We start from the raw sequence: 87,220 nt of genomic DNA on the forward strand, positions 1-87,220 counted from the left end.
GGTGCGAATTGGACCCTAGAGAAGTCAAATTCTTCCAGTACGTAAGGGCATTCTCGCGTTCCGACCCGCTCCCTCAAACGCCCTCATCGGTGGATCGAGGCTTAGCTGAGCCGAGACGACAAAAGATCGGGCCCGCGCGCTCTGAGGGGATAGGAGCGCGGCGGGCCCGATCGGGCGGTTCGCTGAAGGAGGCGTCAGCGGACCGGGCCGGTGGCCAGTTCGATGGTCGCGGTGTGCTTGGCGCCGGTCTGGTCGATCCAGGTGACGGCTACCTTGTCGCCCGGGTGGTGCTGGTCGAGCAGGTTCGACAAAGCGTCGGCCGAGTCGACGGTCTTGCCGCCGAGCGAGGTGATCACGTCGCCCGCGGTGATGCCGGCCTCGTCGGCCTTGCCGTTGGCGAGAACGTCGTTGACGACGGCGCCCGAGGTACCGGTGGCGTTGGCGAGGACCGAGATGCCGAGCATCGGGGAGCCGCCGATGTGGACGGTCGAGGAGGAGTCGCCCTTCTCGATCTGCTGGGCGATGTCCAGTGCCTGGTTGATCGGCACTGCGAAGCCCTGCGTCGTCGTCTGGCCCTGGCCGTTGCCCTGACCCTGCCCCTGACCTTGGCCGTCGCCGAAGGGCGAGCCGTTGCCGTCGCCGAAGGGCGAGCCGTTGCCGGTGCCGTCACCCGAGGCGGTCAGCGTCGCGGTGGCAGTGGCTGAGGTCGAGCTGGGGCTGTAGGCCGTCTCGCCGGAGCCGCCCGGGGTCGGGTTGCCCGAGCCACCGGCGGTGTCGACGCCGATCACCTCACCAGCGGCGTTGGCGAGCGGTCCGCCCGAGTCGCCCGCCTGGATGTTGGCGTCGGTCTGGATCAGGCCGGTGAGGTTCTCCGGGTCGGAGCCGGACTCGTCGGTCGCGGTGATCGCCTGGTTCAGGCCGGTCACCTTGCCGGCGGCGTAGCTCGGCGTACCGCCCACTCCCCCGGCGTTGCCGATGCCGACCACCTGGTCGCCGATCGCGACCTTGGAGGAGTCACCGGTCTTGGCGGTCTGCAGCCCGGACGCGTCCTTCAGCTTCAGGACCGCGATGTCATGGGTCGCGTCGTAGCCCTCGACGCTGGCCGAGTAGGTCTTGCCGTTGCCGATGTCCACGACGGAGATCTGCGTCGCGCCCTCCACCACGTGGTGGTTGGTCAGCACCTCGCCGTCGGACGTCAGCACGATCCCGGTACCGGCGGCGCGAGCGCCCTCGAAGCCGAGCACCGTGTTCACATCGACCAGACCGGGCGAGACCTGCGCGGCCACCGCGGCCGGGTCGAGCGGCTGGGAGAGCTTGGAGCTGTTGTTCGCGTTCGACTGCTGATCGATGCCCCAGGCAACTGATCCGAGGACCAGGGCGGCGGCCACACCGAACGCCCCGATCAGCGCCGGCAACCGCCTCCGCCGCTTCGGCGGCTGGTGGTGGAACGGCATCGGCCCCCACTGTCCGCCATGAGGCTGCCCATACGGATACCCGTACGGCGCCTGCCCGTACTGCCCCTGCGCCCCGTAGTGCGGCTGACCCGGGTGCCCGTACGGCGGCTGACCCTGCTGCCCGTACTGCGGCTGACCCTGCTGCCCGTACGGCGGCTGCGCCGGCTGACCCTGCTGGCCGTACTGCGGTTGACCTTGCTGCCCGTACGGCGCCTGCCCGGGTTGACCTTGCTGCCCGTACTGCGGGTGTTCCTGCGGCTTGTAGTGCGACGGCCCGTACTGCGGCGTCCATCCCTGCTGCCGGCCCTGCTGGTTCTGCTGGTTCCCCGGCTGCTGGGGCTGCGGCGACGGCGGCGGGGTGTTCGGACCCTGTCCCTGTTGCTGCCCCGAACCCTGCCGACCGGTCTGGTCCGGCGTCGGTCCCTGCTCTCCGTCGATCTCGCTCATTCCCATTGCCTCCTCAGCGCATTTCCCTGCTGATTCGAGTAGAGCGCGGGATCCTGAGAGCACCATCGACCCGATGGAGGAATCACCTGAGAATCCACCGTGACCCGCACCACACTTGAGCCGGCCACTCTCACGGAGGTACTGCGGCGGGGTGGTCCAGCCGATCACGCTCCAGCGGCTCGGCTGCCGAGCAACAACTCGACCGCGTCCACCACGGTCCGTCGGCGGTGGGCTCGGTCGGCGGGCACCGCGCTGCCGTACTCCGGGTTCATCGTCGACCAACTCGTGGCGATCGACTGGATCAGCGACAGCAGTTCCACCGGACTGAAGTCCGCCGGGATCACTCCATCAGCCTGAGCCCGCTCCAACTCGGCGAGCCGGTCCGCGTTCACAGCCAGCACCGCCTCCAGCCGAGCCCCCTGTGGTCGCTCCAACCGGTACCAGGTGGCGAGCCGCAGATGACCCGGGTGCTCCTCGAAGTAGTCGAAGACGCGACCGGCGTACGACGGCAGGTCGTCGGCGTCGAAGCCCACCTCCTCGAGGTACGCATCGACATAGGCGGTGAACACCGCGTCGAACAACTGGTCCTTGTTGCCGTAGTACGCGTACAGCATCGCCTTGTTGCACCCGGCCACCTCGGCGATCCGGTTCACCCGGGCGCCGGCGATGCCGAGCGCGGCGAACTCCTCGGTCGCGGCCTCGAGGATCCGTTGCCTGGTCCGTCCGGCATCCCTCTGCATGGCCCGAGTCTACCAACCAACTGGTCAGTTGATTTCTCGTGTCGAGCGAGGTTCCCTAGAACTATCCAACCAGTCGGTTAGTTAGTGGAGAGAGATCATGAGCAAGACCTGGCTCATCACCGGCAGTTCCCGCGGCCTCGGGCGTGAGCTCACCAGGGCGGTCCTGGACAGCGGCGACCGCGTCGTCGCGACCGCGCGCAAGCCCGAGCAGCTCGACGACCTGGTGAAGGAGTACGGCGACGCCATCCGCGCGGTCGCCCTCGACGTCACCGACGCCGAGGCGGCCCGGGGCGCGGTACAGACCGCGATCGACGAGTTCGGCGGCCTGGACGTGGTCGCGAACAACGCCGGCTACGCGAACAGCGCGCCGATCGAGGAGACCACCGACGAGGACTTCCGCGCGCAGGTCGAGACCAACTTGTACGGCGTCGTCAACGTCACCAAGGCCGCCCTGCCGGTGTTCCGCAAGCAGCGCTCAGGCCACTTCCTGCAGTTCTCGTCGGTCGGCGGACGCGTCGGCGGCACCCCGGGAATGGGCGCGTACCAGACCGCGAAGTTCGCCGTCGAAGGCTTCTCGGAGGTGCTCAACAACGAGGTCAAGCCGTTCGGCGTCAAGGTGACGATCATCGAGCCGGGCGCCTTCCGCACCGACTGGGGCGGCTCGTCCATGACCATTTCGCCGGTCGGCGAGGACTACGAGTCGACCGTCGGCGAGCTCAACCGGTACCGCGTGAGCGTCGACGGCAAGCAGCCGGGCGATCCCGCCCAGGCAGCCAGAGCCGTCGTCGACATCGCCGCGCTGGACGAGCCGCCGCTACGACTGCTGCTCGGCAAGGACGCCCTGGAGCACGCCGATCGCGCCTCCCGGTCCCGCGCCGACGAGGCCGCCCGGTGGGCCCCCGTCAGCACCTCGACGGACTACGAGCGATCGGCTAGAAACCCGTCAATGAAGGCGTTCACCTCGTCCGGGCATTCCAGCGCGGCGAGGTGAGCGGCCTTCTCCAGTACGACGAATCGCGCGCCGGGGATCGCCTCGGCCATCGTCCGGGACTCTTCGACCGGGAAGGTGGCAACCTCCGACGCAGGACACTAACGACGCAGGGAGGCGATGGTGTCCGCGAGCAGGTCGATGCCTTCGACAACGGCCGGCTCGGTCAGCCCGCCGTACCCGAAGACGAGACCCTCAGGACCGGCATTCTGCACCCAATAGGGCTTCAGGCCGTAGACGCCGAGCCCACGTTCCCGTGCGGCCTGGGTCACCGCGCTCTCGGACACGTCCGCCGGCAGCCAGGCCATCACGTGCAGCCCGGCCGAGACCCCGATCGGTTCGAGGTCGGGCAGCCGCTCGGCCAGCCGGCCGACCAGGGCGTCGCGCAACCGCCGGTACCGCGGTCGCATCCGGCGCAGGTGCCGGTCGAACTCGCCGCGCGCGACGAAGTCGGCGAAGGTCAACTGGTCGAGCACCGGCGAGCCGCGGTCGTCCACGATCTTGGCGGCCGCCATCGGCTCGACCAGCCGGGCCGGCAGGATCAGCCAGCCGAGCCGGAGCCCCGGCGCCAGCGTCTTGCTCGCGGTCCCCGCGTAGACCACCCGATCCGGCGCGAGCCCTTGCATCGCGCCGATCGGCTCGCGGTCGTACCGGTACTCCGCGTCGTAGTCGTCCTCGATGATCAACGCATCGCGCCGCGCGGCCCACTCGACCAGCGCCGCCCTTGTCTCGGCCGAGGTGACCGCGCCGGTCGGAAACTGATGCGCGGCAGTCACCAGTACTGCGTCCGCTCCGGACCGCTCAAGTGCCCCCACATCCAGGCCGGACTCCAGCACCGGTACTCCGACGGCCTCGAGCCCGGCGGCGGTCGCAACCTCTCGCAGTTCGTTGTCCGACGGGTCCTCGACTGCGAGCCGCTTGTACCCGGAGGCGGCGAGCACCTGGAGGAGCAACCGCGATCCCTGCGCGAATCCGTTGCAGACCAACATGTTCTCGGGTCGAGCCGAGGTGCCGCGGACCCGGTTGAGGTAGTCGGAAAGCGCCGTTCGCAACTCGTCGGCACCCCGGCCGTCCAGGTACGCGAAACTCAGGTGCGGAGTCTCGTTCAGCACCCGCCGGATCGAGCGCAGCCAGGCGGCTCGCGGGAACTGCGAGACATCGGGACGGCTGTACTTGAAGTCGATCCTCGGCGGACCGGTCGGCGCCGGTTTCTCCTTGTCCTGCGGAGATGTCCGGGCCGCCGCGGGCGCCACCTGCGTGTAGCCGCCCGTACGGCTGACGAGATACCCCTCGGCAACCAGTTGCTGGTAGGCCTCGACGACAACGCCGCGGGACAGGCCGAGGTCCGTCGCGAGCGCCCGGGTCGACGGCATCACCGTGTCCGCCCGCAGCAGGCCCTGCCGGATCCGCTCCCGGATCCCACTCTCCAACTGCTGGTGCAGCGGCACGGCCGTCTCCCGGCGGAGCTCGACCAACAGCTCCCCGGAACCGGAATTGGTCCTGGATCGGCTCATGGAACTGGACCTTATCCGGGTACCGCTTCGCTGTCATGGTCGTGAGTGCCAAGACTTTTCCAGCAGAGGGGCAAGCTCATGACCGCCATCCAGCTCCAGACCGAGACCCTGATCCTGATCCGCGACGGCGAGCCCGGCTACGACGAGGCCCGGAGCGTCTGGAACGCGATGGTCGACCGCCGCCCGGCCGCGATCGCCAGGTGCCACACCACCGCCGACGTCGCCGCCGCGGTCCGGTACGGACGCCGGCACGACCTGGAGATCGGCGTGCGGTGCGGTGGGCACAGCATCGCCGGCCACGCCGTACCGGACGGCGGTCTGATGATCGACCTCACCCCGATGAGCGAGGTCTGGGTCGACCCCGACCGGCGGCTCGCCTGGGTCCAGGGCGGCGCCCTGCTGGGCGAGTTGGATCGCGCCGCGCAGCAGCACGGTCTGGCGACCACCGCGGGCAACGTCTCCCACACCGGGGTCGGTGGCCTCACCCTGGGTGGCGGCATGGGCTGGCTGGCCCGGCAGTTCGGCCTCGCCTGCGACAACGTCGTCCGCTACGAGATGGTGACCGCGACCGGCGACATCGTCTACGCCAGCGCGACGGAGAACCCGGACCTCTTCTGGGGTCTGCGCGGTGGTGGCGGCAACTTCGGCATCGTCACCTCGTTCGAGTTCCGGCTGCACGCCATCGGCACCCGCGCACTCATCGCCGAATTCACCTACCCCGCCGCCGAGAGCTTCGCCGTACTGCGGGCCTGGCGCGAGCTGAACGCGACCGCTCCGCGGCAGGCGACCTTCACCGCGAGCATCCGCGGCGACGGGATCACCGTGGGCTTCGTCTGGGTCGGCGACCTGGCCGGGCGCGAGCAGTTGCTGCAGGCCTTCGACGGCCTCGGCCAGGTCGTTGCCAAGAGCATCGAGGAGATTCCCTACCTGACCTTGCAGAGCCGCGACGACAGCATCCAGGGGCACCGGTACCGCCGCTACTGGAAGGGCCACTACTTCAAGGCCCTCACGGACGACGCGATCCGGGCACTGCTGCGGAACCCCGGTGTCGGTGCGAGCCTGCAGGCCTACGGCGGCGCCATCTCCGACGTATCGGACGAGGCGGCAGCGTTCAGCCAGCGGGACACGCTGTTCGAGTTCGTCACCGCGACCCGGTGGGAGGACCCGGCCGACGACGAGGAGCGGATCGCCACGATCCGCGTGTACGCCGCCACGCTCGACCAATACGCCGGGGGCGCGTACCTCAACACCCTGAACGGCGAGAGCGTGCGCCGGGCCTTCCCGCCCGCGAAACTGGCCCGCCTGACCGCGCTGAAGACCACCTGGGACCCCCACAACACCTTCCACCTGAACCAGAACATCAAGCCGGCGTAGCCGCTCCGAGGCGAGTGGTGAGGGTGCGGACGTGGTCGATCAGTTCGGGTGGCGACTCCACCTGGAAGTCGAAGCCGAGCAGGCCGACGTAGAGGGTGAGTTCGTCGAGGGAGTTCGAGCCGGTGGAGAGGATGCAGGTCGTGGCGTCGACCGGCTCGACCGTGCCGATCGTGTTGGCGATCCGGTCGGCGATCTGCTCGGCGGGCGCACGCATCAGGAAGCGAGCCTGATAGCGATACGCGCCCGAGGCGACTCCCCGAGTGGTCTCATCGAGCTCCGGCGCCTGCCGAGGTATGAAGCGTGGACCGGTGGGGATTCGGGGATCGAGCCGGTCCAGGCGGAACGTTCGCCAGTCCTCGCGGTCCAGGTCCCAGGCCACCAAGTACCACCGTCGCCCGGTGTGGACCAGGCGATGCGGCTCCGTAGTACGGACTGTGGAGGTGCCGTCGTGACTGCGGTAGTCGAAGCGGAGGCGCTGGTGATCGCGGCAAGCGGCCGCGACGGCCATCACCACGTCGGGCGCCACCGAGGCCCCGGCAGTCGGAGTCACCGCGACCGACTGGAGCAGGCGGACCCGGTGGCGCAGTCGCGAGGGCAGGACCTGCTCGAGCTTCGTCAGGGCGCGCACCGACGACTCCTCGATGCCCGAGACGCTCCCGGTCGCGGCGGCCCGTAGTCCGATCGCGACGGCGACCGCCTCCTCGTCGTCGAGCAGGAGCGGCGGCAGGGCCACACCGGCACCCAGGCGATAGCCGGCCACCCCGGGTACGGCGTCGACGGGGTAGCCGAGGTTGCGGAGTTTGTCGACGTCGCGGCGGACGGTCCGTACGCCGACGCCGAGTTCCTCCGCGAGCGCGGTACCACTCCAGTCGCGCGGAGACTGCAGCAGGGAGAGCAGTTTGAGCAGTCGCGCCGAGGTCTCCAACATGTTCCACAGTCTGCCATCCAGCTAGGACTGAAGCTGTCCTAACCGGGTGACAGAGTGGGAGACATGATCAAGCCATTCGTCATCGACATCCCGCAGAGCACTCTCGACGATCTCCAGGACCGGCTCGCCGCCGCGCGACTCCCGGCCGCACTGCCCGGCGACGACTGGGACACCGGCGCCCCGGTCGCTTGGCTGTCCGAAATGGTCGAGTACTGGCGGACCGGCTACGACTGGCGAGCCGCCGAGAAGCAGTTGAACGACTTCCCGCAGTACACGACCGAGATCGATGGTCAGCGGATCCACTTCCTGCACGTGAAATCGGCTGAGCCGGACGCGCTGCCGTTGATGCTGACCCACGGCTGGCCGGGGTCGATCGTGGAGTTCCTCGACCTGATCGGCCCGCTGACCGACCCCGCGTCGTACGGCGGGGAGGCGGCGGATGCCTTCCATGTGGTGATCCCGTCATTGCCGGGATTCGGATTCTCCGGGCCCACGAGTGACGGTGGCTGGACCACTGACCGGACCGGCCGGGCCTGGGCGGAGCTGATGAACCGCCTCGGCTACGACCGCTACGCCGTACAGGGTGGTGACATCGGCGCGACCGTCTCGGCCGAGGTGGGACGGGTGGATCGCGAGCACGTGATCGGCGTTCACACGAACGGCGGGCCTGGTCCGATCGCGCCGTACCCGATGCCGGCCGAGGAGCTGGCGAGCCTGTCGCCGATCGAGCAGGACCGGGTCGCGCGGATCAACGCGTTCATGCAGGAGGAGTTCGGTTACGTCGCGATCCAGTCGACGCGTCCGCAGACGCTCGCCTACGGGTTGGTCGACTCGCCCGTCGGGCAGCTCGCCTGGATCATGGACAAGTTCCGCGAGTGGACCCACCCGCGCGCAACGTTGCCGGACGCAATCATCGACCGGGACCGGCTGCTCACCAACGTGATGCTCTACTGGCTCACCGGCACGGCCGGCACCGCCGCGTACGTCGGCTACGCACAGGCAGCACCGTGGGGCGTGACGAAGGAGAACTCCGGCGTCCCCACCGCCGCCCTCATCCTTGCCCACGACGTAGCCATCCGCCGCTACGTCGAACAGGAGAACACCATCACCCGCTGGACCGATGTACCCCGAGGCGGCCACTTCGCCGCCCTCGAGGAGCCGGCCCTCCTGACCAGCGACATCCGCGAGTTCTTCCGCGACCTTCGCTAGTCCGTGATCGGAATACCGAGAGCGCGCAGGATGTAGAACGGCAATACCTCACCTGGATCACGACGAGATGACCGGGCAACGACAATTCGTCGCCCGGTCATCCGTCAGGAGCCGCGTGGGGAGGACTACCGGCGTTCGAGGATGACGATGGGGATCTGGCGGTCGGTCTTGGTGGTGTAGGTGTCGTAGTCCGGCCAGATCTCGGTCATCAGCGGCCAGATCCGGGCGCGCTCCTCGTCGGTGGCGACGCGAGCGTGGGCGGCGAAGCGGTCGGCCTTGATCTGGACCTTGACGTCCGGGTCGGCCTCGAGGTTGAAGTGCCACGCGGGATGGGCGTCGGCGCCGCCGGCGGAGGAGACGATCGCGTAACCACCGTCGACCTCGCGGTAGATCAGCGGGTTCTTCCGCTCCACGCCGGACTTGCGGCCGATCGTGGTGAGGATGAGGATGTGCGCGCCGTGGTCGCCCCAGTCGTAGCCGACCTCGCCGTCGGTCTCCTCGTAGCGGTTGACGTGCTCCTGTCCGTACAGCATCGAATCTCCTTGCTCACGCGGGTAGTTAATGCCTTCAACAGTCGCACCGTACCCAGATGTTCCCGGCCGTGAACACTCAGCGACGGGTCGGTACGGAGACCCGGGTGAGGTCCTCGGCGACCACGATCTCGCCGTCGAACTCGGCCGCGGCCTCCTCGTGGAAGCGCTCCGGCTCGGTGTAGCGCTGGGAGAAGTGGGTCAGGACGAGCTTGCGGACCCCGCACTCCTGCGCCACCCGGGCGGCCTGCCGCGCGGTCAGGTGACCGAAGCGCTTGGCCAGTTCCCGCTCCGAGGACAGGTACGTCGACTCGATCACCAGCAGGTCCGCGCCGTCGGCCAGCCGGAACACCCCGTCGCAGAGCCGGGTGTCCATCACGAACGCGAACCGCTGACCGGGCCGCGGTTCGCTCACCTGCTCGATGGTCACCGTGCGCCCGTCCACCTCCAGCGATCCCGCCTGCTGCAGGCGACCCACCGCCGGCCCGGCCACGCCGTACTGCGCCAGCCGGTCCGGGAGCATCCGCCGGCCGTCGGGCTCGACCAGCTGGTACCCGAACGACTCGACCGGGTGCTCCAGCCGCCTGGCCCACAACTGGCCGAACGGCCCGACCGAGAGCAGGCCCTCCTCTTCGACCGGCTCCTCCCGGACCTCGGCCCGCTCGAAGAACGACGCGGCGTACCGGAGCCGGGTGAAGTATTCCTGACCGGACGCCGGGTAGTGCGCGTGCACAGGATGCTGCACATCGTCGAGCGACAACCGCTGGATCACCCCCGGTACTCCGAGGCAGTGGTCGCCGTGGAAGTGCGTGACGCACAACCGGGTGATCGCCCCGGCCGAGACCCCGGCGTACAGCATCTGCCGTTGGGTCCCCTCGCCCGGATCGAACAGGAAGCCGTCGCTGTCCCAACGCAGGAAGTACCCGTTCTGGCTGCGCTCCCGCGACGCCACCTGACTCCCGGTGCCAAGGACGACCAGTTCGCGCACGGACCTCAGGTTAGTGCAGCAGCTTGGAAAGCCTTGAGGAAGTATGCGACGTGGCCCTGGTCCCAGATCAGCGGCGGGCGGATCTTGAGGACGGTCCCGCCTGGTCCGGTGGTGCCGACGAAGACGCCCTGTTCGCGCAGTCGTTCGGCCAGGTCGGCTGCGGTCAGCGGGGCCTCCGGCGGGACCTCGACCCCGACCATCAGGCCCTGGCCGCGAACGCGGGCCGCCGGGTGCAGCCTGGGCGCGAGGTCGGCGAGGCCGGCCGACAACTCCGCGCCGATCCGGCCGGACTGTTCGACCAGGCCGTTCTGCTCGATCACGTCCAGCACGGTCAGCGCGGCGACGCAGGACACCGGATTGCCGGCGAAGGTGCTGAAGAACTCGTCGATCGCGATGAACTGCTCGACGATCTCCCGCCGGGTGATCAGGGCGGCGATCGGGTGCCCGTTGCCCATCGGCTTGCCCAGCGTGACGAAGTCGGGTGTCAGGCCGAAGTCGGTGAACCGCCAGAGATTGCGACCGCCACGGCCGAATCCCGCCTGCACCTCGTCGGCGAGGAACAGCCCGCCGAGCGCATGGGTCTCGTCCTGCAGACCGCGCATGAACCGTCCGGTCGGCGTGAGGATCCCCGCGCTGCTGAACACGGAGTCGACGGCGAGCAACGCCACGTCCTGACCGGCCCGGCGCAACTCGTCATGTGCCAGCCGGACCCGCCGGCCGGCCTCGACCCCACTGGGTTGCTGCCCGTCCGCATCCAGCCGCGGCGCGTCGAAGACCGCAACGTGCGCTGGACGTGCCGACGGCGGGTACGTGTTGGTCGACCAAGCGGCCGTCGCCTCGCTGACCCCGTGGTACGCGAGATCGGCGACCATCACTCCGGACCGGCCGGTGACGACTCGGGCCATCCGCCACGCGAGGTCGTTGGCCTCGCTGCCCGAGTTGACGAAGACACAGGTGTCCAAGCCCAGCGGCATCGATGCAGTGAGCCGCTCCGCGAGCTCGACGGCGTTGGGGTGCAGGTAGCGGGAGTTGATGTTCAGTACCGCGGCCTGGCGCGAGATCGCCTGGACCACCGCCGGGTGAGCATGGCCGACGACGGGAACGTTGTTGTAGGCATCGAGATAGCGACGCCCGTCCGCGGTGTGCACCCAGGCCCCGGCAGCCCGGACCACCTGGAGCGGTTCGCGGTAGAACAGGGGCGACAGCTGCCCGCCCAGGGCGGCACCCCGGCGCTTCGACAGCGACGGATCCAGACGCTGGGCGGACTCCACCCGGGAGGTCCCGCAGAGCCGGTGGAAGCGATCCGCGAGCTCGGTGGCATCCATCCCCGCCAGCAGATCGAGTCCGTGCCAGCTGCCGGCCACCAGGCTCGTCAGGTATTCGTAGTTGTCGGGATAGAGCGGAGCCCGCCACGCCGACATGAGCACGCTCGCGGCCATCCGGGCGAGCACCAGCTCACCGATCAGCTCGACTTCCTCCGGCTCGAGCGGCAACACCCGCTGATAGGCATCGAGGAACGCGGCGGCCGCGGGCCACGGATCGGCGGACTCCCGCAGCAGCGAGGTCAGGCTGATCGCGAGATCGGCCACCCGGGCGGTGTGGTGCATGTCGCCGAAGTCGATCACTCCGGAGATCCCGTCCGCGTCGAGCAGCACGTTGCTCAAGGTCACGTCACCGTGCAGCACGAACGCCGGCAGCCGCTTGGTCGCCTCCTCCAAGCCCTCGAAGCGATCCAGCAGCTTCTCCATCGGGGCCCGGCGGTTCGCGTCGGGTAGCTGCTGCGCGAACGGCCGCAGTGCGGTCACCAGCCGGGGATCCCAGTCCAGCCGTCGATCGGCCGACGGGTGACCGAAGCCCTGGAGCGCACGAGCAAGCCGCGCGCAGACCTCACCGAAGTCGGTGGCGAACCGGTCCGGCAGAACCGCGAGATCGCCGACCGCACCCGGCATCACCGTCATCACCCGGACCTGGTGCACCCGGCCGTCGTCGGCCTTCAGCGTCACCACCTGCTCGCCGTCCACGGTGTCGACGATCCGCGGGATCGGGAGACCGGGATCGACCAGCGCGACATGGCGCATCGCCGCGCTCTCCATCGCGATCTGGCCGGGATCGTCGCCGGAGTTGGACACCTTCAGCACCAGTTGCCGGCCGTCGTCGGCGACGGCCAGGAAGTTCAGGTCGCGCTCGCTCCGCAGCGCCTGCAACTCGGCGTCGATCCCGTACTGCGCGCGCAGGAACCCCGCGGCGGTGGCCAGGTCGACCTCGGGTGGTTCCTCGACCAGGCTGGACGTCTGTCCCACGGTCTGGTTCACGGTGTCTCCTCGAAAGACTGGGGTGGTGGGGTGGGCGAGGAATTGAATGACTGGGGTGGTGGGGTGGGCGAGGAATCAAATACAGCGCGGCTTCCTCCCCGGAAGACCAGCGGTTCGGGGCTCACGACGTACTCCAGGTTCCCACTGGCGCTGATCCGGAAGGGAGCGTCGTGTCCGGGGCAGACGACATCGGCGAGTCCGGCGACCCGCTCGACCGACGCATCCGCCTTGGCCGCGTCGTACGGGCGACCCGACGCGCGGCCGGCCCGCAGTACTGCGGCAGTGGGCACGGCGTCACCGGTGAGCACGGTGGTTCCGGCGTCGGTGGTCACAGCGAGGCCGATCGAGCCAGGGGTGTGCCCGGGCAGCTCGAGCACCTCGACGCCGGGGATCAGCTCGTCGCCCTCCCCCGTCGACTGGACGTCCAGCCCGTCGAGCACTGCCTTCGCCCAGCGGGGCGTGCCGAGGTCCTTGGCGGGTGGCGCGTCCAGGTTGCGCAGCTCGTCCGCGTGCAGCAGCACCCGGGCCTGCCGGAAGAAGTCGGCATTCTGCAGGTGGTCCCAGTGGCCGTGGGACAGGACGACGGTGTCGATATCGGCCGGCTCGAGTCCACGAGCAGACATTGCCTCCAGCAACATCCGGCGCCGGCCGGCATGGCCGCAGTCGAACAGCACTCGCCCGGCCTCGCTCTCGACCAGGTGGACGGAGCAGAAGGCCGGATTGCCCTGGTCGGTGTTCAGCGAGTAGCCGTTGAGCAAGGTGGTGAGCGTCGGTGTCATCCGCTCCCTCGTCGCAGTGATTCCTGATCAGGAGAGTGACCCTGGTCAGGAGGTGGAGCAGCAGCGCCCCGCGCCTTCTATGAGCACGCACGGCCCGGGGCGCTGCTGGTTCAGGGGAGGACGAGCGGACCGGCGTCGATCAGCAGCGATGGAACCACGATGCTCTCCATGAAGGTCTGGTCGCAGCGCTCGCGTACGGCGCCGACCCCGAGGATCGCGTTCATCACGTCGTCCATCTTGAAGGTGAAGCGCAGCTGCGGGTGCCAGCCGACGAGCTTGCCGTCCTCGGCCCAGTACGTCGCGTCGCGGGTCGTCCCGGTGACCAGGGTCTCCTTCGGGTGCAGCACCCGCAGGTAGTCGAGCCGGTTCACCACGAGCCCACTGCCGACCTCGGCGAGCAACTCGTCCTCGGTGGACTCGCCGGGCGCCAGCAACAGGTGCGACGGGACCGGGTCGCCGCCGAACCGCCAGCCGTCCGGTACCGCGTGGCCGGTCGGCACGCCGCCGGTCAGTCCGGCCCGGCGCTGGTCGGAGACGACGCCGGTGAGCACGCCCTTGTCGATCAGCGTGGTCCTGCGCCGAACGTTGCCCTCGGCATCGAACCCGCTGGGCAGTCCGTCGGCATCGCAACCGTCGTCGACCAGGGTGATCAGCTCGCTGGTGATCTTCTCGCCGAGACGGCCCGCGACCAGCGACCGTCCGGTGGCGTAGGCGTTCGCGCCCAGGACCGCGTACCCGTAGGTGGCGATCAGGCTGTTGACGGCCTGCGGCTTCAGCAGCACCCGGCAGGTGCCGTGGTGGGCGTCCACCGAGGGCAGCGGAGTCAGCGCCTCCCGCAACCGGCCGGGAATCTCCTCGATCGGGATCTGGTCGGCGTCGCGGTGCAGCAGCTTGACGCTCGCGGATCGCCCGTCCTGCTTGGCGATCGCCTGGATCGAGGCCTTGGTCAACGTCTCGGCGCGGAACAGCCCGGTCGAGTCGGCCACTACCCGGTCCATCACGTCGTACCGGATGGCGCCGCCGAGTTTCATGTCGGAGTCGAGGCCGGCCCGGACCGTGTTGAACCACTGGTGGCGGACAGCCGGATCAGACTCCAGCACCGACTGAGCGGGGACAATCTCAGGCGTGGCAGGCGCTGTGCTGCCGGAGTTCGTCCCTGACGGTGACTCCGGGGCGTTGCTCGAGGTGGCCGGGAGGTCGGCCAGGGCCGCGGAGAGGCGGTCGGCGAGGGTGCGGACCGCGTCGGGATCGAGGGTCTCCAGCGAACCGGCGGCCGCCCGGCCGTCGCGGTTGATCCGGACCCGGACCCGGAGCCTGCGCTCGCTGTGCTGGGCGGTGATCTCCGACTCGGCGTAGCGGAGCAGGTCCGCGTTCTCTCCGAGGATGTCGAGCCGGGTGCCGTCGCCGAGGATCTCCAGCGCCCGGGCGACCTCTGCCTGATCGATGCTCATCGTCCCACCTGCACATTCTGGAAGCGTCCGGGTACGGTGCCGTGGCCGACGTGGGCCACCTGCAGGGGCTCGCCCTTGTTGCAGGACGGGACGCCGTGCACCTTCCACTCGTCCGGCCCGCCGAGGGCGTCGAGCTCGGCCCAGAACTGCGGCGTGACGCCCTGGTACGTGCAGTTCTTCAGCATCCGGCCGATCTTGCCGTCGCGGATCTCCCAGCCCATCTCGGTCTGGAACCGGAACGACATCCGCTGGTCGTCGATCGAGAAGCCCCGGTTGGTGTCCACCAGGATGCCGCGCTTGGTGCCGGCGATCATCTCGGCCAGCGAGGACTCGCCCGGCTCGAGGCAGATGTTGGTCATCCGGACCAGCGGCAGCCGCTGCCAGCCGTCGGCGCGGGACGCCCCGGTCGGTTCGTCGCCGAGCGCCGCCGCGGACTCGCGCCCGGACATGTAGCCCTGGAAGATGCCGTCCTTCACCAGTTGGGTGCGCTGGGCCGGCACGCCCTCGTCGTCGTACGCGTAGGAGCCGAGCGCGCCCGGGATGGTCGCGTCGGCGTACGCCGAGACGATCTCCGATCCCCAGCGGAAGTTGCCACGGCGCTCGGGGGTCGCATAGGTGCCACCGGCCAGGCTGGCCTCGGTGCCGAGGGCGCGGTCGGCCTCCATCGGGTGGCCGGCGCACTCGTGCAGCACCATCGCCAGCTGGTTGCTACCGGCAACAAGTGTGGTGACCTCGTCGGGGCACTGCGGCGCGGTCAGCAGCGCGACCGCCTCCGAGGCGACCCGGGCCGCGTTCTCCGGCAGGCCGATCGCCAGCACGTGCTCCCAGCCGGCCGTGGCGAAGTCGCCGCGGTGACCGCGGATCTGGCGCGGCACCCCCTGCGGGAAGGAGCGGCGCTGGACGTCGTTGCCGTCGCCGGCGTTGACCATCAGGCCGCCGCCGCTCTCGGTCAGGGTCTGCTCGATCAGCGCGCCCTCGGTGTTCGCGAACACCTTCTCGTCGCGGTAGAAGTCGACCGACGCCTCGACCTGCTGGACCAGCGGACCCGCGGTCGACGCCTCTTTCACGGTGGCGGACAGCAGGTCGAGCTTGGTGGACAGCGGGACGAGGAACGGGTCGGCCTCCATCGGCGACGACCAGGTGGCGCGCGTCGTCACGGGCTGCCCCAGCGCGACGTGACCGCCGCCACCGGCGGCGCGGGCCTGGCCGACGGCCTGGGCGATGACGGCGTCGATCCCTTGCGGGTCGAGCCGGTGCGTCGCCGCGAAGCCCCAGTGGCCGCCGATCACGACGCGCAGGCCGAGGCCGAGAGAGTCGTCGTAGCCGACCTCACCCGGGCCGTCGAGCTCGACCAGCACCAGTTCGTGGGTCCGCCGGACCACCCGGACATCGCCGTACCGGACGTCGGAGGGGAGCAGTGCGAGCACGGTCTCCGCGGTGTCGCGCATCATTGGGGCCTCCTCAGTGGGCGGGAGTCAGCAATCACGTCTGGATCCTCCGAATCGTCTGGCCGGGCAGCTCGGAACCGACTGTAGCAGATACTACGAGATTACTGAATAGCGTTGTGTTCACTACAAGACACCTTCCGGACATGCGCCGGCCCCGCACGGACTGGGATCCACGTGCGGGGCCGGACGTCAACAGGGCAAGGGATTCAGTCCCTCACCGCCGCTTCGGACGGACGTCGATGGCGAGGCTGATCGCGAACGCGACCACGATCCCGGCACCACCCAGCACGGTCAGCGCGGCGTCACCGAGCACGTCGGCCTTCATCACCGCGAACAGCGCCACCAGGGCGAGCACCACAGCGACGGCGATCTTCCAGTCGTCACCGATGATGAAGTCGTACCAGAACTGGCCGAAGGACTTCAGGAACTTCATTTCTTCACCTCCACAGTGACATTGGCGGGGGCGACCGGGGCCGCGGGGGTCTTCAGCACGGCGACGAAGATCCGGCTGAGCACCAGCCACGCGAGCAGCAGGCCGATGATCGCGAGGTCGTGACCGGGCCAGTCGAGGCTCTCGCGGCCGGGCTGGAAGATGCCGATCCCCTCGACCGCCCAGTAGGTTCCGAACGACGCCAGCAGCAGGCCGACGCCGTACTTGAGCAGGTTCTCGTTGATCATCGACAGCGGCCGGCGCAGCGCGATCGCGATGATCAGCACGATCACCACGGCGGCGAGCGCCCCGGCGCTGGCGCCCGGGATGTTGTCCGCGTTCAGGCCGAAGGTGATCACGATGAAGACCACCTCCATGCCCTCCAGGAAGACACCCTTGAAGGACACCATGAAGGAGAACATGTCGATGCTGCCGGTGCTCTGCCCGGCGGCCTCGGCCGCCGCCACCTCTTCCTTGTAGATCGCCGCCTCGTCATGCACGGCTTTTCGGCCCGATGACCGCAGGATCGCCTTTCTCAGCCACTGCAACCCGAAGATCAGCAGCAGTCCGCCGATCGCCAGCTGCAGCGCCGACTCCGGCAGCCAGGTGGCCAGCGCGTAGCCGGCGAACACCGTCACCACCGCGAGCGCGCCGAGCGCCGCCAGCGTGCCGATCAGCGCCGACTTCCAGCTGCGGGTGTAGCCCATCGCCATCACGATCGTGGTGGCTTCCACCATCTCCACGAAACACGCGACGAACGTCGCGATGATGAGGCCCCACGTTGCCGCGTCCATCTCTCACTTCCTTCGCTAGATGCAACATATGCTGCATTTAACGATAGTTACGTTGTTCTTTCCGTGTCAACGTGACGGAGAGTTTATTTGCCCAGGGCAACTTTTTGGCATGACGAGGCGCCCGAAGGGACCCGGGGCCGGGGTCTCTTCGGGCGCCACCGCGCGGGGCCCGGGGAGGGGTCAGGCCAGCGCGGCCACCAGCGTGCTGGCCGAGATGTTGCCGCCGCAGGACACGATCGCGACCCGCCGGCCTTCCAGCTCGGTACGCCGGGCCCGGGCGGCGGCGAACGCCATCGCCGCGGAGCCCTCGATCAGCTGGTGCTCGGTGTCGATCACCATCCGCAGCGCGGCGCTGATCGCGTCCTCGCTGACCAGGATCCAGTCGTCCACGAGGGTCCGGCACAGCTCGAAGGTGATGCTGCCGGGCTCGACACTGCCTGCCGTGCCGTCCGACAAGGTCGCCTGGGCGTCGACCTGGACCACCTTGCCGGCCTCGATCGACGCCACCATCGGGGCGTCGCGGACCGGGGAAGCGCCGTACACCTTGATCTCCGGCCGGTACCGCTTCAGCACCGAGGCGATCCCGCTGACCAGGCCGCCGCCGCCGACGGCCACGAAGACCGCGTCCAGCTGCTGCCCGGCCAGTTGCTCGAGGATCTCCACGCCCACCGTGCCCTGCCCGGCGACGATGTCCGGGTCGTTGTACGGCGGGACGTAGGTGAGGTCGTTCTCGGCGGCGTGCTGCCGGGCGACCAGTTCCAGCGCGCCGGAATCGGTGCCTTGACTCCGCACCTCCACGCCGAAGCGCTTGATCGCCGCGACCTTGCTGACCGAGGCGTTCTCCGGCACGTAGACGATGCCCCGGCCACCCAGGGTGGCCAGCGCGTTGCTGACCCCGAGCCCGTGGTTGCCGGTGGACGCGGTCACCACACCGCGCTCACGCTGCTCGTCCGTCAGCGTGAGGATCTTCGCCATCGAGCCGCGCGCCTTGAAGGAGCCGGTGCGCTGCAGGTGCTCGCACTTCACCAGCACCTCCGCGCCCAGTTCCTCGCTGAACGCCCCGAACGGCACGAACGGCGTGACCTCCAGGTGTTCACGCAGGCGCGGTGCGACCCGCTGCGACCGGCTGGCGATCTCGGCCGGGGTGACCGCTTCGGTGAGGGCCTGCTCTGTCATGCGTTGCTCCCCTTCGTCGGGTTCATCCGGTGGCCACCGCCAGGTTTGCACGCTCCAGCAGGCCGGCCCGCAACGGGATGCACATCGGCTTGCCGCTGACCGGGTGTGGCACCACCTTGGACTCGACTCCGAAGACGTCGCGGATGATGTCGCAGGTGAACACGTCCTCCGGTGGCCCCTGGGTGACCAGGCTGCCGGACTTCATCACGAACACGTGGTCGGCGTACTCCGCCGCCATGTTGAAGTCGTGCAGCACCATCGCGACGGTCTTGCCCTGCTCCTGGTTGAGCTGGTGCAGCAGGTCGAGCACCTCGAGCTGGTAGGCCACGTCGAGGTACGTCGTGGGCTCGTCCAGCAGGATCAGGTCGGTGCCCTGTGCCAGGCAGAGCGCGATCCACACCCGCTGCCGCTGACCACCCGACAGCTGGTCGACGTGCTGGTGCCGCAGCTCCGCCGTACTGGTGACCTTCAGGGCCCACTCGACGGCTTCCTTGTCGGCCTCGCTGGGCACCTTCAAGGACGTGCGGTGCGGATGCCGCCCGAACCAGACCAGATCCTCCACCGAGATGGATTCCGGGGTGACCAGCACCTGCGGCAGGATCGCCAGCAGCCGGGCCACCTCCTTGGTCGGGGTGTCCTGGATGGACTTGCCGTCCAGGACGACGCTGCCCTTGGTGGGCGGCAGCAGCCGGGCCAGAGCGCGCAGCGCGGTGCTCTTGCCCGAGCCGTTCGGCCCGATCAGCACGCTGACCTTGCCGTCGGGGATGTTGAGGGTCAGGTCCTTGGCGATGACGGTGCGGTCGTATGCCAGCTCGACACCTTGTGCCTGCAGACGCATGGCGGATCTCCTACTTTCCGGTCTTCACGAGCAGGTACAGGAAGTACGGGCCCCCGACGACGGCTGTCACCAGGCCGGCGGGGATCTCGAGCGGCGGTGCGAGGCCACGCCCGAGCATGTCGGCGATCAACATCAGCAGGACGCCGAACAGCGCGGCGGCCGGGATCGAGGCGATGTGCTTGCCGCCGAAGACCCGCCGTGCCATGTGCGGCGCGATCAGGCCGACGAAGCCGATCGTGCCGGACACCGCCACCGCGGCCGCAGCCAGCGCGACGGCGAAGAACAGCAGCACCCGGCGGGTCCTCTCCACCGGCTCCCCCAGGCCCGAGGCCAGGTCGTCACCGAGACCGAGGACGTCGAGCTTGCGGGCCCACACGATGATCAGCGGGACCAGCACCAGCACCCACGGCAGGATCTGCAGCACCGAGGTCATCGACCGGCCGAACAGGCTGCCGGTCAGCCAGATCAGCGCCGCGGACACGTCGAGGGGGTTGCGCACCAGCAGGAACCGGATGCCGGCCTCGAACGCGGCACTGACCGCGATCCCGACCAGCGCGATCCGTACCGGCGTGGCTCCCCGGCGGTAGGCGAACACATACACCATCCCGGCCGCGAGGAGGCCTCCGACGAACGCGGCCGGGACGACCGCCACCACCGGCAGGGTGGGGATCGCGAGCAGCAACAGCATGCCGGCGAACCCCGCGCCCTTGGTGACACCGATGATGTCCGGGGCCGCCAGCGGGTTCCGGATCACGCCCTGCATCACCGCGCCCGACACCGCCAGCGCGATGCCGACCAGCCAGCACAGCAGCACCCGCGGCAACTGGAAGTCGATCACGATCCGCGACGCCTGGGTCGAGGTGTCACCGACCAGTGCCCGCAGCACGTCGGCCACCGGGACCTCGGTGGCGCCGACGCTGAGCCCGTAGAAACTCAACAGCACCGCGAGCACCCCGAGCGATCCCATCAAGATGGCCGGATGGCGCCGGGCCATCGAGGTACGCCGGATGTGCTGCGCGACGATCGTCGTAGTCGTCATGAGGTCACCTTCTGTCGACGCGCGAGGTACACGAAGATCGGTGCGCCGATCAGCGCCGTGACGACACCGGCCGGTACCTCGAAGGGCGGCTTGACGTAGCGGGACACGATGTCGGCGTACAGCACCAGCACACCTCCGCCCACCGCGCACAGCGGGAGCAGGACGGTGTAGCTGGAGCCGACCAGCCGGCGGAAGATGTGCGGCACGATGAGGCCGATGAACGCGACCGGACCGGCCACGGACACAGCGGCACCACACAACACCACCACCAGCGCCGACCCGTACAACCGGGTCCGTTCGACGTTCTGACCCAGACCGCGGGCCATGTCGTCGCCCAGCGCCAGCAGGTTCAGCGGCCGGGCCATCGCGAACGCGCCGACCAGGCCGATCACCAGCCACGGAAACAGGTTGCGGATGTCGTGCCAGCCCGCGTAGTTGACGCCGCCGACCAGCCAGAACAACACGCTGTCGGTGGAGTTCTCGTCGAAGATGATCAGCACCTGGGTCAGCGAGATCAGGAGACTGCTCGCGGTCACACCGGCCAAAGCGAGCCGGACCGGGCTGACCCGGCCACGCCCCGAACCGGCCAGCAGCATCACCGACACACCTGCCGCGGCGGCACCGCCGAAGGCCAGCAGGATCGTCGGCGCACCCGACAGCGACGGCACCACGGTGACGGCCAGAACGACCATCAGCACCGCACCGGCGTTGACGCCCATGATCTCGGGCGCCGCCAACGGGTTCGCGGCGACGGCCTGCATCAACGCACCGGCCACCGCCAGGGCGGCGCCGACGCAGAGCGCCAGCACCACCCGTGGCAGCCGGATCGACTGGATGATCAGCTCGTCGGGCTCGTCGGCCTTGAAGATCGCCCCGGGCAACCGGGACAACGAGATGTGCTGACTCCCGATCGAGAGTGCCCAGACGAGACCCACGACCAGGACCACCAGCAGCGCCAGCGTCACCCAGGTGACCCGCTGCTTGTTGGTGGTGACCCGAGGACGCCGGTGAGCGGCGTCCTCGGCGGTGGGCGCAGTTTCCAGGGACAGAGACATGTCACTTCCCGTAGAGCAGCTTGATGGCTTCGGTGGCGACCACTTCGGCGGAGATCAGGCCGCGCGACCTGGACCAGCTGTCCGGGTCGACCTCGAACGTCCGGTTGTCCTTCACCGCGGGGACCTGCTTCCACAGCGGGCTCTTCTCCCACTGGTCGGTCAACGTCGGGCCGGGGTTCGGGGCGATGAACATCACCTCGGGCTTGGTCGTGGTCAGCGTCTCCAGCGTGAGCGAGACCGACGCGTCACCGTTCTCGTCCGGCAACGCCGTGCCGATGCCGACGGCGGCCAGCACCCCGGGGGTGTAGGCCTTCGGCGGGAAGCCGGTGAAGCCCTTCTCCGAGGCCCGGACGAACAGCGCCTTGCGCTCCTCGCCGGCCGGCACCTTGGCCTTCAGCTCGGACAGGAGCTTGGCGTGCTCGGCCAGCCGGGTCTTCATCTCGTCGCACTTGTTCAGCGCGATCGCCGTGGACATCTCGCTGTCGAGCACCTGCTGGTAGTTACCGTTCAGACTCGGGTAGGCGATCGTCGGCGCGATCTTGGACAGCTGGTCGTAGATCGCCTTGTGCCGGCCGCTGTCGGCGATGATCAGATCCGGCTTCAGCGACGTGATCACCTGGATGTTCGGCGTGGCGCGCAGCCCGACCGAGGTGTACTTGCCGGTCTTCTCCCGGATCGGCGCGATGATCCGTTCCGGATGGTCGTCGTCGGCGACGCCGACCGGAGACATCCCGACCGCGGCCATCGCGTCCACGAACGAGTACTCCAGCGCCACCACCTTGGTCGGGTTGCCGGTGATGGTGGTGGTGCCCAGGTCGTGCTTGATCGTGCGGGTGGACTTGCCGCACTGCTCGTCGTTGACGTCCGAGCTGACACCGGCAGCGGCGGCGGCACGGTTGGCGTTCGGGGCCGCACCGGTGGCCGGTGAGGAAGCAGAGCCGCCGCAGCCGGACAGGGCGACCGCGGCGGCGGTCAGGGTGAGTACGGCGACGGCGCGCCGGAACCTCGTGATGGAAAGGGACATGGCATTCGCTCCTCGAGTCGAAGATGCCTTGCAGGGGTGGGATTCACCCGGCGACGGCAAGAGCCTGCGCCGGACCGGGGACGTGCGGACGGTCCTCGGGACCAGGACCGTCGTAGAGGTTCCACGGAGCCTGCTGGTAGCTGTTGCTGCAGGGCAGACCGGGAGTCAGCCGATACGTGCCGCTGGTCAGATCGACCAGGCTGGACACGATCGTGGAATAGCGGTCGAGCTCGTGCCGGCGCGGGTCGACGTGCTGGCAGACGGCGTTGGGGTGGCTGAAGTGGTCGCTCATCGTGGTCTGCACGATGTGCTGGACCGCTTCCTCGGTGGTGCCGTCGACGCGGGCCCGGGACAGGCCCTCCTCGACGCGCGGCGTCCGGTAGAGCGAATCCACCGAGAAGGGCTTGTAGGACTGTTCGATCTGCGGCGGGATGAAGGACTGGAAGTGGTTGCCGTGGACCAGCAGCCCTTCCGTCGGGTACATCCAGCCGTGCCGTCCGGGTGTGGTCTCGACGTCGATGGCGAAACCGTCCCGGTGGGTCAGGAGGAGGTTGCTGGACAGGCTCTGCCGGACGCCGAAGATCGCGGCCAGCGCGTCGTGCATGTCCCAGCTCTCGAGGACTTTCCTGCGGACGAAGGTGCCCGGCACTCCGAGGCCGGTGCCGAAGCCCGCGCCGAGCCCGTTGGCGTTCAGGGCCAGGCCGGCGGAGTTGGCGCCGTGCCGGCCGACCTGGCCGGCCTCGACGTGGCAGACGATGGTCGGCTTGCCCGGCTGGGCGATCCGCAGTACGACGATGGTGTCGGCGATGCCGTCCCACAGGTCCCAGTTCTGCCCGGCCCACACCCGGCCAAGTGCGTTGGCCTGCTGCAGCATCGCGAACGACGTACAGCCGTCGTCGTTCGTACTGCGGTCCGTGGTGGCGTCGGTCCCGGCGAACGGGTTGCCCTTGGTGAGCTCACCGCGGCTGTTCAGGGCCAGGATCTCCTCGAAGCTGCGGCCGGCGCCCTCGGCGATGCCGCGCAGCTCGTCCAGGATGTCCGGCAGGTAGCCGTCGATCACCGGCACCCACGCAGGCGCCCGGTCGAGGATCTCCTGCCAGGGAAGGCCTGTCGCGCGAGCCACCGACTCGGCGTAGAAGGCCACCGAGCGGGCGATCTGTTCGCGGGCGGCCTCGCCGTACTGGCGGCCTCGCTCACGGGCATCCGCGGCGGTGAGGTCGATCGTGATGAGCTGTGACACGGAGTCGCTCCAGTGGACGGAAGAAGTCTGGAAAGTGACCATTCGTTGTGTTCACTACGAATATCCATATGACGGTAGTGATTGCTACAGTGGCTGTCAACGGGTCCGGCGATCGTTTACCTGCCGGTGATCTGGGCCCGCCGGGTGACATGATCGGTGCGTACCGGCAGAACCACTGCGAGCGAAGGAGCAGTCGTGACTGTTGCGGAGCCCAAACCGCCCACGTTGCAGGAGCGGGTCGCGGCCCGGTTCGGGACGCTCACCGCGACCGAACGAAGGGTCGCCGAATACCTGTCCGCCCATCCCCAGGAGGCGGCGTTCTCTTCTGCCGAAGAGCTCGGCCGCGCCACCGGCACCAGTGATGCCAGCGTGGTCCGGACCGCGAAAGCCCTTGGCTTCGATGGTTTGCCAGGCCTGAAGCGGTCACTGCAGGGCCATCTGCAGAGCCTCCTCACGCCGGCGAACCGGCTGAGCAACAGCATCGAGTCCGTCGGCAACGGACCCGAGGCGGTGCTCAGCGCGACGCTGCGCGACCACATCGAACGGCTGACCCAGGCCGAGCGAACCCTCGACACGGACGAGTTCCGCCGCGCCGTGGAACTGGTCGGCGCCGCCCGCGAGACGATCATCTGCGGCTTCGCCGGCCTCGAAGGCGTCTCCGAGTACATCGCCACCCACCTGGTCCGGATCGGGCACCGGGCCCGGTCCGCGTCCGACACCGGTTACCGCCTGGCCGACCGGCTGCTGCTGATCGGCCCGGAGGACGTGGTGGTCGTGCTGGCGCACAACCGCCTCGTCCGGGAGAGCCGGGTGATCCTGGACCACTGCACCGAAGCCGGCATCCCGGTGATCCTGCTGACCGACACCCTCGGCGAAGCGTTGCGTGACGAGGTCGCGGTGGTGCTGTCCGCGCCGATGAGCCGGCCCGGCACGTTCACCAGCCAGGCCACCGTGCTGATCCTGCTGGAGGCGCTGACGATCGCGGTCGCCGCGGCGGACCGCGAACGCTCGCTCGACACCACCGACCGGATGAACCAGCTCCGCGAGGAACTGATCGGCTACTCCCGCGCGGACGAGGGCTACGTGACCCTGCCCAAGGCGAAGCGCAAACCCCAGCGCCGCAAGTAGCGACGCCGGCCGGCGCCCTGCCTCAGACGCCGCTCACGCCCTGCCTCGGATCCGGCCTCAGATCTTGCCTTCGGTCCGCTCGTAGACGTCCGCCTCGAACTCCTCCAGCAGGCGTTCGCAGTCGGCCACCTTGGCCCGCGCAAGATCCTTGCCCTCGGCACCCATCCAGTCCCGGCCCTCCACCTTGGCCAGCCAGCGCCGCAGCTTCTCCAGGTCCTGGCGGATCTCCTCGGCCTCCTCGAAGGTGTAGTTCTCCCGGAACCGCTCGAACTCGATCTCCTTGGCGAACTTCGTCTCGCACTCCTCGACGATCTCGGCGTACTCCTTCGCGGACTGGCTCTGGAAGCCCTCCACGAACTGGTCGCGCGCGTCGTCGTCGACATCGGTCAGGGTGAGGAAGACGCTCGAGCCACCCAGCTCGGCCACCTTCTCCCGCACCTTCTCCATGCCGGCCCGCAGCTCCTCGCGATCCGGTAGTACGCACACCGCCTGCTGGACGTAGAACCCGCCCAGCCGCTTCAGCTCCCGCCACACCGCCACCCGGGCCCGCGACGAGTCGCTGGGCACCTTGTAGATCAGCAGCAGCCAGGAGGCCGACGCAGCGTCGGACAGCTCCGCAGTGCTCTTGGCCTTGGTACGTCGGGTCGCCATGCCGGACAGGTTATCCGGCGGCGCCTCACTCGGCCGTCGCACCGCGTACTCGCAGTCCGTCGAGAAGGCTGAGTCCATTGATCAAGTGGGGCATCACCTCCTGCCAGTCCGCGACCAGCCCGACGTCGCAGTGCGCGAAGATCTCCGCCGCGGGGTCGGTGTTGATGGCCAGTACCGTCCCGGCCCGGCTCGCGCCGGCCAGGTGGTTCAGGTTGCCGGACAGGCCGATCGCGAAGTACATCCGCGGCGCGACGCTCCGTCCGGTGATGCCGAGCTGGCGGCCGTGCGCCATCCAGCCCTGGTCGGTGACCTTGCGGGTGGCGGCCAGCTCGGCTCCGAGCAGCACCCGCATCGGCTCGAGCTCGGCGTACCGCGCGGGGTCGACGCCGCGGCCGACACCGATCACGACCTCCGCACGGTCGAGCGCGTCCCCCTCGCCGCCGCTGCTCCGGTCGGTCCGCTCGATCGCGGGATCCGGCGGCACGGACAGCACTGTGTGCGGGGCTCGCTCGGAGTGGCGCGGCTTGCGCAGCGGCAGCATGCCGGTCCGCAAGGTGGCGATCTGCGGTAACCCGTGGCTGACGATCTCGGCCAGCGTGCCGCCACCGGACGGCTTCAGGCCGGTGAGGCGCGTGCCGTCCACCCGGAGGCTGACCAGGTCCGACATCAGGCCTGCGCCGAAGGCGACAGCCAGCCGGGCCAGTACCTCGCGGTCCCACGGGAGCGCGGCGCCGAGCACGGCCCAAGGCGACCTGGCTGCCATCCACTCGGCCAGCGCACTCGCCGCCGGCCGCGGTTCGTCGCTTGTCAGTGTTACTACTGCATCGGCACCCCAGCGGGACAGATCCGGCGCATCCGCGCCGCCGTCAGTCCGAACGGCGGTCACGGATCCACCGGCGCCCGCCGCCAGTACCGCGGCAGCGCCTACCAGCGCCCGGATGCCTGCTTCCGGCCCGGGGCCGACCAGGACGACGACCTCCGGCTGCTCCTGACCCGGCGGCGGAACGACCTCGTCCGACTCGGTCAGCAGCTCGAGCTCGTCGAGGCAGCCGCGGGCCCGGAGCTCCGCGATCGCGCGGCTCACCTGGACCTGCGGAGTGCCGCGGAAGATCACCGGTTCACGGGTCAGCTCGACCGGGCGAACACCGGCAACCTTGGTCGGACTGCCGGCCAAACCCCAACTGCCGGGATTGAGATCCGCCGTCGAGATCCGGCGGACGACGTCCTCGGGCGGCCAGGTCTCGGCGGGCGCCTTGCACGGGTTGCACGACCGTTCCGCGACGGCGACGACGGCGGGCAGATCCACTACGACGGACTCGGTCCAGTCGTCGTGCTGCACGGTCGCCCGCAGCCGGACCGCCTGCTCCCCGGCCGGAGTGCCTGCCGGCGAGTCGCCCGGCTCGGGTTCGACGGCGAGGACGGGGCCGACGTACGGCAGGCCGAGGAGCTCGGCGATCATCGTGCCGACCGCTCCCGTGCTGCCGTCGACCGAGCTGGCGCCGACGAGGATGAGGTCCGTCGCACCGAGAGTGCCGATCGTGGCAGCCAGCGCCCGGGCGGTGACGAGGCAGTCGGAGCCGGCCAGCGCCCGGTCGCTCAGATGCACCGCGTCGTCCATACCCCAGGCCACCGCTTCCCTCAGTACGTCGGCCGCGGCGGGCGGTCCCATCGTGACGGCGGTACTGCGACCGCCGGACTCCCCCGCCAGGCGGACTGCCTGGGCGACGGCCCGACGGCACCACGGGTTCATCTCGGTGACGGCGCCCGCACGCTCGAGCCGTCCGTCGGCGTCGAGGCGACCGCTGTGGTCGCCCTTCGGCACCTGCTTCACCAAAGCGGTGATCCGCAACGGCCGGTGGCTCACGCCAGCTACCTCGTTCATGACAGGCCGGTACCGACCAGGAGGCCGATCGCGTACGTCACCGCGGCGGACAGACCGCCGAGCAGCAACTGCCGGCCGCCGCCGTACCAGAACGGGCGGGCGGTGATCCGCGCGACGATGCCGCCGGTGACGACCAGGCCGATCACGCTCAGCAGCAGAGCCGGGAGCACGCTGGCCGCGCCGAAGAGGAACGGCAGCAGCGGGATCACGGCGCCGATCGCGAACGCGGCGAACGAGGAACCGGCCGCCAGCCAGGGCGAGGGCAGGTCGTTGGGGTCGACGCCGAGCTCCTCGCGAACGTGCACGTCGAGGGCGACCGCCGGGTCGGCGGTCAGCTCGCGGGCGACCTCCGCCGCCAGCTCGGGGCGCAGGCCCTTCGCCTCGTACATCATCGCGAGCTCCTTGAGCTCCTCCTCGGGGTGGACCTTCAGCTCACGCCGCTCGGTCTCGATCTCGGCCTGCATCAGCTCGGTCTGCGAGGAGACCGAGGTGAATTCACCCGAGGCCATCGAGCAGGCGCCGGCGACCAGCCCGGCCAGGCCGGTCATGATCACCACCTTGCCGCTCGCGCCACCGCCGACCACGCCGGCCACCAGGGCGAAGTTCGACACCAGGCCGTCCATCACCCCGAAGGTCGCCGGGCGCAGCCAGCCTCCGGTCACATCCCGGTGCGAGTGGTGCTGCTCGGCCGGTCGTTCCGCCACTTCCGTGCTCATCTGCTGGTGTTCCTTCCGAGTATGAAGGTGAGCGTAACCTTAGTTAAATTGCATCACCTGTTACATAAGCGTACTAGTTACTTTCCTGTTGCGGCAACGACTGGCCGCGTTCGGGACTGGAGCCGATCCAGCACGTAGGGCAGCACGCCGCCCTGCCGGTAGTAGTCGTGCTCGCGCGGGGTGTCGAGCCGGATCCGCAGCCGGTAGGTCCGGCCCGCCGACGAGACGGTCGCGAAGCCGTCGTCGCCGAGGGCGATGTCGATCGGCTCCTCGCCGGTCAGGTCGTCGCCCTCGCCCGGGCGGAACTCGAGCGGGAGGACGCCCATCCCGACCAGGTTGGATCGGTGGATCCGCTCGAACGACTGGGCGAGCACCGCCCGCACGCCGAGCAGGGCCGGTCCCTTGGCCGCCCAGTCCCGCGACGAGCCGGTGCCGTAATCCTTGCCCGCGACAACGACGACCGGCACCTCCTCCTGCTGGTAGGCCATCGCGGCCTCGAACACCGACGTCAGCACACCGTCCTTGCGGGTGACACCGCCTTCGGTGCCCTCGGCAAGGGAGTTCCGGAGCCGGAGGCTGCAGAACGCGCCGCGCATCATCACCAGGTGGTTGCCCCGGCGGGAGGCATAGGTGTTCAGCTCGCCCGCCGGTACGCCGAGACTCCGCAGGTGGCGGCCCGCAACGCTGTCGGGCGGGATCGCGCCGGCCGGGGACAGGTGGTCCGTGGTGACGGCGTCACCGAGCCTGACCAGGGCTCGCGCCCCGACCAGGTCACCCGGCCTGGCCGGCGACTCGAAGTACGGCGGTCGGCGCAGGTAGGTGGAGGCCTCGTCCCAGGCGAAGGTCTCGCCGGCCCCGCTGCCGAGGTTCTGCCAGCGATGGTCGCCGGAGAACACGTCCGCGTAGGCCTTGGTGAACATCTCGGGCTGCAGCGCCTCGCGGATCACCTCGTCGATCTCGGTCGGCCGCGGCCAGATGTCCTTCAGGTACACCGGTTCCCCGTCGCTGCCCACACCGAGCGGCTCGGTGAGCAGGTCGACGTCCATCCGGCCGGCCAGCGCGTACGCGACCACCAGTGGCGGCGAGGCCAGGTAGTTGGAGCGCACGTCCGGCTGGATCCGGCCCTCGAAGTTCCGGTTGCCCGACAGCACCGCCGCGACCGACAGCCCCTCAGTCCGGACCCGCTGGGCAACCTCCTCGATCAGCGCGCCGGACGCCCCGATGCAGGTCATGCACCCGAACCCGGCCAGGTGGAAGCCCAGCTTCTCCAGGTACGGCGTGAGGCCCGCCTCGGCGAGGTAGTCCATCACCACCCGGGACCCGGGCGACAGGGTCGTCTTCACCCACGGCTTGCTCGCCAGCCCCTTGTCTACGGCGTTCCTGGCGAGCAAACCCGCGGTCACCATCACCGCCGGGTTGGAGGTGTTCGTGCACGAGGTGATCGCCGCGACCACCACCGCACCGTGCCCCGGCTCGGACCCGGAGGTCCGGGGACCGGCCGGAAGGGCGGCTTCGATGGTCTGCTTGGACTCGGCCAGGCGGATGCGTTGCTGCGGGCGGCTGGGGCCCGCGATCGACGGGACCACCTCACCCAGGTCGACCTCGACCCGCTCGTCGAACACCAGGGCCGCGTCCGGATCGTGCCAGAGGCCTTGTTCCTTGGCGTAGGCCTCGACGAGCGCGAGCTTCTCGGCCGGTCGGCCGGTGAACGCCAGGTAGCGAAGCGTCTGGTCGTCGATCGGGAACCACGCGGCGGTCGAGCCGAACTCGGGGCTCATGTTGGCGATCGTCGCCCGGTCCGCCACCGGCAGGCCGGCCAGGCCGGGGCCGTGGAACTCGACCAGTTTGCCGACCACGCCGTGTGCGCGCAGCCGTTCGGTGATCGTGAGGACGAGGTCCGTCGCGGTCGCACCGGCCGGCAACGAGCCGGTCAGCCGGACGCCGACGACGGGTGGCAGGACCATCGACACGGACTGGCCGAGCATCGCCGCCTCGGCCTCGATCCCACCGATCCCCCAGCCCAGCACGCCGAGGCCATTGATCATCGTGGTGTGCGAGTCCGTGCCCAGGCAGAGATCCGGGAACACCAGGCCGTCGCGCTCGTCGACGACCCGGGCCAGGTACTCCAGGTTGACCTGGTGCATGATCCCCGAACCGGGCGGGACGACCTCGAGCTGCTCCAGCGCCTGCTGACCCCAGCGCAGGAAGCGGTACCGCTCGCCGTTGCGCTGGTACTCCAGCTCCACGTTCAGCTGCAGCGCGTCCGGACGGCCGAACACATCGGCGATCACCGAGTGGTCGATCACCAGCTCGGCCGGGACCAGCGGATCAACGGTTGCGGGGTCTCCCCCGCGACTGGCGACCGCGTCCCGCATCGCTGCCAGATCCGCAAGCACCGGTACGCCGTTGGTGTCGTGCAGGAACACCCGGGAGGCGTAGACCTCGACCTCGCCGGTCGCCCCTGGTGTCCAGTTGCGCAGGGACTCGCTGGGCGATCCGTGCCGAAGTGCGTTCTCCAGCAGGATCCGCAGCGTCCGCGGCAGCTGGTCGGGCGCGACACCCCGCAGCGGCTGGAAGGCGACCGTGCGCTCTCCTACTGCCAGCTCGGCCGGCCGCGAATCCGCGATGGTCATACCGCGCCGATCGTGGCGGCCACCGCCGCGGCGAAGTCCGACGTACCGGCCGTGCCGCCGAGGTCCGCAGTACTGACGCCGGACCGGACTGTTGCTTCCAGCCCCTTTTCGATCAGGACCGCGGCCGCCTGCGCCCGGGGGTCGTCGTACCGGGTGCCGAGCCAGTCCAGCAGCATGGCGCCGGAGTTGATCATCGCGATCGGGTTCGCCAGGTTCTGCCCGGCGATGTCCGGGGCGGAGCCGTGCGCGGCCTGAGCCATCGCCCGCTCGTGCGAGGCGTTGATCGACGGCGCGATGCCGAGCGACCCGGCCAGCTCGCCGGTCAGGTCGGACAGGATGTCGCCGAACATGTTCTCGGTGACCAGCACGTCGAACGCCTCGGCCCGGCGGACCAGGTGCACGGTCATCGCGTCCATGTGGAAGTCGTCCAGCTCGACCTCGGGGTACTGCGCGCCGATCTCGCGGCAGATGTCGAGGAAGAAACCGGTGCTGGTGCGCAGCACGTTCGCCTTGTGCACCACGGTGACGTGCTTGCGCCGCCGCATCGCGAGCTCGAAGGCGGTGCGGGCGATCCGCTCGATCGCGGGCCGGGTGAAGATGCCCATCGCGATCGCCACGTCCGGGGTCGGCATGAACTCGCCGGTGCCGCGGTAGGTGCTGCGGTCGGCGTAGAAGCCCTCGGTGTTCTCCCGGACGACGACCAGGTCGATGCCGGGCAGCAGCGCCGGGGTGCCCTCGAATGCCTTCGCCGGCCGGATGTTGGCGAACAGGTCGAAGTGCTTGCGGATGGCGCCGCTCGGGTTCAGCTGGGAGCGGTGCGGCTCCGGGTAGGCGGCGCTGTCGTGCGGGCCGAGCAGCCAGCCGTCGAGCTCGCCGAGCGTCTCCAGGGTCTCCGCGGGCAGCGCGCTGCCGTGGGTCTCGATCACAGCTCCGCCGAGCGGCAGCGGCACCCAGTCGGCGGGCTTCGCGCCGGCCGCGGCGAGAGCCGCATCCATCACCTGGACGGTGGCCGGCACGATCTCCGGGCCGATGCCGTCGCCAAGCAGGATGCCGAGCCGGTAGGGCTCCGGGTGGGCGGTGGTGGCCACGCTGGGTCCTCTCCTCGAGTAATGCAGCTACTGTGCTTCGTTATAACCTGTTCCGTCAAGGGACCGAAGCGAAGCGTCTCAGGCCTTGAAATGCGCGGATCGTGCCTACTTGAGGGTTATAACGCACTGTGGAGTGACTGTCGAGATGATGTCGGCAGGCATCGCAGCGGCGGCTCGGCTGCGGTAGGTTATAACCTCCCCACCGCCTGAACGGAGGACCGATGGACGAGCAGAACGGGAGCCGCCCGACCAAGGCCGAGCTCGCGTACGGGCTGGTCCGGGACCAGATCCTGCGCGGTGAGCTCGAGCCCGGGGCAGTCATCCTGCAAGGCCAGCTGGCCCGTGAGCTGGGGATCAGCACGACGCCTCTGCGGGAGGCGTTGCGGCGGCTGATGAGCGACGGCCTGGTCGAGCTGGACGCCCACCGTGACGCCCGGGTGAGCAGCCTGAACGCCGAGGAGGCGCGGGATCTCGTCGAGCTCCGCCGGTCGCTGGACCCGCTCGCCGCCGGGCTCGCGGCGGAGCGGCGGACCCGGGCGGACCTCGAGCTGATCCGCGCCACCGCTGCCGACCTGGCCCCGCTGCGGACCGACCCCAAGGTCGAGGAGCTCAGCACGCACCGGCTCTTCCACCACGCGATCTACTCCGCCTCGCACAACGACCTGCTGGTCCAGACCCTCGACGGACTCTGGGACAAGGCGGACCGCTACCGGCGGCTGGCGCTGAAGGTCGAACGCAGCCAGGAGGATCTGGACCGCACCCACGCCGAGCACCTCGCCCTCGTCGAGGCGGTCGCCGCGGGAGACGCCGAGACCGCCGCTGTGGTGATGCGCGACCACGTGGATGCCAGCCTCGGGGCCAAGGCCGCCACTCGCCTGTACACCTCGGCCGCCGCCACGCCGTCCACCCCAGCGGCACGTGCGACCCCCCGCGCGACCGCAGTACCGTCGTCCGCGCGGCGCGGAGCCGGTGCGGCGGAGAAGGCGGTGCGCAGTGGGACCTGAACCGCTCTGGACCGGCTATCGGCATCGGGAGATCGATGCCGCCGGGTGGATGACGTTCTGGCGGCTGGACCCGCGCGAGCAGTCGTTCGCCCTGACCGACTGGGTCGGGGTGCCGGATCGGCCGGGCCACCGGTTGTGGTCGCGGGCGGCGACGCCGGCCGGCGTACGGGCCGCCTGGCAGACCTCTGCGGCCACGGTCAGCCTGGAGATCCGGGCCGAGCTGGACATCTACTCGCTGATCGCGCCGGTCGACTTCCTGGTCGACGGCGTCCTGCATGCACGCCGCCCGGTCGAGGCAGGCGAGCAGCGGATCACCGTGGAGCTACCGCCCGGGCCTGTGCGGTTGGAGATCTGGCTGCCGCAGGCGGGCGCGATCGGCGTACGGGCGGTGTTGTTCGACGGTGAGGCGGAGCCGCAGCCACCGGTCGGGCCGCGGTGGATCGCCTATGGCAGCTCGATCACCCAATGCACGGGAGCGTTCGGTCCGTCCGAGACGTGGCCGGCGCTGGTGGCCCGCGAGCACGGCTGGGACCTGATCGCGCTCGGCTTCGCGGGCGAGTGCCATCTCGACCCGATCGCGGCGCGGACGATCCGGGACACGCCGGCGCGACTGATCTCGCTGTGCCTGGGCATCAACATCTACGGCGGCGAGACGTTCAGCGGCCGGACCCTGCCCGGGCAGGTCGAGTCGTTCCTGGCGACCGTGCGCGACGGGCATCCGCACACGCCGATCGTGGTGATCACCCCCCTGCAGGCTCCCAACGTCGAGGGCAAGCCGAACGCTCTCGGCCTCACCCTCGACGACGTCCGGGCCTGTGTGGAGCTCGGGGCGCGAGCGCTTGGCGATCCCGAGCTGCAGCTGATCGACGGCCGCACTGTGCTCAGCATCGAGGAAGCCCAGGCCCTGTACGTCGACGACCTGCACCCGGGTCCCGAGGGCTACCGGCTGATCGGCGAGCGCCTCGCTCCCCTGCTCACCCTGCCGCTCTGAGGAGCTTGTCCAGCCTGGCGGCGAACTCCTGGTGCTCGGTGCCGAAACCACCGTGGTCTCCGGGGAACGCGGCCACTTCGGTTCCCAATCGCTCGGCCAGGACCCCGGCCGCCCGCACCCAGGGCTCGCCGTTCGAGCCCTCACCGACAGCCGGTACTACGCGCGTCGGCGCAGCGGCGAGCGCCGCGAGGTCCGGCTGGTACGCCGCGAACGGCGGCACCTCGTAACCCACGAAGAACGCAAAGTTCTGCTGCATCCGCGCCACAGTCTCCGCATCCGCCTCCGCATCCGGCCCGGGCGGCTGCTGAGCTTCCGAATCCGGCCCGTCGCCATCCGCACGGTCGGCGGCGAAGCCTGCGTTCAGCTTCTCGAGAGCGGCCCACGGACCGGCGGACTGGAAGGCCTCTTCGACTGAGTGGATCATCGTGCGCCAGTGGTCGCGGTCGTCCAGCAGCTCGAACAGCGGCGGTTCGTGGGCAACGAGTGTGCGGACCAGTTCGGGATGGCGAGCTACGAGGTCGAGCGCGATGATCGCACCCGAGCTGTTGCCGAAGACGTCAGCCGGCGCGTCCGCGGTGACACCCAGCGCCGCCAGCACTCGCGCGGCGTCGTCGCTGTGGACCTCGATGCTCTGCGGTTCGACCGGACCGTCGAGCGGACTGCGGGAGTTGCCCCGCCGGTCGTAGGTCACCACCGTGTACCGGTCGGCGAAGTGCTGGGCCAGATCGGCGTACCCGGCGGCGTCGTAGACCCCGCCGCACACCAGCAGCAGGACAGGCCCGGCCCCGCGGACCTCGTAGTACAGGCTCGCTCCGGGGACGGACAGGATGTCGGTTCTCATGGCACCTCCGCTGGACGGTGACCGGCCAAGCGGCCGGTCACCTCTTGGTCGGGACCACGATCAGCTTCTTGACATCCCGCCCGACGTCAGGACGCCAGGCTGGTGCCGAGTGCCTGCCAGTCGAGCACCGGGGCGGCGAGGTCGCGGATGGTGGCGAGCAGGCCGAGTCGCGCGGCGCGGACCTCCGGGTCCTCGGCCATCACCAGGATCTCCTCGAAGAACGTGGTGATCGGCTCGACCAGCACCTCGGCCGCCGTCACGAACTCGCCCAGCGCGGTCGGCGCCGTACCGACCTTCTGGACCGCCTCGTGCAGGACCAGCTCGGCCGGCTCGGTCAGCTTGGACGGGTCGTACTGCGCGGTCACGTCGGCCGGGACGATCCGGCGGACCCGCTGCAGTACTGCGACCAGCTCGGCGAACGACTCGTTCTCCACCTGGCGCTGGAGCTCCGCGAGGGTCTCGTCGGCGGCCGCGGGAGCCTCGGCGAGCGACAGCACGGCGGCGACCTGGAGGTGGTCGTCACCGCGGTCGATCAGCTGCTGCTCGTACCGCCGGACGGTGAAGTCCGCGACGTCGGCCAGCGCGGACTCGGACACCTCGATGCCCTGGGCGCCGATCTGCTCGGCGGCCGCGGCCAGACCGGTGGACAGCGTGATCGCCCGGAGCTCCGGGTGCTCGCGCAGGATCGCGACCACACCCGCGGCCGCCCGCCGCAACGCGAACGGGTCCGAGCTCCCGGTCGGCTTCGCGCCGACCGCGAACAGCCCGGCCAGCAGGTCGAACCGGTCCGCCAGCGCCAGGATCGCGCCCGGCGTGGTCGACGGCACCGGATCACCGGCGGCGCGCGGCAGCTCCATGTCGAACAGCGCCTGCGCGACGGCCTCGGACTCACCGGCACGGCGCGCGTACTCGCGGGCCATCGTGCCGGCCAGGCTGGTCAGCTCGACCACCATCTGCGAGCCGAGGTCGAACTTGGCGAGCTCAGCGGCCCGCCGCAGCGCGGTCAGGTCGTCACCCTCCAGCCCGGCCTTCTCCGCCAGCGCCTCGGCGACCTTGGCGATCCGGCCGGCCCGCTGCGCCATCGAGCCGAGCCGCTCCTCGAAGGCGAGCTTCTCCAGGCCCTGCTTCATCGCCTCGGGCGTGCTCTGCAGGTCGGCCCGCCAGAAGAAGGCGGCGTCCTCGTACCGGGCGCGCAGTACGCCCTCGTTGCCGTTGCGCACCGTTGCCTCGTCGACCGAACCGTTGGCGACGGCAACGAAGTGCGGCAGCAGCCTGCCGTCGGCGTCGCGGACCGGCAGGTAGCGCTGGTGCTTGCGCATCACCGTGGTGAGGATCTCCGACGGGAGGTCCAGGTAGTCCGGCGAGAAGTTGCCGAGGATCGCGGTCGGCTCCTCGATCAGGTTGACGATCTGGTCGAGCAGCGCGGACTCGCCCTCGATGTCGACGGTGCCGCCGACCTCGGCCGTGAGCCGCTGCGCCGCCTCGATGACCTGCGCCCGCCGCTTGGCCGGATCGGCCTCGATGCCGTGGATCCGCAGCAGGTCGAGGTACCCCTCGGCCGCGGCGATCTCGACCGCCGGCTGCGCGGCTGTGCGGTGCACCCGGGTGGTCCGGCCGGCGGCGAGTGTCGACACGGAGACCGGAACGACCTGGTCGCCCAGGAGCGCGACCAGCCAGCGGACCGGCCGGGTGAAGGAGAGCTTGGAGTCGTTCCAGCGCATGTTCTTGTCCGAGCGCAGACCGCTGACGATCTCGGCCAGCACGCCGCTGAGCACCTCGGCGGCGCCACGACCCGGATCCGGCTTGGTCACCGCGACGTACTCGACGCCGTCCACCTCGAGGTCGTGCAGCTCGGAGGTCTCGACGCCCTGGCCGCGGGCGAATCCGGCGGCCGCCTTCGTAACGTTGCCCTCGGCATCGAATGCGGCGGACTTCCGCGGACCGCGAACGACCCGCTCGGCGTCCGGCTCCCCCGCCTGTACTCCGGCGACGAACGCGACCACGCGGCGCGGCGTGGCATAGGTGGTGATGTCACCGTGCGAGAGCCGGGTCGCAGCCAGCTTCTCGGTCAGCGCCACGCGGACCGATTCGGCGGTCTTGGTCACCTCCGACGGCGGCATCTCCTCGGTGCCGATCTCGAACAGCAACTGCCGGGTGCCGCTCATGGTCGGGAACTCGGTCGGCTCCGGCGCGGCGGCCGGCAGCTCGGCGATGCCCAGCGGGTGCTCGAGCTCGGTCCGCCGCTCGGCCCAGAGCTGGGCGACCTCGCGGGCCAGGGTGCGCATCCGGCCGAACGCCTTCGCGCGTTCCGTCGTACTGACCGCGCCGCGGGCGTCGAGCACGTTGAACGCGTGGGAGCAGCGCAGCACCATCAGATGAGCGGGGACCGGCAGGCGCGCGTCGAGCATCCGCCGGGCCTCGTGCGCGTACTCCTCGAACAGCCGCCGCTCACTGTCGACATCGGCGTCGTCGAGGTAGTACCGGCTCATCTCGTACTCCGCCTGGCCGAACGCCTCGCCGTACGAGATGCCCGGGGCGTAGGCGATGTCCTTGAAGTGCGAGACGCCCTGCAGCGCCATCATGATCCGCTCGATGCCGTAGGTGATCTCCACCGACACCGGGTCCAGCGTCATCCCGCCGGCCTGCTGGAAATAGGTGAACTGGGTGATCTCCAGGCCGTCCAGCCAGACCTCCCAGCCAAGCCCCCAGGAGCCGGTGGCCGGGTTGGCCCAGTTGTCCTCGACGAACCGGACGTCGTGCGCGTCGGTGTCGATGCCGAGCGCCTCCAGGCTGGCCAGGAACAGCTCCTGCGGGTTGCCCGGGTCCGGCTTGAGCACCACCTGGAACTGGGTGTGCGTCTGCAGCCGGTTCGGGTTCTCGCCGTAGCGGGCGTCGTCGGGACGCACGGAGGGCTCGACGTACGCGACGCGCCACGGCTCGGGACCCAGCACCCGCAGGATGGTCGCCGGGTTCAGCGTGCCGGCTCCCACCTCGGTGTTGAACGGCTGCACCACCATGCAACCCCGGTCGGTCCAGTACTTCGTGAGCGCGAGCAGCGCGTCCTGCATGGTGAGCACGACAACCTCAGGTTCGGTCGGGGGGATCTCGGCGGCCGGGCCTGCCACCGCATTCGACCCCCGAGTCTATTCGCCCCCTGAAGTGCTTTCGTCACGCAGGACCGCCGGTCGCCCGCTCCCACCGCTGATCCACCCGGACCCGCGGGCCTCCACAGCCGCCGCGGTCTGCCGATCGCCGGGCCGGTCGCGTTGCCACAGCGTGGTGGCCAGCTCGCGTGCGGTCGCGGCGGCGAACGGCCAGAGCTCGGCCGATTCGTTGCGGCCAAGAGCCGTCTGTAAATGGTCAACAGCCAGGTCGAGCTCGCCGACCGTCCGGGCGAGAAGGCCGACATGGTGCCCGGCGAAACCGGCGATGGTGATCCCGGTGCCACCGATGACGACCCGATCCTCGTACGGCGCCAGCTGCGCATACAGCTCCCGGGCAGCCTCCGCGGAGCCCAGGGCGGACCAGAGCTCGGCGCGGATCGCGAGATGCGTCAGCCAGAGATAGTCCGGCGGCACGTCAGGCTGCTGATGCCACGGTCCCAGCGCCGCGGCGGCCTCTTCGATCCGCCCGGCACTCACCAAGGCCAGGGCGTGCCACTCCCGCAGCACCGCCAGCCCGGAGAAGGCGGCTGCTTCGGCAAGCGTCGGCTCGATGGCCGCCAGCGTGCCCCGGGCCAGACCGAGCGTTGCCGCCAGGGCCACGGGAAGCGAGGCGGCGCCGGCCAGTGTCGTACCTGCGTGGAACTCGGCCGCCGTCTCGATAGCTCGCTCGGCGTCGTCGAACCGGCCCCGGCCCACAGCCACGACCGCGTCAGCCCAGACGAGCGTGACCAGCACGGGCGCGAGCGAGTACGTCTCGGCCAGCCCGCGGGCGCGCTGATAGTCCCGCAGCCCCGCGGCCACCTCACCCTGCTCGAGCTGATCCCGGCCACGGAACACCAGCGCCCGCGAGACCGCCACCGGATCGTCCGCCGCTTCGGCAAGGTCCAGCAGCTCGCGAGCAGCCGACAACCGCTCGCCCAGCAGTCCCGGACGCTCGTAGGCGAGATGGCGGAGCTCCAGGATCCTCGCCAGATCCTCCGGGCTTCCGTACCTCCGGACGAGTGACTCCGCCTCCGTCGAGAGCGCCACGGCCCGTTCGACCGTGTCCGGCTGGTAGTAGATCTCGGCCGCCAGGGCCGCCAGCAGACGGGCCCGCACCACCTCGTGTCCCGGCGGAAGCTCCCGCAGGAGTCGCTCGAACAGGGCGACACCGGTGAAGTCGACCACCAGGTACTCGCGCCAGCTCCAGATCGCGTCGGTGGTGACTGCCACCGCGGCCGTCGCCGCCGCGACCACATCTCCGGCCTCGAGGGCGACCTCTGCAGCCTCACGCGCGGCGGCCCAGGCCTGGATCTCCTGCCCCGCCCGCTTCCGGGCCCGCGCCAGGCCGAGCAGTACGCCGTACCGGTCTGTGGCGGAGGCGGTGCGGTCCCGCGACACGGAAGTCAATGCCAGATCCTGCAGCCGAGCCGCCTCGGCTGGAGCGAACTGTCGCGCCGCGAGCTCGGACGCGCGGACGGCAAAGGTCCAGGCGGCACGCGCGTGGTCCGGGCCGGCTTCACCGTAGTGGTGGGCGAGCTCGGCCAGTCCGATCCGCCCGGTCCGCTGCTCCAGCAGCCCGGCGATCGCGGCGTGCAACTCGCGCCGTCGTCCCAGTGGCAACCGGACGTAGACGGCCTCTCGCACCAGGGCATGGGTGAATCGGAGATCGGGGCCATCGGCAACGATCAGTCCGGCCAGGAGTGCGGCCTCGGTAGCCGTGACCGCTTCGGCGGCGGTCAGGCCTGAAGCCTCCTCGACCAGATCGGGATCGAACGTGGCTCCGTGGGCCGCGGCCGCCTCCAGCAGCCGCCCCACCTCATCGGGCAGCTGGGCGATCCGCCGGCGCACCACGTCCCGGACGCCGTCCGGAACCCGCAGCTCGGCCGCACCCGTTTCGGTCAGCTGCCGCTGGTCCGCCAGCAACCGGATCAGCTCACCGACGAAGAACGGGTTGCCGTTCGTCCGTCGAGCCAATGCTGCCGCGACCGTCTCGGGGATTTCGATGTCGTGGTGGAGCCGCGCGTAGGTCCGGATGCCCGTCTCGTCCAGCCCGCGGAGGCTGATCCGGACCAGCTCCGCCCGGGCCAGCTCGGCCAGTACCTCGGCGACCTCCGGCGTGATGTCCGCCTCCGCATCACGGCTGGTGAGAACCAGCAGCACCGGCAGCCCGGTCACCATCAGCCCGAGCCGTCCCACCAGGCGGAGGGTGTCCCCGTCCGCGCGCTGCAGATCATCGAGCACCAGCAAGGTCGGTCCCGCCGCCCGCAACAACGCAGCCGTCGCCTCAGCCAACCGAAACACCGCAGTATTCGCATCCGGCACTTCCGCGGCCGGATCCGGAATGAGCGCCGCCAGCGGTGTTCTCACCTTCTCGGTGTCGGTCGTGGGGTCCAGGTCTGCCAATGCCTGCGACCACGGCCAGAAGGCCGGGGCTCCGGCGGTCCCCTCGCAGCGACCCCAGCCGGTGTTCAGTCCCATCGCCGCGGCCGTCGCGGTCAACGCACGGGCGAGACCGGTCTTGCCGATGCCCGGTTCCCCGGTGATCAGCACTACGTTCCCCCTCCCCGCGGCCGCCTCGACGAGGAGCCCGGCAAGCCGAGTCAACGGCTCCTCCCGACCAACCAGGTGATCCCCGCCGCCCGGCTGGCTGGTCGCCGTACCGGGGGCTGGGGCGGCGGTGCGGACGGCGCGCGGGGAGGCGTCCAGGGTGCGTTCCTGGTCGAGTATTGCTTTCTCCAGGCGCCTCAGTTCCGGGCCGGGGTCGACGCCGAGCTGGTCGGAGAGGATTCGCCTGGCTCGCCGCAACGCGTCCAGCGCGGCACCCTGGCGCTGGGATCTGTAGAGCGCCACCGCGAGCAGCCCCCACGCTGATTCCCGCAGCGGATGGGCGGCGGCCAGTTGCTCGATCTCGCCCACCACCCGTTCGTGGTGGCCCGACGCGAGGTCGGCCCGGAACCGGTCTTCGGTGGCGAGCAGGCTGAGCTCCACCAACCTGGCGGCCTCGGCTGCCAGCGCCGGCGCGACGGCGGTGAGATCGGCGTACGGGTCACCACGCCAGAGGCCCGCCGCTGCTCGGAGCAGTTCACCGGCCCGGCCCGGATCGGTCGCCAGGGCTTCGCGGCCGGCGCTCACCAACTCCTCGAACTCGACCACGTCGAGCTCGGCGGCGGCCAGTGAATAGCCCGGCGGCCGAGTGACGATGACCCGGGCCGGCGCCCGGGCCGCCCGGTCCGGCTCGAGCACGCGGCGGAGATTCGCCACGTAGGACTGCACCGATACCAGGACCTTCGGCGGCGGGTCCTCGCCCCACAGCTCATCCACCAGGCGGGACACCGGGACGACCCGGCCGCCGGACGCGATCAGCAGGCCGAGCAGGGCTCGCTGCTTCTGGCCACCGAGCTGGACCAGCCCCCCATCGGCATCGAGAACCTCCACTGGCCCCAACACCCGAAACCGCACGCCTCGAACCTAACCGGCCGGCAACCGGTTGTCAGCGGATGCCTCCAAGTCGGCTCCAGGCGACTTCCAAGGGCCCGGCCCCACGATCGGATCACCCGAGAGGAAGGAAGGGCGATGACGAACCGGACCACGGACGAGCAGCGGCTGCACGGACCCGGGCTCACCGACGTACGGATGATGAAGGTGGCGCACAGCAACTTCCGCCGCGAGCTGGGGCTGAGCCCGGCCGCCGTACGGCGGACCGCGGCCGGCGACCGCCGGCGAACCGCCGCGGTGGCGGACCACGTGGAGTTGTTCCTGTCGCTGCTGCATCACCATCACACCAACGAGGACGACCTGTTGTGGGAGGCGTTGCTCGAGCGCGTTCCGCACGAGCTCGCGCCGCTGGTGCACGTGATGCAGAGCCAGCACGAGCAGGTGGCCGAGCAGTTGGACCTGGCCCACCAAGCGGTGGACACGTGGCGTCGCACGGCATCAGGCACCGACGGCGAGCACGTCGCGACAGTCCTCGACAACCTGTGCACGGCCCTGTTCGAGCACTTGCACGCGGAGGAGACGCACCTGCTGCCGATCATGGCCAGGCAGCTGACGGCGGCGGAGTGGGAGGAGTTCACCGAGCAGGGGATGTCCTCGATCCCCAAGCGGAAGATGGTGCTGGGCTTCGGGATGATGCTCTACGAAGGCGATCCGGAAGTGATCGACCTCGAGCTTCGCAAGCTCCCCGCGCCGGTACGCCGCCTGCTGCCGCCGCTCGGCCGCCGCGCCTTCCGCCGCTACGCCCGCCGGATGCACGGAACCGCCACGCCACCACGCGGTGTCGGCCTCATCGCCTGACCCTTCGAACCCGAACCTATGAGTTGAGGAGAACCACCATGACCACGCACACCATCCCCGCCGTCGATCTCGTCGCCGCCCGGAGCAGGAACGAAGCGACCTGGAGCCGCTCCAGCAAGCTGCTGTACGCCGGTGACATCGAGGGCTTCATCGAGTGCTGGACCGAGGACGGCCGCTACGAGGCGGCCTTGCCGGTGCCTGGCCTGCCACCCGTCCTGACCGGCCACGAGACGCTACGCGCAGCCTTCAACGGATTGGTCGCACAAGCCCGGAGCATCGCCGTCCACGATGTCCTGTTCCACCAGACGGACGATCCCGCGGTCGCGGTCATCGAGGAGCGGATGGTCGCGGAGTTCCTCAACGGCGACACGGACGAGAACCGGCTGATCATTCGCGCGACCTTCCAGGGCGACCGGATCGCCGAGATGGTCGAGTACTACGGCCAGTTCGCCCACCAGGAGCTGCTCCGCAAGCTCGGTTTCACGTCCTGATCGCATGGTCCGGCCGGAGCCCTCGGAACCCCGGCCGTGACAGGCTGGCCGTCCGCACAATGGTGGGTTCTCGCCGTCACCGTCTGGCGGATGCTTCTGGCTCGGGGAGCCAGGCTCCGGGCGGGATCGACAGCCAGTCGTCGGCCGCGAGCTCGTCGACTGCCTCGTTGAGGGCATCCAGCGCGGGATGGACGAGGTCGGCTCGCCACATCATCGACCACGGGTAGAGAACCACCGGGTCCACGAGAGGTCGCAGTACGGCGCCTGGAACCGCGGGCTGGGTGGTCATCGTCAGGATCGGGGCGTCGCGGTCGCGGACGTGCTGCGCGAGTTCGTCGGCACCCTGGACGTGGGGATGAGCACCGCCGCCGTCGACGCCGAAGGGCGCGAGCAACTGGAGTACTGCGTGGTCCCACGCCGGCGTCGCGTGATTCCCGGCCCGGAAGCACACACCGGTCCCCCGCAGGGCCTCCAACGGTACGGCGGCGAGCTCGGCGAGCGGGTGCTGCTCAGGGATCAGGACCGCCAGCGGCTCATGTCGTACTACGCGCTCCCGCAGGCCGTCGGCCTGGGTGAGATTGCGGCCGAAACTCACGTCCAGGCGCTCGGACAGGAGCAACGGCACCGCCAGCTCGGTACCGGTGTGGAAGCGGGCGAAGAACTCCAGCTCGGGCGCGTTCCGCCGGGCCGCGGCGAGCACGAGCGCGGGAGTGAGCCCTTGGCCGACCACGTCGACGGTCAACGACGGAGCCTCGCCGCGGAGCTCGCGGACGGTGAGGTCGTGCAGGGCGAGCAGCTCGCGAGCGCGGACCAGGAGCTTGCGTCCCGAGGGCGTCAACTCGACGCGACGGGTGGTGCGGTCGAGCAGCCGGACGCCGAGGCGGTCCTCCAGCCGGCGGATGTCGCGGCTGAGCGCCTGCTGCGCGATGAAGAGCCGCTGGGCGGCGCGGCTGAAGTGCAGTTCCTCCGCCACCACGACGAAGTACCGAAGCAGCCGGATCTCGAGGTCGTCGGGCACCTCACCTTATTAACACACCAGCTGCGTGAATAGGCGCCCAACAGGTGTTGGAGTCCGGGCCGTCGGCTGCCTCATGGTCGAGGCATGGGAGCACGAGGACGGACCGCTGGCTGCTACGGCGTGACCGGCGTGCTGAACGCCTTGTGGGGCGCGACCTTGCCGGCCACCGACGCGCGACTCGATCTCGGCGCCGGGCGGCTCGGCGGCCTGCTGATGGCGCTTGCCGTCGGTGCCTTGGTGGCGATGCCGGTCGCCGGACGTCTGGCCGATCGGTGGACTGGTCAACGTCTGCTGCGGTGGACGATGCCGAGCGCGTCGCTGGCGCTGGCTCTCACCGCCCTCGCACCTTCGGCTGGCGTGCTGACCGTCTCGGCTGTCGTGCTCGGGATGCTGTCGGGCGCACTCAATGTCGCCCTGAGCCTGCAGGCGGTAGGTGTCGAACGTGCGACCGGCCGGCCGGTGATGGCGACGATGCACGGCACCTGGACCCTCGGCGCAGTCTTCGGAGGCGCCCTGGTCACCGCCGGCCTGCACGTCGGCGTAGACGTCCAGCCGCTGCTGCTGACCGGTGCCGCCGTCTTGTTCTCCACCACCCTCACCCTCAGCAGGAAACTGCATCCAGTCCCTGGCCCCGAGCCCGTATGCGAGCCCGCCCAGCCTGAGCCACGGCGGGTTGGTCTGGTGGTTGGGCTTGGGGTGGTGGGGGCGTCGGCATTTCTGACCGAGGGGGCGGCGACGGACTGGGCCGGGGTGCATGCGACGCGGGTGTTGGGGGCGACTCCTGCGGTCGGGTCACTCGTCTACACCGCCTTCTTCGTCGCGATGACCGTCGTGCGCTTCGCCGGCGACCCGGTGCGTGCGCGACTCGGGCCGGCATTGACGATCCGGATCGCCGGCGGAACCGCGACAGCGGGGTACGGGCTGGTCCTGCTGGCAGGCGCCACCCAAACCCCGCGGGTCGGTACGGCCATCGTCGGCTGGGTGCTCGCCGGCGCCGGCATGGCGGTGGTCTGGCCCGTCGTGGTCAGCGCGCTGGGCACGTCCGGCGCCTCTGCCCGCCGGCTGTCGACCGTTACCACCATCAGCTACGGCGGCGGCCTCGTCGGCCCCGCTCTGATCGGCTCGGTCGCCGGCCGGGCCGGGCTACCGACCGCCCTCCTGATCCCGGCGGCGCTCGCGGTCCTGGTAGCCGCCGCAGCATCCGCCGTCCTGAACCAGTGCCTCGCATCCGGCGAGACCGAAAGAAGAACCCCCACGATGAGGAGCACCTGATGAACCAGACCCTGACCGCCATGACCCTCGACGTCGACGACGCCCGCCTGTACTACGAACTGCGCGGTACCGGTCCGCTCGTCGTCCTAGTCGGCGCACCCATGGACGCCCGGTCGTTCGCGCCGCTGGCGGGGCTGCTCGCCACGGAGTACACCGTGCTGACGACCGACTCGCGCGGGATCAACCGCAGCCTGCTCGACGATCCCGAGCAGGACTCGACCCCGGAGCAGCGGGCCGGTGACCTCGCTGCCCTGATCTCCCACGTCGGCGCCGGGCCTGCCATCGCCTTCGGTTCGAGCGGTGGCGCGGTCAGCGTGCTCGCGCTGGCGCAGCGCCACCCCGACGTGGTCAGCACCGTGATCGCGCACGAACCACCGCTGCTGAACCTGCTCGACGACCGGGCCGAGCAGCACGCGCTGTCGGCGGAGATGCGCGCGTCCTATCGGTCCGGCGACGTGATCGGTGCCTGGCGGAAGTTCTTCGCGCAGGCGAACATCTTCCTGCCCGAGGACGCGATCGAAGGCATGTTCGGCGGCGAGCGGGATCCGCAGTCGGTCGCCGACGAGCGGTTCTGGTTCACGCATGAGCTGGGCGAGAGCGTCGGCTGGCAGCCGGATGTCGATGCCTTGCGAGACGGCCCTGTTCACATCGTGGTCGGCATCGGCGAGGACTCGGCCGGCCAGCTCTGTGAGCGGACCTCGACCGCGCTGGCCGCCGGGCTGGGCATCGTCCCCACCCGCTTCCCGGGCGACCACACCGGCTTCGCGGGAGACGCCGACGCCTTCGTCCCCACCCTGCGCACGGTCCTGACCGACAGCTGACGGCGGACTCTCGGGCGACCACAGGGTGAACTGTTGCGAGGCCGCCTACGGACCGGTGGACGGACGGGGCAGACTAGGAGCTGCCGGTGGGCCCGCGCGGTTCACCGGCCGCGACTGACCGGATCGGGTCGAGGCGGCACGGCGTGCCTCTTGACCTCAACACTGGTTGAAGTTTCAAGGTAGAGCCTGGAGGTGGGTTAGGCCGGGCGCCCCGACGGGCACCGGGTCCGCGCACCCCTCGGACTCGCAGCAGAACGGCCTCTCGGGGCCCTGACGAAGGAGCAGAGTTGACCACGTCGTACACGCTTCCGGACCTCTCCTATGACTACGGCGCTCTGGCGCCGCACATCTCCGGCGAGATCATGGAGCTGCACCACAGCAAGCACCACCAGACGTACGTGAACGCCCTGAACGACACCCTGGAGAAGCTGGCCGCGGCCCGCGAGAAGGGTGACTTCGGCTCGATCGTCGGTCTGGAGAAGACGCTCGCCTTCAACCTCGGCGGACACGTCAACCACTCCATCTTCTGGAAGAACCTGTCCCCGGACGGCGGCGACAAGCCGGACGGCGAGCTCGGCGCCGCGCTGGACGAGGCGTTCGGCTCGTTCGACGCGTTCCAGGCGCACTTCACCGCGGCGGCGACCACGATCCAGGGCTCCGGCTGGGCGATCCTCGGCTGGGACGCGCTGCAGGGCAACCTGCTGATCCACCAGCTGTACGACCAGCAGGCCAACCTGCCGGCCGGGCAGATCCCGATCGTGATGCTGGACATGTGGGAGCACGCGTTCTACCTGCAGTACAAGAACGTGAAGCCGGAATACGTCAAGGCCTGGTGGAACGTCGTGAACTGGGCGGACGCCCAGGCCCGCTTCGACGCGGCCCGCGCGAACGCCGGCGGTCTGATCACGCTCTGATCGAACCTCTCACGTCCGAAGAACCTCGGCCTGGTGGCCAAGGTTCTTCGGACGTAACGGGTGTGACCGCGGTTCAGCGCTGGCCGCGGCCGGAGGCGAGCCGCTCGACCGCCTTCTCGATCCGGTTCTGCCGGGTCGCCGGCTTCTTCGCCTCCTCGATCCCGAGCACGAACCAACTGCGCTGGCTGTACGACAGCCCGTCGAAGAACGCCCGTGCCTTCGGCTCCGCGTCGAGCGCCGCCGCGAAGTCCTCCGGTACGGCGACCTCCCGCGGCTCGGTGTCCAGCTCGAGCTCGACCTCGATCTCGTCCCCGCCGGCCACCCCGGCCGCTTCGCGGTTCTTCGCGCTCAGCGAGATCATGTACCGGCCGCCCATCACCGCGACGGTGTTGCGATAGGTGTACCCGGCAACGGTGACGACCACCGGCGGCTTCTTGCCCTTGCCGAGCGCAACGATGACCTCCTCGGGCACCTCGATCCCGGTCGTCGTGGTGCCCTGCAACGTGGTCCGGAACTTCATCGCGATCCACCTCCGAAGAACTCCCTCAGCACCGGCGCGATCGCCGTCGCCTTGATCATGTGGTTCTGCCCCGGGACCTCCCGGTGCGCCGCTCCCGGTACCGCCTCCGCGACCGCCTTGACGGAGGTGCGCATCCAGGCCGGGCTCTTGCCGCCACCGACGACCAGCACCGGAGCGGTCACCCCGCTCCACTGGGACGCGTCGAGCGGCTTGCCCCTGACGTTGTCGCCGAGGATCGCGGCGTCGTACCAGACGGTGTGCGCGACGGCCTTCATCGGCTTCCAGGCCGGCATCAGCTTCATCATCGTGACGACGAAACCGGGCAGACCGATGCCCTTGGTCATGAAGTACTTGATCGCGTCGCCCGGGCGGTCGGCGAGGCCGCGCAGGTCCTCGACCCAGGTCGGCGGGATCTTGCGCTGGTCGTCGACCACGAACGGCGCCTCGAACACGGCCAGCTTGGTCATCGGTACTCCGGCCGCCGCGGCCCGCAGCGCCAGCGCCCCACCGGAGGACGTGCCGTACACGTACGCCGACCCGCCCGCCTCCTCGATCACCGCGGCCAGGTCCTCCACCTCGCGATCGACGTCGTACTCCGCGGTGTCGCCGCTGTCGCCCCGGCCGCGCCGGTCGTAGTTGTAGACGGTGAATCCCGCGGCCAGCAATTCGGCCAGCTCGGGCATCGGTCCCTGCTCGCGACTGCAGAGCGCGCCGTCGACCAGGACCACCGCGGGTCCCTCGCCGCGCCGGTCGTAGGCGATCTTCGTTCCATCCTTCGAGACCACGGCGTTCATCCCCAGAACTCCTTCAACGCGGGCGCCAGTACGGCGGGGTCGACATTGTGCTCCTGGTCGGGCAGCACCCGGTGGCTGCCGTCCTTCAACTGATCCACGACGGCCTGGTTGCCGAGCTTCATCCACTCCCAGGCGGCGCCGCCGGTCAGCACCTGCGTCGGCTGGATGACCGCGGCGATCGCCTCGACCGGGACCGAGTAGTCGCCCATCACCGTCGCGTCGTACGCGAGCGTGTGCGCGATCGCCTCCTGAGCGGGCCACCACGGCGACGCCTTCGCCATCTCGACGAACTCGGCCGGCAGCCCGACCACCTCGGCCATGAAGTACTCCGCGGCCTTGTCCCTGCGACCGGCCGCCACGAACTCACGGTAGATCGACGCGGTATCGGCCGGTGGGCGCTCGCGAGTCCCTTCGAGGATGTACGGCGGCTCCCACAGCGCCAGGCGGTTCACCGGGCGGCCGGCGGCGGCGGCGAGCAGTGCGAGCGCGGCTCCGGACGAGGTCCCGTAGAGGTGCGCCGAGCCGCCGGCGACGGCGAAGATCGCGTCCAGGTCCTCGAACTCCCGCTCGACCTCATAGACCTCGGCGTCGCCGCTGTCGCCCCGGCCACGGCGGTCGTAGTTGTAGACGGTGTAGTTCTGCGCGAGCAAGGCGGCCAGCGGGGCGTTCGACATCCGGTCTACCGATCCACCGCAGACCAGGACGACAGCGGGGCCGTCGCCGAGCCGGTCGTACGCGATGGAGGTGCCGTCGGCCGAGATGACGTTTTCCATGGTGGTGCTCCTTCTCAGAGGGCCAACGTCTGGGTTGGCCCGGTGTGAGCGAGCCCGGTGCCGATCACCTGGCCGCACCACTGCGTCGAACATCGAAGGGCTGGATCGACACCCCCGGCCAGAAAGTTTCCAGCCCCCGCACCCACGTCGCTCGGGCGGTCGCGGCGACTAGCAGGCCGCCGCCCGGTCGAGCAGTAGGGCGCGCTCACGCTCGTTGCGGGTCAGGCCGGCCGCCTTCTCGAACTCCACCCGCGCCTCGTCGAGCCGACCCAGCTTGAACAGCAGGTCGCCTCGCACGCTGGGCAGCAGGTGGTAGTCCTTCAATGACGGCTCATCGGCCAGCGCGTCCACCGCGACGAGCCCCCGCTCCGGCCCGAAGGCCATCGAGATCGCCACCGCCCGGTTGAGCTCCACCACCGGCGACGGCGCCACCTGCGCCAGCACGTCGTACAGACCCGCGATGCGAGCCCAATCGGTGTCATCGGCCTCGGCGGCCCGGGCATGACAAGCTGCGATGGCGGCCTGCAGGAGATAGGGGCCGGGGTTCCCCTCGAGGGTCCAGGCGCGGTCGATGCTCTCCAGGCCGCGGCGGATCAGCAGCCGGTCCCAGCGACGGCGGTCCTGATCGAGCAGCAGGACGGGCTCGCCGTTCGGGCCGACCCGGGCGTTCGCGCGGGAGGCCTGGAGCTCCATCAGCGCAAGCAGGCCGTGGACCTCGGGCTCCCCCGGCATCAGCTCGGCCAGCAGCCGGCCGAGCCGCATCGCCTCGTTGCACAGGGCCGGACGCATCCAGTCGTCGCCGGCGGTCGCGGAGTACCCCTCGTTGTAGATCAGGTAGACGACCTCGAGCACCGACGACAGTCGCTGGATCAGGTCATCGCCGGTGGGGACCTCGAACTGCACGTCGGCCTTCGCGAGGTTGCGCTTCGCCCGCACGATCCGCTGCGCGATGGTCGCCTCGGGCGCCAGGAACGCCCGGGCGATCTCGTCGGTCTTCAGGCCGCCCAGCAGCCGGAGCGTCAGCGATACCCGGGCGTCCGTGGTCAGCACCGGGTGGCAGGCGGTGAAGACGAGGCGGAGCAGGTCGTCCTCGATGGTGTCCTCGAGGATCGCCTCCACGTCGTCCTCGACACTGTCGCCGTCGATCTCCAGCTCGTGGCCCATCTCCGCGAGCTTGCGCTGGTACGTCTCCTTGCGCCGGATCAGGTCGATCGCACGGCGCTTGGCGATCGCCATCAGCCAGGCGCCTGGGTTGTTCGGCACGCCCGACTCCGGCCACTGCTCCAGCGCCGCCACCAGCGCGTCCTGCGCCAACTCCTCGGCCAGGCCGACGTCCCGCACGATCCGCGCGACCCCGGCGATGATCCTCGCCGACTCGATCCGCCAGACCGCATCGATCGCCCCGTGCGTGTCCCCGTACGTGTCCGCTACCGTCACCCGACCGATAGAACCCCACCCCCGGCTCAACAGCAAGCGCCACCCCCCTGAAGCCGCCCGTCCGCGGGCACCTCGCCCGCGGGTGAGCGGCAGCCCGCGCTTGTGACGCGGGTCTGCTGGTCGGGTGCTGGTTGAGCTTGTCGAACGGTGGCAGTGCTTACTTTTGGTAGAGGTCTGAGTCCGGGGCGAAGTCGGCTTCCTCGACCACCTTGCGGAGCTCGACCTCGGCGTCGAGCGCCTCGGCCAGCCGGGCGGCCCACTCGATCGCCTCGTCCTTGTTGCGAACGTCGATGACGATGATGCCGCCGATCAGCTCCTTGGTCTCGGCGAACGGCCCGTCCGTGACCGTCCGCTTACCCCCGGACACCTTCACCCGAGCACCCAGCGCGCTGCGGTGCACACCCTCACCGATCAGCAGCACACCCGCCTTGGTCAGGTCGTCCATCAGCTTGCCGACCCCCTCGACGACCTCGTCACTGGGAAACCGCCCCGCCTCGGTGTTCTCGTCAGCCTTGTTGATGATCATGTAGCGCATCGCTGTCTACTCCCCTGGTCGAAGTCTCCGAACACTTACTCTCACGTCGACCGGACCACCACCAGATCGACACCCGACTTCCACAAGCTTTTAGCCGTACCGCCGAACAGCCAGCCTGACCACACCGACGGCCAGGCAGCCAGGCGTTGACCGTACCGACCGGCAGCCAGGCGTTGGCCGTACCGGCGACAGGCGGACAGGCGTTGGCCGTACCGGCGACAGGCGGACAGGCGGTCTCGCCGCACGGCAGAGCGGCGGGCAGGCGGGCAGGCGGGTGGGCAGGCGGGCAGGCGGGTGGGCAGGCGGGCAGGCGGGCAGGCGGGCAGGCGGGCAGGCGGGCAGGCCAGTGTCTTCGCCGTACCGACGGACAGCCGTACAGGCGCTCCCCTCGCACGGCCGGCGGGCAGGCCAGTGTCTTCGCCGCACCGACGGACAGCCGTACAGGCGGTCTCGCCGCACGGCCGGAGGCAGGCGGTCCGGGGGATGGTGAGTACTGCGAGATCGTTCGGATGAGCGGGTCGTCTGGAGCGAGGCGCACGAGGGAGCGCCGGAGGCCTTCGGCCTCGCGCCGCGGCTTGGCTCCGCAGGACCAGGTCCGGGGTGTTCGCGTCGCCACCGAGGACGGCCCGAGGGCACGCCAGATCAGCGGCCGCGATTCGCAGTACTGGGTGGGCGCACGCCGACTCGGCCAGCCGCGAGGTCCGGACGGTTGTGTCGGTTCCTCGTGGCGCCCACCAACTGCCGGCGCCGCGGCGCCACACGACTGGTAGTTCCGTGCCTTGTAGGAGGCGCAGACAGCTCTGTCGCGTGGTTCGCGGCGGTCCGGTCGGTGGCGGCCCGGTGAGCGGTGGCGGTCACGGGCCTGGGGAGGCGGAGTTGTCGGTTCCCCAGGGATTGAGGCGGATGGCCTCGGCTGCGGTGATCCAAGGGACGTCGGTGACGTAAGGCCATGCTCGTACGGCGCGCGTCGGTGCCTGTGCGAGCACTGCTGCCCCTGCAGATGCCGGTGTCTGTGTGGATGCGGGTGTGGGGGGCGGGGTCGCACCGCTGGCAGTGGACGTGGGACCAGGATGAGTGGCGGAAGAGATAGAGCAGGGGTCTGTGGCCGCCGCGGTGAGGGCAGGGCTAGCGGCAGTCGAGGTGACGGCAGCGCCAGTGGAGGCAGGGGTGTGCGCCCGGCCGGGTGTCCGGGTGGAGGTTGTGGTTGGTGGTGCTGGGGTTGGTGGATCACCGGGCGCGGGGAGCCGCAATGGCGTGCGGCGCGGCGCGGGCGGATCGGCCCAGGTGGGGAGGGATACGGCGACGGTGCCGTTGTGGATCTTGATGGTCCAGTGCCCTGCGTGTACGCCGCGATGGTGGGCTTTGCAGAGCAAGACGAGGTTCCACAGGGCGGTGGGGCCGCCGTCTGCCCAGTGAATCAGGTGGTGGGCGTCGCAGTGGATCGGTGGCGCTCCGCACACCACACAGCCCTTGTCTCTCCTGATCAGCGCCCGGCGCATTGCGCGGTTGACGAATCGTTGCAGCATGCCGACGTCCAGGGGCTCGGAGTTCGAGCCGAGCACGATCGGGATGATGCCCGCGTCACAGGCGAGCCTGCGGATCGCGCCCGCGGACAGGCTGCCGCCGTAGATGAGCTCGCCGGTACCAGTCGTGCGTTGATTCCCGTACGCCGTTGGGATGCCGGCAGTGTCGACGTCACCGAACTGCCCGGGCGCCGTACTGCCCTCGCTGGCGTCGCTGATGGTGTCGCCGTTGGTGTTCGAGATGGCGGCTTTGAGGTCGTTGTAGTCGATGGTGACCGAGATGGCGAGGTTGCGGTGGCCGGTGTCGTCGGCGCCTGCGGCGATGGCGAGCAGGGTGGAGAGGGCGTCGGCTTGGCGCTTGTCACGGGGGCGGGAATCCAGCTCGCCGTCGATGGTTTTGTGGGGCTTCGCGAGGGCGTGGATCGCGGTCTTCAATGCTTCGGCGTTCTCGTTGGCCAGGAAGCCGCCGAACTTGAGGCCGTGATCGGCCTCCTTCAGCCAGAGGTTCTCGCGGAGGTAGGCCTTGTCCTCGGCCGGTTCGGGGCCGTCGGTGTCGAGAGTGTCGCGGACTCGCTTGCCGAGCTTCTTCAACTCGATGGGGGTCAGGTGGCGGGCCGCCTTCACCATTTCCCTCTCCGCGACCTCCAGGTCCTCCACTGGCACCATCGCTGCGGTGGGGATCTTCTCCAACGCGGTGACGATCGCCTCTGCCTGGGCAGGATGCAGCACAACCGGCAGCGACTGTGGCGTTTCGACCACACCGTCATCGGCGGCATCGGCATCGAGGGCATCGGTGGGGTCGTGAACAGTCGCCGCGAGTGGGTCGGGAAGGGCGGCGGCGACGGCCGGATATTTGCTCAAGCCGGTGGCGAGCTTGAGGTCTCGGCCAACGTCGGCGGGGTCGAGGCGGTGACGCAGGGACAGCAGGTGGATGGTGTCGGGAGCGCCGAGTTCCTTGGCGTAGCCGATCTCGTCGAGGCGTTCGAGGATTTGCAGCCGATAGGTCAGGCGCGTGGAGATGTCGACGTGCAGTGCGTCGAGAGCGGTCAGCAGTTCGCTGCCGCTCATCGAGCACGGCGGTCGCAGATCCACGAGTTCCATACCCAGGAGCCTAGACACGACCACGGACAGTTTTCGAACTAGAAAGCCCTTATTTACAAGGATTCTAGCGATTGGCCGGAAGCGGTCAAGTTGTCCACAATGGCACCGCTGATGGATCCGATGACTGGCAGGATCAGGACAGCTCATCCACAGGGAAACGGCCGACCGCTGCGGTCTGGGCGTGGTCAACTGTCGGGCTGATCGGTGACGGGGTAGTTCGCCGAACTCACCAACCGCAAACTCCGCCGCTCCGCCCACCGCAGCGCCACCGAACTCGAAGCCGACGTCCGCCAATGGATCAACGAATGGAACGCCGACCCCAAACCCTTCGTCTGGACCAAGACCGCCGACCAGATCCTCGACACCCTCGCCCGCATACTGCCAGCGAATTGCCGACTCACGACACTAGGTCCGCCCATTCCGCCGTTCGAGCCGATACCCAACGGCGCTCAGTACCGAGCTTCGCGACTATGGTCTTGCTTGACCAGTTGCAGGTCTCGCCCACCCTCGCAGAGGCACTCGCGAACTCGAAGGTGCTCAGCAGCTGACGGGCTCGCGTGACATCAGGAGGTCTTGTGGCGGGCGCCGCCCTCGAGGTGGACTGTCTCGCCGGAGATGAAGCCCGCGCGGAGTAGCCACATCACCGTGTCGACGACGTCGTCGGACTCGCCGTACCGTCCGACCAGCGTTCCAGCGGCACTCTTGCTCAGCAAGCCGGCCTTGCCGTCGCCCAACCGGTCCCAAGCACCCGAGTCGACGACACCGGGCGAGATGGCGTTGACCCGCACCGGGGCGAGGTCCGCCGCGAGATGGCGAGCGACGTACTCGACCGCACCGTTGGCCACCCCCTTGACCAGCGAGCCTGGTCCCGGCCGCCACCCGACGACCCCGGAGAACAACACGATCGACCCGTTCGGGCGCAGCACCGGCGCGAAGTGCTTGGCGACCAGCATCGGTCCGATCACCTTCGCCGTGAACGCGGCCATCAGCTTGTCGTGATCCAGTTCGACAGCCCGAACGTCGTGGGGCGCCGAACCGGTCGTCACGATATGGTCGATCCCATCCGCGAGCCGGGTGGCCGCGGCGGCCATCGTCGTCTCGTCCTGCAGATCGATTCGCACCGCGGTCGCGTCGATCTCGGCCGCCAGCGCCTCGGCGGCAGCCAGATCACGTGCACCGATCACCACGTCGTACCCGTCCTTCACCGCACGCCGCGCGACTGCCGCCCCCAGCGCCCGTGCACCGCCGATGACCAGGATCCGTTCCACTTTCGTCACTCCCTCTCGTAGGATCGGATCTCACGGTATGGATTTGATACCGGTATCTTCAACGGAACTGGGAGCCCCCATGGGCAAGGCGTACAACGTGATGGCGGCGACCTGTCCGAGCCGAACCGTGCTCCACCGCATCGGCGCCCGCTGGACCGTGTTCGTCGTCAACGCCCTCGCCGACGGCCCCCGCCGCTTCACCGACCTCAAAGCACACATCCAAGGCATCACTCCGAAGGTCCTGACCGAGACCCTCCGCTCCCTCGAAGTCGACGGCCTGATCAGCCGGCACGAGTACGCCGAAAACCCGCCACATGTCGAATACGCCCTGACACCACTAGGACGCTCCCTCCTTGTCCCGCTCCGCGCCGTACGACTCTGGGCCGAACAACACGTCCCCGACATCGAAGCCGCCCGGGCCCGTCACGAGGACCAGACGTACGCCGACACGGTGTGAATGGGCGAGTCATGCTGGGCTGATTGCGCAGCCACAGCAGGCGGAGCGGACGTGCTGAGTATGGGAGTTTGCGGTCTCCCCATCCTTCCCTCGCAACTCCGCGTCCGTTCCGCCGCGCCAGCCGTGCCGAGCCCGGGCCACCGAGGCCCGCTGATGGATCCGATGGCTGGGGCCTGGTCAGCCGTCGGGTTGGTCGGTGGTGGGGTGGTAGGCGCAGGCGTCCTGGAGGTTCTCGGTCGGTGCGGGGGGCGTCGCCTTGCCGGAGGTTGCTGGCTTGCCGGGCGAAGTGTTCTTGCCGGGTGGTGTGCTCTTGCCGGGCGTGGGGCCGGCGCCGGCCGCCGCACTTGGGGGTTCCGGCTTGGCGGACAGTGCTTTCTCGACCGTTTCGCGGAGGCCCTCGTAGTCGGGGTGGAGGTACTTGAGGCGGAGTTTCGAGACGTCCAGGGCGACGTTCGACACGTTGGCCGACTTGACCTTAAAGGCGAGCTGGATCAGGGCGGGCAGGAGTTCCTGCGGGATGTCGGTACGGAGCAGGTTCTTTCCGGCCTTCGCGATGGCCTGGTACTTCGTGGCCAGGGTGGCCGGGTCGGCCGCGTCGACGATGCCCTTGATCGCGCAGCGCTGGCGGATCTGGCGCTGGTCGTCGTCGGCGCCGTACCGGCCGCGGGCGAACCAGAGGGCGCGGAAGCCGTTGAGGTGCTGGTTCGGGCCGGGCTCGATCCACTGGCCGGGCGGGATGTGCGAGCTGCTGATGCCGCCCATCGCCACCCGCTCGTTGACGTTGACGGTGATCCCGCCGAGCGCGTCCACGATGTCGTCGAAGCCCTGCAGGTTGACCTGCAGGTAGTAGTCGATCTTCAGCCCGGTCGCCTCGCCGACCGACTGCTTCACCACATCGGCGCCCTCGTTGTCGGACGGCCCGAGGATGCCGGGATGTGCCTCCGGGATGTTCTGGTACATCGCGGTCAGCATCCACTCCAGCCGGCCCTCGAGGCTCAGCCCCTCCTGCCCGAAGCCGTCCGGATAGAACCGGCGCAGCGGCGAGTCCTTCGGGAACGGCATGAAGGTCAGTTGCCGCGGCATCGAGATGAGCGAGGTGTCGCCGGTCTTCGTGTCGATGCTGGCGACGATCACCGTGTCGGCGCGAACCCCGATCCGCCTCGGACCGTCGTCGCCGCCGAGCAGCAAGAGGTTCAGCCGGGGCCGGTCCTCCCACGGGTCCTTCACGTTGACGGTCGACGGCCGGGTCGCGCTCTTGCTCTCGTCCTGGGCGACGAAGACGTTCTGCACCAGGTCGAGCTGGGCCAGCACGCTCTGTACTGCGAGCGCGGCCGGCGCGGCGATCGCGAAGGTGAGCGCCCCGACCAGTAAGGCGCCGGTGAACCGGGCACCGCGGCCAACAGTTGCCGGCCGCAACAACCGGTGCGAGCCGACGATCACCATGATCCAGAGCAGCGCCACCGCGCCGATCAGGACACTGGCGGCCAGCAGCCAGCGCGGCACCACTGCGGCAGCGAGCACCTCCTCGCGCCGGGTCAGCGCGACGTAGACGACGAGGCCGACCAGGCCGATCCACAGGGTCAGCACGAACGCCCCGAGCCGCTTGCGCCCGCCGATCACCAGGCCGAGCCCGGGCAGCAGCGCGCCGAACAGCGTCAACCACAGCGACCGCGGCAGCGACCGGTTCACCGGACGCCCCGCTGGGTTGCTGACCGGACTGCTCACGAGCGCACCACTCGCGGGCGCCTCGCTCGGCGGCGCCTCACTCGGGTGCGCCTCGCTCGGGGCCGGCTCGAGGCGGTCGCGGACCTGCTCAGCGGCATCGCTGCTCGGGGGCGCGTCGTCGCTCGGGGGCACGTCGTCGCCCGCGGGCACGTCGGAGGTGTCCGACGCATCGGAAGCGGTGTCGGATGCCTGGTCGGACACACGGCTGGAAGCACTGTCGGCGCGCTTGGCGCGGGATCGACGACCCATGGCCTCCCCTGTCAGCCCCGAGGGTTCGTGCGACAAGTACCCACGCCGCACACCTCTTCAGACGCGGGGCCGGGCCGAACGGTTTACCCCCACCTCATGTGTACCTCACCGACGGTGACAGCCGTGAGGGTTCGTTCACCCACAGTTCAACCGGCGACGTCCCGGTCACCGAAAGTCCACCTGCCCCTGCGGCACCCTGGACGGCTCCAGCGGGCGCAGCAACCCGGCCGCGAACCACGCCTCGACGGACTTCGCCTCCTTGGGGTTCGGCACGTAGACCACCCGGGCCATCCAGTCGTCGGAGTTGCTCCGCCGCCACTCCAGGATCAGCCCCGGCCACGGGCCGCGCTCGTACGCAGTACCGAGAACCCAGCAGTGGCGCCGCTTGTGATCCGGCGGCGGTTCGCGCGGATAGCGCCTGTTGCTCCCCATTCCCCAAGCATCGCACAGAGGTTCGAATACTGCGCAAGCCGCTGTCTGGGGTTGTGGACAGCGGCCTTGGTCACACCGGGATGCGGGCGCCGCTGACGCCGTCGGTCTCGGCCAGGAAGCGCAGCACAGTGGCGATCCGGGACGGCGGAGTCCACTTGCTGGTGTCGGCCTTGGGTCTGGCGGCCCGGTTGGCCGGGGTGTCGATGGTGCCCGGCAGGATCACGTTCACGCGGATGCCGTCCTTCGCGTACTCCGCGTTCAGCGCGTCGGCGAAGGCGAGCACGCCCGCCTTGGCGGTGATGTATCCCGCCGCACCCGAGAACGGCTTCAGCGCCGAACCACTCGACGTACAGACGATCGATCCGCCACCGCCGGCGAGCAGGTCCGGCAGGACCGCCTGCGTGATCAGGTAGGTCGGGCGCAGGTTCAGGCGCAACTGACTCTCGAAGTCCTCGATCGGCGTCTCGTGCAGGCGCCCACCGGACGCGAATCCGCCCACCAGGTTGAGCAAAGCCCGCACCGGGGCACCTTCATCCGCGGCCGCGACCCGAGCAACCTCAGCCGCGTCAGCAGGATCGGACAGATCAGCCACCACGGTCTGCAGCCGCTCGTGCGACCCCAACTCAGCCAGCGACTCCGCCCGCCGTCCCGGCACGACAACCCGCCACCCAGCCCTGAGAAACTCCTCCGTAACCGCCGCCCCCAGCCCACCCGTGCCACCAGCAACAACCACAGTCCGACTCATACCCGCACCCTAATCCGGTCGCACCGACGCGGGCGGAACACTACGGTCGAGCCCATGCGGATCCTGGTTCTCGGCGGTACGTCGTTCGTCGGCCGGGCGATCGTGAGCGACGCGCTGCGCCACGACGCCGAGGTCACCCTCTTCAGCCGGGGCAAGACCGGCACCGATCTCTTCCCCGAGGCCGCGCGGCTGATCGGCGATCGCGACACCGGCGACTACCGGGCTCTCGAACGCGGCCAGTGGGAGGCCGTCGTCGACGTCAGCGCCTACCAGAGCCGGGAGGTGAACGGCGCCATGGACGCGCTCGGCGACCGGGTCGGCCGCTACGTCTTCATCTCCAGCCACGCGGTCTACCTCCGGACCGGAGTGGCACCGGGATCGGACGAGTCCACGCCGCGCCGGCAGCCGTTGCGTGCCGCTGACCAGCTCGACAACGAGACCTACGGGCGCTGCAAGGTCGCTTGCGAGGACGACGTACTCGCCCGCTACGGAGACCGCGCCACGATCGTGCGGCCGGGCAAGGTCGCCGGCCCCTACGACTCCTCGGACACAGTCCTCTACTGGGTACGACGAGGCGCCCGCGGCGGGCGGGTGGCTCTTCCTGGCAGCGCGGACCAGCCGATCCAGCTCATCGACAGTCGGGATCTCGCCCGATTGGTGGTCCAACTGGTCGCTGACGACAGGTCCGGCGCCTTCAACGCCGTGGGTCCGCTCGAGCCGACCACCATCGGCGGCGTGATCCGGACAGCCGCCGGGATCGCCGGTCAGGACGTGGAGATCGTGCCGGTGCCGGCGGACGCAGTACGGGGGCCGTTGTTGTTGCCGGAGGAGGAATGGCCGTCGCGGCAGCGGAGTTCGGCGAAGGCGCGGGCGGCGGGGATGCCGGCCACTCCGCTGCCGGTAACGATCGCCGACGTGCTCGCCTGGGACCGGCATCGCGGTGAACCGCCGCTGCAAGCCGGGTTCTCAGCTGAGGAAGAGGCTGCGCTACTCGGCGGGCAGGGCTAGGGTTCGGCCGGCGTCGCGGGCGGCGTCGATACTGCGGGCCACCTCGCGCTGGCGGGCGCCCGCGCCGGGTGACTGTTGCCTCTAGCACCGTTTTCACAGCTCGCTGGGCCCGGGCCAGCAGCCGGCCGGACTTCCCATCGGTACCTCCCTATCGCTCAAACACTCAGCGTAGCGGGGCCCGCATCCGCTGCAACTTCACCGCCAGCCCGTCGAGCATGATTCCGAGGCCGAACTCGAACAACTGGTCCAGGTCGTAGTCGAACTCGAAGCTGCCGAAGTCGAGGGCGCGGAAGCCGGCCAGGTCGTGCTGGCCGATCAGCGCGACCAACTGGTCCGTTTGATGGCCACTCCACTCGTCCGCCGTCATCCCGGTGTCCTGCTCGGCCCGGGCTTCCGGCTCCAGGTTCAGCGCGACACCGCGGACGTAGCCGAACACGGTGATCGCGGCGTACAGCGAGGTGCTCGCGTCGACGCCGAACCCGGAGACGGCTCGCAGTACCGCGTCGGTGTGCACCAGCAGGTTCGGCAGGACCTGGGGGCGGCTGAGGCTGATCGCTGCCGGCAGCCAGAGATGAGCCCGGTACGCCGACCACTGCAGGCGGGCGGCCGTCTCGATGCCCTCGCGCCAACTCGTGGGCCGTTTCGCCGGGAACGGGAAGTCGCCGACCGCGGTTTCGACCATCTGCAGGACAAGGGCGTCCTTGCCGCCGACGTACCGGTAGAGGGCCATGGTGGAGACGCCGAGATCGGTGGCGACCCGCCGCATCGACAACGCCGCGAGACCCTCGCCGTCGGCGATCGCGATCGCGGACCGGACCACTTCCTCCCGGCTCAGCGACGGCTCCGGCGCCCGCTGCTGGGTTGCCGATAGGCGAGGCGGCGGGCCGACGACAGTGCCGACGCCGGGGCGGGAGTGGACGAGGCCCTCCTGCTGCAGCGTGGCGAGCACCTTCGTGGCCGTCGCCATCGCGATGCCGTGGTCGCGCACTAGTGCACGCGTCGACGGCGCCCGCTCGCCCGGACGCAGCTTGCCGCTCTCGATCGACCGTCGGATCTCCGCCGCGATCTGCTGGTACGGCGCTGCTTCTGCCCTCATCGGTCACCTTCCCGCACTAGTGCATCTGGACTCACCGAGCGTCAACCTGTGACCTTGTACGTGTACACCGTACGTGCACTACCCCACGGAAGGAAGTCCGCGAAATGTCGAAGACCGTCCTGATCTCCGGCGCCGGTATCGCCGGTCCCGCCCTGGCCTACTGGCTGCACCGGTACGGGTTCCGCCCGACCGTCGTCGAGATCGCCCCGGGGCCGCGTCCGGGCGGTCAGACCGTCGACCTGCGCGGCGTCGCTCGCGAGGTGGTCGAGCGGATGGGCCTGATGCCGGCCGTCCGCGACCGCCAGCTGCACGAGCGCGGCCTCGAGTACGTCCGCGCCGACGGCAGCCGGGCCGCCGCGCTCCCCGCCGAACTGCTCGACGGCGCCGGACCGGTCGCGGAGATCGAGATCCTCCGCGGCGACCTGTCCGCGATCCTGCTGGAGGCCACCTCAACCGGCATCGAATACCTGTACGGCGACGCGGTGACCGCACTGCGGCAGGACGACCAGGGCGTCGCGGTCACCTTCCAGCAGGGACCCGAGCGTCGCTTCGACCTGGTCGTCGGAGCGGACGGGGTGCACTCGCGAATCCGCTCGCTCGCGTTCGGCCCGGAGTCGGAGTTCGTGCAGCACCTCGGCGGCTACGGGTCCTTCTTCACCGTCCAGTCCCCCGAGCCGCTGAACCACTGGATGAAGATCCACTCGGCCCCCGGAGGTCGCTGGGTCGGACTCCGGCCGGACCACGACCCGCAGTACGCGAAGGCGCTGCTGAGCTTCCGGTCGCCGGTGCTGAGCTACGACCGGCGTGACGTGGAGCAGCAGAAAACCCTGCTGGAGAAGACGTTCGCGGGTGTCGGCTGGCACGCGCGCCACGTGCTGGACGCGCTGCGAGACGCGGACGACTTCTACTTCGACACCATCAGCCGCGTCGTCGTACCGGAGTGGTCGCGCGACCGTGTCGTGCTGCTCGGCGACGCCGGGTACTGCGGTTCACCGCTCGCAGGGCACGGTACTGCGTTGTCACTCGTCGGGGCGTATGTGCTCGCGGGTGAGCTGGCCAGGTCCGGCGGAGACCACCAGCAGGCGTTCCCGGCGTACCAGGAGCGGATGCAGGCCTACGTCGAGCAACGGATGGAACTGCCGCCGGGTGGCATCAGGATGGCCATGCCCCTCACCAAAACGGGGATCCGACTGCGGGACGCGTCGACCCGGCTGATGATGTCCCGCCCGTTCCGCGGCCTGATCGCCAAAGCCGCCATCGGCAAGCCGGACGCCATCGACCTCGATCCCTACCTGGCAATGCAGACGCCGGCCAAGCGAGGGCTATGAGTCCTTGGCCGGCCAAGGGACGTCAGCGGGGCGGAGAGAGTCGAAGCCGTCGCCGTTGAGCGCAGTCCAGGCCGCCAGTGAGCCCATGACCAGGGTCGGGTTGTGAAGGTCACCGGCGAGCACCGCCTTGACCACGTCGGCCAAGGGAGCCCACGCGGTCTCCATATCGGCCTCTTCGTGCAGGCGGTCGTAGACCTCGTTCGCCTCCGACAGGTCCCGGGCCAGGAAGATGCGGATCGCCTCGGTGGTCATCCCGGGCGAGGTGAACGCGTCGACCAGGACCCGCCAGTCGGCAGCCTTGGTCGCGGCCTCCTCCCAGAGCTCCCGCTCGGCCCCGAGCCGATAAGCCTCACCCTGTACGTCGAGCAGCCCCGCGGGTGGTTCCAGCAGCCGATAACCCACTGGGTGCCGGTACTGGCGGACCAGGAGCATCCGGTTGTCCTCGTCGAGTGCGACCACGCCGACAGCTCCCGGGTGGACCACGACATCGCGGTCGAACGGCTCCCCACCTGTGGGCGGGACCACCATGTCCCGCCGTACGGCGATCACTCGGCCGGTCTGGTGCACGATCTCGGACGACGCGACCTGCCAGGTCTCTTGGGCGTCGGCCAGACCGGCGCCGTACCGGAGCTCCGGGTGGTCCGTCATCGGGCCTTCGCCGCTTCGACCTTCGGCATCGCAGCCGTGGCCTTCTTGGCGGAGGCGACGTCCTCGACCGGCAGGCGGGACTCCCGCTGCCGGACCAGGGCGGCCGCGATCAGCCCGGAGAACAGCGGGTGCGGCTTGGTCGGCCGGGACCGCAGCTCCGGGTGCGCCTGGGTGGCGACGAAGAACGGGTGCAGCGCCTTGTCCAGCTCGATGAACTCGACCAGCTCGTTGTCCGGGGACAGCCCGCTGAAGACCAGGCCGGCCGTCTCGAGCTTGTCGCGGTACGCGTTGTTCACCTCGTAGCGGTGCCGGTGGCGCTCCTGCACCGACGGGGCGTCGTACAGGCCGCGGACGATCGAGCCGTCGGCCAGGTTCGCCGGGTAGAGGCCGAGCCGCATGGTGCCGCCGAGATCGCCGGAGCCGGAGACGATGTGCTTCTGCTCCTCCATGGTGGCGACGACCGGCTGCTCGGCGTCCGGGTCGAACTCGCTGGAGTTCGCCGAGTCCAGGCCGGCCAGATCGCGGGCCACCTCGATCACCATGCACTGCAGGCCGAGGCAGAGGCCGAGGATCGGGATGCCGGACTCGCGGGCGTACCGGATCGCGCCGATCTTGCCCTCGATGCCGCGGACGCCGAAGCCGCCCGGGATGCAGATCGCGTCCACGTCGCCGAGCAGCCGCGCGGCCGCCTCGGGAGTGGCGCACTCGTCGGAGGCGATCCAGCGCAGGTTGACCCTCGCGTCGTTGTCGAAACCGCCCGCGCGCAGCGCCTCGGCGACCGACAGGTACGCGTCCGGCAGGTCGATGTACTTGCCGACCAGCGCGACCGTGACCTGGTCGGCCGGGTGGTGCACGACCTTCAGCAACTCGTCCCAGCGGGTCCAGTCGACGTCACGGAACGGCAGGTTGAGGCGCCGTACGACGAACGCGTCCAGGCCTTCGCCGTGCAGCACCTTCGGGATGTCGTAGATGCTCGGCGCGTCCGGCGCGGCCACCACGGCCTCGACGTCGACGTCGCACATCAGCGAGATCTTGCGCTTCACGCTGTCCGGGATCGGCCGGTCCGCCCGGCACACGATGGCGTCCGGCTGGATGCCGATCGAGCGCAGCGCGGCGACCGAGTGCTGGGTCGGCTTGGTCTTCAGCTCGCCGCTGGGTGCCATGTAGGGCACCAGCGAGATGTGCAGGAAGAAGACGTTGTCGCGGCCGACGTCGTGGCGGACCTGGCGCGCGGCCTCGAGGAACGGCAGCGACTCGATGTCGCCGACGGTGCCGCCGATCTCGTGCAGGACCACGTCCACGTCGGGACCTGCCATGGCGACCATGCGGTCCTTGATCTCGTTGGTGATGTGCGGGATCACCTGGACGGTGTCGCCCAGGTACTCGCCGCGGCGCTCCTTCGCGATCACCGACGAGTAGACCTGGCCGGTGGTGACGTTGGCGACCTGGGACAGGTCCCGGTCGAGGAAACGCTCGTAGTGCCCGATGTCCAGGTCGGTCTCGGCGCCGTCGTTGGTGACGAACACCTCGCCGTGCTGGAACGGGTTCATGGTGCCGGGATCCACGTTGAGGTACGGATCCAGCTTCTGCATGGTGACCCGGATGCCCCGTGCCGTCAGCAGACTGCCGAGGCTGGAAGCTGTCAGCCCCTTGCCGAGACTGGAGGCCACGCCACCGGTGACGAATACGTGCTTGGTCTGCTGCCCGAACGAAGCTCTGTCCACGGGCTTTTAGCCTACCGCCTGTCAAGCAGTGGTCGCGACGAGACCCGCGTAGATGTCCAGGAGATTCTTCGCCACCTCGTCCTCGTCCGGCCATCCAGCGGCCAACTCCAGCCCTTCTGTCCGCATAGCGGCCGCGGTCTCAGGTTCCGATAGAACCGTCCGTACTCCGGACGCCAGCCCGGCCGAGTCCCCAGGAAACGCCAGTACTGCGCTCTCGCCCACGAGCTCGGGCACTCCACCCACAGCCGTCGCCACAACCGGTACACCGACCTGCAGCGCCTCCTGCAGGACCAGAGCTCGGGCCTCCCAGTGTGAGGTGAGCAGGAAGACGTCAGCGGCGCCCAGGAGGTCCGCCACGTCGTTGCGGTGTCCCAGCAGCCGCACCGGCAGGTTCTCCGCGTCGATCCGCGCCTGCAGGTTGTCGCGCAGTGGCCCGTCCCCCACCACCGCGAACACCACGTCCGGCTGGGTGGCAGCAACGTCCGCGGCCACGGACAGCAGGGTCGGGTAGTCCTTCTGCGGAGCCAGCCGGCCCACAGTGAGCACCAGCGGCGCCTCACCGATCCCTAGAGCCTCTCGCACGTCTGCAGCGGGTGTTCGGACCTCCGGCATCGCGGGGGCCGCCACCGGGGCGAGACGGGCGTCCCGTGCTCCCAGGCTGCGCGCGAGCTCTACCAGGTCGCTAGATGCTCCAAGAGTCAGGTCGGCGCCACGAGCAACCAGCCGCTGGCCGAGCCTCATCACCAGGCCTCGCGGGCCAGGAGCGATCACCGCGTTGTGCCAGGTGACCACGAGCGGCCGCAGGTGCGACCGGTCGCGCACGGCAGCCATGCCGGCCCGGTAGCCGTGTGCGTGGATCACGTCGCAGCCACGGAGTCCGGGCGCCTGCCCGACCACCGTGGCGTCGCCGAAGTTGAAGTGCTCCACTGTGCCGGGCGGCGCGCAGACGACCACCTCGTGGCCGGCGGCGATGTATCGCGGCACGAGTGAGGCGACGTGCTGGCCGATCCCACCCCGGGCCTCCGCCAGCAGCAGGCCGATCCTCATTGCTTCTCCTCCACGGCGGTTGGGACACCCCGGTGCAACAACGCCCGGACATCCTGACGATCCACGGCAACCGCGACCACGGCGTACACGATCACGACGGCGAGGCCGGAGAGCACCGAGAACAACAGGGCGCTCCCCCAGCCGCCGTCGGCAGCAGGCAGCGCCACTGCCCACCCAGCGGCTCCGGCCAGTACTGCCCCGATCAGCGCGGCGACCGTGGCGCGCGGCAACCCGCTGAGCACACCAGGTCCGGCCACCCGCCGCAACACCACAAGCAGGACGACCGCGCCGGCGAGCATGCCGACGGACATCGCCGCGGCTAGTGCGCCTACGGCGTCCAAGCCGTCCCACTCCAATGTCAGGAGCACCCCCGCGATGGCCACAGCCAGCCAGGCTCCGCCGGTGACGAGGGCGATCTGACGGCCCGCATGCCTTGCGTAGAGGACCCGGCCGAGGTGCATGAGCACACCGAACCCGATGACCGCCGGACCGAACGCGACGAGCCCGGCGGCCAGCGAGGATGCCTGCCCCTCCTGCACAGCGCCATCGTTGTACGCGAAGATCCGCGCGACCGGGACCGCAGTACCGACGAGCAGTGCGGCACCTGCGCCTCCGGCGAGCATCACCGCTCGGGTGGAGGTCGCGGCATACAGATCGAAGGCTGCGGTGTCTGAGGACTGGTAGGCGGCCGCCAGCCGCGGGAAGACCGCAGTGGTGATCGGCACGGCCAGTACGGCGTATGGCAGCAGATAGACCGCGTTCGCCCACGTGTAGACGGCGATACTGCCTGCGGCGCCTCGGTGGTTCGCCAGGTAGGTCGTGACGACGAAGGCGGCCTGCTGCGCCACCAGGATGGCCAGACCAGCCGCAGCGAGTCTCCGCAGTACGGGACCGACGCCGGGGTCGAGACGCAGGGTGGGCCTGATCGGCAAGCGCAGGAACAGCATCGGCACGAGCACTGTGAGGGCGAGCGCGAAGACGCCGGCAGTGGTGCCCCAGGCAAGCAGATCGGCGGCTCCCCGCGACGCCTCGTCAGCCCTCGGAGCCATGGCGGCGAACAGGAAGTACGTGGCCACGACGACCAGGCTGGAGATCAGCGGAGCCAGCGCTCCCGCGGCGAATCGCTTGTGGGATTGGAGAACCGCGGTCGCGACCACGGCGATGGCGTAGCCGAAGACCTGCGGCACGAAGATCACCAGCATCCGGGTCGCAGTGGTGCCCGAGCCGCCGCATTCAAGACTGGTGTCGAGCATCGCGGCGGTGTAACGCCCGGCGAAAAGCCATGCCAGCAAGGCGAAAGGCGTCAGCAGCACCGCGGACCAGGTCAGCAGAGCACCGATGATCCGGCCCTGGGCAGCGCGGTCGCCACGAGCCACCGGCCCGGCCAGCACCGGGATCACCGCCCCTGCCAACGCGCCGCCGACGACGACCTCGAACACCACGTTGGGCAACTGGTTGGCGGTCGCATAGGCGTCCGCCAGACACCCCGCGCCCACCGTCTTCGAGAAGACCAGCCACCGGCCGAACCCGACCACCCGGGCCAGCACCGTGACCCCGGCGATGATCAGGGCGGCCCGGGCGATCCGGCCGCCCGTGCTCACCGCGCCATCACTGCTCGGTCATCGGGGCCGTCGGCCCCACTGGTCGATCCTGTCGAGCGCGGGCGTCTCGGCGATCACCTTGGTGAAGCTGACCTTCTCGCTGGCCAGGTTGAGCGCGACGACCGCGCCCAGCGCCAGCATCTTCAGCGGCCGCGGCAGCGACGCGGCCAGCGCCGTGCCGGTGATGGCGCCGAGGCCGTTGGCTCCGCAGTCACCGAGCATCGACCGCTCACCCAGGTCGGACGGCGCCGACGCGACGGCCGCGCCGATGACGGCCGACGCCGGGCCACCGGTGACAGCGACCGGCGCGCTCAACGCGGTGACCGCCTTGAGGGCACGTCCCGGGCGCAGATCCATCAGGTTCGTGAGGTTCGCGGTCCCGGCGATCAAGGCGCCGTCGGCAACGATCTCGGTGACCGCGCCGAAGCCCTTGGAGCGGCGGGGCAACAACGCCGCCGCGACCAGACCGGCCGCGCCGACCCCGAGGATCTTCACCGCGCCGCTGGTCACCTCGCCCCGGCGGAGTGCGCTCAGATGCCCGCGGAATCCCTTGGTTTCCGTCGCTCCTGCCAGGTCGTCGTACGCGCCGACCGCGCCGGAGACGGAGCCGGCCACGAGGGCGGCAGCCTTGACCCGGCTGTCGGACCGGCTGGCTGCGACGCCCGCCAGAGCGCCGAGTACGGCGATCGGGCCCTCCAGCAGCGTGACGGCCTCGCCACGGTGGTTCGTGCGCTCGAACGGCGCGCGGTTCTCCTTCGGCAACTTCGCGGCGGCCCGCTCCAAGCCCGCCGTCGCGGCAGCGGAGATCACCGCACCGAGCAGACCCATCTCAGTTGCCCTTCGCCTGGTCGGCGGACGGAGCGACACCGTTCTTGGCGTCGACCGCGCCGTACTGACCTGCCTTGCCGCTGGCCTGCTCGACCAGCGCGAAGACGACCGTCATCTGCCCGCTCGGGATGTTCGCGACATCTACGGTCGACAAGATCTTGGTGGCGGCCGAGTCGCCTCGCAGCGACTTCAGCATGCCGCCGTTCTGCGCGCTCTCCGGGACCCCGGCGACCACCGCGCCGCCACTGCCCTGGTCGAGCCCCTCGGCGAAGTCCACCGCGTCGTTGTACGACGAGTTGTCCGGGGCGGGCGTCGGCGGCTTGGCCGCGACCACGACGACCAGGCTGGCCCGCTCCTTCGGCGTCGGCTTCAGCGACACCAGCTTGGAACCGGTCACCCCGCTGAGGATCCGGGTGGCCTCGGTGTCCACCGGCTTGCCCTCCTCGCGGGCGGCGATGCCGCGGGCGAGCAGCATCCCGGCGCGCTGGTAGGTGTTGCTGTCCGGGTCGAAAGTGATGTCCGCTGTGACCAGCTCGTTCACCAGCGACTCGACCAGCTGACGCTGACCCGGGTCGAACAGCTTCGCGTCCAGCGACACCCGGGTGGTGACCTGGCCGCCGGCCGCCTCGATCGCGTCCTGGACCGAGTTGGTCATGTCGTTGTCGGCCGACGGCATCGTCACGACGGCGATCGTCTTGCCGGTCAGCTTGCCGTCGGTCAGGCCCGCCGTCACCTTGGCGACGTAGTCGTCGCGGTACTTGTCCAGCGCCTTGGCCTGGATCAGGTCCGCACGGGCGTCCTCGAGCGCGGCCCGGTCCTTGTCGGCCTGGCTCTGGACGATCTCGCTGCCGGTGCCCTTCAGCGGCCCGGCGCCCAGGACCACACCGGCTCCGAGGGCGAAGAAGATCGCCACGATCGAGACGATGTGGTAGCGAAAGTCGATCACGTGAACAGCTCCCGGATCCAGTAGACGAGGTCGTTCCAGCGCGCCCGCAGGATCGACCAGAGCACGTCGTCGGCTCCGATGGCGACCATCGCCACCCCGAGCGCGAACAGGCCGGCCGCGATCAACGCGACCACCTGGAAGGTCGAGACCCGGCTGCGGTACAGCCGGCCGACGCCCTTGGCGTCTACCAGCTTCGCACCCACCCGCAACCTGGTGATGAAGGTGCTCGCCATGCCGGAGCGTCCCTTGTCGAGGAACTCGACCAGTGAGTTGTGGGTGCCCACCGCGACGATCAGCGAGGCGCCCTTGGAGTCGGCCAGCAGCATCGCGACGTCCTCGCTGGTGCCGGTGGCCGGGAACTCGATCGAGTCGACGCCGAGCCGCTCGAGCCGCTCCGAGCCCGGCGCACGACCGTCCCGGTAGGCGTGCACGACGACCTCGGCCCCGCTCTTCAGCGTGCCGTCCTTCACCGAGTCCATGTCGCCGACGATCAGGTCGGGGACGTAGCCGTTCTCCACCAGCGCGTCGGCGCCGCCGTCCACCCCGATCAGCACCGGCCGGTACTCGCGGATGTACGGCCGCAGGGCGACCAGGTCCTCGCGGTAGTCGTAGCCGCGGACCACGATCAGCACGTGCTTGCCGTCCATCGGCGTGTGGATCTCCGGTACGCCGACGCCGTCGAGCAGCAGGTCGCGCTCGCGGCGTAGGTATTCCAGGGTGTTCGCGGTGAACGCCTCGAGCTGGGTCGAAAGACCGGCCCGCGCCTCGTCCATCTGCTCCGCGACGGTCTGGCTGTCCTGCGAGATGCCCTTGGCGACGACCTCCTCGCCGCGGTACAGCACGCCGTCGTGCAGCCGGATCCGCTCGCCCTCGTGCAGCACCGAGAACACCTCGCCGCCGATCCCGTCGACCAGCGGGATGCCGGCCTCGACCAGGATCTCGGGTCCGAGGTTCGGGTAGCGGCCGCTGATCGAGTCGGCCACGTTCACCACCGCGGCGACCCGGCAGTCCACCAGCGCCTCGGCGCTGACCCGGTCGAGGTCGACGTGGTCGATGATCGCGATCTCGCCCGGCTTCAGCCGTTTGGTGAGATTCTTGGTACGACGATCGAGCCGGACCACTCCGGCGATACCGGGCAGTTCAGAAGGGCGTGCTCTCCGCAGGCTGGGCAGTTTCATCGCGCTCTCATCCTGCCATGTCAAGAGCCCTCCACCCGCCTTTTAAGGGCCCGCGGAGCCTATTCACTGCCTGATACCCGGTGACAGTGCGTTAAATCATCCTTTTGGCCGATCCGGGTGCCACCGGGATCGTCGCTCAGCGCTTTCCCGTCGGCGACTCAGCGCTTCTTCTTCCGTGGTTTGGTGTGCCGCTCGGCCGCCAGCGCGAGCAGTTCCTCGGCGTGCGCCTGGGCGGCGTCGGAGTTCTCCAGGCCCGCCATCATCCGGGACAGTTCCTTCAGCCGGGCGTCGTCGTCGAGCGCGACCAGGCCGCTCGTGGTGACCGAACCGTCGTCACTCTTCAGCACCACCGCGTGACGGTCCGCGAAAGCGGCCACCTGCGGCAGGTGGGTGACCACGATCACCTGGGCCTTCTCGGCCAGCCGAGCCAGCCGCTTGCCGACCTCCACCGCCGCGCGGCCGCCGATACCGGCGTCGATCTCGTCGAACACCAGCGTCGGCACCGGATGCGTGTCGGACAGGATCACCTCGAGCGCCAGCATCACCCGGGACAGCTCACCGCCCGACGCCGCCTTCTGCAGCGGGCGTGCCGGGCTCCCCGGGTTCGCCGCGAAGCAGAACTCGACCTCGTCGGCGCCGAACGGCCCGGCCGCGGTCTCGTGGACCTCCACCGTCAGCGTCGCGTGCGGCATCGCCAGCCCGCTCAGCTCCTCCGACACCGCCACCCCGAGCCGCGCGGCCGCTTCCTTCCGGGCCGCGCTGACCTGCTCGCCGAGATCCTTCAGCTGCGCCTGGAGCTCGGTCTGCTCGGCGGTCAACTGCTCGACCCGCTCGTCGCTGCCCTCGATCTCGGCCAGCCGCTGGGCCGACCGCTTCGACCACTCGAGCACCTCGTCCACGGTGCCCTCGTCGGCGCCGTACTTGCGGACCAGGCCGGTAAGCACCGACCGCCGCTCGCTGACCACGGAGAGCCGCGCGGGGTCGGTGTCCACATCGGCCGCATACGACGAGAGCTCGCCGGCCAGGTCCGCCGCGAGGTACCCGAGCTCGCTTGCGCGATCGGCGAGCTCCGCCAGCTTCGCGTCGTGCTCCCGCTCGCCGTCGAGCACCTGCTTCGCCAGCTGGAGGAGTCCGAGCACGTCGCTCGGGCGGTTCGAGTCCAGATCGTCCGACGCGAGCGCATCCGCCGCCGACGTCGCCGCGGTACGGAGGCCGTCGGCGTACGCGAGGCGCTCCTCCTCGGCCGCGAGCTCCACATCCTCACCAGGCAAGGGTTCCAGCTTGGCGATCTCCTCCAGCCCGAAGCGCAGCAGATCCGCCTCGGCCAGCCGATCACGCTCGCGCGTGGTCAGGTCGATCAGCTCCGCCTCGACCTCACGATGCCGCCGGTACGCCGCTGTGTACTCCCCCAGCGGGACGAGCACCGGCTTGCCCGCGAAGGTGTCGAGGGTCTCCCGCTGCCGCGCGGGCTGCAGGAGCCGCCACTGGTCGGCCTGGCCGTGGATCGCGACCAGGTCGCCGGACACCTCGGCCAGCACCGAGACCGGCACGGACGCACCGCCCAGGAAGGCCCGGGACCGTCCCTCGGAGGACAGCTCGCGCGCGATCAGCAGCTCGTCGTCGTCGAGCTCGCCGCCACGGTCCTCGGCCTGCTGCACGATCGACCTCGGCACCGCGGTGGCCCGGCCCTCGACCCGCGCGCGGCGCACGCCGTGCCGGACCAGGCCGCTGTCGGCCCGGCCGCCGAGCAGCATGTTCACGCCCGTCACGACCATCGTCTTGCCGGCCCCGGTCTCGCCGGTGACCGCGGTGAAGCCGGGGTCGAGCTCCAGCGTGGCGTCCTCGATCACGCCCAGTCCGGTGATGCGGATCTCAGCGAGCATTGCTCTCAGGTCTCCTCTTGTGCGCTTCGGTTGCGCCGATGATTCAGCTCTGCCGCGCCCCGCCAGCCGAGGACCGGCAGGTCGAACTTGGCCACCAGCCGGTCCGTGAAGGACGCCTCGTGCGCCCTCGCCAGCCGGACCGGCGTCTTGCCGCGCCGGACATTGATCCGGGCACCCGGCGGTACCTCGACCATCCGGCGGCCGTCGCACCACAGCACTCCGCGCCCGTGCCACGCCGCCACCAGCTCGATCGACAGCTCCGAGGTCGGCGCCACCACGATCGGCCGGGAGAACAACGCGTGCGCGCTCAGCGGGACCAGCAGGATCGCCTCGACCTCGGGCCAGACGATCGGCCCACCGGCCGAGAACGCGTACGCCGTGCTGCCGGTCGGCGTCGCGACCACCACCCCGTCACAGCCCCAGCGGGACAGCGGGCGGCGATCGACCTCGACCATCACCTCGAGCATCTTCTCGCGGGCCGCCTTCTCCACGCTGGCCTCGTTCAGCGCCCAGGTGTCGAAGATCCGCTCGCCGTCGTGCCAGACGTCCACCGCCAGCGTCATCCGCTCCTCGACGGTGTAGCTGCGGTCGACGACCACCTCGACGATCCGCCCGAGGTCGTCCCGCTCCGCCTCGGCGAGGAACCCGACATGGCCCAGGTTCACGCCCAGCACCGGGGTGGCGTGCGGGCGGGCGAGCTCGGCGGCGCGCAGGATCGAGCCGTCGCCACCGAGGACGATGATCAGCTCGACGTCCTGGGCGGCCTTCTCCGGGTCGTCGGCGATCTCGACCGGATCCAGCTTGAGCGCCTCCGCCTCCTCGGTGAGCAGCCGCACGACCAGCCCCGCGTCGGTCAGCAACCGGTGCGCCTCGCGCGCCACCTCGACCGCCTGGTCGCGGCCGGTGTGCGTGACCACAAGCACCCGTCGCGGCTCGGACGCCGGCTCAACCACTGGTTCTCCCGCCTTCGATCGCCTTGCTCGTGCCGCCCAGCGGGTCGCTCGGTGGGTCGCTCCGGTGGTGGCTCGGGCGGCTCACTGGGGACCGCTCTCGATGGCGGTCCGAAGCATCGTCTCATCGAGCGGGGACGCCGAACGCCGTATCCACAGGAAGTACTCGACATTTCCTGACGGGCCGGGCAACGGACTGGCCGCCACTCCCGCCACTCCCCAGCCGAGCTCGGCCGCCTTCCGGGCCACCCCACGGACCGCGTCCGCACGCAACTCGGGGTCGCGGACCACGCCGCCCTTGCCGAGCCGCTCCTTGCCGACCTCGAACTGCGGCTTCACCATCAGCACCAGATCGCCCTCGGGCTTCACCACTCCGAGCAGGGCCGGCAGCACCAGGGTGAGCGAGATGAAGCTCAGGTCGCTCACCACCAGGTCGACCGGCTCGCCGCCGATGTCCTCCAGCGTCAGAGTCCGGACGTTCGTGCGGTCCATCACGGTCACGCGGTCGTCGGTCTGCAGAGCCCAGACGAGCTGCCCGTAGCCGACGTCGACAGCGATCACGCTCGCCGCTTCGTTCCTGAGCAGGACGTCCGTGAAGCCTCCGGTGGAAGCTCCCGCGTCCAGGCAGCGGCGGCCCTTCACCTGGATCTCGCTGAACGCCGCCAGCGCTCCGACCAGCTTGTACGCTCCCCGGGAGGCGTAGCCGGGGTCGTCGACCTCCGACGTGTCCACCAGGATGGGCGCGTCCGCACCCACCCCGGTGGCGGGCTTGGTCGCCACCGTGCCCGAGACCTTCACCTTGCCGGCCGCGACCAGCTCACTCGCGTGCTCCCTCGAGCGGGCCAGCCCACGCCGTACCAGTTCGGCGTCGAGCCGGGACCGCTTCACTGCCTTGGCCACTCAGACGCGGTCGCCGTGCTCGGCGTCCGCCTCCACCAAAGCGCTCTGCAGCCGCTCGTGCAGGTCCGCATACACCTCGGCATGCTCCCCGACCGGCCGCTCCCGCAACTCGTCCAGCCGCCCCATCGTCTCCTCCACCAACGGATGCACCCCGTCGTCATCCGCCACCCGCTCCGGCTCCTGCCGGTACTGCGGCTCCGGCTGCGGCTGCTGCGTCTGCTGGTACTGCGGGCCACCCGGCGGCGGCCCAGGCCTCGCCATCACCGCAGGCGAAGGCGAAGGCGAAGGCACTACAGGAGCAGGCTTCACCTCGGCTGCGGGCTCTTCCTCCAGCGAGGCCTCGAAGGCCTGCTCGGAGTCGTCCGCCGCCAGGAAGTCATCGGCCGGGGCCGGGTCGCCGTACATGGTGAAGCCGGCCAAGAGGGGGTCAGTGTGGGAGCGGGCCTGCAGAGTCGGGTTGACCCAGCCGGAGGTGTTCATCGACTCCGGTCCCGGTTCGGAGTCGTAGTCCGGCTCGGTGGGCTCGTCGGTGCGCGGGTCGGCGCCCGGCTCGACGTCGGGGTCGACCTCCGGGGGGAACTGCTCTCCGGGGTGTTCGGTCACGTCATGCCTTCTTCGCCGGGGCCTTCTTGGCCGCCTTCTTCGCCGTCTTCTCGGCCGCCGCCGCGCCGTGGTCGGCGCTCTTCTTCGCGACCTTCTTCGCAGCTGCCTTCTTCGCCGCGGGAGCCGGCTCTGCGAAAGGCGCCGAGGCATCGTGGACAGTCTCGGCCTCGTCGGCGTCGGCAAGCTCGCGCTCGAGGTTCTCGACCCGGCGGGTCAGCGCCGCGACCTCCTCGGACCGGACGAAGCCCAGCCGCGCGACGGCGCCCTCGACCTCGTTCGCCACGATCGCCTGCAGCAACTGGCGGTTGCTCTTGCTGGTGGCAACGATCTCGTCGGCCAGGTCGGTCACCTTGGTGCTCAGGCCGGTCGTCAGCGTGTCCGCGCCGGTCTGCTGCAGCAGTGCCTTCGCGGCCTGCTGGGCGCGCTGCTTCGTGACCTCGGTCAGGCCGCTCGCCAGCTGTATGTAGCCGCGCACCGCGTCCATCACCATGACTGCCTCCTTGCTGGTTCCTGTCCCAACGGCCCGGTCCGGGCTGGGTTCGGTCCCCGCCCACCAGCCCTCGTCCGGGCTTCGTTGCCAGCCACGTTATCGCGCTAGGACCGCAATACCACGTCAGCCCGACAGGCCGACCCGGTGCAGCGCCTCGTCGATCTTGATCGAGCCGGGAGCCGGACCCGGCTTGGGCAACGGCCGCCGGCCCCGCGAGGCTCCCTTGGCGCCCGTCTTCGCCGCAGACTTGGCCGGCGCGTCCACCGCGGCCCAGGTCGCCGACAGGATCGCGCGGAGCCCGTCGAACGGCTCGCCCTCTCCCTTGACCACCACAGCCCGATCGACCACCTCGGCGGTCCAGCCCTTGCACGTGTGCTTGCCGCCCTCGACCGTCACGCCCGGGTGCTTCTCGGCCAATGCGCCGAGCCCGGCCCCGACGTACGTCGGCCGCTGGTTCTTCGGGGCGGCGGCGAGATCGCGCGCGTCGTTCACCCCGGTGGCGACCCAGAGGCTGGCGATGCCGACCGCGTGCGCGCCGGCGATGTCGGAGTCCAGCCGGTCGCCGATCATCAACGGGCGCTCCGCCTCCAGCCGCTCGATGCTCGTCTCCAGCAACGGCGGTTCGGGCTTGCCGGCCACGGTCGGGTCCACCTCGACGGCGGCGCGGACCGCCTGCACGAGGGTGCCGTTGCCCGGCGCCTTGCCACCCGCGGTCGGGATGGTCCAGTCGAGGTTCGTGGCGTACCAGCGGGCGCCTTCGTTGATCGCGTGCGCGCCGTCCGCGAGCATCACCCAGTTCACGTCCGGGTGGAACCCCTGGACGACGGCGACCGGGTTGGCGTCGCTGCTGCGGACCGCCTCCAGCCCGTACTCCTCCAGTGCGGCGTACAGGCCCTCGCCGCCGATCACGAGCACCGGCGATCCCTTGGGGAAGTCCTTCGAGATCAGCTTCGCGGCCGCCTGCGCCGAGGTCACCACGTCCTCGCCGATCACGTCCAGGCCGAACGACGCCAGGTGCTCGGCGACCACCGAGGCGGGCCGGCTGGCGTTGTTCGTGATGTAGCCGATCCGCATCCCCTCCTTGGCGGCTTTGCGGAGGTTCTCGGGCGCCTCCGGGACGGGGTCCGGCCCGACGTAGACGACACCGTCCAGGTCGAGCAGCGCCACGTCGTACGCGGTGGCGAGCGGTTCGTCACACGCCGACAGCGGAGCGGGCGATTCTCGTGTCGTACTCATGCTTCCCCCCGTACGATGCCGCCCATGTCAGAAGCGTCCGCCGGTGTGTTGCGGCTCGAGCCGCTGCGGGCCTGGCGGTTCGTCGCGGGCAAGGTGAGCGCGCTCGGCGCGGTGACCTCGCCGCCGTACGACGTGCTGGAACCCGCTCTCGTCCGGCGGCTGACTGACGCTGATCTGCACAACATGGTGAGGCTCATCCTTCCACGCGATCCGGGCCTCGGTCCCAGCCGGTACGACGAGCCCGCGCGCAGGCTGTCCGGCTGGCAGCGCGACGGCGTGGTGATCCAGGACGTGAGGCCGTCGCTGTACGTCTACGAGCAGCAGTACGGCGACGCCGTGCTCTGCGGGCTGGTCGGCTCGCTCGGCCTGGATCCGGCCCGGCGGGTGGTGCTGCCGCACGAGGACGTGATGCCGCACTGGGTCGACGACCGGTTCGAGCTGATGGAGGCGACCGACGCCGACCTGGAACCGATCCTGCTCGCGTACGGAGGTGGCGGCGTCGCCAGTGACGCTGTGGACGCGGCCCGCGCGGGTGAGCCGTGGCTGGTCGCGGACACCGAGAACGGCGCGCACCACCAGATCTGGCGGATCGACGACCCCGCGGTACTGGCCGCGATCGCCCAGGAACTGGCCGGCCACGAGGCCCTGATCGCCGACGGCCACCACCGCTATGCGGCGTACCTGGAACGGAACCGGCGCGAGCCGAACCGCCCGGGAACCGAAGTCGGGCTGGCGATGCTGGTCGACAACGACCGCCACCCGCTCACCCTGGACCCGATCCACCGCATCGTCCCGGGCCTGTCAGTCGACCTGGTCTCCTCCCGTACTCCGGAGGGTTGGCAGGTGCTCCCCGGCCGGGTGGAAGGCGTGCCGGACCGCATCGCCATCACCGACGGGACCTCCTGGGTGACACTGCGCTCCACCGAGGGTCAGGTGACTCCCACGGTCGCCCTGCTGCACCGGGTCCTGCTGCCGGCGTGGGGAGTCCCTGCGGACGAGATCACCTTCCACCACGTGCTCTCCGACGCCATAGCCCTGGCGGGTCCTCAGCAGGCCGCAGTGGAGCTGGTAGCGCCCCGCATGGACCAGGTGCTCCAGTCAGCAGCCCGGGGCGTCATCCTCCCGCAGAAGGCCACTTCCTTCGGCCCCAAGCCTCGGGTGGGACTGCTCTTCCGCACGCTCGACTAGAGATTGCTCCAAGTCCAGCGCTCGATGCTGGATGATCGGCCATCGAGTCGGCCGCGGCTCCGCTGGTTGAGTATCCGGACATGACAGCAACCACTCAGCGGACGATCGTGCCGGCGCGGGCCGGACGAGCCGTCCGGGTCGCGCGTGGCCAGTTCGTCCGGGTCACCGATCTGGCCGGACAACAGGTCGGCGACCTCTTCGCCTTTCCCGGCGACCAGACCACCGAACACCTGAGTGCCTCGCACACCCGGCTCACCACGAGCAGGCTGTTCCCGGCGCTCGGCGAGACCTTCGTGACGACCGAACGGCGCCCGATCCTGACCCTGGTCGAGGACACGTCGCCCGGGTACCACGACCTGCTGGTGGCCGCCTGCGACCGGGCCCGGTACGACCTGCTCGGCGCACCGGATCACCCTTCCTGCGCAGACAACCTGACTACCGCGCTGGCCGCACTCGGGCTCGCGACGCCGGTGGTCCCGCAGCCCGTCAACGTCTTCATGCGAGTGCCCGTCGCGGCCGACGGAACCCTGGAGTCGTTGCCCGCAGCCACCAAGCCCGGCGACTCGATCACCTTCCGGGCGGAGCTGGACTGCGTCGTCGCGGTGTCGTCCTGCCCGCAGGACCTGACCTGGCTGAACGGTCCGGGTCCGACCGATCTCGCCCTCGACGTCCTGGAGGACCTCCGATGACCCACCCCACCCTCGAGCCGCTGCGACTCGGCTCGTTCGAGCTGCCGAACCGCCTGGCCGTCGCGCCGATGACGCGCGTCTCGGCCACCCCGGACGGCGTACCGACCGTCGAGATGGCGGAGTACTACGCCGGCTTCGCCGCTGGTGGGTTCGGGTTGATCCTGACCGAGGGCACCCACACGGATCACCTGTACAGCCAGGGATATCTCAACCAGCCGGGGCTCGTCACCGGCCGGCAGGTGCTCGCCTGGCAGGACGTCACGAGCCAGGTGCACGCGGCCGGCGGACGGATCGTCTCGCAGTTGATGCACGCCGGCGCCCTCTCCCAGGGCAATCCGTACTCCGAGGCCACGGCCGGGCCGTCTCCGGTGAAGCCACTCGGCGAGATGATGCCGGACTACGGCGGGAGTGGTCCCTGGCCGGTGCCGGGCGAACTGACCTCCGCCGACCTGGACGCGGTAGTCGCCGGCTTCGTGACCGCGGCGCTGAACGCCCGGGTCGCCGGATTCGACGGGGTCGAGGTGCACGCCGCGAACGGCTACCTGCTCGACCAGTTCCTGACGGACTACACGAACCAGCGAACCGACGAGTACGGCGGTTGCGTGTCGAACCGGATCCGGCTGACCACCCGGATCGTCGCCGCGATCGCCGCCGCGGTGCCCGCGGACTTCCTCGTCGGCGTCCGGTTGTCCCAGACGAAGGTCAACGACCTGGTCTACCGCTGGCCGGGTGGAGCCGCCGACGCCGAGGTGATCTTCCCGGCGGTCGCGGACGCGGGCGCGTCGTACCTGCACATCGCCAGCGAGGGCCGGAACTGGATCGACACGGCCCGTCTCTCCGGCGGCCAGACCATCACCGGGCTCGCTCGCCGGCTCACCGGGCTCCCGGTGATCGCCAACGGCGGTATGCACGACCCGGCCCAGGCCGCGCAGGTGCTGGCGGACGGCCACGCGGACCTGTTGTCGCTCGCCCGGGGCGCGCTGGCCAACCCCGACCTGCCGCGGCGGCTCGAGGAGGAGCGGGAGTTGGAGGCCTTCGACCGCAACTCCCTGCATCCCGATGTCACCCTGGCGAGCGCCCGGGCATGGCAGGCTGTCAGGTCATGACCTGGCTTGCGGGAGCCGCGGCGGTGGCGGCACTCACCTTCGACGTGGACGCGGAGTCGCCGATCCTCGCGCAGGGCGGCCACTACGCCGAGCACCTGACGACGATGTCGCACCAGTCGTACGGACCCGACGTCGGCGTACCGCGGATCCTTGACCTGCTGGACGATCTGGAGGTTCCGGCGACGTTCTTCGTACCCGGCTGGGTCGCGGAACAGCGGCCGGGGCTGGCGGCGAACATCGTCGAGCGGGGACACGAGGTAGCCCACCACTCCTACAGTCACCGGCCACCAACCTCCCTGACGGGGGCCGAGGAGCGGAACGACTTCGAGCGGGCCCTGGCGGTCTTCGAGTCCCAGGGCATCACCGTGAGCGGCCACCGGGCCGCACTATGGGAGGCGAGCCCGCAGACGCCTGGACTGGTCGCGGAGCACGGGCTGCTCTACGACTCGTCCCTGATGGGCGACGACCGGCCGTACCTGCTCAGTGCCGGCGGTGTGGTCGAACTGCCGGTGCACTGGTCCCTGGACGACTGGGAGCAGTACGCGTATCTCCCGGCTCCGCAGATCGGCTCGGTGATCGAGTCACCTCGCAAGGTACTGGAACTGTGGAAGGCCGAGCTGGACGGGATGCGGTTCTACCACTGCCTGTTCACGCTCTGCCTGCATCCGTTCCTGTCCGGGCGACCCGGGCGGCTGCTGGCTCTGCGCGAACTCATCGAGTACGCGCAGAACCGTGGTGATGTGGAGTTCGCCCGGTGCCGCGACCTCGCAGTACGGGCGTCGGCTGATGACTCGGTGGCTGTACGGCCCGTTTCGCCTGTGGTGGTTGACCCCTCGGTCTATCCCTGAGCCAGCTCGTCGGCCTCCAGCGCCAGATAGAGGTCCACCCGGTCTTCGGTACGACCGGTGTCGCGTCCGGTCAGCTCGGTGATCTTGGCGAGCCTGTTGCGCAAGGTGTTCACGTGCACGTAGAGCGCGGCGGCGGTGGCGGCGTACTGGCCGTCGTACTGGAGGAAGGCCTTGAGGGTGGTCTCCAGCTCGGCGTCACGGCGACGGTCGAACTCCCTGAGCGGTACGAGTACTCCGTCGGCGAAGTTGCGCAGGGTCTCGGTGTCCTGGAGGCCGAGGAGCAGGCGGTGTGTCCCCAGCTCATTGAACGAGGCAACCGCCTGGCCCTGGCGTCGCCGCAGTACCCGGCATGCTTCACGGGACTGGATCAGCGGCTGCCGCAGAGCTTGTGCTGTCGCAGCAGGCTCTCCTAGGCCGACTACCGCCCGCCTGCCAGGGAATCGCTGCGCTATCGAGCGGAGCAGCGCCTCTGCCAGCTCGTGAAGCTCCTTGCGCGGCCGCTGCAGTACTGCGACCACGTCCTGGCTGCCGCCGGCTACAACCACCGCGAGGCTCTGATCCAGGAAGAAGCTGCCCACTGTCTCCGACAACCCAGGCAGCGTCGACTCGTCGCCATCCGCGAACGCTGTCGTCAGCACCACGAGCTCACCGGTCGGGTCCACGCCGAATGCCCGCAGCCGGTCCGGTACCTCGGCAGCGCGCCGCGTCCCCGACAGGATCATGTCGAGCAGCTCGCTGGCGAACCGGAGCTCGATCGCCTGTACTGCTTGCTGTTTCGCCACCTCCAGGCTCAGGAACCGCGCCGCCTGGTCCAGCGCATCCTGCTCCTGACGACTGAGCTCGGTGACGGGCTTCAGGCAGACGAGCGCGGCATCGGTGTCCCCCACCGCTCCGACCAGGAACAGTGTCGCCCTGCCTTGCTCACCGGCCAGATCGACCTCCAGCGGCGGCGGATGCCTTGCCAGCCCTTCAGCGACGAGGCGCCGCTGCTCTGCTGACAGCTCGGCTCCTGCCGACGCGAGCGGCCGGGCCATCCGGTCAACGACCGCCAGCGGCAGCTCATGCTCGCGCCGCAGCACCGCCAGTACTCCGGATGCGCCGGCGCCGTGAGAGATGGCCTGGGCCAGCGCGTCTCCCCGTCTCACCATGCCCACCAGGGCGTCCCTGCGCTGGTCCGCACGAAGCGCCGAGGCCGCTTCGGTGACCGCGGTGAACGGCACCCTGGTGGAGATCTCCAGCAGCGGCAGTCCCAGCTCCTCGCACGCGTCGACCAAGGCCTGCGGGGTTTCCGGGGTCTGCGCGCGGAGGCCGAAGATGATGCCGGCGGCACCGGCCCGCCGTACGTTCCTGGTGAAGTCCGCCGCGGTGGTCTGCTCCTGCCACAGGCCGTTGGTCAGCACGATCTCGCCCTCGCGCACGTACGGCGACGGATCGGGCAGCTCGGTGTTGTGCACCCAGAGAGCCGCTCCGTCCAGGCTGCCGTCGGCGCCCGCGACGAGAAGCTCGAGCTCCAGGGACGGGTCTTGCAGGAGCGTGGCCAGGGTCAGCATGCTGTGAAGATATCCATCTGAGCTGCATTTCACTAGAGATCTGTCCACTGACCCCGGGGAGGTCCGGCTGGTTTTCTGAGCCATCACCGTGGCTTGTGTGTCGCAGGCCACCACCCCCTGGAGGCCGCCATGAGCACCGCCGAAGCCGTCCCGTTCGACGCCCACGGAGTCGAGCCGATCCCACCGTCCGGTCGCGACTCCAGCCCGCACGAGCAGTTCTGGATCTGGGCCGGCGCCAACCTGGCACCGATCAACTGGGTGCTGGGCGCGCTCGGCATCACCCTCGGGCTGAGCCTCCTGGAGACCCTCCTGGTGGTCGCCGGCGGGAATCTCATCGGCTGCGCGGTCTTCGGCCTGTTCAACGTGATCGGTCATCGCACGGCGGTCAACCAGATGGTGCTCGGCCGGGCGCCCTTCGGCCGGCGTGGAGCGATCATCCCCGGCATCGTCCAGTGCCTGCTGACGATGGCTTGGGTAGGAGTGAACACCTGGGTGGTCCTCGACCTGGTGATGGCCGTCCTCGCCAAGCTCGGCGTCTCTGGTGGTGTGGCCGTGGAGTACCTGGTCGCCGCGGTGATCATGGTCGTCCAGCTCGCCCTCGCGCTGTACGGCTTCTACGCCATCCGGACCTTCGAGAAGTACACGGTGCCCGTGACAGTGCTGGTGATGGCGGTCATGACCGTGCTTGCTCTGAGCCGTGCGGAACTGCACTGGACGGCGGCGACAGCTGTCGACCAGGGCGCGAAGCTCACCGCGATGACCCAGTTGATGACCGCGATCGGGGTGGGCTGGGGACTCACCTGGCTCCCCTATTCCGCCGACTACAGCCGCTTCGTCCGACGGGAAGCCTCCAGCCGTTCGGTGTTCTGGGCGTCGGCGCTCGGGATGTACGTGCCGACCGTCTGGCTCGCAGCACTCGGCGCCTGCCTGGCCAGCGCGGGCACCGGGAGCGACCCGTCGTCCCTGGTGATCAGCACCTTCGGCGCGATGGCCCTGCCCGTCCTCCTGCTGATCATGCATGGCCCGGTCGCGACGAACATCCTGAACCTCTACTCGTGCTCGCTGGCCGCGCTGTCCATCGGCATCAAGGTGGCGCGCTGGAAGATCACGCTGGCGGCCGGTCTGGTGGCGTCCGGCGTCCTGGTGGTCTTCGTCCGCGCCGACAGCTTCGCGCACGCCTTCGACAACTGGATGGTGTCGATCCTCGTCTGGATCACCCCGTGGGCGGCGATCGTCGCGGTCGACTACCTCGTACTCCGTCGTGGCCGCCTGCATGTCCCGAGCCTGTACGCCGCGGACTCGCAGTACGGGCTGTGGAACGTCGGGGCGCTGGTGAGCCTGGCACTGGGGTTGGCGGCCGGGTGGTCCTGGCAGTTCGGGCTGGTGCCTGCCATGCAAGGTCCGGTGGCAACTGCGTTCAACAACACGGACTTCTCCTGGCTCTCGGGATCAGTGGTGGCCGGTGGGCTCTACTACCTGGTCGGGCGACGTGCCAGGTCCCTGTCGGTAGCAACGCTTCGCCTGGAGAGCCAGTGAGCGTCCGTATCCTCACCACCGGCGGCACGATCGCCTCTGCCGCCGCTGTAGGTGGCGCTGTCAGCGTTGCCGTTGGTGGTGGCGACCTCGTCGGTATGGCAGAGCTCCCTGAGCCGGCGTCTGTCCGAGAACTGGTGTGTCGGCACAGCTTCTCCTTCACGCTCGCCGACCTCCTGGAACTCGTCACCCAGATCCTCGACGAGACCGGCCGCCACGACGGGGTGGTCGTCACCCACGGCACGGACACGATGGAGGAGACGGCCTACTTGCTGGATCTGCTGACTCCTGGGGATCAGCAGGTGCCGGTGGTGCTCACCGGTGCGCAGAGGCACGCGGGCGAGGCGGACTCCGATGGCCCGAGGAACCTGGCTGACGCAGTACAGGTGGCTGCTTCACCTGCTGCGCTAGGGCTTGGACCGTTGGTGGTGATGGACGGGCGGATCCACGCGGCTCGCCAGGCGGTCAAGGTGCAGACGCTCGCACCGGACGCCTTCGCGTCGTACAACGGCGGTCCGGTCGGCGAGGTACGCCGCGGGGTGGTGCGCTTCTGGTCGCGGCCGATCAGACCGCCTGGCTTCGCGCTGGAGAACCTTCAGTCGCTGCCGCGGGTCGACGTCGTGCCGTCGTATGTCGGAGCGGACGGAGTACAGCTGGCGGCTTGCCGCGCTGCGGGTGCCCGTGGGGTTGTGCTGGAGGCTCTCGGAGCAGGCAACCCCACGCCAGGGCTCTTGGAAGAGGTCGTCGCCACGACGGCTGCGAGTATCCCTGTCATCGTCACCAGCCGCTGCGCCAGCGGTCCTACTGCGGCCATCTACGGCTCAGGCGGAGGCGCCGCTCTAGTCGAAGCGGGTGCGGTGATGGCTGGCCCGGTGCCCACCTCGAAGGCCCGCATCCTGCTGGCAACGGCGCTCGCGGCGTCGTCGCTACCTCGCCTCCACTCCCACCTCGTCTGAGGGCCTATGGGCGGTGATAGAGGCTGAGGAACTCTTCGCGGAGGGGCTTGCGAGCCGCGCGGTGCCGCTCGGTGAGCCGGCCGAGCGAGAACAGCAGCTCGGCATCGCCCTGGTCAGCGGCGTCCCGCGCTTGCGCGCTGAGGGCATCCGCAGCCGCGCAGTGATCCTGGTGCTGCCCCAGCAGTTCCTGGTACTTCGCTGCGTGGGCGGCCGTCTCCTTGGCTTCCTCACCCAGGACGGAGGCGGCCGTGTTGGCCGCATAGCGCACGCGCTTCGCCAGCAACCGCACCTCGTGCCAGTCGTCGTCCTCGGTCCACGGCTTCAGCTGGTCGGCCGCGGCGGCGAACGCCTGTTGTGCCGACGCAAGCAGCTGAGGAAGCACCTCGACGGCAGGTCTCGCCGCCTTCTTGTTGAGCTCGGGCGCCGCCACCACCGCCTCGAGATCGTCCAGCAGCAAGCCGGTCCGGTCCCCCAGAACCACCTCGGCGGCCTGTGCGGCCGCCCGCTCCAACCCGACCGTCAACGTGGTCAGAATCGTCGCCACATGCTCCGGATCATCCTCACTGGTCGCATTCTCCCGAACCAGCTCCGCAATCACCTCGAGGTCTCGAGCCTCCCCACAACTGGCCGCCAGATAGGCCAGCTCCGTTCGCAGGTCCCTGGCCCACTCCCCGGCCAGCACCTTCCGGAACAACTTCAAATCACTCCGCAACCGCCGACAAGCGACCCGCACCTGATGAATCGCATCATCCTCCCCCTTCTCCACCATCCCCACAGCCCGCCCCAACCGCCCCGCGCCCTTCCCAAGCGCCGCAGAAACCAACTCCCCCACAAGCACCCCGTGAACCTCCGCCCCCGGCCCGCGCTCAAGCCCACCCGTTAGCTCGCCTACCCCGGGCAACGGCCGGCCCTCTACCTCGCCCGCCGCTCCGTTCTCTTCCGCAGCCGACAGTCGGCGTTCCACCCCGCTCACGCCCTCGCCGACTCCCACGCCGCCGTCCGACCCCGAACCCACGCTCTCCGCCATCCCCCCATTCTCTCCGCCCGCACACACCCCCGCGCCGTCCGCGCAGGCAAAAGCGGCCCGGACAGGCGGTGGGTTTGTCCCACCGGCCTGTCCGGGCCGCTCAGAACCTGTCAGTCCTTCGGCTTCTCTTCGTCTTCGTCCTGGTCGTCGACCTCGTCTGCAGGCGCTTCGGCCGGGAGGTCGTCCTCTGCGTCGGCTGCGACGTCGACCTCGTCGTCCAGATCGTCGTCCACGAGAACGTCATCCTCGTCGTCAGCAGTCGCTTTCAGAGCCTCAGCGGCCGCGGCCAGGTCCTCTTCGGTGATCTCGTCCTCGTCGATCTCGTCCTCGGCGGGGGCTTCGTCCTCCTCGGTGACCTCCTGGATGACGAAGTCGTCCTCGTCGTCCAGATCGGTGAACTGCAGCCCTTCGAGCTCGGCCGCACGCTCGGCAGCACCGGTGGAACCGTCCTGGTCGGCACCGGCAGCACGGTGGAACCAAACCAGCGCGTCCTCGGTGCGACCAGCTTCAGCCAGCGCGTCGGCGTACGCATAACGCAGGCGCGGCAGCCAGTCGGCGCGGGTCCGCTTGGTCAGCTCGGGGACCTCGAGCGTCTGGATCGCCGCCGCGGTCTGGCCCATGTCACGCCGGGCACCGGCCGCGACGATCAGCATCTCGATCTGCGAACCCTCTTCGAGGTCCTTGACCTGCTTCTCCCGCGACAGCGCAAGCGCCTTCTCCGGCCGGCCGAGCGCACGCTCGCAGTCCGCCATCGTCGGCAGCACCTCGTGGTTGCCCGTCATCCGCCGCACCGCACGGAACTCGGTCAACGCCTCGTCATAGTGCTCAGACAAGTACGCAGTAACAGCCACAGCCTCCCGTACGCCGCCCAGGCGCGCCGCGAGCCGTCGGGCGGTCTTGGCGTGCTGGTAGGCCAGCTCAGGATCGTCGTCCAGGAACCGCCCGGAAGCGACCAGGTGCTGTGCGACTAGGTCCGCCAGGCTGCGCGGAAGCGACCGGAGCTCGGCCTTCACCGACCGATCGAGCTCGGCACCGGTGATCCCGGCCGGAATGACCGGGTCGTCCTTGCGCGGACCGACCTTCTCCTCGTCGTGCCGGCTCGCACCACTGCCACGGCCACCACGCTCGTTACGCCGCCCACCACGCTCGTCCCGACGCGGTCCGCCACGGTCGTCCCGCCGCGACCCATCCCGGTCATCCCGACGCGGCCCGGAGCGATCTCCGCCCTGATAACCAGTCCTGTCGTCCCGACGCGGCCCCGAACGCTCACCACCCACGCGGTCATCCCCGCGCGGTCCAGTCCGCTCACCACCCCGGTACCCAGTAGGCCCTTCCCGCCGCGGCGCCGGACGATCCCCGCCCTGGTAGCCGCCACGGTCATCCCGACGCGGCGCCGAACGATCCCCGCCCTGGTAGCCGCCACGCTCATCGCGCCGAGGCGCCGAACGGTCGCCACCCTGGTAACCACCACGCGGCGCAGAACGATCCCCGCCCTGGTAGCCGCCACGCTCATCGCGTCGAGGCGCGGAGCGATCGCCGCCCTGGTAACCACCGCGGTCATCGCGCCGAGGCGCCGAGCGATCGCCGCTCTGGTAACCGCCACGGTCATCGCGCCGAGGTGCTGAGCGGTCGCCGCTCTGGTAGCCGCGGTCGTCGCGCCTAGGGGCGGACCGGTCGTCACGGCTGCTCGACGGGTACTGACCACGGAAGGGGTCACGCTCGCCGCCGGTGTTCTTGTCGTCCCACTTGGTGTTCCGACGCGGCGCGCGCTCATCGGAACGCGCTCCGGAGCGGTCATCCCGACGCGGGCCCGAACGGTCGTCACGACGCGGCGCGGAACGGTCGTCCGAACGCGGCCCGGAGCGGTCGTCGCGGCGAGGAGCCGACCTGTCATCCCGGCGAGGACCAGAACGGTCGTCGCGACGGGGAGCTGACCGGTCGTCACGGGACGAACTCGAGCTACGGGGACCGCTGCCGGCGCTGCGGGGAGCACCACCGCCTGCGCCACCGGTACCGCCACTACGCGGGACGCCGCCACTGCCGCCGGTGCGCGGAGCACTGCCACGGCTCGACGAGCTACCACGGCCAGCCGAGCTGCTGCCGCCGCGGCTACCGGAGCCGCCTGTTCCGCCAGATCCGCCCCTGAAGCCGCCGCCTGAGCGGTCGCCTCCAGTGGAGTCGGAACGCCCACCGCCGGCTCGGCCGGCACCGCCGGACGAACCACGGCCGGAGCGATCGCCCGGGCCAGAGCGAGGGTTGCGAGGTGGCGTAGCCACGGTGACTCCTATCGGTCGTACGAGGTGTTGACGCTCAGACAAAAATACAGGCACAAACATTAAGGGCCACCCGGTGTGGGTGGCCCTTAACAGTGTGAATGTCCGGCGACGTCCTACTCTCCCACGACCTCCCGGTCGCAGTACCATCGGCGCTGTCGGGCTTAACTTCCAGGTTCGGAATGGAGACTGGGTGTTTCCCCGACGCTATGGTCACCGTAACTCTATAGAAATATCAACCAACCACACTACAGTCACTGCACCCTCTCTCGAGGGGCATGGTGCTGGGGGTTGACCGTATTCCGGGAACCGTATAGCGGACGCGTACATCTTCGCAGCAAGTTTTGTTGACCACACGAGTGTGGTGTTGAGACAAGC

The 87,220-nt window shown here is 69.8% G+C and carries 74 protein-coding genes, 1 rRNA gene and 1 pseudogene; 21 read left to right on the plus strand and 55 right to left on the minus strand.

Annotated elements, in window-relative coordinates; translation table 11 throughout:
* Positions 1–194: 194 nt before the first annotated feature.
* Together EV644_RS38700 and EV644_RS38705 are read right to left on the minus strand one after the other, a co-directional pair.
* Positions 195–1,901 (minus strand): S1C family serine protease, encoded by a 1,707-nt coding sequence (locus EV644_RS38700; protein WP_132195756.1) that lies wholly within the window; start codon positions 1,899–1,901, stop codon positions 195–197.
* A gap of 164 nt (positions 1,902–2,065) precedes the next feature.
* Positions 2,066–2,641, minus strand: coding sequence for a TetR family transcriptional regulator (locus EV644_RS38705; RefSeq protein ID WP_132195758.1), 576 nt, complete (start codon positions 2,639–2,641; stop codon positions 2,066–2,068).
* Between the two features lie 97 nt (positions 2,642–2,738).
* Here EV644_RS38705 and EV644_RS38710 point away from each other — a divergent pair, with 97 nt between their 5' ends.
* Complete coding sequence (locus EV644_RS38710) at positions 2,739–3,632, plus strand: oxidoreductase (RefSeq protein WP_132195760.1); 894 nt, start codon at positions 2,739–2,741, stop codon at positions 3,630–3,632.
* Positions 3,633–3,730: 98 nt separating this feature from the next.
* On the opposite strand, the gene pdxR is transcribed toward EV644_RS38710, so the two are convergent.
* Complete coding sequence (gene pdxR / locus EV644_RS38715) at positions 3,731–5,143, minus strand: MocR-like pyridoxine biosynthesis transcription factor PdxR (protein WP_132195762.1); 1,413 nt, start codon at positions 5,141–5,143, stop codon at positions 3,731–3,733.
* Between the two features lie 78 nt (positions 5,144–5,221).
* Between pdxR and EV644_RS38720 the strand changes: the two genes are divergently transcribed.
* Positions 5,222–6,517, plus strand: a complete 1,296-nt coding sequence (locus tag EV644_RS38720) for an FAD-binding oxidoreductase (protein WP_132195764.1) — start codon at positions 5,222–5,224, stop codon at positions 6,515–6,517.
* Here the strand turns inward: EV644_RS38720 and EV644_RS38725 are convergent.
* Positions 6,504–7,445, minus strand: coding sequence for a helix-turn-helix transcriptional regulator (locus EV644_RS38725; protein WP_132195766.1), 942 nt, complete (start codon positions 7,443–7,445; stop codon positions 6,504–6,506). The genes EV644_RS38720 and EV644_RS38725 overlap by 14 nt on opposite strands.
* A gap of 63 nt (positions 7,446–7,508) precedes the next feature.
* On the opposite strand from EV644_RS38725, the gene EV644_RS38730 reads away from it, so the two are divergent.
* On the plus strand, positions 7,509–8,654 hold the full coding sequence (locus EV644_RS38730; RefSeq protein ID WP_132195768.1) for an epoxide hydrolase family protein: 1,146 nt from the start codon (positions 7,509–7,511) through the stop codon (positions 8,652–8,654).
* 125 nt (positions 8,655–8,779) lie between these two features.
* Here the strand turns inward: EV644_RS38730 and EV644_RS38735 are convergent, their stop codons facing one another.
* The 14 genes from EV644_RS38735 to EV644_RS38800 form a co-directional block, all read right to left on the minus strand.
* On the minus strand, positions 8,780–9,187 hold the full coding sequence (locus EV644_RS38735) for a nitroreductase family deazaflavin-dependent oxidoreductase (protein ID WP_132195770.1): 408 nt from the start codon (positions 9,185–9,187) through the stop codon (positions 8,780–8,782).
* A 76-nt stretch (positions 9,188–9,263) separates the two neighbouring features.
* Entirely contained in the window at positions 9,264–10,172 is a 909-nt protein-coding gene (locus tag EV644_RS38740) for a ribonuclease Z (protein WP_132195772.1), read from the minus strand.
* A 5-nt stretch (positions 10,173–10,177) separates the two neighbouring features.
* Positions 10,178–12,484 (minus strand): aminotransferase class III-fold pyridoxal phosphate-dependent enzyme, encoded by a 2,307-nt coding sequence (locus EV644_RS38745; protein ID WP_132195774.1) that lies wholly within the window; start codon positions 12,482–12,484, stop codon positions 10,178–10,180.
* Positions 12,481–13,263: an MBL fold metallo-hydrolase gene (locus tag EV644_RS38750; protein ID WP_132195776.1), complete on the minus strand. Its 783-nt coding sequence runs from the start codon at positions 13,261–13,263 to the stop codon at positions 12,481–12,483. The genes EV644_RS38745 and EV644_RS38750 overlap by 4 nt, the downstream gene beginning before the upstream one ends.
* Before the next feature lie 110 nt (positions 13,264–13,373).
* Complete coding sequence (locus tag EV644_RS38755; protein ID WP_132195778.1) at positions 13,374–14,714, minus strand: metallopeptidase TldD-related protein; 1,341 nt, start codon at positions 14,712–14,714, stop codon at positions 13,374–13,376.
* Positions 14,711–16,165 carry a TldD/PmbA family protein gene (locus EV644_RS38760; RefSeq protein WP_132195780.1) on the minus strand — a complete coding sequence of 485 codons (1,455 nt, stop codon included), beginning with the start codon at positions 16,163–16,165 and terminating at the stop codon, positions 14,711–14,713. Before EV644_RS38760 ends, EV644_RS38755 begins: the two co-directional genes overlap by 4 nt.
* 211 nt (positions 16,166–16,376) lie before the next feature.
* A complete protein-coding gene (locus tag EV644_RS38765; RefSeq protein WP_132195782.1) occupies positions 16,377–16,595 on the minus strand; it encodes a hypothetical protein in 219 nt (72 codons plus the stop codon).
* Positions 16,592–17,386, minus strand: coding sequence for a COG4280 domain-containing protein (locus EV644_RS38770; protein ID WP_132195784.1), 795 nt, complete (start codon positions 17,384–17,386; stop codon positions 16,592–16,594). The genes EV644_RS38765 and EV644_RS38770 overlap by 4 nt, the downstream gene beginning before the upstream one ends.
* Before the next feature lie 180 nt (positions 17,387–17,566).
* Positions 17,567–18,562 (minus strand): threonine/serine dehydratase, encoded by a 996-nt coding sequence (locus EV644_RS38775; protein ID WP_132195786.1) that lies wholly within the window; start codon positions 18,560–18,562, stop codon positions 17,567–17,569.
* 22 nt (positions 18,563–18,584) lie between these two features.
* Positions 18,585–19,400 (minus strand): ABC transporter ATP-binding protein, encoded by an 816-nt coding sequence (locus tag EV644_RS38780; protein ID WP_132195788.1) that lies wholly within the window; start codon positions 19,398–19,400, stop codon positions 18,585–18,587.
* Between the two features lie 10 nt (positions 19,401–19,410).
* Positions 19,411–20,439 (minus strand): FecCD family ABC transporter permease, encoded by a 1,029-nt coding sequence (locus EV644_RS38785; protein ID WP_199240262.1) that lies wholly within the window; start codon positions 20,437–20,439, stop codon positions 19,411–19,413.
* Positions 20,436–21,494 (minus strand): FecCD family ABC transporter permease, encoded by a 1,059-nt coding sequence (locus EV644_RS38790; protein WP_132195790.1) that lies wholly within the window; start codon positions 21,492–21,494, stop codon positions 20,436–20,438. The genes EV644_RS38785 and EV644_RS38790 overlap by 4 nt, the downstream gene beginning before the upstream one ends.
* Before the next feature lies 1 nt (position 21,495).
* Positions 21,496–22,518 carry an ABC transporter substrate-binding protein gene (locus EV644_RS38795; RefSeq protein ID WP_132195792.1) on the minus strand — a complete coding sequence of 341 codons (1,023 nt, stop codon included), beginning with the start codon at positions 22,516–22,518 and terminating at the stop codon, positions 21,496–21,498.
* A 43-nt stretch (positions 22,519–22,561) separates the two neighbouring features.
* Positions 22,562–23,758 carry a C45 family autoproteolytic acyltransferase/hydrolase gene (locus EV644_RS38800; protein WP_199240263.1) on the minus strand — a complete coding sequence of 399 codons (1,197 nt, stop codon included), beginning with the start codon at positions 23,756–23,758 and terminating at the stop codon, positions 22,562–22,564.
* 195 nt (positions 23,759–23,953) lie between these two features.
* Here EV644_RS38800 and EV644_RS38805 point away from each other — a divergent pair, with 195 nt between their 5' ends.
* Positions 23,954–24,886, plus strand: a complete 933-nt coding sequence (locus tag EV644_RS38805) for a MurR/RpiR family transcriptional regulator (RefSeq protein ID WP_132299967.1) — start codon at positions 23,954–23,956, stop codon at positions 24,884–24,886.
* Between the two features lie 57 nt (positions 24,887–24,943).
* Here EV644_RS38805 and EV644_RS38810 read toward each other — a convergent pair whose 3' ends face one another.
* The 5 genes from EV644_RS38810 to EV644_RS38830 all read right to left on the minus strand — a co-directional run bounded on the left by EV644_RS38810 (position 24,944) and on the right by EV644_RS38830 (position 31,856).
* Complete coding sequence (locus tag EV644_RS38810; RefSeq protein WP_241999339.1) at positions 24,944–25,537, minus strand: Chromate resistance protein ChrB; 594 nt, start codon at positions 25,535–25,537, stop codon at positions 24,944–24,946.
* 25 nt (positions 25,538–25,562) lie between these two features.
* Positions 25,563–27,419, minus strand: coding sequence for an FAD-binding protein (locus EV644_RS38815; RefSeq protein WP_132195798.1), 1,857 nt, complete (start codon positions 27,417–27,419; stop codon positions 25,563–25,565).
* Positions 27,416–28,135: a VIT1/CCC1 transporter family protein gene (locus EV644_RS38820; RefSeq protein ID WP_132195800.1), complete on the minus strand. Its 720-nt coding sequence runs from the start codon at positions 28,133–28,135 to the stop codon at positions 27,416–27,418. The genes EV644_RS38815 and EV644_RS38820 overlap by 4 nt, the downstream gene beginning before the upstream one ends.
* A gap of 77 nt (positions 28,136–28,212) precedes the next feature.
* Entirely contained in the window at positions 28,213–30,768 is a 2,556-nt protein-coding gene (gene acnA, locus EV644_RS38825; protein WP_132195802.1) for an aconitate hydratase AcnA, read from the minus strand.
* The gene (locus EV644_RS38830) at positions 30,765–31,856 is read right to left on the minus strand and encodes an isocitrate/isopropylmalate dehydrogenase family protein (RefSeq protein ID WP_132195804.1); all 1,092 of its coding nucleotides are present in this window, start codon (positions 31,854–31,856) and stop codon (positions 30,765–30,767) included. The genes acnA and EV644_RS38830 overlap by 4 nt, the downstream gene beginning before the upstream one ends.
* Positions 31,857–32,077: 221 nt before the next feature.
* Here EV644_RS38830 and EV644_RS38835 point away from each other — a divergent pair, with 221 nt between their 5' ends.
* Positions 32,078–32,860 carry a GntR family transcriptional regulator gene (locus EV644_RS38835; protein ID WP_132195806.1) on the plus strand — a complete coding sequence of 261 codons (783 nt, stop codon included), beginning with the start codon at positions 32,078–32,080 and terminating at the stop codon, positions 32,858–32,860.
* Positions 32,850–33,851 (plus strand): GDSL-type esterase/lipase family protein, encoded by a 1,002-nt coding sequence (locus EV644_RS38840; RefSeq protein ID WP_241999340.1) that lies wholly within the window; start codon positions 32,850–32,852, stop codon positions 33,849–33,851. Before EV644_RS38835 ends, EV644_RS38840 begins: the two co-directional genes overlap by 11 nt.
* On the opposite strand, the gene EV644_RS38845 is transcribed toward EV644_RS38840, so the two are convergent.
* The 3 genes from EV644_RS38845 to EV644_RS38855 all read right to left on the minus strand — a co-directional run bounded on the left by EV644_RS38845 (position 33,835) and on the right by EV644_RS38855 (position 41,273).
* On the minus strand, positions 33,835–34,692 hold the full coding sequence (locus EV644_RS38845) for an alpha/beta fold hydrolase (RefSeq protein ID WP_132195808.1): 858 nt from the start codon (positions 34,690–34,692) through the stop codon (positions 33,835–33,837). The two genes, EV644_RS38840 and EV644_RS38845, sit on opposite strands and share 17 nt — an antisense overlap.
* A gap of 86 nt (positions 34,693–34,778) precedes the next feature.
* Complete coding sequence (locus EV644_RS38850; protein ID WP_241999341.1) at positions 34,779–37,817, minus strand: glycine--tRNA ligase; 3,039 nt, start codon at positions 37,815–37,817, stop codon at positions 34,779–34,781.
* A gap of 18 nt (positions 37,818–37,835) precedes the next feature.
* The gene (locus EV644_RS38855; protein ID WP_158293065.1) at positions 37,836–41,273 is read right to left on the minus strand and encodes an ATP-binding protein; all 3,438 of its coding nucleotides are present in this window, start codon (positions 41,271–41,273) and stop codon (positions 37,836–37,838) included.
* A 138-nt stretch (positions 41,274–41,411) separates the two neighbouring features.
* Here EV644_RS38855 and EV644_RS38860 point away from each other — a divergent pair, with 138 nt between their 5' ends.
* Positions 41,412–42,131, plus strand: coding sequence for a hemerythrin domain-containing protein (locus EV644_RS38860; RefSeq protein ID WP_132195812.1), 720 nt, complete (start codon positions 41,412–41,414; stop codon positions 42,129–42,131).
* A 38-nt stretch (positions 42,132–42,169) separates the two neighbouring features.
* Positions 42,170–42,622 (plus strand): nuclear transport factor 2 family protein, encoded by a 453-nt coding sequence (locus EV644_RS38865; protein WP_132195814.1) that lies wholly within the window; start codon positions 42,170–42,172, stop codon positions 42,620–42,622.
* A gap of 76 nt (positions 42,623–42,698) precedes the next feature.
* On the opposite strand, the gene EV644_RS38870 is transcribed toward EV644_RS38865, so the two are convergent.
* Positions 42,699–43,640 (minus strand): LysR family transcriptional regulator, encoded by a 942-nt coding sequence (locus EV644_RS38870; protein ID WP_132195816.1) that lies wholly within the window; start codon positions 43,638–43,640, stop codon positions 42,699–42,701.
* 84 nt (positions 43,641–43,724) lie between these two features.
* On the opposite strand from EV644_RS38870, the gene EV644_RS38875 reads away from it, so the two are divergent.
* From EV644_RS38875 to EV644_RS38885, 3 genes are all read left to right on the plus strand, one after another.
* Positions 43,725–44,912 carry an MFS transporter gene (locus EV644_RS38875; RefSeq protein ID WP_132195818.1) on the plus strand — a complete coding sequence of 396 codons (1,188 nt, stop codon included), beginning with the start codon at positions 43,725–43,727 and terminating at the stop codon, positions 44,910–44,912.
* Positions 44,912–45,733 (plus strand): alpha/beta fold hydrolase, encoded by an 822-nt coding sequence (locus EV644_RS38880; protein ID WP_132195820.1) that lies wholly within the window; start codon positions 44,912–44,914, stop codon positions 45,731–45,733. Before EV644_RS38875 ends, EV644_RS38880 begins: the two co-directional genes overlap by 1 nt.
* A gap of 287 nt (positions 45,734–46,020) precedes the next feature.
* Entirely contained in the window at positions 46,021–46,647 is a 627-nt protein-coding gene (locus EV644_RS38885) for a superoxide dismutase (RefSeq protein ID WP_132195822.1), read from the plus strand.
* Between the two features lie 73 nt (positions 46,648–46,720).
* Here the strand turns inward: EV644_RS38885 and EV644_RS38890 are convergent, their stop codons facing one another.
* The 6 genes from EV644_RS38890 to EV644_RS38915 all read right to left on the minus strand — a co-directional run bounded on the left by EV644_RS38890 (position 46,721) and on the right by EV644_RS38915 (position 53,330).
* Positions 46,721–47,167: a YdeI/OmpD-associated family protein gene (locus EV644_RS38890; protein ID WP_132195824.1), complete on the minus strand. Its 447-nt coding sequence runs from the start codon at positions 47,165–47,167 to the stop codon at positions 46,721–46,723.
* A complete protein-coding gene (locus tag EV644_RS38895) occupies positions 47,164–47,961 on the minus strand; it encodes an alpha/beta fold hydrolase (RefSeq protein WP_132195826.1) in 798 nt (265 codons plus the stop codon). Before EV644_RS38895 ends, EV644_RS38890 begins: the two co-directional genes overlap by 4 nt.
* Positions 47,958–48,734, minus strand: a complete 777-nt coding sequence (locus EV644_RS38900) for an alpha/beta fold hydrolase (protein ID WP_132195828.1) — start codon at positions 48,732–48,734, stop codon at positions 47,958–47,960. Before EV644_RS38900 ends, EV644_RS38895 begins: the two co-directional genes overlap by 4 nt.
* Before the next feature lie 168 nt (positions 48,735–48,902).
* Positions 48,903–50,171, minus strand: a complete 1,269-nt coding sequence (locus EV644_RS38905; RefSeq protein WP_132195830.1) for an RNA polymerase sigma factor — start codon at positions 50,169–50,171, stop codon at positions 48,903–48,905.
* Positions 50,172–50,328: 157 nt separating this feature from the next.
* Positions 50,329–50,706, minus strand: a complete 378-nt coding sequence (locus tag EV644_RS38910) for a YciI family protein (RefSeq protein WP_132195832.1) — start codon at positions 50,704–50,706, stop codon at positions 50,329–50,331.
* Between the two features lie 854 nt (positions 50,707–51,560).
* Positions 51,561–53,330, minus strand: coding sequence for an HNH endonuclease (locus EV644_RS38915; RefSeq protein WP_132195834.1), 1,770 nt, complete (start codon positions 53,328–53,330; stop codon positions 51,561–51,563).
* Positions 53,331–53,546: 216 nt separating this feature from the next.
* Between EV644_RS38915 and EV644_RS46900 the strand changes: the two are divergent.
* Positions 53,547–53,739, plus strand: a pseudogene (locus tag EV644_RS46900) (IS630 family transposase); the annotation flags it as partial.
* A 154-nt stretch (positions 53,740–53,893) separates the two neighbouring features.
* Here the strand turns inward: EV644_RS46900 and EV644_RS38925 are convergent.
* Complete coding sequence (locus EV644_RS38925) at positions 53,894–54,607, minus strand: SDR family oxidoreductase (RefSeq protein ID WP_132195836.1); 714 nt, start codon at positions 54,605–54,607, stop codon at positions 53,894–53,896.
* A gap of 70 nt (positions 54,608–54,677) precedes the next feature.
* On the opposite strand from EV644_RS38925, the gene EV644_RS38930 reads away from it, so the two are divergent.
* Positions 54,678–55,055 (plus strand): winged helix-turn-helix transcriptional regulator, encoded by a 378-nt coding sequence (locus EV644_RS38930; protein WP_132195838.1) that lies wholly within the window; start codon positions 54,678–54,680, stop codon positions 55,053–55,055.
* A 177-nt stretch (positions 55,056–55,232) separates the two neighbouring features.
* Here the strand turns inward: EV644_RS38930 and EV644_RS38935 are convergent, their stop codons facing one another.
* From EV644_RS38935 to EV644_RS38945, 3 genes are all read right to left on the minus strand, one after another.
* On the minus strand, positions 55,233–57,029 hold the full coding sequence (locus EV644_RS38935; RefSeq protein WP_241999342.1) for an LCP family glycopolymer transferase: 1,797 nt from the start codon (positions 57,027–57,029) through the stop codon (positions 55,233–55,235).
* Positions 57,030–57,194: 165 nt separating this feature from the next.
* Positions 57,195–57,461: a hypothetical protein gene (locus tag EV644_RS38940; RefSeq protein ID WP_132195840.1), complete on the minus strand. Its 267-nt coding sequence runs from the start codon at positions 57,459–57,461 to the stop codon at positions 57,195–57,197.
* 70 nt (positions 57,462–57,531) lie between these two features.
* Entirely contained in the window at positions 57,532–58,206 is a 675-nt protein-coding gene (locus tag EV644_RS38945) for an SDR family NAD(P)-dependent oxidoreductase (RefSeq protein ID WP_132195842.1), read from the minus strand.
* A gap of 54 nt (positions 58,207–58,260) precedes the next feature.
* On the opposite strand from EV644_RS38945, the gene EV644_RS38950 reads away from it, so the two are divergent.
* A complete protein-coding gene (locus EV644_RS38950) occupies positions 58,261–59,214 on the plus strand; it encodes an NAD-dependent epimerase/dehydratase family protein (RefSeq protein WP_132195844.1) in 954 nt (317 codons plus the stop codon).
* Positions 59,215–59,377: 163 nt separating this feature from the next.
* Here the strand turns inward: EV644_RS38950 and EV644_RS38955 are convergent, their stop codons facing one another.
* Entirely contained in the window at positions 59,378–60,310 is a 933-nt protein-coding gene (locus tag EV644_RS38955; RefSeq protein WP_132195846.1) for a GntR family transcriptional regulator, read from the minus strand.
* Between the two features lie 104 nt (positions 60,311–60,414).
* On the opposite strand from EV644_RS38955, the gene EV644_RS38960 reads away from it, so the two are divergent.
* On the plus strand, positions 60,415–61,638 hold the full coding sequence (locus tag EV644_RS38960; RefSeq protein WP_132195848.1) for an FAD-dependent monooxygenase: 1,224 nt from the start codon (positions 60,415–60,417) through the stop codon (positions 61,636–61,638).
* On the opposite strand, the gene EV644_RS38965 is transcribed toward EV644_RS38960, so the two are convergent.
* From EV644_RS38965 to EV644_RS39025, 13 genes are all read right to left on the minus strand, one after another.
* Positions 61,633–62,286, minus strand: coding sequence for an NUDIX domain-containing protein (locus tag EV644_RS38965; RefSeq protein WP_132195850.1), 654 nt, complete (start codon positions 62,284–62,286; stop codon positions 61,633–61,635). The genes EV644_RS38960 and EV644_RS38965 overlap by 6 nt on opposite strands.
* Positions 62,283–64,010 carry a CTP synthase gene (gene pyrG, locus EV644_RS38970; RefSeq protein ID WP_132195852.1) on the minus strand — a complete coding sequence of 576 codons (1,728 nt, stop codon included), beginning with the start codon at positions 64,008–64,010 and terminating at the stop codon, positions 62,283–62,285. Before pyrG ends, EV644_RS38965 begins: the two co-directional genes overlap by 4 nt.
* A 21-nt stretch (positions 64,011–64,031) precedes the next feature.
* Positions 64,032–65,057 (minus strand): glycosyltransferase family 4 protein, encoded by a 1,026-nt coding sequence (locus EV644_RS38975; RefSeq protein ID WP_132195854.1) that lies wholly within the window; start codon positions 65,055–65,057, stop codon positions 64,032–64,034.
* Complete coding sequence (gene murJ / locus EV644_RS38980) at positions 65,054–66,658, minus strand: murein biosynthesis integral membrane protein MurJ (RefSeq protein WP_241999343.1); 1,605 nt, start codon at positions 66,656–66,658, stop codon at positions 65,054–65,056. Before murJ ends, EV644_RS38975 begins: the two co-directional genes overlap by 4 nt.
* 18 nt (positions 66,659–66,676) lie before the next feature.
* Positions 66,677–67,486: a hypothetical protein gene (locus EV644_RS38985; protein ID WP_132195856.1), complete on the minus strand. Its 810-nt coding sequence runs from the start codon at positions 67,484–67,486 to the stop codon at positions 66,677–66,679.
* 1 nt (position 67,487) lies between these two features.
* A complete protein-coding gene (locus EV644_RS38990; protein WP_132195858.1) occupies positions 67,488–68,432 on the minus strand; it encodes a copper transporter in 945 nt (314 codons plus the stop codon).
* A complete protein-coding gene (steA, locus tag EV644_RS38995; protein ID WP_132195860.1) occupies positions 68,429–69,610 on the minus strand; it encodes a putative cytokinetic ring protein SteA in 1,182 nt (393 codons plus the stop codon). The genes EV644_RS38990 and steA overlap by 4 nt, the downstream gene beginning before the upstream one ends.
* A 158-nt stretch (positions 69,611–69,768) precedes the next feature.
* The gene (gene recN, locus EV644_RS39000; protein ID WP_132195862.1) at positions 69,769–71,493 is read right to left on the minus strand and encodes a DNA repair protein RecN; all 1,725 of its coding nucleotides are present in this window, start codon (positions 71,491–71,493) and stop codon (positions 69,769–69,771) included.
* Between the two features lie 5 nt (positions 71,494–71,498).
* Complete coding sequence (locus EV644_RS39005) at positions 71,499–72,446, minus strand: NAD kinase (RefSeq protein ID WP_132195864.1); 948 nt, start codon at positions 72,444–72,446, stop codon at positions 71,499–71,501.
* 81 nt (positions 72,447–72,527) lie between these two features.
* The gene (locus EV644_RS39010; protein ID WP_241999344.1) at positions 72,528–73,343 is read right to left on the minus strand and encodes a TlyA family RNA methyltransferase; all 816 of its coding nucleotides are present in this window, start codon (positions 73,341–73,343) and stop codon (positions 72,528–72,530) included.
* Positions 73,344–73,946, minus strand: coding sequence for a hypothetical protein (locus tag EV644_RS39015; RefSeq protein WP_132195866.1), 603 nt, complete (start codon positions 73,944–73,946; stop codon positions 73,344–73,346). It abuts the gene before it with no gap.
* A gap of 1 nt (position 73,947) precedes the next feature.
* Positions 73,948–74,436: a polyhydroxyalkanoate synthesis protein PhaF gene (locus EV644_RS39020; protein ID WP_132195868.1), complete on the minus strand. Its 489-nt coding sequence runs from the start codon at positions 74,434–74,436 to the stop codon at positions 73,948–73,950.
* 123 nt (positions 74,437–74,559) lie between these two features.
* On the minus strand, positions 74,560–75,672 hold the full coding sequence (locus EV644_RS39025) for an HAD-IIA family hydrolase (RefSeq protein ID WP_132195870.1): 1,113 nt from the start codon (positions 75,670–75,672) through the stop codon (positions 74,560–74,562).
* Positions 75,673–75,696: 24 nt separating this feature from the next.
* Here EV644_RS39025 and EV644_RS39030 point away from each other — a divergent pair, with 24 nt between their 5' ends.
* The 4 genes from EV644_RS39030 to EV644_RS39045 all read left to right on the plus strand — a co-directional run bounded on the left by EV644_RS39030 (position 75,697) and on the right by EV644_RS39045 (position 79,503).
* Positions 75,697–76,860, plus strand: coding sequence for a DUF1015 family protein (locus tag EV644_RS39030; protein WP_132195872.1), 1,164 nt, complete (start codon positions 75,697–75,699; stop codon positions 76,858–76,860).
* A gap of 80 nt (positions 76,861–76,940) precedes the next feature.
* Entirely contained in the window at positions 76,941–77,549 is a 609-nt protein-coding gene (locus tag EV644_RS39035) for a DUF1989 domain-containing protein (protein WP_132195874.1), read from the plus strand.
* Complete coding sequence (locus tag EV644_RS39040) at positions 77,546–78,655, plus strand: oxidoreductase (protein ID WP_132195876.1); 1,110 nt, start codon at positions 77,546–77,548, stop codon at positions 78,653–78,655. Before EV644_RS39035 ends, EV644_RS39040 begins: the two co-directional genes overlap by 4 nt.
* Positions 78,652–79,503 (plus strand): polysaccharide deacetylase family protein, encoded by an 852-nt coding sequence (locus EV644_RS39045; RefSeq protein WP_132195878.1) that lies wholly within the window; start codon positions 78,652–78,654, stop codon positions 79,501–79,503. Before EV644_RS39040 ends, EV644_RS39045 begins: the two co-directional genes overlap by 4 nt.
* Here EV644_RS39045 and EV644_RS39050 read toward each other — a convergent pair.
* Positions 79,494–81,053, minus strand: coding sequence for a PucR family transcriptional regulator (locus EV644_RS39050; protein WP_132195880.1), 1,560 nt, complete (start codon positions 81,051–81,053; stop codon positions 79,494–79,496). The genes EV644_RS39045 and EV644_RS39050 overlap by 10 nt on opposite strands.
* Before the next feature lie 129 nt (positions 81,054–81,182).
* On the opposite strand from EV644_RS39050, the gene EV644_RS39055 reads away from it, so the two are divergent.
* Together EV644_RS39055 and EV644_RS39060 are read left to right on the plus strand one after the other, a co-directional pair.
* Positions 81,183–82,589 (plus strand): cytosine permease, encoded by a 1,407-nt coding sequence (locus tag EV644_RS39055; RefSeq protein WP_132195882.1) that lies wholly within the window; start codon positions 81,183–81,185, stop codon positions 82,587–82,589.
* Positions 82,586–83,542, plus strand: a complete 957-nt coding sequence (locus EV644_RS39060) for an asparaginase (RefSeq protein ID WP_158293066.1) — start codon at positions 82,586–82,588, stop codon at positions 83,540–83,542. Before EV644_RS39055 ends, EV644_RS39060 begins: the two co-directional genes overlap by 4 nt.
* Before the next feature lie 4 nt (positions 83,543–83,546).
* On the opposite strand, the gene EV644_RS39065 is transcribed toward EV644_RS39060, so the two are convergent.
* From EV644_RS39065 to rrf, 3 genes are all read right to left on the minus strand, one after another.
* Complete coding sequence (locus EV644_RS39065; protein ID WP_132195886.1) at positions 83,547–84,569, minus strand: CHAD domain-containing protein; 1,023 nt, start codon at positions 84,567–84,569, stop codon at positions 83,547–83,549.
* Positions 84,570–84,679: 110 nt separating this feature from the next.
* Positions 84,680–85,846 carry a tetratricopeptide repeat protein gene (locus tag EV644_RS39070; RefSeq protein WP_132333451.1) on the minus strand — a complete coding sequence of 389 codons (1,167 nt, stop codon included), beginning with the start codon at positions 85,844–85,846 and terminating at the stop codon, positions 84,680–84,682.
* Between the two features lie 1,099 nt (positions 85,847–86,945).
* A 5S ribosomal RNA gene (gene rrf / locus EV644_RS39075) occupies positions 86,946–87,063 on the minus strand.
* Positions 87,064–87,220: the final 157 nt, after the last annotated feature.

The organism is Kribbella orskensis (assembly GCF_004342085.1).
Taxonomy (GTDB): domain Bacteria; phylum Actinomycetota; class Actinomycetes; order Propionibacteriales; family Kribbellaceae; genus Kribbella; species Kribbella orskensis.

Coding starts and splice junctions, on each gene's coding strand:
- EV644_RS38965 (WP_132195850.1), bottom strand. CDS start 62,286: ATGACGGACCACCCGGAGCTCCGGTACGGCGCCGGTCTGGCCGACGCC.
- EV644_RS38810 (WP_241999339.1), bottom strand. CDS start 25,537: ATGGCGACCCGACGTACCAAGGCCAAGAGCACTGCGGAGCTGTCCGAC.
- EV644_RS38940 (WP_132195840.1), bottom strand. CDS start 57,461: ATGGGGAGCAACAGGCGCTATCCGCGCGAACCGCCGCCGGATCACAAG.
- EV644_RS38930 (WP_132195838.1), top strand. CDS start 54,678: ATGGGCAAGGCGTACAACGTGATGGCGGCGACCTGTCCGAGCCGAACC.
- EV644_RS38730 (WP_132195768.1), top strand. CDS start 7,509: ATGATCAAGCCATTCGTCATCGACATCCCGCAGAGCACTCTCGACGAT.
- acnA (WP_132195802.1), bottom strand. CDS start 30,768: ATGACCATCGCGGATTCGCGGCCGGCCGAGCTGGCAGTAGGAGAGCGC.
- pdxR (WP_132195762.1), bottom strand. CDS start 5,143: ATGAGCCGATCCAGGACCAATTCCGGTTCCGGGGAGCTGTTGGTCGAG.
- EV644_RS38865 (WP_132195814.1), top strand. CDS start 42,170: ATGACCACGCACACCATCCCCGCCGTCGATCTCGTCGCCGCCCGGAGC.
- recN (WP_132195862.1), bottom strand. CDS start 71,493: ATGCTCGCTGAGATCCGCATCACCGGACTGGGCGTGATCGAGGACGCC.
- EV644_RS38760 (WP_132195780.1), bottom strand. CDS start 16,165: ATGATGCGCGACACCGCGGAGACCGTGCTCGCACTGCTCCCCTCCGAC.
- EV644_RS38960 (WP_132195848.1), top strand. CDS start 60,415: ATGTCGAAGACCGTCCTGATCTCCGGCGCCGGTATCGCCGGTCCCGCC.
- EV644_RS38735 (WP_132195770.1), bottom strand. CDS start 9,187: ATGCTGTACGGACAGGAGCACGTCAACCGCTACGAGGAGACCGACGGC.
- EV644_RS38750 (WP_132195776.1), bottom strand. CDS start 13,263: ATGACACCGACGCTCACCACCTTGCTCAACGGCTACTCGCTGAACACC.
- EV644_RS38945 (WP_132195842.1), bottom strand. CDS start 58,206: ATGAGTCGGACTGTGGTTGTTGCTGGTGGCACGGGTGGGCTGGGGGCG.
- EV644_RS38880 (WP_132195820.1), top strand. CDS start 44,912: ATGAACCAGACCCTGACCGCCATGACCCTCGACGTCGACGACGCCCGC.
- EV644_RS38975 (WP_132195854.1), bottom strand. CDS start 65,057: ATGAGGATCGGCCTGCTGCTGGCGGAGGCCCGGGGTGGGATCGGCCAG.
- EV644_RS38720 (WP_132195764.1), top strand. CDS start 5,222: ATGACCGCCATCCAGCTCCAGACCGAGACCCTGATCCTGATCCGCGAC.
- EV644_RS39065 (WP_132195886.1), bottom strand. CDS start 84,569: ATGGCGGAGAGCGTGGGTTCGGGGTCGGACGGCGGCGTGGGAGTCGGC.
- EV644_RS38890 (WP_132195824.1), bottom strand. CDS start 47,167: ATGAAGTTCCGGACCACGTTGCAGGGCACCACGACGACCGGGATCGAG.
- EV644_RS39050 (WP_132195880.1), bottom strand. CDS start 81,053: ATGCTGACCCTGGCCACGCTCCTGCAAGACCCGTCCCTGGAGCTCGAG.
- EV644_RS38985 (WP_132195856.1), bottom strand. CDS start 67,486: ATGGGTCTGCTCGGTGCGGTGATCTCCGCTGCCGCGACGGCGGGCTTG.
- EV644_RS39030 (WP_132195872.1), top strand. CDS start 75,697: ATGTCAGAAGCGTCCGCCGGTGTGTTGCGGCTCGAGCCGCTGCGGGCC.
- EV644_RS38950 (WP_132195844.1), top strand. CDS start 58,261: ATGCGGATCCTGGTTCTCGGCGGTACGTCGTTCGTCGGCCGGGCGATC.
- EV644_RS38765 (WP_132195782.1), bottom strand. CDS start 16,595: ATGAAGTTCCTGAAGTCCTTCGGCCAGTTCTGGTACGACTTCATCATC.
- EV644_RS38910 (WP_132195832.1), bottom strand. CDS start 50,706: ATGCGCTACATGATCATCAACAAGGCTGACGAGAACACCGAGGCGGGG.
- EV644_RS38935 (WP_241999342.1), bottom strand. CDS start 57,029: ATGGGTCGTCGATCCCGCGCCAAGCGCGCCGACAGTGCTTCCAGCCGT.
- EV644_RS38725 (WP_132195766.1), bottom strand. CDS start 7,445: ATGTTGGAGACCTCGGCGCGACTGCTCAAACTGCTCTCCCTGCTGCAG.
- EV644_RS38875 (WP_132195818.1), top strand. CDS start 43,725: ATGGGAGCACGAGGACGGACCGCTGGCTGCTACGGCGTGACCGGCGTG.
- EV644_RS38895 (WP_132195826.1), bottom strand. CDS start 47,961: ATGAACGCCGTGGTCTCGAAGGATGGAACGAAGATCGCCTACGACCGG.
- EV644_RS38900 (WP_132195828.1), bottom strand. CDS start 48,734: ATGGAAAACGTCATCTCGGCCGACGGCACCTCCATCGCGTACGACCGG.
- EV644_RS38710 (WP_132195760.1), top strand. CDS start 2,739: ATGAGCAAGACCTGGCTCATCACCGGCAGTTCCCGCGGCCTCGGGCGT.
- EV644_RS38835 (WP_132195806.1), top strand. CDS start 32,078: ATGGACGAGCAGAACGGGAGCCGCCCGACCAAGGCCGAGCTCGCGTAC.
- EV644_RS38820 (WP_132195800.1), bottom strand. CDS start 28,135: ATGAGCACGGAAGTGGCGGAACGACCGGCCGAGCAGCACCACTCGCAC.
- EV644_RS38780 (WP_132195788.1), bottom strand. CDS start 19,400: ATGCGTCTGCAGGCACAAGGTGTCGAGCTGGCATACGACCGCACCGTC.
- EV644_RS39020 (WP_132195868.1), bottom strand. CDS start 74,436: ATGGTGATGGACGCGGTGCGCGGCTACATACAGCTGGCGAGCGGCCTG.
- EV644_RS38785 (WP_199240262.1), bottom strand. CDS start 20,439: ATGACGACTACGACGATCGTCGCGCAGCACATCCGGCGTACCTCGATG.
- EV644_RS38815 (WP_132195798.1), bottom strand. CDS start 27,419: ATGAACGAGGTAGCTGGCGTGAGCCACCGGCCGTTGCGGATCACCGCT.
- steA (WP_132195860.1), bottom strand. CDS start 69,610: ATGAAACTGCCCAGCCTGCGGAGAGCACGCCCTTCTGAACTGCCCGGT.
- EV644_RS38955 (WP_132195846.1), bottom strand. CDS start 60,310: ATGAGGGCAGAAGCAGCGCCGTACCAGCAGATCGCGGCGGAGATCCGA.
- EV644_RS39035 (WP_132195874.1), top strand. CDS start 76,941: ATGACAGCAACCACTCAGCGGACGATCGTGCCGGCGCGGGCCGGACGA.
- EV644_RS39040 (WP_132195876.1), top strand. CDS start 77,546: ATGACCCACCCCACCCTCGAGCCGCTGCGACTCGGCTCGTTCGAGCTG.
- EV644_RS38845 (WP_132195808.1), bottom strand. CDS start 34,692: ATGAGAACCGACATCCTGTCCGTCCCCGGAGCGAGCCTGTACTACGAG.
- EV644_RS38700 (WP_132195756.1), bottom strand. CDS start 1,901: ATGAGCGAGATCGACGGAGAGCAGGGACCGACGCCGGACCAGACCGGT.
- EV644_RS39025 (WP_132195870.1), bottom strand. CDS start 75,672: ATGAGTACGACACGAGAATCGCCCGCTCCGCTGTCGGCGTGTGACGAA.
- EV644_RS38915 (WP_132195834.1), bottom strand. CDS start 53,330: ATGGAACTCGTGGATCTGCGACCGCCGTGCTCGATGAGCGGCAGCGAA.
- EV644_RS38795 (WP_132195792.1), bottom strand. CDS start 22,518: ATGTCCCTTTCCATCACGAGGTTCCGGCGCGCCGTCGCCGTACTCACC.
- EV644_RS39045 (WP_132195878.1), top strand. CDS start 78,652: ATGACCTGGCTTGCGGGAGCCGCGGCGGTGGCGGCACTCACCTTCGAC.
- EV644_RS38755 (WP_132195778.1), bottom strand. CDS start 14,714: ATGAGCATCGATCAGGCAGAGGTCGCCCGGGCGCTGGAGATCCTCGGC.
- EV644_RS38705 (WP_132195758.1), bottom strand. CDS start 2,641: ATGCAGAGGGATGCCGGACGGACCAGGCAACGGATCCTCGAGGCCGCG.
- EV644_RS38790 (WP_132195790.1), bottom strand. CDS start 21,494: ATGTCTCTGTCCCTGGAAACTGCGCCCACCGCCGAGGACGCCGCTCAC.
- EV644_RS39055 (WP_132195882.1), top strand. CDS start 81,183: ATGAGCACCGCCGAAGCCGTCCCGTTCGACGCCCACGGAGTCGAGCCG.
- EV644_RS38770 (WP_132195784.1), bottom strand. CDS start 17,386: ATGGACGCGGCAACGTGGGGCCTCATCATCGCGACGTTCGTCGCGTGT.
- EV644_RS38775 (WP_132195786.1), bottom strand. CDS start 18,562: ATGACAGAGCAGGCCCTCACCGAAGCGGTCACCCCGGCCGAGATCGCC.
- EV644_RS38860 (WP_132195812.1), top strand. CDS start 41,412: ATGACGAACCGGACCACGGACGAGCAGCGGCTGCACGGACCCGGGCTC.